This is a genomic window from Micromonospora sagamiensis (assembly GCF_014680085.1).
GTDB classification, from domain to species: Bacteria; Actinomycetota; Actinomycetes; order Mycobacteriales; family Micromonosporaceae; genus Micromonospora; species Micromonospora inyonensis.
In genome coordinates this window covers 2069588-2181218 of the sequence record NZ_AP023438.1, presented here as the reverse complement: position 1 = coordinate 2181218, position 111631 = coordinate 2069588, and the positions used below count along the sequence as shown (strand labels likewise).

119 protein-coding genes, 4 tRNA genes, 2 pseudogenes and 1 riboswitch (2 of these 126 cut by a window edge) are annotated in these 111631 nt (G+C 71.5%); of the genes and pseudogenes, 101 read left to right on the top strand and 24 right to left on the bottom strand.

What is annotated here, in order from left to right; all coding sequences use genetic code 11:
• Positions 1 to 201, bottom strand: the beginning of a protein-coding gene (locus tag IGA62_RS09190) for a DEAD/DEAH box helicase (RefSeq protein ID WP_145815409.1). Its footprint begins 1479 nt before the window's first position; 201 of the gene's 1680 nt are visible here — the first part of the coding sequence; it begins with the start codon at positions 199 to 201; its stop codon lies beyond the left edge, outside the window.
• 350 nt (positions 202 to 551) lie between these two features.
• Here IGA62_RS09190 and IGA62_RS09185 point away from each other — a divergent pair, with 350 nt between their 5' ends.
• Complete coding sequence (locus tag IGA62_RS09185) at positions 552 to 1205, top strand: ferritin-like fold-containing protein (RefSeq protein ID WP_145815410.1); 654 nt, start codon at positions 552 to 554, stop codon at positions 1203 to 1205.
• 109 nt (positions 1206 to 1314) lie between these two features.
• On the opposite strand, the gene IGA62_RS09180 is transcribed toward IGA62_RS09185, so the two are convergent.
• Together IGA62_RS09180 and IGA62_RS09175 are read right to left on the bottom strand one after the other, a co-directional pair.
• The gene (locus IGA62_RS09180) at positions 1315 to 1539 is read right to left on the bottom strand and encodes a DUF3107 domain-containing protein (protein ID WP_091452120.1); all 225 of its coding nucleotides are present in this window, start codon (positions 1537 to 1539) and stop codon (positions 1315 to 1317) included.
• Between the two features lie 64 nt (positions 1540 to 1603).
• On the bottom strand, positions 1604 to 2269 hold the full coding sequence (locus IGA62_RS09175) for a TetR/AcrR family transcriptional regulator (protein ID WP_145815411.1): 666 nt from the start codon (positions 2267 to 2269) through the stop codon (positions 1604 to 1606).
• Positions 2270 to 2417: 148 nt separating this feature from the next.
• On the opposite strand from IGA62_RS09175, the gene IGA62_RS09170 reads away from it, so the two are divergent.
• From IGA62_RS09170 to IGA62_RS09145, 6 genes and pseudogenes are all read left to right on the top strand, one after another.
• Positions 2418 to 5312 (top strand): hypothetical protein, encoded by a 2895-nt coding sequence (locus IGA62_RS09170; RefSeq protein WP_190289270.1) that lies wholly within the window; start codon positions 2418 to 2420, stop codon positions 5310 to 5312.
• A gap of 23 nt (positions 5313 to 5335) precedes the next feature.
• Positions 5336 to 6295, top strand: a complete 960-nt coding sequence (locus IGA62_RS09165; protein WP_145815412.1) for an alpha/beta fold hydrolase — start codon at positions 5336 to 5338, stop codon at positions 6293 to 6295.
• A gap of 18 nt (positions 6296 to 6313) precedes the next feature.
• The gene (locus IGA62_RS09160; RefSeq protein ID WP_145815413.1) at positions 6314 to 7189 is read left to right on the top strand and encodes a DUF3152 domain-containing protein; all 876 of its coding nucleotides are present in this window, start codon (positions 6314 to 6316) and stop codon (positions 7187 to 7189) included.
• 82 nt (positions 7190 to 7271) lie between these two features.
• Positions 7272 to 8225, top strand: a complete 954-nt coding sequence (locus IGA62_RS09155; RefSeq protein ID WP_145815414.1) for a DUF3152 domain-containing protein — start codon at positions 7272 to 7274, stop codon at positions 8223 to 8225.
• 67 nt (positions 8226 to 8292) lie between these two features.
• Positions 8293 to 9541, top strand: a pseudogene (moeZ, locus tag IGA62_RS09150) (adenylyltransferase/sulfurtransferase MoeZ).
• Between the two features lie 136 nt (positions 9542 to 9677).
• Entirely contained in the window at positions 9678 to 10499 is an 822-nt protein-coding gene (locus IGA62_RS09145; protein WP_186499710.1) for a prenyltransferase/squalene oxidase repeat-containing protein, read from the top strand.
• A 117-nt stretch (positions 10500 to 10616) separates the two neighbouring features.
• Here IGA62_RS09145 and IGA62_RS09140 read toward each other — a convergent pair.
• From IGA62_RS09140 to proB, 3 genes and pseudogenes are all read right to left on the bottom strand, one after another.
• A pseudogene (locus tag IGA62_RS09140) lies at positions 10617 to 10814 on the bottom strand (methyltransferase); the annotation flags it as partial.
• A gap of 233 nt (positions 10815 to 11047) precedes the next feature.
• Complete coding sequence (locus IGA62_RS09135) at positions 11048 to 12292, bottom strand: glutamate-5-semialdehyde dehydrogenase (protein ID WP_145815416.1); 1245 nt, start codon at positions 12290 to 12292, stop codon at positions 11048 to 11050.
• A gap of 94 nt (positions 12293 to 12386) precedes the next feature.
• Entirely contained in the window at positions 12387 to 13544 is a 1158-nt protein-coding gene (gene proB / locus IGA62_RS09130; protein WP_145821710.1) for a glutamate 5-kinase, read from the bottom strand.
• A 13-nt stretch (positions 13545 to 13557) separates the two neighbouring features.
• Here proB and IGA62_RS09125 point away from each other — a divergent pair, with 13 nt between their 5' ends.
• From IGA62_RS09125 to IGA62_RS09105, 5 genes are all read left to right on the top strand, one after another.
• Positions 13558 to 13866 carry an MGMT family protein gene (locus IGA62_RS09125; protein WP_145815417.1) on the top strand — a complete coding sequence of 103 codons (309 nt, stop codon included), beginning with the start codon at positions 13558 to 13560 and terminating at the stop codon, positions 13864 to 13866.
• A 134-nt stretch (positions 13867 to 14000) separates the two neighbouring features.
• Positions 14001 to 15377: an MFS transporter gene (locus tag IGA62_RS09120; protein WP_145815418.1), complete on the top strand. Its 1377-nt coding sequence runs from the start codon at positions 14001 to 14003 to the stop codon at positions 15375 to 15377.
• Positions 15374 to 16930: a pyridoxal phosphate-dependent decarboxylase family protein gene (locus IGA62_RS09115; protein ID WP_145815419.1), complete on the top strand. Its 1557-nt coding sequence runs from the start codon at positions 15374 to 15376 to the stop codon at positions 16928 to 16930. The genes IGA62_RS09120 and IGA62_RS09115 overlap by 4 nt, the downstream gene beginning before the upstream one ends.
• Before the next feature lie 106 nt (positions 16931 to 17036).
• Positions 17037 to 17618, top strand: coding sequence for an NADH-quinone oxidoreductase subunit B (locus tag IGA62_RS09110; protein WP_145815420.1), 582 nt, complete (start codon positions 17037 to 17039; stop codon positions 17616 to 17618).
• Between the two features lie 177 nt (positions 17619 to 17795).
• Complete coding sequence (locus IGA62_RS09105; RefSeq protein WP_145815421.1) at positions 17796 to 19112, top strand: DUF2252 domain-containing protein; 1317 nt, start codon at positions 17796 to 17798, stop codon at positions 19110 to 19112.
• Between the two features lie 86 nt (positions 19113 to 19198).
• Here the strand turns inward: IGA62_RS09105 and IGA62_RS09100 are convergent, their stop codons facing one another.
• Positions 19199 to 20245 carry a glucose 1-dehydrogenase gene (locus IGA62_RS09100; RefSeq protein ID WP_145815422.1) on the bottom strand — a complete coding sequence of 349 codons (1047 nt, stop codon included), beginning with the start codon at positions 20243 to 20245 and terminating at the stop codon, positions 19199 to 19201.
• Positions 20246 to 20399: 154 nt separating this feature from the next.
• Here IGA62_RS09100 and IGA62_RS09095 point away from each other — a divergent pair, with 154 nt between their 5' ends.
• Together IGA62_RS09095 and nuoH are read left to right on the top strand one after the other, a co-directional pair.
• A complete protein-coding gene (locus IGA62_RS09095; protein ID WP_145815423.1) occupies positions 20400 to 21005 on the top strand; it encodes an NADH-quinone oxidoreductase subunit C in 606 nt (201 codons plus the stop codon).
• On the top strand, positions 21005 to 21967 hold the full coding sequence (nuoH, locus tag IGA62_RS09090; RefSeq protein WP_145815424.1) for an NADH-quinone oxidoreductase subunit NuoH: 963 nt from the start codon (positions 21005 to 21007) through the stop codon (positions 21965 to 21967). Before IGA62_RS09095 ends, nuoH begins: the two co-directional genes overlap by 1 nt.
• A 51-nt stretch (positions 21968 to 22018) precedes the next feature.
• On the opposite strand, the gene IGA62_RS09085 is transcribed toward nuoH, so the two are convergent.
• Both IGA62_RS09085 and IGA62_RS09080 read right to left on the bottom strand, forming a co-directional pair.
• Positions 22019 to 23089, bottom strand: coding sequence for a glutathione S-transferase family protein (locus tag IGA62_RS09085; protein WP_377464327.1), 1071 nt, complete (start codon positions 23087 to 23089; stop codon positions 22019 to 22021).
• 105 nt (positions 23090 to 23194) lie between these two features.
• Positions 23195 to 23770 (bottom strand): Uma2 family endonuclease, encoded by a 576-nt coding sequence (locus IGA62_RS09080; RefSeq protein WP_145815425.1) that lies wholly within the window; start codon positions 23768 to 23770, stop codon positions 23195 to 23197.
• A 115-nt stretch (positions 23771 to 23885) separates the two neighbouring features.
• Here IGA62_RS09080 and IGA62_RS09075 point away from each other — a divergent pair, with 115 nt between their 5' ends.
• The 8 genes from IGA62_RS09075 (at position 23886) to IGA62_RS09040 (ending at position 32826) form a co-directional block, all read left to right on the top strand.
• Positions 23886 to 24476 (top strand): NuoI/complex I 23 kDa subunit family protein, encoded by a 591-nt coding sequence (locus IGA62_RS09075; protein WP_145815426.1) that lies wholly within the window; start codon positions 23886 to 23888, stop codon positions 24474 to 24476.
• Complete coding sequence (locus IGA62_RS09070; protein WP_145815427.1) at positions 24473 to 25021, top strand: NADH-quinone oxidoreductase subunit J family protein; 549 nt, start codon at positions 24473 to 24475, stop codon at positions 25019 to 25021. Before IGA62_RS09075 ends, IGA62_RS09070 begins: the two co-directional genes overlap by 4 nt.
• Positions 25018 to 25389 (top strand): NADH-quinone oxidoreductase subunit NuoK, encoded by a 372-nt coding sequence (gene nuoK / locus IGA62_RS09065; protein WP_145815428.1) that lies wholly within the window; start codon positions 25018 to 25020, stop codon positions 25387 to 25389. The genes IGA62_RS09070 and nuoK overlap by 4 nt, the downstream gene beginning before the upstream one ends.
• Positions 25386 to 27323, top strand: a complete 1938-nt coding sequence (locus IGA62_RS09060) for an NADH-quinone oxidoreductase subunit 5 family protein (RefSeq protein ID WP_145815429.1) — start codon at positions 25386 to 25388, stop codon at positions 27321 to 27323. Before nuoK ends, IGA62_RS09060 begins: the two co-directional genes overlap by 4 nt.
• Before the next feature lie 34 nt (positions 27324 to 27357).
• Positions 27358 to 28899, top strand: a complete 1542-nt coding sequence (locus IGA62_RS09055) for a complex I subunit 4 family protein (protein WP_145815430.1) — start codon at positions 27358 to 27360, stop codon at positions 28897 to 28899.
• A complete protein-coding gene (locus tag IGA62_RS09050; protein ID WP_232624930.1) occupies positions 28896 to 30371 on the top strand; it encodes an NADH-quinone oxidoreductase subunit N in 1476 nt (491 codons plus the stop codon). The genes IGA62_RS09055 and IGA62_RS09050 overlap by 4 nt, the downstream gene beginning before the upstream one ends.
• A gap of 145 nt (positions 30372 to 30516) precedes the next feature.
• Positions 30517 to 31392, top strand: a complete 876-nt coding sequence (htpX, locus tag IGA62_RS09045) for a zinc metalloprotease HtpX (protein ID WP_145815431.1) — start codon at positions 30517 to 30519, stop codon at positions 31390 to 31392.
• Between the two features lie 168 nt (positions 31393 to 31560).
• Positions 31561 to 32826 carry an MFS transporter gene (locus IGA62_RS09040; protein WP_145815432.1) on the top strand — a complete coding sequence of 422 codons (1266 nt, stop codon included), beginning with the start codon at positions 31561 to 31563 and terminating at the stop codon, positions 32824 to 32826.
• Positions 32827 to 32835: 9 nt separating this feature from the next.
• On the opposite strand, the gene IGA62_RS09035 is transcribed toward IGA62_RS09040, so the two are convergent.
• On the bottom strand, positions 32836 to 33336 hold the full coding sequence (locus IGA62_RS09035) for a GNAT family N-acetyltransferase (protein WP_145815433.1): 501 nt from the start codon (positions 33334 to 33336) through the stop codon (positions 32836 to 32838).
• A gap of 177 nt (positions 33337 to 33513) precedes the next feature.
• On the bottom strand, positions 33514 to 34008 hold the full coding sequence (locus IGA62_RS09030; RefSeq protein WP_145815434.1) for a YajQ family cyclic di-GMP-binding protein: 495 nt from the start codon (positions 34006 to 34008) through the stop codon (positions 33514 to 33516).
• Between the two features lie 140 nt (positions 34009 to 34148).
• Between IGA62_RS09030 and IGA62_RS09025 the strand changes: the two genes are divergently transcribed.
• A tRNA-Tyr gene (locus tag IGA62_RS09025) sits at positions 34149 to 34232 on the top strand.
• Between the two features lie 443 nt (positions 34233 to 34675).
• Positions 34676 to 35152, top strand: a complete 477-nt coding sequence (locus IGA62_RS09020) for a GNAT family N-acetyltransferase (protein WP_145815435.1) — start codon at positions 34676 to 34678, stop codon at positions 35150 to 35152.
• Between the two features lie 195 nt (positions 35153 to 35347).
• Here IGA62_RS09020 and IGA62_RS09015 read toward each other — a convergent pair whose 3' ends face one another.
• The 4 genes from IGA62_RS09015 to IGA62_RS09000 all read right to left on the bottom strand — a co-directional run bounded on the left by IGA62_RS09015 (position 35348) and on the right by IGA62_RS09000 (position 38632).
• A complete protein-coding gene (locus IGA62_RS09015; protein ID WP_145815436.1) occupies positions 35348 to 36142 on the bottom strand; it encodes an SHOCT domain-containing protein in 795 nt (264 codons plus the stop codon).
• Positions 36143 to 36346: 204 nt separating this feature from the next.
• Positions 36347 to 36922, bottom strand: a complete 576-nt coding sequence (locus IGA62_RS09010) for a DUF3592 domain-containing protein (protein WP_232624929.1) — start codon at positions 36920 to 36922, stop codon at positions 36347 to 36349.
• A 47-nt stretch (positions 36923 to 36969) separates the two neighbouring features.
• Complete coding sequence (locus IGA62_RS09005; RefSeq protein ID WP_198501216.1) at positions 36970 to 37869, bottom strand: DMT family transporter; 900 nt, start codon at positions 37867 to 37869, stop codon at positions 36970 to 36972.
• Positions 37859 to 38632: a GntR family transcriptional regulator gene (locus tag IGA62_RS09000; RefSeq protein WP_198501215.1), complete on the bottom strand. Its 774-nt coding sequence runs from the start codon at positions 38630 to 38632 to the stop codon at positions 37859 to 37861. The genes IGA62_RS09005 and IGA62_RS09000 overlap by 11 nt, the downstream gene beginning before the upstream one ends.
• Before the next feature lie 270 nt (positions 38633 to 38902).
• Between IGA62_RS09000 and IGA62_RS08995 the strand changes: the two genes are divergently transcribed.
• Entirely contained in the window at positions 38903 to 39223 is a 321-nt protein-coding gene (locus IGA62_RS08995; RefSeq protein WP_145815437.1) for a DivIVA domain-containing protein, read from the top strand.
• Positions 39223 to 39477, top strand: a complete 255-nt coding sequence (locus tag IGA62_RS08990; RefSeq protein WP_145815438.1) for a hypothetical protein — start codon at positions 39223 to 39225, stop codon at positions 39475 to 39477. The genes IGA62_RS08995 and IGA62_RS08990 overlap by 1 nt, the downstream gene beginning before the upstream one ends.
• 25 nt (positions 39478 to 39502) lie before the next feature.
• Here the strand turns inward: IGA62_RS08990 and IGA62_RS08985 are convergent, their stop codons facing one another.
• Entirely contained in the window at positions 39503 to 39952 is a 450-nt protein-coding gene (locus tag IGA62_RS08985; protein WP_145815439.1) for an Rv0361 family membrane protein, read from the bottom strand.
• A 93-nt stretch (positions 39953 to 40045) separates the two neighbouring features.
• On the opposite strand from IGA62_RS08985, the gene IGA62_RS08980 reads away from it, so the two are divergent.
• The 4 genes from IGA62_RS08980 to IGA62_RS08965 all read left to right on the top strand — a co-directional run bounded on the left by IGA62_RS08980 (position 40046) and on the right by IGA62_RS08965 (position 43637).
• Positions 40046 to 40789 carry an SAM-dependent methyltransferase gene (locus IGA62_RS08980; protein WP_145815440.1) on the top strand — a complete coding sequence of 248 codons (744 nt, stop codon included), beginning with the start codon at positions 40046 to 40048 and terminating at the stop codon, positions 40787 to 40789.
• A 133-nt stretch (positions 40790 to 40922) separates the two neighbouring features.
• The gene (locus IGA62_RS08975; RefSeq protein ID WP_145815441.1) at positions 40923 to 41435 is read left to right on the top strand and encodes a SigE family RNA polymerase sigma factor; all 513 of its coding nucleotides are present in this window, start codon (positions 40923 to 40925) and stop codon (positions 41433 to 41435) included.
• Positions 41432 to 42877, top strand: a complete 1446-nt coding sequence (locus IGA62_RS08970) for a WD40 repeat domain-containing protein (RefSeq protein WP_145815442.1) — start codon at positions 41432 to 41434, stop codon at positions 42875 to 42877. The genes IGA62_RS08975 and IGA62_RS08970 overlap by 4 nt, the downstream gene beginning before the upstream one ends.
• A 16-nt stretch (positions 42878 to 42893) precedes the next feature.
• On the top strand, positions 42894 to 43637 hold the full coding sequence (locus IGA62_RS08965) for a class I SAM-dependent methyltransferase (RefSeq protein ID WP_145815443.1): 744 nt from the start codon (positions 42894 to 42896) through the stop codon (positions 43635 to 43637).
• 70 nt (positions 43638 to 43707) lie between these two features.
• Here IGA62_RS08965 and IGA62_RS08960 read toward each other — a convergent pair whose 3' ends face one another.
• Positions 43708 to 44061 (bottom strand): winged helix-turn-helix transcriptional regulator, encoded by a 354-nt coding sequence (locus tag IGA62_RS08960; protein WP_145815444.1) that lies wholly within the window; start codon positions 44059 to 44061, stop codon positions 43708 to 43710.
• A 125-nt stretch (positions 44062 to 44186) separates the two neighbouring features.
• Between IGA62_RS08960 and IGA62_RS08955 the strand changes: the two genes are divergently transcribed.
• The 57 genes from IGA62_RS08955 to truA all read left to right on the top strand — a co-directional run bounded on the left by IGA62_RS08955 (position 44187) and on the right by truA (position 88386).
• The gene (locus tag IGA62_RS08955) at positions 44187 to 45047 is read left to right on the top strand and encodes an SDR family oxidoreductase (RefSeq protein WP_145815445.1); all 861 of its coding nucleotides are present in this window, start codon (positions 44187 to 44189) and stop codon (positions 45045 to 45047) included.
• A gap of 472 nt (positions 45048 to 45519) precedes the next feature.
• Positions 45520 to 45675, top strand: coding sequence for a hypothetical protein (locus IGA62_RS08950; RefSeq protein ID WP_186499711.1), 156 nt, complete (start codon positions 45520 to 45522; stop codon positions 45673 to 45675).
• Positions 45676 to 45745: 70 nt separating this feature from the next.
• A complete protein-coding gene (locus tag IGA62_RS08945) occupies positions 45746 to 48274 on the top strand; it encodes a putative bifunctional diguanylate cyclase/phosphodiesterase (protein ID WP_145815446.1) in 2529 nt (842 codons plus the stop codon).
• A 107-nt stretch (positions 48275 to 48381) separates the two neighbouring features.
• Positions 48382 to 48454: transfer RNA gene (locus IGA62_RS08940), tRNA-Thr, on the top strand.
• Between the two features lie 26 nt (positions 48455 to 48480).
• Positions 48481 to 48553, top strand: a tRNA-Met gene (locus tag IGA62_RS08935).
• Positions 48554 to 48684: 131 nt separating this feature from the next.
• On the top strand, positions 48685 to 48852 hold the full coding sequence (gene rpmG, locus IGA62_RS08930) for a 50S ribosomal protein L33 (RefSeq protein WP_013288652.1): 168 nt from the start codon (positions 48685 to 48687) through the stop codon (positions 48850 to 48852).
• A gap of 122 nt (positions 48853 to 48974) precedes the next feature.
• Complete coding sequence (locus tag IGA62_RS08925) at positions 48975 to 49421, top strand: MaoC family dehydratase N-terminal domain-containing protein (RefSeq protein WP_091451988.1); 447 nt, start codon at positions 48975 to 48977, stop codon at positions 49419 to 49421.
• A gap of 43 nt (positions 49422 to 49464) precedes the next feature.
• Positions 49465 to 49857 carry a MaoC family dehydratase gene (locus tag IGA62_RS08920; RefSeq protein ID WP_145821716.1) on the top strand — a complete coding sequence of 131 codons (393 nt, stop codon included), beginning with the start codon at positions 49465 to 49467 and terminating at the stop codon, positions 49855 to 49857.
• 127 nt (positions 49858 to 49984) lie between these two features.
• A tRNA-Trp gene (locus IGA62_RS08915) sits at positions 49985 to 50057 on the top strand.
• Between the two features lie 208 nt (positions 50058 to 50265).
• A complete protein-coding gene (gene secE, locus IGA62_RS08910) occupies positions 50266 to 50658 on the top strand; it encodes a preprotein translocase subunit SecE (RefSeq protein ID WP_145815447.1) in 393 nt (130 codons plus the stop codon).
• Positions 50659 to 50687: 29 nt separating this feature from the next.
• On the top strand, positions 50688 to 51404 hold the full coding sequence (gene nusG, locus IGA62_RS08905) for a transcription termination/antitermination protein NusG (protein WP_145815448.1): 717 nt from the start codon (positions 50688 to 50690) through the stop codon (positions 51402 to 51404).
• A gap of 188 nt (positions 51405 to 51592) precedes the next feature.
• Complete coding sequence (rplK, locus tag IGA62_RS08900; protein ID WP_091451977.1) at positions 51593 to 52024, top strand: 50S ribosomal protein L11; 432 nt, start codon at positions 51593 to 51595, stop codon at positions 52022 to 52024.
• 83 nt (positions 52025 to 52107) lie between these two features.
• Positions 52108 to 52824, top strand: a complete 717-nt coding sequence (gene rplA / locus IGA62_RS08895) for a 50S ribosomal protein L1 (protein ID WP_091451974.1) — start codon at positions 52108 to 52110, stop codon at positions 52822 to 52824.
• A gap of 79 nt (positions 52825 to 52903) precedes the next feature.
• Positions 52904 to 53722 (top strand): ABC transporter ATP-binding protein, encoded by an 819-nt coding sequence (locus tag IGA62_RS08890; RefSeq protein WP_145815449.1) that lies wholly within the window; start codon positions 52904 to 52906, stop codon positions 53720 to 53722.
• Positions 53719 to 54411 carry a hypothetical protein gene (locus IGA62_RS08885; protein WP_145815450.1) on the top strand — a complete coding sequence of 231 codons (693 nt, stop codon included), beginning with the start codon at positions 53719 to 53721 and terminating at the stop codon, positions 54409 to 54411. The genes IGA62_RS08890 and IGA62_RS08885 overlap by 4 nt, the downstream gene beginning before the upstream one ends.
• Before the next feature lie 411 nt (positions 54412 to 54822).
• The gene (gene rplJ / locus IGA62_RS08880) at positions 54823 to 55368 is read left to right on the top strand and encodes a 50S ribosomal protein L10 (protein ID WP_091451966.1); all 546 of its coding nucleotides are present in this window, start codon (positions 54823 to 54825) and stop codon (positions 55366 to 55368) included.
• Between the two features lie 54 nt (positions 55369 to 55422).
• The gene (gene rplL / locus IGA62_RS08875; RefSeq protein WP_145815451.1) at positions 55423 to 55812 is read left to right on the top strand and encodes a 50S ribosomal protein L7/L12; all 390 of its coding nucleotides are present in this window, start codon (positions 55423 to 55425) and stop codon (positions 55810 to 55812) included.
• A 574-nt stretch (positions 55813 to 56386) separates the two neighbouring features.
• Positions 56387 to 59827: a DNA-directed RNA polymerase subunit beta gene (gene rpoB, locus IGA62_RS08870; protein WP_145815452.1), complete on the top strand. Its 3441-nt coding sequence runs from the start codon at positions 56387 to 56389 to the stop codon at positions 59825 to 59827.
• Positions 59828 to 59920: 93 nt separating this feature from the next.
• Positions 59921 to 63814: a DNA-directed RNA polymerase subunit beta' gene (locus tag IGA62_RS08865; protein ID WP_145815453.1), complete on the top strand. Its 3894-nt coding sequence runs from the start codon at positions 59921 to 59923 to the stop codon at positions 63812 to 63814.
• 106 nt (positions 63815 to 63920) lie between these two features.
• On the top strand, positions 63921 to 64289 hold the full coding sequence (locus tag IGA62_RS08860) for a hypothetical protein (RefSeq protein ID WP_145815454.1): 369 nt from the start codon (positions 63921 to 63923) through the stop codon (positions 64287 to 64289).
• Between the two features lie 566 nt (positions 64290 to 64855).
• Positions 64856 to 65281 (top strand): hypothetical protein, encoded by a 426-nt coding sequence (locus IGA62_RS08855; RefSeq protein WP_145815455.1) that lies wholly within the window; start codon positions 64856 to 64858, stop codon positions 65279 to 65281.
• 463 nt (positions 65282 to 65744) lie between these two features.
• Complete coding sequence (gene rpsL / locus IGA62_RS08850) at positions 65745 to 66119, top strand: 30S ribosomal protein S12 (RefSeq protein WP_014440718.1); 375 nt, start codon at positions 65745 to 65747, stop codon at positions 66117 to 66119.
• A 1-nt stretch (position 66120) separates the two neighbouring features.
• Positions 66121 to 66591 (top strand): 30S ribosomal protein S7, encoded by a 471-nt coding sequence (gene rpsG, locus IGA62_RS08845; RefSeq protein ID WP_046567226.1) that lies wholly within the window; start codon positions 66121 to 66123, stop codon positions 66589 to 66591.
• 77 nt (positions 66592 to 66668) lie between these two features.
• Positions 66669 to 68765, top strand: a complete 2097-nt coding sequence (fusA, locus tag IGA62_RS08840; RefSeq protein WP_145815456.1) for an elongation factor G — start codon at positions 66669 to 66671, stop codon at positions 68763 to 68765.
• 168 nt (positions 68766 to 68933) lie between these two features.
• Positions 68934 to 70127 carry an elongation factor Tu gene (gene tuf, locus IGA62_RS08835; RefSeq protein WP_145815457.1) on the top strand — a complete coding sequence of 398 codons (1194 nt, stop codon included), beginning with the start codon at positions 68934 to 68936 and terminating at the stop codon, positions 70125 to 70127.
• A 350-nt stretch (positions 70128 to 70477) separates the two neighbouring features.
• Positions 70478 to 70786: a 30S ribosomal protein S10 gene (gene rpsJ / locus IGA62_RS08830; protein ID WP_007073037.1), complete on the top strand. Its 309-nt coding sequence runs from the start codon at positions 70478 to 70480 to the stop codon at positions 70784 to 70786.
• A gap of 11 nt (positions 70787 to 70797) precedes the next feature.
• The gene (gene rplC / locus IGA62_RS08825) at positions 70798 to 71463 is read left to right on the top strand and encodes a 50S ribosomal protein L3 (RefSeq protein WP_145815458.1); all 666 of its coding nucleotides are present in this window, start codon (positions 70798 to 70800) and stop codon (positions 71461 to 71463) included.
• Positions 71460 to 72110, top strand: coding sequence for a 50S ribosomal protein L4 (gene rplD, locus IGA62_RS08820; RefSeq protein ID WP_145815459.1), 651 nt, complete (start codon positions 71460 to 71462; stop codon positions 72108 to 72110). The genes rplC and rplD overlap by 4 nt, the downstream gene beginning before the upstream one ends.
• A complete protein-coding gene (rplW, locus tag IGA62_RS08815) occupies positions 72107 to 72409 on the top strand; it encodes a 50S ribosomal protein L23 (protein ID WP_088982052.1) in 303 nt (100 codons plus the stop codon). Before rplD ends, rplW begins: the two co-directional genes overlap by 4 nt.
• 12 nt (positions 72410 to 72421) lie before the next feature.
• Positions 72422 to 73261, top strand: coding sequence for a 50S ribosomal protein L2 (rplB, locus tag IGA62_RS08810; RefSeq protein ID WP_145815460.1), 840 nt, complete (start codon positions 72422 to 72424; stop codon positions 73259 to 73261).
• A gap of 12 nt (positions 73262 to 73273) precedes the next feature.
• Positions 73274 to 73555 carry a 30S ribosomal protein S19 gene (gene rpsS / locus IGA62_RS08805; protein ID WP_020520478.1) on the top strand — a complete coding sequence of 94 codons (282 nt, stop codon included), beginning with the start codon at positions 73274 to 73276 and terminating at the stop codon, positions 73553 to 73555.
• A 35-nt stretch (positions 73556 to 73590) separates the two neighbouring features.
• Positions 73591 to 74052, top strand: coding sequence for a 50S ribosomal protein L22 (gene rplV, locus IGA62_RS08800; protein ID WP_091451929.1), 462 nt, complete (start codon positions 73591 to 73593; stop codon positions 74050 to 74052).
• A complete protein-coding gene (rpsC, locus tag IGA62_RS08795; protein WP_145815461.1) occupies positions 74052 to 74921 on the top strand; it encodes a 30S ribosomal protein S3 in 870 nt (289 codons plus the stop codon). Before rplV ends, rpsC begins: the two co-directional genes overlap by 1 nt.
• Before the next feature lie 3 nt (positions 74922 to 74924).
• On the top strand, positions 74925 to 75350 hold the full coding sequence (rplP, locus tag IGA62_RS08790) for a 50S ribosomal protein L16 (RefSeq protein ID WP_007465292.1): 426 nt from the start codon (positions 74925 to 74927) through the stop codon (positions 75348 to 75350).
• Positions 75350 to 75586, top strand: a complete 237-nt coding sequence (gene rpmC / locus IGA62_RS08785) for a 50S ribosomal protein L29 (protein WP_091650250.1) — start codon at positions 75350 to 75352, stop codon at positions 75584 to 75586. Before rplP ends, rpmC begins: the two co-directional genes overlap by 1 nt.
• The gene (gene rpsQ / locus IGA62_RS08780) at positions 75583 to 75864 is read left to right on the top strand and encodes a 30S ribosomal protein S17 (RefSeq protein ID WP_088982057.1); all 282 of its coding nucleotides are present in this window, start codon (positions 75583 to 75585) and stop codon (positions 75862 to 75864) included. The genes rpmC and rpsQ overlap by 4 nt, the downstream gene beginning before the upstream one ends.
• A 98-nt stretch (positions 75865 to 75962) precedes the next feature.
• Entirely contained in the window at positions 75963 to 76331 is a 369-nt protein-coding gene (rplN, locus tag IGA62_RS08775; RefSeq protein WP_007465279.1) for a 50S ribosomal protein L14, read from the top strand.
• The gene (gene rplX / locus IGA62_RS08770; protein ID WP_186499712.1) at positions 76328 to 76648 is read left to right on the top strand and encodes a 50S ribosomal protein L24; all 321 of its coding nucleotides are present in this window, start codon (positions 76328 to 76330) and stop codon (positions 76646 to 76648) included. The genes rplN and rplX overlap by 4 nt, the downstream gene beginning before the upstream one ends.
• A complete protein-coding gene (gene rplE, locus IGA62_RS08765) occupies positions 76648 to 77217 on the top strand; it encodes a 50S ribosomal protein L5 (protein ID WP_145815463.1) in 570 nt (189 codons plus the stop codon). The genes rplX and rplE overlap by 1 nt, the downstream gene beginning before the upstream one ends.
• Before the next feature lies 1 nt (position 77218).
• On the top strand, positions 77219 to 77404 hold the full coding sequence (locus tag IGA62_RS08760; RefSeq protein WP_007073023.1) for a type Z 30S ribosomal protein S14: 186 nt from the start codon (positions 77219 to 77221) through the stop codon (positions 77402 to 77404).
• 96 nt (positions 77405 to 77500) lie between these two features.
• Positions 77501 to 77908, top strand: coding sequence for a 30S ribosomal protein S8 (gene rpsH, locus IGA62_RS08755; RefSeq protein ID WP_013288624.1), 408 nt, complete (start codon positions 77501 to 77503; stop codon positions 77906 to 77908).
• 16 nt (positions 77909 to 77924) lie between these two features.
• Entirely contained in the window at positions 77925 to 78467 is a 543-nt protein-coding gene (gene rplF / locus IGA62_RS08750) for a 50S ribosomal protein L6 (protein ID WP_145815464.1), read from the top strand.
• Positions 78464 to 78853, top strand: coding sequence for a 50S ribosomal protein L18 (rplR, locus tag IGA62_RS08745; protein WP_145815465.1), 390 nt, complete (start codon positions 78464 to 78466; stop codon positions 78851 to 78853). Before rplF ends, rplR begins: the two co-directional genes overlap by 4 nt.
• 33 nt (positions 78854 to 78886) lie before the next feature.
• Positions 78887 to 79501: a 30S ribosomal protein S5 gene (rpsE, locus tag IGA62_RS08740; protein ID WP_145815466.1), complete on the top strand. Its 615-nt coding sequence runs from the start codon at positions 78887 to 78889 to the stop codon at positions 79499 to 79501.
• Positions 79501 to 79683 carry a 50S ribosomal protein L30 gene (gene rpmD, locus IGA62_RS08735; protein ID WP_145815467.1) on the top strand — a complete coding sequence of 61 codons (183 nt, stop codon included), beginning with the start codon at positions 79501 to 79503 and terminating at the stop codon, positions 79681 to 79683. Before rpsE ends, rpmD begins: the two co-directional genes overlap by 1 nt.
• Positions 79683 to 80126: a 50S ribosomal protein L15 gene (gene rplO / locus IGA62_RS08730; protein WP_145815468.1), complete on the top strand. Its 444-nt coding sequence runs from the start codon at positions 79683 to 79685 to the stop codon at positions 80124 to 80126. Before rpmD ends, rplO begins: the two co-directional genes overlap by 1 nt.
• Before the next feature lie 258 nt (positions 80127 to 80384).
• Complete coding sequence (secY, locus tag IGA62_RS08725; protein WP_091451886.1) at positions 80385 to 81713, top strand: preprotein translocase subunit SecY; 1329 nt, start codon at positions 80385 to 80387, stop codon at positions 81711 to 81713.
• The gene (locus IGA62_RS08720; protein WP_091451883.1) at positions 81714 to 82367 is read left to right on the top strand and encodes an adenylate kinase; all 654 of its coding nucleotides are present in this window, start codon (positions 81714 to 81716) and stop codon (positions 82365 to 82367) included. It abuts the gene before it with no gap.
• Positions 82368 to 82482: 115 nt separating this feature from the next.
• Positions 82483 to 83334, top strand: a complete 852-nt coding sequence (gene map, locus IGA62_RS08715) for a type I methionyl aminopeptidase (protein ID WP_091451878.1) — start codon at positions 82483 to 82485, stop codon at positions 83332 to 83334.
• 290 nt (positions 83335 to 83624) lie between these two features.
• A complete protein-coding gene (infA, locus tag IGA62_RS08710) occupies positions 83625 to 83846 on the top strand; it encodes a translation initiation factor IF-1 (RefSeq protein WP_007073013.1) in 222 nt (73 codons plus the stop codon).
• A 97-nt stretch (positions 83847 to 83943) separates the two neighbouring features.
• Positions 83944 to 84057, top strand: a complete 114-nt coding sequence (gene rpmJ, locus IGA62_RS08705; protein WP_043965539.1) for a 50S ribosomal protein L36 — start codon at positions 83944 to 83946, stop codon at positions 84055 to 84057.
• Between the two features lie 265 nt (positions 84058 to 84322).
• The gene (gene rpsM / locus IGA62_RS08700) at positions 84323 to 84703 is read left to right on the top strand and encodes a 30S ribosomal protein S13 (protein WP_007073012.1); all 381 of its coding nucleotides are present in this window, start codon (positions 84323 to 84325) and stop codon (positions 84701 to 84703) included.
• Between the two features lie 18 nt (positions 84704 to 84721).
• A complete protein-coding gene (gene rpsK / locus IGA62_RS08695) occupies positions 84722 to 85129 on the top strand; it encodes a 30S ribosomal protein S11 (protein WP_030329919.1) in 408 nt (135 codons plus the stop codon).
• Positions 85130 to 85142: 13 nt separating this feature from the next.
• Entirely contained in the window at positions 85143 to 85769 is a 627-nt protein-coding gene (gene rpsD / locus IGA62_RS08690) for a 30S ribosomal protein S4 (protein ID WP_091451874.1), read from the top strand.
• Between the two features lie 100 nt (positions 85770 to 85869).
• On the top strand, positions 85870 to 86892 hold the full coding sequence (locus IGA62_RS08685) for a DNA-directed RNA polymerase subunit alpha (RefSeq protein WP_076466647.1): 1023 nt from the start codon (positions 85870 to 85872) through the stop codon (positions 86890 to 86892).
• A 34-nt stretch (positions 86893 to 86926) separates the two neighbouring features.
• Positions 86927 to 87487, top strand: coding sequence for a 50S ribosomal protein L17 (gene rplQ / locus IGA62_RS08680; protein ID WP_091451870.1), 561 nt, complete (start codon positions 86927 to 86929; stop codon positions 87485 to 87487).
• A gap of 68 nt (positions 87488 to 87555) precedes the next feature.
• A complete protein-coding gene (truA, locus tag IGA62_RS08675; protein ID WP_145821717.1) occupies positions 87556 to 88386 on the top strand; it encodes a tRNA pseudouridine(38-40) synthase TruA in 831 nt (276 codons plus the stop codon).
• Positions 88387 to 88473: 87 nt separating this feature from the next.
• Here truA and IGA62_RS08670 read toward each other — a convergent pair whose 3' ends face one another.
• Positions 88474 to 89640: a hypothetical protein gene (locus tag IGA62_RS08670; RefSeq protein WP_186499713.1), complete on the bottom strand. Its 1167-nt coding sequence runs from the start codon at positions 89638 to 89640 to the stop codon at positions 88474 to 88476.
• A 125-nt stretch (positions 89641 to 89765) separates the two neighbouring features.
• Between IGA62_RS08670 and IGA62_RS08665 the strand changes: the two genes are divergently transcribed.
• The 3 genes from IGA62_RS08665 to IGA62_RS08655 all read left to right on the top strand — a co-directional run bounded on the left by IGA62_RS08665 (position 89766) and on the right by IGA62_RS08655 (position 93141).
• Positions 89766 to 90371, top strand: coding sequence for a class I SAM-dependent methyltransferase (locus tag IGA62_RS08665; RefSeq protein WP_145815470.1), 606 nt, complete (start codon positions 89766 to 89768; stop codon positions 90369 to 90371).
• A gap of 41 nt (positions 90372 to 90412) precedes the next feature.
• Positions 90413 to 92092 carry an ABC-F family ATP-binding cassette domain-containing protein gene (locus IGA62_RS08660; protein ID WP_145815471.1) on the top strand — a complete coding sequence of 560 codons (1680 nt, stop codon included), beginning with the start codon at positions 90413 to 90415 and terminating at the stop codon, positions 92090 to 92092.
• Between the two features lie 104 nt (positions 92093 to 92196).
• Positions 92197 to 93141, top strand: a complete 945-nt coding sequence (locus IGA62_RS08655) for an aldo/keto reductase (RefSeq protein WP_091451851.1) — start codon at positions 92197 to 92199, stop codon at positions 93139 to 93141.
• 81 nt (positions 93142 to 93222) lie between these two features.
• Here the strand turns inward: IGA62_RS08655 and IGA62_RS08650 are convergent, their stop codons facing one another.
• Positions 93223 to 94143, bottom strand: coding sequence for a hypothetical protein (locus tag IGA62_RS08650; RefSeq protein ID WP_145815472.1), 921 nt, complete (start codon positions 94141 to 94143; stop codon positions 93223 to 93225).
• A 158-nt stretch (positions 94144 to 94301) separates the two neighbouring features.
• A riboswitch (TPP riboswitch) is annotated at positions 94302 to 94411 on the top strand.
• Between IGA62_RS08650 and IGA62_RS08645 the strand changes: the two genes are divergently transcribed.
• The 7 genes from IGA62_RS08645 (at position 94406) to thiC (ending at position 100259) form a co-directional block, all read left to right on the top strand.
• Positions 94406 to 95032 carry a thiamine phosphate synthase gene (locus IGA62_RS08645; RefSeq protein ID WP_145815473.1) on the top strand — a complete coding sequence of 209 codons (627 nt, stop codon included), beginning with the start codon at positions 94406 to 94408 and terminating at the stop codon, positions 95030 to 95032. It overlaps the preceding riboswitch by 6 nt.
• Complete coding sequence (thiO, locus tag IGA62_RS08640) at positions 95026 to 96168, top strand: glycine oxidase ThiO (RefSeq protein ID WP_186499714.1); 1143 nt, start codon at positions 95026 to 95028, stop codon at positions 96166 to 96168. Before IGA62_RS08645 ends, thiO begins: the two co-directional genes overlap by 7 nt.
• Before the next feature lie 45 nt (positions 96169 to 96213).
• Positions 96214 to 96414 (top strand): sulfur carrier protein ThiS, encoded by a 201-nt coding sequence (gene thiS / locus IGA62_RS08635; RefSeq protein ID WP_091451835.1) that lies wholly within the window; start codon positions 96214 to 96216, stop codon positions 96412 to 96414.
• The gene (locus IGA62_RS08630) at positions 96411 to 97187 is read left to right on the top strand and encodes a thiazole synthase (RefSeq protein ID WP_145815475.1); all 777 of its coding nucleotides are present in this window, start codon (positions 96411 to 96413) and stop codon (positions 97185 to 97187) included. The genes thiS and IGA62_RS08630 overlap by 4 nt, the downstream gene beginning before the upstream one ends.
• Before the next feature lie 62 nt (positions 97188 to 97249).
• A complete protein-coding gene (locus tag IGA62_RS08625; protein WP_145815476.1) occupies positions 97250 to 97864 on the top strand; it encodes a thiamine phosphate synthase in 615 nt (204 codons plus the stop codon).
• A complete protein-coding gene (thiD, locus tag IGA62_RS08620) occupies positions 97861 to 98646 on the top strand; it encodes a bifunctional hydroxymethylpyrimidine kinase/phosphomethylpyrimidine kinase (RefSeq protein WP_145815477.1) in 786 nt (261 codons plus the stop codon). The genes IGA62_RS08625 and thiD overlap by 4 nt, the downstream gene beginning before the upstream one ends.
• A 20-nt stretch (positions 98647 to 98666) precedes the next feature.
• Positions 98667 to 100259, top strand: coding sequence for a phosphomethylpyrimidine synthase ThiC (gene thiC, locus IGA62_RS08615; RefSeq protein ID WP_145815478.1), 1593 nt, complete (start codon positions 98667 to 98669; stop codon positions 100257 to 100259).
• Positions 100260 to 100377: 118 nt separating this feature from the next.
• Here the strand turns inward: thiC and IGA62_RS08610 are convergent, their stop codons facing one another.
• From IGA62_RS08610 to IGA62_RS08595, 4 genes are all read right to left on the bottom strand, one after another.
• Positions 100378 to 102210 carry a hypothetical protein gene (locus tag IGA62_RS08610; RefSeq protein ID WP_145815479.1) on the bottom strand — a complete coding sequence of 611 codons (1833 nt, stop codon included), beginning with the start codon at positions 102208 to 102210 and terminating at the stop codon, positions 100378 to 100380.
• A 158-nt stretch (positions 102211 to 102368) separates the two neighbouring features.
• Positions 102369 to 102662, bottom strand: a complete 294-nt coding sequence (locus IGA62_RS08605) for a cupin domain-containing protein (protein ID WP_091451821.1) — start codon at positions 102660 to 102662, stop codon at positions 102369 to 102371.
• Positions 102659 to 103606 carry an LLM class F420-dependent oxidoreductase gene (locus tag IGA62_RS08600; protein WP_145821718.1) on the bottom strand — a complete coding sequence of 316 codons (948 nt, stop codon included), beginning with the start codon at positions 103604 to 103606 and terminating at the stop codon, positions 102659 to 102661. Before IGA62_RS08600 ends, IGA62_RS08605 begins: the two co-directional genes overlap by 4 nt.
• Before the next feature lie 2 nt (positions 103607 to 103608).
• On the bottom strand, positions 103609 to 104394 hold the full coding sequence (locus IGA62_RS08595; RefSeq protein ID WP_145815480.1) for an ABC transporter ATP-binding protein: 786 nt from the start codon (positions 104392 to 104394) through the stop codon (positions 103609 to 103611).
• 273 nt (positions 104395 to 104667) lie between these two features.
• Between IGA62_RS08595 and IGA62_RS08590 the strand changes: the two genes are divergently transcribed.
• A complete protein-coding gene (locus tag IGA62_RS08590) occupies positions 104668 to 105699 on the top strand; it encodes an ABC transporter substrate-binding protein (protein WP_145821719.1) in 1032 nt (343 codons plus the stop codon).
• A gap of 135 nt (positions 105700 to 105834) precedes the next feature.
• Positions 105835 to 106677 (top strand): ABC transporter permease, encoded by an 843-nt coding sequence (locus tag IGA62_RS08585; RefSeq protein ID WP_145815481.1) that lies wholly within the window; start codon positions 105835 to 105837, stop codon positions 106675 to 106677.
• A 204-nt stretch (positions 106678 to 106881) separates the two neighbouring features.
• Here the strand turns inward: IGA62_RS08585 and IGA62_RS08580 are convergent, their stop codons facing one another.
• Positions 106882 to 108066, bottom strand: a complete 1185-nt coding sequence (locus IGA62_RS08580) for an ABC transporter substrate-binding protein (RefSeq protein ID WP_145815482.1) — start codon at positions 108064 to 108066, stop codon at positions 106882 to 106884.
• A 443-nt stretch (positions 108067 to 108509) separates the two neighbouring features.
• Here IGA62_RS08580 and IGA62_RS08575 point away from each other — a divergent pair, with 443 nt between their 5' ends.
• Both IGA62_RS08575 and IGA62_RS08570 read left to right on the top strand, forming a co-directional pair.
• Positions 108510 to 111611 (top strand): sensor histidine kinase, encoded by a 3102-nt coding sequence (locus IGA62_RS08575; protein WP_145815483.1) that lies wholly within the window; start codon positions 108510 to 108512, stop codon positions 111609 to 111611.
• Positions 111608 to 111631 carry the 5' end (the start) of a roadblock/LC7 domain-containing protein gene (locus IGA62_RS08570; protein WP_091650337.1) on the top strand. Its footprint extends 384 nt past the window's final position, so only the first 24 of its 408 coding nucleotides appear in the window; the start codon lies at positions 111608 to 111610; its stop codon lies beyond the right edge, outside the window. Before IGA62_RS08575 ends, IGA62_RS08570 begins: the two co-directional genes overlap by 4 nt.

Genomic DNA, 111631 nt, shown 5'->3' with positions numbered 1-111631 from the left:
CAGCGCGTACTCCTGGATGGCGAAGGCGCGGGTGATGCCGGCGGCGGCGAGCGCCTCGACGGTCTCCTGCCGCGCGCCCAGTTCGGCGAAGGTCGGTGCCTCCGGGCGAACCGGAGCCGTCGGGGCCAGTTCCTGGCCGTCGATCACGAGGTCTGTGGGGGCCAGTTCCTGGCCGTCCGTGTGGAGATTCTGTTCGCTCATGTGGTGTTGGGGGTGCCCTCTCGTGGTGCGCCCCGTCATGTCTTCAGGGCGCGTTCGGTATGGCGCGGGCCACACGGTCGGCGGCGGAACGCCGTGCCGGACCGGGCCGCACGCGCGCCGTGGGCAGGACGTCCAGCCGGATCGACGGCCGCACCTGCGGCGGGCGAACATCAGAACGGCGCCCACGGCAACTGCCCCATACTAGCTGGTTAACCGGGATGTCGTCCTGATCTGCGCGGGCGGTGGCGCACTCGGGGGTCCGCCTTGTGATCCAGGTCACAATAACTCCGGTTCGGGAATCCGTGATCAGCTGCCCCACGCCGCACTCCGCCGACGGGTAACCTGCGCTCGTGTCCGCCGCCCCCGCACCCCCGTCCGCCGTCGTCGATCTGCTCGGCCTGGTGGCCCTCGGCGAGCTGTTCGCCTTCGACCGGATGGCCGCCGACGCCCGGCTCGCCCCCGATCTGCGGCGCCGGGCGGAACTCAGCGCCATGGCCGCGGCGGAGATGGCCAACTACCGGCGGCTCGCCGACCGGCTCACCGAACTGGGCGCGCTGCCCGACGACGCGATGGCGCCGTACGTGACGGCGTTGCAGGCGTACCACGACTCGACCGAACCGAAGGACTGGCTGGAGGCGGTGACCAAGGCGTACGTCGGGGACGCCGTCGCCGACGACTTCATCCGGGAGATCGCCGAGGCGCTGGCCGAGCCGGACCGGCAGTTGGTCCTCGACGTGCTGCACGAGTCCCGGTACGCCGACTTCGCGGCCGCCGAGATCAGGGCGGCGATCGAGGCGGACCCCCGGGTCGCCAACCGGCTCTCCATGTGGGCGCGGCGGCTGGTGGGGGAGGGGCTCTCCCAGGCGGGCCGGGTGGCCGCCGCCGACCGGGGCGCGCTGACCGGCCTGATCGTCCGGGACGGGGCCGGGGACGCGCAGAAGCTGTTCCGGCGGCTGACCGCCGCCCACACCGAGCGGATGGCCGCGGTCGGACTCAACAACTGAGCGGCGGTGGTGCGCGGAATCGGGGTGGTACGGGGCCGGTCCGCGGCAGGTGAGCTTCCGGCACCTGCCGCGGCGACCCGGGTGGTCCGGCGGGCGGTGGACCCGACCGTCAGCGGACGGTGAACCCGACCGACCGCGGCGCGGCCTCGGCGATCTCCACGTAGGCGAGCTTGCTGACCGGCACGATGACCCGCCGGCCCTTCTCGTCGGTCAGCGAGAGCGTCCCGTCGCCGGCGATGGCGTCGGTCACGATCTGCTCGATCTCGGCCGGCGACTGCGCGCTCTCCATGACCAGCTCGCGGGGCGCGTACTGCACGCCGATCTTGACCTCCACTGTGCCTCCTCATCCGGGCGAAACGACCGCCCTCGGAAGGCTAGCCGATCCGGGCGGGCGATGGTCACGGTGACTCGGTTTGCTCCGCCCCCGTCGCCGGCTCCCCCTGGAGCGGGAAGCTGGCGATGCCACGCCAGGAGAGGGCGGCGAGCAGTGCCTCCGCCTCCGCCTTCGGCACCTGCCGCCCGCCGGCGAGCCAGAACTGCGCGGCGGTCTCCGCCGCCCCCACCAACCCGGACGCGAGCAGCTCGGCGTGCGCCCGGCTGACCCCGGTGTCGGAGATGATCGTGTCGGTGATCGCCGCGATGCAGCCCTGCTCGACCCGCTCCACCCGCTGCCGGACGGCCGGGTCGTTGCGCAGGTCGGACTCGAAGACCAGGCGGAACGCCTCGCTCTCGTGGTCCATGAAGTCGAAGTACGCCCGGACCGCCCCGCCGACCCGCTCCTTGTTGTCGCTGGTCTCGCGCATCGCCTCGTGCACCTTGGCCACGATCGCGTCGCAGTGGGTGTCCAGCAGGGCGAGGTAGAGCTCGAGCTTCCCCGGGAAGTGCTGGTAGAGAACGGGCTTCGAGACCCCGGCCCGCTCGGCGATGTCGTCCATCGCCGCCGCGTGGTAACCCTGCGCGACGAACACCTCCTGCGCCGCCGCGAGCAGCTGCCTGCGCCGCGCCGACCGTGGCAGGCGCGTGGGACGGCCGGCCGTCTGTGAGCCGTTCCCCACAGCTGTCATGGGAACCTCCGAGTTCGTCGTACGAGCTGGTACTTCCTACCCGAACCGGTCGGGTCACTCGCCCCGCCGAGGAATTTGGCCCGCCGCTGTAACTTATCGCCACTGTCACCACACGGTAGCCTCAGCGGGGGCGACCAAGGAGCGCGCGGTGGATGAAACAGGGCAACCCGGTGCCGCCACCCCGGGAGAGCACGGCGATGGGACGGGTCAGCAGGATGACCTGGCTCACTCGGCCAGCGCATGGGCGCCGTCGGGCGCCGGCTGGTCCCGTGCCGCCGACGGCGGGTCCCGGGGGGAACCGGCCCGTACCCAGTGGCGTCCCTCCGACCCGGGCCACGGCTGGGCCACGTCGTCGTCGCAGCACGGCGACCTGCCCGCCCCGCTGCCCGGTGTCGACGAGCTGAGTGAACTGCCGAGCCGGGTCAACGGCCGGCGGCTCAACGGTCACGCCCACCGCGACGAGGCCCCCGGCGCGCGACAGGTGCCGGTCAGCGCGCCTCCCGGCCTGGCCGGGGAGCCGCGTGATCCCGACCACGGTCGGCTCGCCGTCCCGGCGCAGCGGCCCGCGCCCGCACGGGAGCAGACCGGCGAGCCGGGGCGGGAGGCCGCCGCCCTCCGCCATCCGACCGGCGGGCAGCCGGTGGTGCCCTCGGACGACACCGCCGTCCGCCACCCGACCGGCGGGTATCCCGTGGTGGAGACCGGTGGGCCGACGACGCACCCGACGGTGGACGCGGAGACGCTGCGCCACCCCACCGGCGGGCACCCGGTGCTCCCCCCGGAGGGCCGCTCGGCGCGGCACGCCTCGGACGAGCCCTCCGCCACGCCCGCGGAGCGCCGGGCCGAGGGGGTCCGCCCGACATCGGTGCCCCCGGCCCAGTCGCCCGTCGGGTTCGACGCACCGCCTCCGCCGCCGTCTCCGGTGGATCGCCCTGACGGTCCGAGCCGGGGCGCCGCCCCGCCCGCCTCTCCGACCTGGGGCGAGCCGGCCGATCCGTATCCGGCCGAGCCCGGGCCGGCTGGTCCGTCACCGTCCGACGTCGGAGTCGACGCCGAGCGCCGGCCCTGGAACGCGCCCACCGACCCGGAGCGCCCGAGCTGGGCCGGGGGTGGCTGGGCGCCGCCGTGGTCCCGCGAGGGAGGCGGCGGCCGGCGTTCCCGCGCCGAGCGGCACCGCGAGGAGGACGAGCCGACCGGCCGGTGGCCCCGGGAGGAACGGCCCCGCGAGGACGTGCCACCGGCTTGGGCGCCCCCACCGTCCGAGGCCCGGGAGCCCGAGTCACGTCGCCTCCCCGACCCCACCCGAACACCGTCGACCGACTCCGCCGTCCCCGGGACGCCGTCGACCTACGGTCCGGCAACGCCGTCGACGGAGCCCAGCTCCGGTCGGGCGGCCCGGACCGAGCCCGGCCCGACACCCACGGCCGAGGCCGGGGGCGTGCGTGTCTCGTCGGCCGAGGCGGGCACGCCGTACCGGTCCGCCGAGGCCGGTGGCGCACGGCTGTCCGCACCGGACGCCGGTGCGCCGTACCGGTCCGGCGGACGACGCTCCTACGAGCCGGAGGCGGAACCACGCCGGCCGTACCCGCCGGTGGACCAGACCGCGTGGGCGCCCGGGCGCCCGGCGTCCGCGCCGTCCAGCGCCCCGCCGGTGCCGTCCAGCGCCCCGCCCGCGCCCTCCCCGACCGACCCGACGGAGCCGTCCGGCGTCCGTCCCGAGAACCGCACCGTCCGGCCCTTCCGGCTCCGGCCCGAGGCGGCCGAGGCCGACCATCCCCCGTCGGCCCCGCCGCCCGGTCACCACCCGGACCGCGCCGGTGCCGGTCCCCTCGGGGCATCCGCCACGAGCGGTGCCGGGCGCGTCGACCCCATCCCATCCGCGCCCGCCCCGGCGAGCGCATCCCTGTACACGGCTCGTCGATCCGCGCCCGACCCGGTGTCCCCGGCTCCGTCCACCGCCGCCGACCGCCATCCGGGCGGCAGGCCGGTGGTGCTGCCCCAGCGCGTACCCGCCGAGCCGGACGTGCCCGTCGTGCCGGAGCCGCCAGCCGTGGAGCCCCCCGCCCAGACCCCCGAACTCGCCCGCATCGCCACCCACCTGCGGCGGGAGGACGAACCGGCACCGCCCCCGCAGGAGCGCCCCGAGGGGTTCGACGTCAACGCGATCCTCGACGCGGTCCGGGGCGTGGCCGGGGTGCGCGACGCGTCACTGCGCCGCACCGCGGCCGGTGCGCACAGCCTCCGGCTCGACCTCGCGGACGGCGCGGACGCGGCCGAGGTGAGCCGTATGGTCGCCCGCCTGCTCCAGGAGCGGATGGGCCTGGCCGCCGCGCCACAGGACGTGCCCGGCACGGTGCCCACGCCCGAACCGCCGGTGCGCCGCCGGATCGCGCCCCCGCCGGAGGGCCGGGCCGAGGTGCCGGCCGACGTACGCCGTCGCCGCCGGCAACCCGGCACCCCCCGGGGGCGGGCCAGCGTGGAGGAACAGCCCACCCCCTGGGCCGCCTTCGGTGGCGCGGCCACCGGGAGCCCCGTGGCGGCCACCGGGAGCCCGGCGACGCTGGCCGCCTCGTACTCGGGGGCGCAGCGGACCACGACGGAGACCGCGCCGTCCCGGCCGCTGGACACCGGCGGTGTCCCCGGTCCCCGGGTGGTGATCGACCACGTGCAGGTCAGCACCTTCGGTCTCGACGCCGACGTCGAGGTGCGCCTGCTGGCCGGCGCGCGTAACGCCTCCGGGCGTGCCGTCGGGCCGGCTGTCGACGGGTACGTCCTGCGCCTCTGCGCGGTGGCCGCCGCGGCGGCCGTCGACGAGCTGCTCCGGGTGGCCGGCGCGGGGCGTGGACGGTGCTTCGTCGAGCACGCCGCCGTGGTGCCCTTCGGCACCTGCGAGGTGGCCACGGTGGTCGTCCTGCTGGTCTGTGACGGCTGGGTCGAGCAGCTCGCCGGTTCGGCGCTGGTCTCCGGCGGCGACCCCCGGCAGGCCGTGGTCCGGGCCACTCTCGCGGCGGTCAACCGTCGATTGGAAGCGCTGCTGACCTGAGTGTCCGGGGGCAGACTGGAAGCATGAAGCCCGCGACGCTCGGCCCGGACGATCTTCTCCCGGCCGACCGGATCCCACCGCCGTGGCCCGGTCGGTCGGTGCTTCTCGACGGCACGAGGATCCACGTCCGGGACACCCCGGCGACCGCCCCGGACGCGGAACCGGCGCTCTACGTGCACGGCCTGGCCGGGTCGGCGCAGAACTGGACGGACCTGGCCGGGCTGCTCGCCGGCCGCCTGGCCGGGCAGGCCGTCGACCTGCCCGGCTTCGGTCTCAGCGATCCGGGCCACCGCTACACGATCGATGCCTTCGCGGACCGGATCGTCCGCTGGATCGAGGTCTCCGACCGTGGTCCGGTGCACCTGTTCGGCAACTCGCTGGGCGGAGCGGTGGCGGTCCAGGTGGCCGCGCTCCGGCCCGAGCTGGTCCGGACGCTGACGCTGATCTCGCCGGCCCTGCCCTTCCTCGACTTCCGCCGCTCGTTGCAGGGGCGGATGCTTCCCCTGCTGGCGATCCCCCGGGGCGAACGGCTGGCCGCCTGGCGGCTGGCCCAGCTGGCCCCCGAGGTGATGGCCCAGCAGGCGATGGAGGCGTGCATCGCCGACCTGAGCCGGATCGGGGAGCAGCGACGCCGGGAGGCGCTGGAGGAGATCCGTCTCCGGCACCAGACCGCGCACCACGCTGCGGCGTACGTGCGGACGTTCCGCGGCATCGTCTCCTGTTTCCTGCGGTCGTACCTGCCGGGGTCGAGGTCACTGTGGCGGATGGCCCGCGCGGTCCAGGCCCCGACGCTGGTGATCGGCGGACGGCACGACCGGCTGGTCGACGTACGGGTGGCGCCGCAGACGGCCCGGGTGATCCCGGACAGCCGGCTGCTGATGCTCGACGCCGGGCACGTGGCGCAGATGGAGCTGCCCCGGACGGTCGCCCGCGCGGTGCTGGGACTTCTCGACGACGTGGCGCCCGTGCGCGACCCGGGGTGACGTGGCACGCTGAGCGGGATGACCTCCCCGTCCTCCCACCCCCGACGTCCACTGTGGAACGCCTACGCTCTGGCCGCGTCGGCGGCCGCGGTCGTGGTCGCGGTCGTCACGGCCGTGTTGCCCGCCCGGTCCGGCACCCAACCGGCCGGAACGACATCGGCCGGCACGACATCGGCCGGCACCGTGCCGGCCGTGACCGGGTCAGCCACGGCCGGATCGGGCACCGCTCCGGCCGCCCCGCTCGCCGCGCCGGTCCCGTCGTCGTCCGTCACCGCGTCCCCGCCGCTGCTGCGGATGCCGGGTCCGGTGCCGTCGACCGGGCGGGGCACCTTCGGCTACGACGACCGCCCGGGTGAGCTGCTGGGCCGCGCCGGCACCCTGCGCCGCTACCGGGTGGCGGTGGAGGCGGGCTCCGGGGAGGACGCCCGGACGTTCGGCACCGAGGTGGAACAGGTGCTCGCCACCCCGGGCAGCTGGATCGGCAGTGGACGGCTCCGCCTGCAACGGGTGCCGGGGAACGCGCCGCACGACTTCACCATCCACCTGGCGACCCCCCGGACGGCGGGCACGATGTGCGCGGCGGGTGGGGTGAACATCCGGGTCGGTGGCCGGCCGTACACCTCCTGCCGGGCACCGGGGAAGGTGATCATCAACCTCGACCGGTGGCGGACGTCGGTGCCGCACTTCGTCGGTGCCGGGGTGCCGTTGACGGCCTACCGGGCGTACGTGGTGAACCACGAGGTCGGTCACGAGCTGGGGTACCGGCACGAGCGCTGCCCGAAGCCGGGGCGGCCGGCGCCGGTGATGATGCAGCAGACGCTCTTCCTGAAGGGGTGCGTCGCGAACCCGTGGCCCTACCTCGACGGCCGGCGGTACGCGGGCCCCCGGCTCTGACCCACCGGTCGTCGGCGACCACATGTGAGGGGTTTTCGCGGAAACGGGGCTTTCTGCCCGGTTGGCGGGGCACGCTGCTGGTATGCGACCCTCCGCCGCTTCCGACCGGCCCGGTCCCGCTGCCGTCCCCACCCGCCGGTACGGCGGCACCGCCGACCCGCTGTCCCGCGCGTCCGGTGGCTCCGCCGGCCCCTCGCCGGAGTGTGCCGGCCCGGCCGGTGGTCCGCCCGTCGGGGCGTCCGGGCCGGTGGCGGGTGCCGGACGCCGACGGGTCCGCCCCGTCGCGCTGGCCGCCCTGCTGGTGGCCGGGGTGGCGACGCTGGTCCTGGTCCGGTCCGCCACACCGACCGCTCCCGGCACGGTGGCGCCGACGGGCGGTGCCGGGGCGTACTCCGGCCCGGAGACGGGGGCGCACGGGCCGGTGCCGGAACCGCCGTCGGAGACGGACGACCAGCGCTCGGCCGCGCCCGTCGAGCGGGGATCCGGGCGTTTCGTGGCGGTGGCGGGCGGATCGCCGGTGGCCGGCACGGGCGGTCCGGTCCACCGCTACCGGGTCGGCGTGGAGGCCGGCACCGGGCAGGACCCGGCCGTATTCGCCGCCGCCGTCGACGCGACGCTGGCCGATCCCCGCAGCTGGATCGCCTCCGGTGAACTGCGGGTGCAGCGGGTCGCCGGGGCGGAGGCCGCCGACTTCACCGTCTACCTGGCCACCTCCTTCACGTCGGAGCGGATGTGCGCCGAGGGGGGCCTGCACACCGCCGGCTACACCTCCTGCCGGCTACCCGGAAAGGTGATCATCAACCTGGACCGGTGGCTCACCGCGGTGCCGGACTACGCCGCGCCGCTCGCCGTCTACCAGGCGTACGTGATCAACCACGAGGTCGGGCACGAGTTCGGCGAGTTGCACGAGGCCTGCCCCGGCCCCGGCCGACCCGCCCCGGTGATGCAGCAGCAGACCTACGGCCTGGCCGGCTGCGTCGCCAACGCCTGGCCGTACCTCGACGGCCGCCGGTACGCCGGTGACCTCGTCCCCTGAATCCGCGACCGGCGGACGCGGCCTCGGGATATTCCCGCTCCCGCATGTCGGGCGCGTGTCGCTCCTCATGGCCGACCGGCGGTCCGGCGAGCAACAATGGCGCGGCAACCAACGCCGATCCCGGGGAGTCCACCGTGTCGTTGCCCCCGCTCGTCGAGCCCGCCGCCGAGCTGACCGTTGACGAGATCCGCCGCTACTCGCGCCACCTGATCATCCCCGACGTCGGGGTGGAGGGGCAGAAGCGGCTGAAGAACGCCCGGGTGCTCTGTGTGGGCGCGGGCGGCCTCGGCTCGCCCGCCCTGATGTACCTGGCCGCGGCCGGCGTGGGGACCCTCGGCATCATCGACTTCGACACGGTGGACGAGTCCAACCTCCAGCGCCAGGTCATCCACGGCCAGTCCGACGTCGGCCGCTCCAAGGCCGAGTCCGCCGCCGCCACGGTCCGCGAGATCAACCCGCTGGTCACCGTCGAGATCCACAACACCGCGCTGGACCGGGAGAACGTCCGGGACATCTTCTCCCGGTACGACCTGATCGTCGACGGCACCGACAACTTCGCCACCCGGTACATGGTCAACGACGCGGCGGTGCTGCTCGGCAAGCCGTACGTCTGGGGGTCGATCTACCGGTTCGACGGCCAGGCGTCGGTGTTCTGGGCCGAGCACGGTCCCTGCTACCGCTGCCTCTACCCGGAGCCCCCGCCGCCCGGCATGGTCCCCTCCTGCGCCGAGGGCGGCGTGCTCGGCGTGCTCTGCGCGTCCATCGGCTCGATCCAGGTCAACGAGGCGATCAAGCTGCTCGCCGGCATCGGCGAGCCGCTGGTCGGCCGGCTGATGGTCTACGACGCCCTGGAGATGAGCTACCGCAAGATCAAGGTCCGGAAGGACCCGGACTGCGTCCTCTGCGGCGAGAACCCGACCGTCACCGATCTCCTGGAGGACTACGAGGACTTCTGCGGCGCGGTCTCGGTCGAGGCGCAGGAGGCGGTGGTCGACGCGACCATCACCGCGGTGGAGCTGAAGGAGTGGCAGGACGCCGGCAAGGACGTCTTCCTGGTCGACGTGCGGGAGCCGGCCGAGTACGAGATCGTCCGCATCCCCGGGGCCACCCTGATCCCCAAGGGCGAGATCCTCTCCGGCGAGGCGCTGTCGCGGTTCCCGCAGGACCGGCAGATCGTGCTGCACTGCAAGTCCGGCGTCCGCTCCGCCGAGGCGCTCGCCGCGCTGAAGGCGGCCGGGTTCACCGACGCGGTGCACGTCCAGGGTGGCGTGCTCTCCTGGATCAAGCAGATCGATCCCTCGCTGCCCGCGTACTGAGTCGCCCGGAAGGGGCCCCGCCCGGTGGCGGGGCCCCTTCTAACATGTCCGCCCCGGCCGGCGTACCCCCGCCAGCTGGGTTTCCTCGGCCGAGCTACCGAGGTGCAACCCGGCCGGGCTCGGTAGCGTCGTCGTCGTGGTCGATCTGGACGCCGCCATCGGCTTCGTCATGGCGCACGGTGACGCGGTGGAGCGCGCCCGGCTCAGCTGGCTGTGCACCCGAACGCCACCCGCGCCGGAGACCCTGGACTGGGCAGAGGTCGGCCAGACGCCCGACGGCGGCTGGCCGGCGGTGTGGGCGGGCGACGTCGCCTCGGTGGACGCGACCTGCTTCCGCCTCGGCGAGCTGGACGACCTCGGTGCGCTCGGCCGCCCGGCCGCCCGGAAGGCGTTGGACTGGCTTGCCGCCCGGCAGCAGCGCGACGGCTGGTGGGAGGAGGACCCGGCGCTGACCGACACCGCCCCGGCCTGGGCCCGTCCCGGGGATCCGGAGGCGCGGTACCACCTCACCGCCAACGCCGCCTTCTGGCTCAGCGTCGCCGGTCTGGACGCCCGGGCCGCCGGCCCGCTCGACGACCGGGTCGGCGGGGCGTACGCCGGCGTCGTGCACGCCGCCGCCCGCGCCCTGACCGACGGGCTCGCCCCCGACGGCACGTGGCCGTCGTACCTGCCGGCGGGCTGGCTCAGCGCCGCCGTACTGCACCTCCAGCAGGCGTACGACGAGGCGGCCCGGATCCGGGCGGTGCTCGACGAGCGGATGCGCGACCTGTCCCCGGCGGACGCGGCCTGGCTGGCGGCGACCCTGCGCCGGGTGGACGTGCCGGCGGCGGAGTGGACGCTGGTGGCCGCCCGCCACCGGCTCGCCGCCACCCAACGCACCGACGGCGGCTGGAACAGCGACGACGGCCACCACTTCAACGTGCACACCACGCTCGCGGTGATCCGCGCCTTCCGGTGAGCCGGGCCTGCGGGTGAGCCCGGCCTGGGTGTGCCCGGCTTGGGTGTGTGCAGGGGTCCCCTGTTACTCATTAAGCGGTAACAGGGGACCCCTGCACACACCTGGGAGCCGAGCGGCTCAGGGCCGGCGGGCCACCACCGCGCCGTTGGCCCCCGGCGCGTCGAACGCGATCGTCCGGACGCCGGTGAAGCCGGCATCGGTCAGCCAGGCGGCGTACTCGGCACCGGAGTAGTTCCGGCCACCCTCGGTCTCGACGAGCATGGTCATGCCCATCAGGGCCGCGGCTGGCGGGCCGGTCCGCTCGTCGTTGAGCAGCCGGTGGCGCGCGCCGAAGTCGTACGCCCCACCGAGCGCTCGTCCGGTGAACGCCGAGGTGGAGTACATCGCCTCCCAGAACAGCCGGGAACCCGATAGCCCGTGTCGGCGTGTCGACTGCCCGGACACCATCCGTGAGGTGATCGCCCGTTGCTGTTCTGTCCAGCGGCCCCGGCCCGGCCGGCTGTATCCGGTCGGGGCCGACGCGCCGACGGCCCCGACCGGGTACGCGGTCAGCCGCGCAGGTGGCCGTCGCCGGTGACGACGTACTTGGTGCTGGTCAGCTCGGGCAGCCCCATCGGTCCCCGCGCGTGCAGCTTCTGCGTGGAGATGCCGATCTCCGCGCCGAAGCCGAACTCGCCCCCGTCGGTGAACCGGGTCGACGCGTTCACCATCACCGCCGCCGAGTCGACCCGGGCCACGAACTCCCGGGCCGCCGACTGCGAGTCGGTGACGATCGCCTCGGTGTGGCCGCTGCCGTACCGGCGGATGTGCGCGACCGCCGCGTCCAGCGAGTCGACGACGGCGGCCGAGATGTCGGCCGACAGGTACTCGGTGCCGAAGTCCTCGTCGGTGGCCGGCACCACGGCTTCCGAGTACGCCGCCACCCGCGCGTCACCGTGCACGGTCACCCCGGCCTCGGCGAACGCCGCCAGCACCGGCGGCAGGAAGGCGCCGGCGACGTCGGCGTGCACCAGCAGCGACTCGGCGGTGTTGCAGGTGGAGAGGCGCTGGGTCTTGGCGCTCACGGTGATCGCGACGGCCTTGGCCAGGTCGGCTGCGGCGTCCACGTACACGTGGCAGTTGCCCACGCCGGTCTCGATCACCGGCACCGTCGACTCCTCGACCACGGTCCGGATCAGCGACGCCCCGCCGCGCGGGATCAGCACGTCCACCAGGCCCCGCGCCCGCATCAGTTCCTTCACCGAGTCGCGGGAGGTGGCGTCGAGCAACTGCACCGCGTCGGCCGGCAACCCGGCTGCGGCGACCGCGTCCCGCAGGACCGCGACCAGCGCCGCGTTCGAGTGCGCGGCCGAGGACGACCCGCGCAGCAGCGCGGCGTTGCCGGACTTCAGGCAGATCCCGGCGGCGTCCACGGTCACGTTCGGGCGGGCCTCGTAGATGATCCCGACCACCCCGAACGGCACCCGGATCTGCCGCAGTTCCAGTCCGTTCGGCAGGGTCGAGCCGCGTACCACCTCACCGACCGGGTCGGGCAGCGCCGCCATCTGCCGCAGCGCGTCGGCGATCCCGGCCACCCGGCCCGCGTCCAGCGCCAGCCGGTCCAGCACTGCCGCGCTCAGGCCGGCGTCCCGCCCGGCCGCCAGGTCCGCCGCGTTCGCGGTCAGGATCTCCGGCGTACGCGCCACCAGCGCGTCGGCCATCGCGTGCAGGGCGGCGTCCTTCGCGGTACGCGTCGCCACGGCCAACGCGCCCGCCGCCTCCCGCGCCCGACGGGCCTGCTCGGTAACGCTCATCGTTCACCTTCCTGATAGGAGGGGCCCCCTGTTACCGCTTTTTGTGGAGCAGGGGACCCCTGCAACCACCTCACCCCGGCGTACCCGTCCGCCGTCAAAGCAGCACCAGGTCGTCGCGGTGGACCACCTCACGTTCGTACGCCGGGCCGAGCGCCGCGGCGAGTTCCGAGGTGGAACGCCCGAGCAGTCCGGGTAGCTCCACCGCGTCGTAGTTGACCAGCCCACGGGCCACCGGGGCGCCCTGCGTGTCGACCAGGTCCACCGGATCGCCGGCGGTGAACGCGCCGTCGACGGCGGTGATCCCGGCCGGAAGCAGGGACTTGCGTCGGCCGACCACGGCCTGCACCGCACCCGGGTCGAGGTGCAGCCGGCCCCGGGGGGAGGTGGCGTGGGCCAGCCAGAAGAGGCGGGCGGTGGGCCGCTGGCGTACCGGGTGGAAGAAGGTGCCCACCGGCTCGCCGGCCAGCGCGGCGGCGGCCAGCGGCGCGGCGGTGAGCACCACCGGGATGCCGAAGCCGGTGGCGATCCGGGCCGCCTCGACCTTCGTCACCATGCCGCCGGTGCCCACCCCGGCCCGGCCCGCCCCGCCGATCTCCACGCCGGTGAGGTCCTCCTCGCCGCGTACCTCGGTGATGCGGGTCGACTCCGGCCGGCGCGGGTCACCGGTCCAGAGCGCGTCGACGTCGGAGAGGAGGATCAGCAGGTCGGCGTGGACCAGCGCGGCCACCAGCGCGGCCAGCCGGTCGTTGTCGCCGAACCGGATCTCCTCGGTGGCCACCGTGTCGTTCTCGTTGACGATCGGCACCGCCCGCAGGTCGAGCAGCTTGCGCAGGGTCCGGTACGCGTTGCGGTAGTGCGCCCGGCGGGTGACGTCGTCGACGGTGAGCAGCACCTGCCCGACGGTCAGCCCGTGCCGGGCGAAGCTGGCCGCGTACCGGCCGATCAACAGACCCTGCCCGACGCTCGCAGCCGCCTGCTGGGTGGCCAGGTCCCGTGGGCGGCGGGGCAGGCCGAGCGGGGCCAGCCCGGCGGCGATCGCGCCGGAGGAGACCAGGACCACCTCTCGTCCCTGTCCGGCCCGCGTGGCGAGGGCGTCCACCAGGGCCGTCACGCGGGCGTCGTCCAGCCCTCCGCCGGTGGTGGTCAGCGAGGAGGAGCCGATCTTGACGACGACGCGTCGGGCTGTGGTGACTGCTTCGCGCACCCGCCCATTCTGCGTGGTCGGTCCCGCTCCGCCCGCCGCCGTTCCCATATCGTGGCTGGCCATGACACCCGAGGAGTACGTCGAGGCGGTGCTGGATCTGGTCGAGCGGATCCCGCCGGGGCGGGTGATGTCGTACGGCGCGATCGCCGACACGCTGGCCGAGCGCTCCGGTCGTACCTCGGCCCGGCTGGTCGGATCGATCATGGCTCGGCACGGCGGCGGGGTGCCCTGGCACCGGGTGGTCAACGCGGCGGGCCGCCTCCCACCCGGCCACGAGCGGGAGGCCCGGGCCCGGCTGCGCGCCGAGGGCACCCCGCTGCGCGGCGACCGGGTGGACATCGCCACCGCCGGCTGGCAGCCGGCGGATTGAGCGCTCTGCGCGGGCTTGTGTGGTTGCAGGGGTCCCCTGCTCGACAAAAAGCGGTAGCAGGGGACCCCTGCAACCAGCCGGCGCGCCCACCCAGGAGCGTGACGGGCGACACAAAATGAGTATCATTCGGCTCCATGGACGCGCCGTCGGCTGAGCTGCCCCGTCGGGTGCACCTCGGCTACGCCCTCGGGTCCCTGGCGACCGGGGCCTTCGGCACGGTGCCGGGACTGCTGCTGTTGCCGTACCTCACCGACACGATGGGCGTCGCGGCCGGCGTGGCCGCCCTGCTGGTGCTCCTGCCCAAGGCATGGGACGTGCTGGTCAACCCGGTCGCGGGGCGGATCTCCGACCGCACCCGTTCCCGCTGGGGCGCCCGCCGGCCGTACCTGCTCCTCGCCGGGATCGCCCTCGCCGTGCTGTTCGCCGCGATCTTCGCCGCCCCGTTCGGCACCGGCCCGGCCGCTGCGGCGTACGTCGCGGTCGCCTTCCTGGCCACCGCGACCGCGTTCGCGTTCTTCCAGGTGCCGTACGTGGCGATGCCGGCCGAGCTGACCGGCGACTACGCCGAGCGGACCCGGCTGATGAGCTGGCGGATCGCCGTCCTGGCGGTGGCCATCCTGGTCTCCGGGGCACTCGCGCCGCTGGTGGTCACCGCCGGCGGTGACGGGGTTCCCGGGCACCGCTGGATGGGCCTGTTCGTCGCGGTCCTGATCGTGGTGGGCGCGCTCGGCGCGTTCCTCGGCACCCAGGGCGCCCCGGCCGGCGAGGTCGGCCAGAGCGAGCCGACCCTGCGCAGGCAGCTCGCCGTCGCCGGCCGTAACCGTCCGTTCCGGGTGCTGTTGGTCTGTTTCGTGGTGCAGTCCGCCGGGGTGGCGACCATCCTCGCCGGGGTCAACTACTTCGCCGACCAGATCCTCGTCGAGCCGGAGACCGGGCCGACCCTGCTCTTCGCCTGCTTCGTCGGCCCCGCCCTGCTGGTCATGCCGCTGTGGACGCGGGTCGGCGCGCGGGTCGGCAAGCGCGCCGCGCTGGTCGCCGCGTCGGTGCTCTTCGCGGCCGGCGCGTTGGCGTTGGTCGCCGCACCGGTGCTGCCTGCGGCCGTGGTCTACCCGCTGGTCGCGGTGATCGGTTGCGGCTACGCCGGGCAGCAGGTCTTCGCGCTGGCCATGCTTCCCGACTGCATCGCCTACGACACCGCGCGCACCGGCCGTCGTCAGGCGGGCGTGTTCACCGGGCTCTGGACGGCGGGGGAGACCTTCGGGCTGGCCCTCGGTCCGGGCATCTACGGGCTGGTGCTCCAGCTCTCCGGGTACGTGTCCTCGGCGACCGGCTCGGCGGCCGTCCAGTCCGACACCGCCCGCCTCGGTGTGCTGCTCGGTTTCACCGTGCTGCCGGCGCTGCTGGTCGGCCCGGCCGTACTGCTGCTGCGCCGCTACGACCTGACCGCCGAGCGGCTCGCCGCCGCCGAGCGGGCCGCCGACCGCGTACGGAAGGGGACCATCATCCGATGACCGACGACGTGAGTACGGCTCCGACCGACCCGGCGGCCGCGATCTCGACCGACCCGGCGGGTACGGCTCCGACCGACCCGGCGGGTGCGGTGCCGGCGGCGTTGCCGGCGCAGGGCGTACCGGCGGAGCAGGTGCTCGCGGAGATCCGGGCGCTGCGGGCCGCCGACCGGCCCACCCACGGCGGACGCCTCTTCGCCTACGTCTACGACCCGGCGGTGCCCGGCCTGGACGAGCTGGCCAGCGCCGCGCACGCGGGCAGCGCGCACGTCAACGGGCTCGACCCGACCGCCTTCCCGTCCCTGCTGGCGATGGAGAACGCGCTGGTCGCAGCGGCGGTGCAGCTGCTCGGCGGTGGGCCGGGCACGGCCGCCCCGGACGCGGTGGGCAGCGTCACCAGCGGGGGTACCGAGTCGCTGATCCTGGCGGTGAAGGCGGCCCGGGACGCCCGCCCGGACATCGCCGAGCCGCGCGTCGTGGTGCCGGTCAGCGCGCACGCGGCGTTCGCCAAGGCGGCGCACTACCTGCGGGTGGCGCTCGACCCGGTGCCCGTCTCCCCGGAGACGCTGCGCCCGGAGGTGGCCGACGTGGCCGCCGCGATCCGCCCGGAGACGGTGCTGGTGGCCTGCTCCGCGCCCTCGTACGCGCACGGCGTGGTCGACCCGGTGGAGGGGATCGCCGAGGTGGCCGCCCGGTCCGGGGTGCGCTGCCACGTGGACGCCTGCTTCGGCGGCTGGACCCTGCCCTACCTGCGTCGGCTGGGCCTGCCGGTGCCCCGGTTCGACCTCTCCGTGCCCGGGGTCACCTCGATCTCGGTGGACCTGCACAAGTACGCGTACGCCCCGAAGGGGGTGTCGGTGCTCCTGCACCGGGATCCGGCGCTGCGCGCCCCGCAGTACTTCGCCTTCGCCGGCTGGCCCGGCTACACCATGATCAACCCGGGGATCGCCTCCACCCGCTCCGGGGGGCCGATCGCCGCCGCGTACGCCACCCTGCGGCACGTCGGCGACGCCGGTTACGTCGAGCTGGCCGGCCGTACCGTCGAGGCGGTCCGCGGCCTGGCGGCGGCGGTGCGGGCCACCGAGGGGTTGCGGCTGATGGCCGAACCGGAGTCCACCGTCGTCTGCTTCACCAGCACCGACCCGGGGCTCGATCTCTTCGTCCTGGTCGACGAGCTGACCGTCCGGGGCTGGCACACCCAACCGCAGATGGCGTACGGCGAGCTGCCGGCGAGCGTCCACCTGACCGTCACCGCCTCGGTGGCCCCGAGGGTGGCCGAGTTCCGCGAGGACCTCGCCGACGCGGTGACGGCGACCCGGGCGGCTGGCCCGGTCAGGTTGCCGGAGGAGCTGCTGGCGATGGCGTCCGGCCTGCCGCCCGAGGCGCTCACCCCGGACCTGGTCGCCGGGCTGGCCGACGGCCTGGGCATGGGCGGCGGGGCCGGGGTTCCGGACCGGATGGCGACGGTGAACACACTGCTCAACGCCGCGCCGCCGGCCCTGCGGGAGCGACTGTTGATCGAGTTCGTCGGTCTGCTCCAGCGTCCGACCCACTGAGTCACGCCGGACGGCTCCCGCCCGGACCGGCCGTGGCGCCGGTTGCCGGAGGGGGCCGCCGGAGCGCTGTGGTTGACTGTCGGTGGGACAGGGGACGGAGGTCGGGGTGCAACTGCCGGGAGTGCTCGGTGAGCCGATCCGTTTCGTGCTCAACTGGGGCCGCCGCTACTCGCTCTGGGTCTTCAACTTCGGGCTGGCGTGCTGCGCGATCGAGTTCATCGCCACCAGCATGGGACGGCACGACTTCATGCGGCTGGGCGTGATCCCCTTCGCGCACGGCCCCCGGCAGGCCGACCTGATGGTGGTCTCCGGCACGGTCACCGACAAGATGGCCCCGGCGATCAAGCGCCTCTACGACCAGATGCCCGAGCCGAAGTACGTCATCTCCTTCGGGGCCTGCTCCAACTGCGGCGGGCCGTACTGGGACTCGTACTCGGTGACCAAGGGCGTCGACCAGCTCATCCCGGTCGACGTCTACGTGCCCGGCTGCCCGCCCCGGCCGGAGGCGCTGCTGCACGGCATCCTGCGTCTCCAGGAGAAGATCGCCGCCGAGCAGTCCGGGATCGGCGGCGTCTCGCGCCCGGACCCGCTGGCCTCCCCGGCGGACGCCCCGTTGCCGGCTGCCGCGCCGGCCCGCCCGGTCGAGTCGCTCACCGCACCGGTCGTCCGCCCGCCCGACCTCGGCTGACCCGCCGTGATCCGCCTGTCCGACCTCGGCTGATCCGCCGCCGTCCGCACGCTCGCCGTCGGCTGATCCGCCGCCGGCCACCGCTCGATCAGGCCCGTCGTGCGCTCGATCAGGCCCGTCGTCCCGGCCGGCAGGCGGAGATCGGGCCGTGGCGGGCGGGGGCTAGCGTGGGCGTCCATGAGTCAGACCCTGGACCGCCGTTCCGCCCACATCGTCGACGTCCTGATCGAGGAGTTCGGGGCGTCGATGGCCCTCGACCCGGCGGCCTTCCGACGCAAGTTCCGCAAGATGGCCGCCTCGCCGTTCGCCTTCTACCGGGGCAGCGCCTCCCTCTTCTACGCCGACCAGGTCGGCGAGTACGCCGACGACCGCTTCCTCGACGAGCGGACCAGCCGGGTGTGGATCCACGGTGACCTGCACGCGGAGAACTTCGGCACCTACATGAACGCCTCCGGGCAGTTGGTGTTCAACGTCAACGACTTCGACGAGGCGTACGTCGGCCCGTTCTCCTGGGATCTCAAACGGTTCGTGGCGAGCGTGGCGCTGATCGGGTACGCCAAGGCCCTCTCCGACCAGGTGATCACCGGTCTGGTGGAGACCTTCGCCCGGTCGTACCTGACCGAGCTGCGGGCCATCGCGCACGGCGGGGACGACGCGATCGGCTCGATCACCCTGGAGAACGCCGACGGCGTGCTGCGCCACGTGCTCCAGCAGGCCCGGTTGAACACCCGGGTCGACCTGCTCGCCACGCAGACCACCATCGACAACTACGAGCGCCGGTTCTCCCTGGGCGACGGGGTCTACGAGGTCGACGAGGCCACCCGGGACGCGGTCTGCGAGGCGTTCCACCGCTACCTGGACACGCTGCCCGCCTCCAGCGCCCGGCTGCGACCGGTCGCCGCACACGTCAAGGACGTGGTGCTGCGCAAGGGCGTGGGGATCGGCTCGGCCGGCCTGCCGTCGTACAACCTCCTGCTGGAGGGGCACACCCAGGCGCTGGAGAACGACGTCGTCATCTACATGAAGCAGGCCCAGGTGCCCGCCGTGGCCCGGCACATCGACGACGAGGGCGTCCGTGGCTACTTCACACACCAGGGGCACCGGACGGCCGAGTCGCAGCGGGCACTCCAGGCGCACGCCGACCCGTGGCTGGGCTTCACCGAGCTGAACGGGGTGGGCCAGCTGGTCGCCGAGGTCTCCCCGTACGCCGCCGACCTGGACTGGGCCGACGTCAACGAGCCGGAGGAGCTGGCCGGCGTGATCGCCGACCTGGGCCGGGCGGTCGCCCGGATGCACTCGGTCGCCGACGACGAGTCCAGCCACGACCTGGTCGACTACTCCACCGAGGAGGCGATCGTCGCCGCCGTCGAGGCCGACGAGCAGGGCTTCGTGACGTACCTGGCGGAGTTCGCCCACGTGTACGGGCTCCAGGCCCGCCGGGACCACCAGCTCTTCGTCGACCTGTTCCGCAACGGCCAGCTTCCCGGCCTGTAGAACCCCGCCTGCTCCGCCGGACCGGCCGCCCCGCCGGTCCGGCCCGCCGACCTGGGACGACCGGTCGACGGGTCCGGCCCGACCGGTCAGCGGGCGAACTCCAGCACCACCTTGATGTCGTCCGGGCCGGGGTGGTACGCCTCGGCGTACGCCTCGACCGGGACCCGGCGGGTGACCAGGTTGCCGAGCCAGGACGGGTCGGCCCGGCCGAGGGCCCCGGCGGCCAGCTCCCAGTGCCGGCGGTTGGAGTTCACCGAGCCGAAGACGACGTTGTTCTCCAGTACCAGGGTCCGGTTCAGCGCGCCCGCGTCGAAGTCGATGATGCGTCCGCCACTGGAGACGCCGGTGAGGCAGACGATGCCGACCGGGGCGGCCTTGCACATCACGTCCAGCACCACGCTCGGAGCGCCGGTGCACTCGACGATGATGTCGGGTTCGAAGTCCAGCTCGTTGACGGTGCTCGTGTGGTACGTCGCGCCGAGCGCCGCCACCAGCGCCGGTTTCGGTCCGGTCGGGGTGCGGTCGAGCACGTGCACGGTCAGCCCCCGCTGGCTGGCCAGCAGCGCGGCGAGCAGGCCGATCGGCCCGGCCCCGGCGACCAGCACGGTCTGCGGCTGCCACTCGGCCCGCTGGCCGATCCGGTCGATGTGGTCCCATGCCTTGGCCACCACGGCGGCCGGTTCCAGGAGCACCCCGACGTGCGCCAGGTCGGGATCCAGGCCGACGGCGAACTTCGGTGGGATCCGCCAGCGGTCCCGGGCGAAGCCGGACAGCGCCTTGATGCCGTGCTCGGTGTACTGGCCGTTGCGGCACATGTCCCACTCGTCGACGGCGCAGTTCGCGCAGGGCACCGGGTCGGGACGCCGGACGATCCCGGCGACCAGGTCGCCGGGGTGCAGGCTGCCGGTCGGGTCCTCCAGCACCCGGCCCAGCGACTCGTGCCCGATCACCAGGCGGTCGGTGTCCGGGGGTGCCTCGCCGAACTCCCCGGCGATGATCTCGTGGTCGGTGCCGCAGATGCCCACGGCGAGCGCCTCGACCAGGATCGCCCCCTCCTCGGGGTGCGGTTCCGGCCACGCCTCGTCCAGCCGGAGAGAGTCCGCCACCCCGGGTGCCACCGTTATCGCCCGCACCCTCCGATCCTCCCCGTTCCCACCCTCGCGTACACCGCGTTACCTCAGATGATCATGAAGCCGGTGGGACGACCCGCGAGGCGGGGCACCGTCACCGTCACGACTGACGAGTGGGGGTGGGGTGCGGAGCCGGGGCGGGCCATAGGATCGGGGCATGGAGGCGGAGGGGGTCGGGCGGCGGCTGGTCGAGCTGGTCGCGGACGAGGCGGCGGTCGCGGGCATCTCCGGCGGCCAGGCGTACGCCCGCGCGACCGTCGACGTGCCACCGGCCCGCTGGCGGGACGCGCTGCGCGCGGCACGGGACGACGCCGAGCTGGCCTGCGACTTCTTCGACTGGCTCTCCGCCGTCGACGAGTTGGACGGCGGCTTCGACGTGGTGGCCCACCTCTGGTCGACCACGCACCGGCACGGGCTCCTGGTGCGTACCCGGGTGCCCCGGGAGGCCGCCGAGGTGATGTCGGTGGTGGACGTCTATCCCGGCGCGGCCTGGCACGAGCGGGAGACGTACGAGATGTTCGGCATCGGGTTCGCCGGGCACGAGCCGCTCCGCCCGCTGCTGCTGCCGCCGCAGTTCGAGGGGCATCCGCTGCGCAAGGAGTTCGTGCTCGCCTCCCGGGTGGCGAAACCCTGGCCGGGGGCGAAGGAACCGGGCGAGTCGGTGGCCGGCGGTGGCCGGCGGGCGGTCCGCCCGCCGGGTGTCCCCGCACCCGGGGAGTGGGGCCCGACGCCGACCCCGGGTGGCGGCGGGGGTACGCACTGATGCCCCTCTGGCTGGAGCTGACCCTGCGGGTGGTCGGAGTGCTCGCCGCCTTCCTGGTCCTGCCGCTGGTGGTGGGGCAGGCCGAGCACAAGGTGATGGCCCACATGCAGGGTCGGCTCGGTCCGATGTACGCCGGTGGGTTCCACGGCTGGGCGCAACTCGTCGCCGACGGCATCAAGTTCGTGCAGAAGGAGGACGTCACCCCGCGCGAGGCGGACCGGCCGGTGTTCCGGCTGGCCCCGGTGGTGGCGCTGGTGCCGTACCTGCTCGCCCTGCTGGTGATCCCCCTCGGCCCCGGCGACCTGGTCGGGCAGCCGCTGGACATCGGCCTCTTCTTCGTCCTGGCCGTGGTCGGGGTCGGGGTGGTGGCGGTGCTCATGTCGGCCTGGGCGTCGGCCAACAAGTACAGCCTCCTCGGCGGCCTGCGCGGCGCGGCCCAGCTGCTCGGCTACGAGCTGCCGCTGGTGCTGGCCGCCGCCTCGGTGGCGATGGCGGCCGGCACGCTCAGCCTCTCCGGCATCGTCGAGGCCTGGCAGCCGTGGTGGCTGCTCTGGCAGGCCCCCGCGATGGTGGTGTTCTTCGTCGCCGGGCTCGCCGAGATCCGGCGGCCACCGTTCGACATGCCGATCGCCGACTCCGAGCTGGTCTTCGGCTACATGACCGAGTACACCGGCCTGCGGTTCGCCTTCTTCCTCCTCGCCGAGTACGTCGGCATCGTGGTGATTGCCGCGCTCACCACCGTGCTCTTCCTCGGCGGCTGGCAGGGCCCCTTCGGCGACGCGTACCTCGGCTGGCTCTGGACGCTGCTGAAGGTCTTCGCCGTCTCGTTCGTGATCATCTGGCTCCGGGTGTCGTACCCACGGCTCCGCGAGGACCAGCTCCAGCGCCTCTGCTGGCTGGTCCTCGTGCCGGTGGCGCTCGGCCAGCTCGTGCTGACCGCCGCCGTCCGCGTCGCGACCTGACGCCCGGCCGGGGCGCCAGCGGCACCACCCGGCCGGGCCGTCGAACTCGACTCAGCGCAGGGGGGTGTGGGCGGGGTCGACCCGCTCGTCCGCCGGGGGCGGCGGGGGCGGGGTGCCCTCGCCGAACGGGCGTCCCCCCAGCTCCTCCCGTCCGTGCGGGGTGAGCCAGTTCGCGAGGTCCGGCCCGAGCGGCACCACCTGGGTCGGGTTGATGTCCCGGTGCACCTCGTAGTAGTGCCGCTTGATGTGGTCGAAGTCGATGGTGTCGCCGAAGCCGGGGGTCTGGAACAGGTCCCGTGCGTACGCCCACAGCACCGGCATCTCGGTCAGCTTCTGCCGGTTGCACTTGAAGTGGCCGTGGTAGACCGGATCGAAGCGGACCAGCGTGGTGAACAGCCGCACGTCGGCCTCGGTGACGGAGTCGCCGACCAGGTAACGCTGGTTGGTCAGCCGGTCGCTCAACCAGTCCAGGCGCTCGAAGAGCCGGCGGTACGCCTTCTCGTACGCCTCCTGGCTGCCGGCGAAGCCGCACCGGTAGACGCCGTTGTTGACGTCGGCGAACACCAGCGCGTTGACCTCGTCGATCTCCGCGCGCAGCCGCTCCGGGTAGAGTTCCGGCGCTCCGTCGCGGTGGTACGCCGTCCACTCCGTCGACAGGTCCAGGCTCATCTGCGCGTAGTCGTTGGTGACCACCTGCCCGGTCGGCACGTCCACGAGCGCCGGCACGGTGATGCCCCGCTCGTAGCCGGGGAAGCGCTTGAAGTAGGACTCCGCCAGCCGTTCGACGCCGAGCACCGGGTCCCGGCCGTCCGGGTCCAGGTCGAAGGTCCAGCTCCGCTTGTCGTGGGTGGGGCCGGCCACCGCCATCGAGATGGCGTCCTCCAGTCCGAGCAGCCGCCGGACGATGATCAGCCGGTTCGCCCACGGGCAGGCCCGGCTCACCGCCAGCCGGTACCGGCCCGGCTCCACCGGATAGCCGTCCCGCCCGTCGGCGGTGATCCGGGTGGCGATGTAGCGCTGGTCGCGGGTGAACTCACCACCCGGCTCGACGTACTTGCCCCCGGTCCGCTCCAGGACCTCGTCGTCGCTCGTCGCCGAGCCGCTGCCGGTGCTGTCGCTCACGTCGCCCCCTCGCGGTGCGCCAGGTCGTCTGTCGCCCCCATCATGTCCGATTCCCGGACGGACGGCCGACCGACCGTTGCCACGGTCCGCCCACCGGCCAGGTGGTCAGCGGCTCCGGGGCGTGATCCGGGCGATCGGCAGGTTCACCGGGAACGGCTCCCCGGTGTCGACGACCTTCGTCCACCGCCCGGTCTCGGTGTAGACCTCGTCCACCGGGTCGATGCGGTGCGTGTAGACCACGATCGCGTCGTCCTCCACCTCGACCCGCCAGAAGAACGGGATGCCGGCCTGGGCGTAGAGCGCCGGCTTCAGCACCCGGTCGATCGAGCGGGTGCTCGGCGAGACGATCTCCACCGCCAGCACCACCTCGTGCGGCGCGTAGTGGGCGGGGTTGCCGGCGGCGGCCTCGGCGGTGGTGACCAGCACGTCCGGGATGAACGACCGGGAGCGGTTGAGCCTCACCTCCACGGCCTGGGTCACGTCGTACTCGTCGGGACACGCCTCTTCGAGCGCGACGCCGAGCCGCATGGCGACGGTCTGGTGGAGCCGGGTGGGGGAGGGGGACACGAGCAACACTCCATCGAGCAGTTCACGGCGACGCCCGTCGTCGGGCAGCGCGTCCAGATCGTCGGTCGTCCATCCGCCCTCGGGCGGATCGTCGTTCTGCAGCGCGGCGGTCATCGGGCTGTCCTTTCGCGGTGCTTCCCGGTGTGTCGTTCTCCCCACCGGCCACGGTACCGCCGGCAACTGCCGGGTGGTGGTCGCGCACGCCGGGGACACAGGGCAGGATGGCGACATGAGTGACAGCGGTGTGCCCGGAAGCGGACTGGCGAAGGGACTGGCGGTCACGCTGAAGACGATGACCCGCCGCTCGACCACCCAGCAGTACCCGGACGTGGCCCCCGAACTGCCGCCCCGGTCCCGTGGGGTGATCGCCCTGCTGGCCGAGAACTGCACGGTCTGCATGCTCTGCGCGCGGGAGTGCCCGGACTGGTGCATCTACATCGACTCGCACAAGGAGGAGGTGGCCGTGCCCGGCGCGGCCCGCCCCCGCCAGCGCAACGTGCTCGACCGCTTCGACATCGACTTCTCGCTCTGCATGTACTGCGGCATCTGCGTCGAGGTCTGCCCGTTCGACGCGCTCTACTGGTCGCCCGAGTTCGAGTACGCCGAGTACGACATCCGCGACCTCCTGCACGACAAGGACCACCTCGGGCAGTGGATGGCCACCGTCCCACCGCCGCCCGCGCACGACCCGAACGGTGAACCGTCCAAGGAGGAGTCCACCGCCGCGCGCAAGGCCGCCGCCGGGTCCGGCCCCGCCGCCCGTCCGGCCACCTCCCGGGTACGCCCCACCGCCGCTCCGGGCGAGGGGACGGCGGAGTGACCGGTGCGGACGTGCTGCTGCTCGCGCTCGGCGCGGTGGCGGTCGGTGCCGGTGCCCTGGTGGTGACCACGCGCCACCTGGTCCGGGCCGGCCTCTACCTGGTGGTCTGCCTCGGCGCGTTGGCCGGGTCGTATCTCGTCCTCACCGCCGAGCTGGTCGCCTGGGTGCAGGTGCTCATCTACGTCGGCGCGGTGGTGGTGCTGCTGCTGTTCGCGGTGATGCTCACCCGCGCTCCGATCGGGGCCTCCGACGACCTGGACCGGCCCGGTTGGGCCGCCGCCCTGGTCGGCGGTGGCACCGGCCTGGGGCTGAGCGTCCTGCTGGTCGACGCGTACCGGTGGTCGGCGGTGGAACTGCCCGGGGCCGGCACCGCCGAGCGCCTCGGCGGGGAGATCTTCCGCAGCTGGGTCCTCCCGTTCGAACTGCTCTCGGTGCTGCTGCTCGCCGCCCTGGTCGGAGCGGTCGTCATCTCCCGACCGGAGATCGGCTCCCGGCCGGTGGCCGACGCGGGGCCGGACGGGTCGGCGGATGGGGACGCCCGATGAGACCGGTCATCCCCTACGTCACCGCTGCCCTGCTCTTCGGGCTCGGCGTCTACGGCGTGCTGCGGCGGCGCAACGCCGTGCTGGTGCTGATGGCCGTCGAGCTGATGCTGAACGCGGTCAACCTGATCCTGGTCACCGCCGACACCACCGTCCGGGCCACCCTGCCGCACGGCGGGCAGGTCTTCGCGCTGTTCGTGATCGTCCTCGCCGCCGCCGAGATCGGCGTGGGGCTGGCCATCGTGCTCCAGCTCTACCGGCTGCGGGCCAGCGTGGCGGTGGACGAGGTGCCGCTCACCGAGCGCCCCGAGCCGGCCGAGCGAGGCGGGCCGGGCGGGCCGGTCGAGCGCCCTGAGGAGGTCGCCCGGTGAATCGCGTCCAGGCCCTCGGCGCGCTGCTGCCGGCCGTACCCCTGGTGGCGGGGCTGACCGGGCTGCTGCTGGCGCCCTCCGCGCGTGGCCGGACCGACGGCGGGGAGCGGGCCCGGCGGGCGGCGATCGGCCTCGGTGTGGCCGGGGCGGCCGGGGCGCTGCTGCTCGCGGTGGCCCTGCTGGTCACCCTCGAGGGCCCGAGCGAGTACGCCCGGACCTGGATCGAGCTGGGTGACTTGCGGGTGACCCTCGGCGTCCGGCTGGACGGCGCGGCGGCGCTGGTCGCGGTCGCGGTGACCGCGGTGGCCCTCGCCGTGCAGGTCTACTCGGTGACCTACCTGCGGCGCGGCCCGGACGACGACGTCGAGGTCGACCACCGGTACCCGCCCTACGCGGCGCAGATCAGCCTCTTCACCGGCGCGATGCTGCTGGTGGTGGTCTCCGGCGACCTGATCCCGCTGCTGGTCGGCTGGGAGGTGATGGGCATCTGCTCCTACCTGCTCATCGCCCACGACCGGCGGCTGCCGCAGGCCCCGGCCGCCGCGATGAAGGCGTTCCTGGTCACCCGGGTAGGTGACGTCGGCTTCCTGCTCGGCATCGCCCTGCTCGGGGTGAGCGCCGGCAGCTTCCGGATCGCCGACGTGCTCGCCCACGACCACGCCACCGGCACGCTCACCGCCGCCTGCCTGCTGCTGCTCGCCGGGGTGGCCGGCAAGAGCGCCCAGTTCCCGCTGCACACCTGGCTGCCGGACGCGATGGCCGGCCCCACGCCGATCTCCGCGCTGATCCACGCCGCGACCATGGTCGCCGCCGGGGTCTACGCGGTGACCCGCCTGTACCCGTTGTTCGCGGCGGCTCCGGTCGCGCTGGCGGTGCTCGGCGTCGTCGGCTCGGTCACCCTGCTGCTCGGCGCGTTCGCCGCCACCGCCCAGGACGACCTGAAGCGGGTGCTCGCCTGGTCCACGGTCTCCCAACTCGGTTACATGACCGGGGCGCTGGCCGTCGGTTCCACCTCGGCGGCCCTGTTCCACCTGCTCACCCATGCCGCGTTTAAGGCGCTGCTCTTCCTCGCCGCCGGTGCGGTGATCCACGCGGTCGGCACCACGCTGATGTCCGGCATGGGCGGGCTGCGCCGGCCGATGCCGGTCACCTTCTGGTGCACGCTGGTCGGGCTCGGCGCGCTGGCCGGGGTGCCGCCGCTGGCCGGTTTCTTCAGCAAGGAGGGTGTGCTCGCCGCCGCCGAGGACGCCGCCCGGCACGGCGGCGGCCCGGCCCCGACCTGGGTCGGCTGGCTGGTCTGGTTCGCCGGGCTGGTCGGCGTCGCGGTCACCGCCTGGTACGCCACCCGACTGCTGCTGCGCACCTTCCTCGGTGCCAGCCGGGCCGAACTGGCCCACCCGCACGACCCGCCGGCCCTGATGCGCTGGCCGATCCTGCTGCTCGCTGTGCCGGCCGCGCTGCTCGGCCTGGCCGGCTTCGACCGGGCCTTCGCCCGCCGGCTGCTCCTCACCCCGGCCACCAGCCTGCCGGCCGGCGACCACGTGCTCGTCCACCTCGGCCCCGAGGTGCTGCTGCCGGTGGGGTTGCTCCTGGTCGGTGCGGGACTCGCGTGGTGGCGGTGGCGACGGGACCCGGTCGCCGACCCGGCGACCGCGCTCGGCCCGCTGCGGCCGGTGTTCGCCGCCGCGTTCCGGCTCGACGACGTCCAGCACGCCCTGGTGGTGCGCCCGATCGCCGCGCTGGCCCGCCTGGCACGTGCCGCGGACGAGCGGGTGGTGGACGGGGCGGTCGAGGGCAGCGGGCGCGCCGCCACCGGGCTCGGCGGCGGACTGGCCGCGCTGCACCGGGCGGCCCTGCCCCGGGCGGTGGTGGCGGTGCTGGCCGGCGTCCTGCTCATCGGCCTCGCCGCCGCCCTGGTCGGAGGTGTCGTGTGACGGCCTGCCCGCTCTGTCCGCCCGGGGGTGCCGCATGACGGCCGGTCAGTTCCTGCTGGTGGCGGTGCTGGCGCTGCCCGCGCTCGGCGCGGCCCTGGCCGCCGTGCTGCCCGGCGACCGGGCCGGTCGGCTGGCCGGTACGGTCGCCGCCGCGCTCACCCTGGCCGCGGCGGCCCTGCTCGCCACCGGCGACCGGACCTGGACGGCGTACACGGCGACCACGCCCGGGGTGCTCCCCTGGCACCGGCTCGACGTTCCCTGGGTGCCCGACCTGGACCTGCGGTTCCACCTCGGGGTGGACGGGATCTCGTACCCGCTGGTGGTGCTGACCGCCCTGCTCACCCTGCTCTGCTGCGGGTACTCCCTCTGGCGGGTGCCCGACGGCGGGCGGGGAAGCCTCCTGGTCGCCCTGCTGCTGGTGATCGAGGTCGGCATCCTCGGCACCTTCCTCGCCCTCGACCTGGTCCTCTTCTTCCTCTTCTTCGAGGTCGTCCTCCTGCCCATGTACGCGGTCATCGCCGGCTGGGGCGGCACGGGCGGGTCCGGTGGCCGCCCGGTGGACCGGGACGCGGCGCGGGCGGCAGCGCGGAAGTTCGCCCTCTACACCCTCGCCGGCTCGGTGCTGCTGCTGGTCGGCGTCTACGTCGTGGTGTCGGCCGCCGGCACCGCCGACGTCGTCGCGCTGACCGGCGGGACGGGGCTGTCCCGGGGCACCCAGATCGCCGCGTTCACCCTGCTCGGGCTGGCCTTCGCGGTGAAGAGTCCACTCTGGCCGTTGCACAGCTGGCTGCCCGACGCGCACACCCGGGCCCCCACCGTCGGCAGCGTCATCCTCGCTGGGGTGCTGCTCAAGATGGGCACGTACGGCCTGGTCCGGATCGCCGTCGGGGTGGCCCCGGAGGGAGCCCGCTGGGCCGCGCCGGTGCTCGGCGTGCTCGCCGTCGCGGCGATCCTCGTCGGCTCGCTGGTCTGCCTGGCCCAGGACGAGCTGAAACGACTGATCGCGTACTCCAGCGTGGGACACATGGGCTTCGTGCTGCTCGGCATCGCCACGCTCACCGCCACCGGCATCCAGGCGGCCCTGATCGGCAACGTCGCGCACGGCGTGATCACCGGCCTGCTGTTCTTCCTCGCCGGGGCGGTCAAGGACCGTACCCACACCGGTGACCTGGCCGACCTGTCCGGGCTGCGGGAGACCGCGCCCCGCCTGGCCGGGCTGCTCGCCTTCGCCGCGGTCGCCTCGCTCGGCCTGCCCGGCCTCGCCGGGTTCTGGGGCGAGGCGTTCGCCGTGGTGGCCGCGATCGAGGCCGGCGGGGCGCTCTGGACCACGCTCGGCGTGCTCGCCGCGGTGGGCGGGGCGCTCACCGCCGCGTACCTGCTGCGGCTGCTGCGCCGGGTCACCCACGGCCGGCCCGGTCCGGCGGTGGCGGGCCTCTCCCCGGGCATCGCCGGGGCGGAACTCGCCGCCTGGGGCCCGCTGGTCCTGCTCGCCCTCGCGATCGGCCTGGTGCCGACGCTGGTCCTCGGGGTCGCCGAGGCCCCGGTCACGGCTCTGCTGGAGGTGGTGCACCCGTGAGCCCGGTGACCAGCGTGGTGCAGTCCGTCGACCACGTCGCGCTGCTGCCGGGGTACCTGGCCGCCGGCACCGCCGTCCTCGTGCTCCTGGTCGACCTGCTGCTGGCCCGGCCGCGCGCCACGGTGGCCGCCGGGGCGCTCGGCGCGACGGCCACCGCGTTCGGCGCGGCGCTCGTCGGCGCGGACGGCGACCGGGGCACGTTCTGCGTCACCGACGGCTGCTCCTGGGTCGCCGACGACCGGGCGGGGCTGGTCGGGGCGGTCTTCGCCCTGCTCACCCTCGGGGTGCTGGCGCTGGCCGGCCCGCTGCTGCGCGGCGGGCAGGTGCCGGTGGGGGAGTTCTGCTTCCTGCTCGCCTGCTCGATGACCGGCGGCGTGGTGCTCGGCGCGGCCGGTGACCTGATCACCCTGATCGTGGCGCTGGAGACGCTGACCCTGCCGCTCTACGTGCTGGTCGGGCTGCGCCGGGGCAGCCTGGCCGGGGCCGAGGCAGCGGTGACCTTCTTCGTGGTCAGCGTGGTGGCCACCACGGTCACCCTGCTCGGCGCGGCACTGCTCTACGCGGTCACCGGCCGGCTGCACCTGCGTCCGCTCGGTGCCGCCCTGAGCGAGGGCACGGACCTGCTCGACCTGCCGCTGACCTCGGTCGCCGTGACCCTGGTGGTGCTCGGGTTGGCGTTCAAGGTGGCGGCGGTGCCGTTCCACGCCTGGGCGCCGGCCACCTACGACGGCGCACCGGTGCCGGTGGCCGCGTACCTGTCGACCGCCTCGAAACTCGGCGGGGTGGTCGCGCTGCTCGCCGTCGTCCAGTACGCGCTGCCGGCGACCGTCACCGGCCCGGTGCTGGCCCTGCTGGCCGCGCTCACCATGACCGTCGGCAACCTGGTGGCGCTGCGGCAGCGGCGGATGGTCCGGCTGCTCGCCTGGTCCTCGGTGGCCCAGGCCGGCTACATCCTCGCCCCGCTGGGCGCGCTGGCGCTGGCCGCCGGGCGCACCGCCGACGCCCGCGCGGCCGGGTACGCCGCCGCGGTGGCGTACGCGGTCTTCTTCGTGGTCCTGGAACTGGCCGCCTTCGCGGGCGTGGTGGCGTTACGCCCGGACGGGGCGGACGGCGGCACCGTCGAGGACTACCGGGGTGCGGCACGGCGGCACCGCTGGGCCGGGGCGGCGTTCGGGCTGGCCCTGGTCGGGCTGGCCGGGCTGCCGCCGGGGCTGGCCGGGCTGTTCGCGAAGGTGACCGTGGTGCGGTCGTTGGTGGCGGGTGGATCCGGCTGGCTGGCGCTGGTGGTGGCCCTCAACGCGGTGGTCGGCCTGGCGTACTACCTGCGGGTCGCCGCGACCCTGTACGGCTCCCCGACCGTGCCGACGGCCAGCCGTCGACCGTCACGGAGTGTCATCGCCACGCTGGCGGTCGCCACCGCCGTGGCGGTCGTGCTCGGTCTCGCCCCGCAGCTCCTGTTCGGTCTGGTGTAGCCGCCGCGTCCCGCTCAGGGTGGTTGTCGGTGCCGCTGCGTGCCCTTCTCAGGTAACTCACAGTCATGAGAGGGACGGTTGCGGGGAACCGGATTGTTGTCCCGGTTGACGGATCCCGCCGGATCCGGGCACCGAAGGAGTGATCGTGCATCACAACCGTCTGAAGACCGCCGCCCTGCTCGGCCTGCTCACCTCGCTGATCGTCGCGGTGGGCTACTGGTTCGGCGGCAGCACCGGCATGGTCGTCGCCGTCGTGGTGTCCCTGGTCATGAACGGCGTCACCTACTTCTACTCCGACAAACTGGCGCTGCGCTCCATGCGGGCCCAGCCGGTCAGCGAGGCACAGTTCCCGGAGCTGTATCGGATGGTGCGCGAGCTGTCGACCGAGGCGCGGCAGCCGATGCCCCGGCTCTACGTCAGCCCCAGCGCACAGCCCAACGCCTTCGCCACCGGCCGCAACCCGCAGCACGCGGCGGTCTGCGTCACCCAGGGGATCACCGAGATCCTCGACCAACGGGAGTTGCGGGGCGTCATCGGGCACGAGCTGTCCCACGTCTACAACCGGGACATCCTGATCTCCAGCGTGGCCGCCGGCCTGGCCGGCATCATCACCATGCTGGCGAACATCGCGTGGTTCATCCCGCTCGGCGGCGGGGACGACGAGGACAGCCCGAACCCGGCCGTACTGCTGCTGACGATCATCCTGGGTCCGATCGCGGCCACGGTGATCCAGTTGGCGATCAGCCGGAACCGGGAGTTCCAGGCGGACGCCTCGGGCGCGCAGCTCACCCGGGACCCGCTCGCCCTGGCCAGCGCCCTCCGGAAGATCCACGTGGGTACCCAGCGTCGCCCGCTCCCCGCCCAGGGGCAGCTGACCAGCACCGCGCACCTCATGATCGACAACCCGTTCAAGGGCGGGGGCGTCGCCAACCTCTTCTCCACCCACCCGCGGATGGAGGAGCGGGTACGCCGGCTGGAGCAGTTGGCCGCGAACAGCGGTCCGGTGCAGTTCCAGCGCTGACCCGACCCCGGGCAGTGCGGTAACCGTTTCTTCCTGCCCACGCCGACGGGTTATGGTCGGACCGTCCGGCGTCAGGGTCGTAGAGCCGTCCGCCCATTACCGCGCCGCCACACACCATCACCGCTCACCGCGGGCGCGAACGGCTGCGCCCGCAGCAGAGGAGAAACCGTGGCCGGGCTGAGTCGGTACCAGGACGTCTGGCGGATCCCCGGAGCGCCGGTGCTGCTGGTCACCGGCATCATCGGCCGGCTCGGGATCGGTATGACCTCGCTGGCGCTGCTGCTGCTGGTGGAGCAGGCCACCGGGCGGTACGCGCTGGCCGCCGTCGCCGGGGCCACGTACGCCATCGCGGGTGCCGCGTGCAGCCCGGTGGCCGGCCGCATCGCCGACCGGATCGGCCCCACCCCGGTCCTGCTCGCCACCGGGATCGCCCACCCGCTCGCCCTGGTCGGCCTGCTGCTGGCCGGTCGCTCCGGGGCCGAGTCGCTGCCCCTGATCTACGCCGCGGCCGGGCTGGCCGGTGCGACGTACCCACCGCTCACCGCCGCCATCCGGGGCGCCTGGAACGACCTCACCACCGTCGCCAGCGGCCGCTACCACCTGCGCAACACCGCGCTGGCCGCGGAGACCACCCTCTTCGAGGTCGTCTTCGTCCTCGGCCCACTCCTGGTGGCCGGTTTCGTGCTGGTCGCCGACGCCCGGGCCGCCCTGGTCGGGTCGGCCGTGGTCACCCTGGTCGGCACCAGCGTGGTCGCCCTCGGCCGGGTGATGCGCAACTGGCAGCCGCACCCCCGGCACGCCCACGCCAAAGGGCTCGGCCCACTCCGGGTGCCCGGCTTTCCCGCCCTGCTGCTCTGCGTCGCCGGGCTGGGCATCGCGTTCGGCGCGGCCGGGGTGACCGTGCCGGCGTACGCGAGCGCCTCCACCGACGGCGACGCGGAGAGCCTCGCCGGTGTGCTGCTCGCCGTCTGGGGCGTGGGCAGCGCGGTCGGCGGCTTCTGGTTCGGCACCCGCCGACCGGCCCGGAACATGACCCGCCAGTTCGCCTGGCTGCTCGGCGGCGTGGGGGCCAGCTTCCTGGTCTTCGCGGCGATGCCCACCCCGCTGGCGCTCGGCGTGGCGTTGGTGGTCGGGGGAGCGACCATCGCCCCCGCGCTCACCCTGGAGAACACCATGGTCGGCCGGGTCACCCCGGTCGGGATGCTGAACGAGGCGTACACCTGGGTGGTGACCATGTCGGTCGGCGCGAGCGCCGCCGGCAGCGCGGCGGCCGGGCTGATCGTCGACCACGGCGGCGTCCCGTGGGCCTTCGTCTTCGCCGGGGCGGCGGTCGTCGTTGCGGCCGGGGTGGCGGGCCGCCCCGGCGGCTCCATCGCCCGTGCCGAGGCCCAGGCGGTACGCACCGAGCACGCGCTCGCCGCCGACGCGGCCTGACCCGTTCGATCAGCCCCGCAGGTCGAGCACCCAGTGGTTGGTGCGGAAGAGCTGGTCGCGGAACGGCGTCTCCCGCTCGCCGACCAGCGTGAACCCCAGCCGGCGGCAGAGCCGGTTCGAGGCGTCGTTCTCGACACCGGGGAAGGCGTGCACCACGCTCCACCGGCCGTCCCGGCGGGCCTCGTCCAGCACGCCCGACACCGCCCAGCGGGCGAGGCCCTGCCCCTGGTGCCCGGGAAGCACCATCCAGCCGATCTCCGCCGCCGCTGCCCCGTCGATCTCGTGCCGCCACAGGGTGACCGTTCCGGCGACCGTCTCCGGTTTCGGCGAGCCCACCACGATCATCTTGACCATGCCGGCGCCGCTGGCGACCAGGGCGAGGTCGTGACCCACCTGGGCCTCGGCCCGCTCCTGGGGGTACGGCCCGCCGAGGTGGGCCATCATCTCCGGGTCACAGCGCATCCGCACGTACGCCGGACCGTCGCCCGGCTCGACGTCCCGTAACCGCATGCCCACGCTTCCTGGTCGTCGTGCGCCGGCCGGAAGTCCTCTCCCGGTCGTCGTGCGCCGGCCGGAAGTCCTCTCCCGGTCGTCCTCGTCCGGATCCTTCGACGGCTGCCGGATGGTCCGGTCGGCCGGGACCCGAGGGTGCCGGCCGACCGTGCCGACGATCTGGTGACGCCTGTCCTAGCGGTAGTTGGTGAACTGGAGGGCGACCCCGAAGTCCTCGGCCTTGAGCAGGGTGATGACCGCCTGGAGGTCGTCCTTCTTCTTGCCGGTGACGCGGAGCTGGTCGCCCTGGATCTGCGCCTGGACGCCCTTCGGCCCCTCGTCCCGGATCTTCTTGCTGATCGCCTTCGCCTTGTCGGAGTCGATGCCCTGGATCACCTTGCAGTCGATCTTGAAGACCTTGCCCGACGAACGCGGGTCCCCGGCGTCCAGCGACTTCATCGAGATGTTCCGCTTGACCAGCTTCTCCTTGAAGACATCCAGCGCGGCGCGGACCCGCTCCTCGGTCTCCGCCTGGAGGCTGATCGCCTCCTCGCCCGACCAGGAGATCTCCGCGCCGGTGCCCCGGAAGTCGAACCGCGTCGCGAGTTCCTTCTCCGCCTGACGGAGGGCGTTGTCGACCTCCTGACGGTCGACCTTGCTGACGATGTCGAACGACGGGTTCGCTGCCATGCTGATGCTCCTGCTTGTCCGGCTGGCTGACTCTGCTGCGGTCGAGCGGTACGACCCCCTGACCGTACCCGGTTGCACAGACCCGGGGTGGAGCCGCTATCCTTGCTCCGCTACCGCGTTACGACGCGGCGGCACGCCCTGGCGGGTTGCCCGAGCGGCCAATGGGAGCGGACTGTAAATCCGTCGCGAAAGCTACAGAGGTTCGAATCCTCTACCCGCCACCAGGGAACGGCAAGGCCCTTGACCTGCGGAAGCTAGTCAGGGGCCTTCGTCGTCTCCGGCTGCCGTTGACCGCTGTTGGCCCCTCTTCCCCGGCCGATCGGGCACGGAACGGGCACGACGGAGGTTCAGTTGATCGCGCCCACACCCTCGGATTGGAAGGGCGAAGATCACGGCCCCGAGATAGCCGAAACGCCTGCTCGTGGCAGAGGAGTGGGTGTCAACTCGTGCCCGCTCGTGCCCGTTTAGAGCATCGGCTTCTGGCACGTGGCTGGCACAGGTGCCACCTAATCCGTAGTTCCCAAGACCACCACTCCGTAGCCGTTCGGCAAAGTCCGGGTCGCCTGATCGCCCCCGCATTCGGCAACTGGATCGGCGTTTGGCTCTCTGCATCCGGCCACGAACAACCCGGTCGCTGGGCACGCATCCGTGGGCTACGGTCCGCCGCATGCGGCTTGAGAAGATCACCCCCGAGAACTACAAGGCGGCTCTCGCGCTGTCCGTGCGTCCCGACCAAGAGGATCTGGTCGCGCCAGTGGTCAAGTCGCTGGCCGAGGCATACATTTTCCCCGACAACGCCTGGCCGAAATTGATCTATGACGGCGACCGACTGGTCGGCTTTCTTATGGCCTTCCTTGACATACCCTGGGGCCGCGACCCCGATGACCTGCGCTCCGGCCTCTGGCGGCTGAACGTCGAGGCCGACGCGCAGGGAAACGGTTACGGCCGGTTTGCCGTCGAGGCCGTATGCGGAGAGATCCGAGCCCGAGGCGGCAACCGGGCATACGTCACCTGGGCGCCCCGGGCAGGAGGGCCAGAGAAGTTCTACCTGAAACTCGGTTTCAGACCGACAGGCGAGCAGAGTGGTGGTCAAACGGTCGGCGTCCTGGACCTTGAACGTGCGTCGTGGTCGCCGTCCGGTTAGTCATCCGCTCCGCCCGCGCCAACTCTCTCGCTTGCGCCAAGCCATTCGTCCACTGTCGACCCACACCCCGGGGCAGGTCTGCTCGGCTTCGCCTGGGGTCGATGGTGGGCGGGATGCCACCCCATCCCAGAGACCCGAAGCGCCCCCGCTGGAGGCATACCCTTATCTGTGATCCGTCGACTGATGTGCGACACCTCAGCGCGCTGATCGCGACCAAATCCGCCGACGTGGCCGCTCGGAGGAGTCGACCGGCTCACCGCGCATGACCCGGCGCTTCCGGGCCTCGAACTCCTCGGCGCTCAGGGTGCCCGAGCCCCGCTGGTCGGCCAGCTGTCGGATCAGGGCGACGCGGTCGACCCCCGGCTTCCGCAGGCCGTTCGGCTCGGAGTCGGCCAGGTCGGCCTTGAGTGCGTCGTACTCCTCGCGGGTGAGCACTCTCATGCTCCGGAGACCGTTCAGGACCTTCAGTCGGGACCAGGAGTCGCTGGCGTCCGTCGGACCGCCTTGACGCCGCGGCGCGCCGGTCCGGGCACCGTCCGTCGTCCGTCGTGACCCGCTGCCGTCTCCACCCCGCTGCCGTACGAGCTGCACGATCCCGACGATCCCGACTACCAGGCCCATCGGAATGAACACCGCAGCCACGATGGACGCGCCGAGCCTCGCGTCCGGTGGCATCGACGACTGGGTGAGCACCTTGACCAGCAGGGCGGCACCGCCTCCGGCGAAGCCGACCGTCCACAGGACCTGCCCGGCGCCCGGTCCGGAGAAGTTCCGCTTGCTCACGATGATGCCCAGAATCCACATGATCGCGCCGGCCATCGACAGCCAGAACAAGCCTGTCGTGCCCTCAGGGCAGGGACGCGCGACCACATATGAACCACCCGACGAGCAACTGCCGATGTCGAGCACCTGATTCAGCCCGATGCCCAGCAGCACGATGCCGATCAAGCCGGTCACCAGGCTCGCGATCTCACGCGCGACGGTCTTCATCCACGCTCCCAGGGACGATCGAGGCCGCGACTATCGCACGATTCACCAAGGGTGGTGGCATCACGGTGAGCGGCATCCTATCCAGCGACGTCCGACATGCGTGTCCACCGACAAGGCCGCGTGTCTCCGCCCTTCGGGCCACCCCTGCACCGACCGGTGCGAACTGGCTGTGCGATGTCACCGGCAAACACCAGCAGCAACCCATCACCGGCGGCTGCCCCGCTTGTGTTTCGAGCGACCGGTGAACGGTTTCCCGTCGCCAGCCTCGGCATCCCGGAGCGGCCTCCCCGGCCGCTGCGCCGGACGCCGGGGGAACCAGCGCCGGAACGGCAGGCGGGACAACGCCAGCGGGACCGCCACCACCAGGACCACGAACCCGACCGCGCCCAGTACGCCCTGCACCCGCCCCCGGTGCCCACTGAGCTGGTCGAAGTCGGTGACGAAGTCGCTCGGATCCGCACGGTTCACCCAGATGGTCACCGTCTCGCCCCTGGTTCGGCAGACCTGGACGCAGCCGACCTCCGCCTCGTGGGTTCGGCCGGCCACCTCGTACCGGAAGTACATGGTGGTCGACGGGCTGGACCGGTTGCCGCCACCTTCCGTCACCCGGTTGTGGACGACAGCCTGCGTTCGTACCCCGTCGTTTCGCAGTTCGGTCTTCCAGTCGTCCAGCGCGAGCTGGGTGTGGACCGGCAACCAGAGCAGCGCTGAGCCGAGCATCAGCAGCAGTAGGGCACCGACGGTCACCCAGGAGATGCGTGGCAGCGCGGTCGAGGACATCCGGCAATCGTGCCGCTGCCCCGCAAGTCGGAGAGGCCGGCCGACGGCTACCGGGCGACCGGCCGGCGGGTGAGTACGACCCCGACGAGGACCAGGCCGACACCGACCAGGATCGCGCCGGTGACGGGCTCGTCCACCACCAACCACCCGAGCAGTACGGCGACGATCGGCAGCAGGTACGCGACCACGGAGGCGGCGGTGGGGCCCTCGTCGCTGATGATGCGGTAGTTCAGCACGTACGCCACACCGGTGCCGAGGATGCCGAGCACGAGCAGGCTGAGCACGGCGTCGACCCGCCAGACCGGCGGCTCCAGTCCGGCGAACGGCATGGCCAGGGCGAGCAGTGCGGTGGCCGCGCCGAGCTGGCTCGCCGACAGCACGATCGGACTGATCCCCCGACCGGCCAGGTAGCGTCCCATGTAGACGTAGCTGACCCCGTAACTGGCGGCGGCGGCGAGGCAGGCCAGGCCACCCCAGCTCGCGATCTCGTTGGCGGACTCCCAGGGCGAGAAGATCACCACGACCCCGAGGAAGCCGAGCCCGAACCCGGCACCCTTCCGCCAGGTCACCGACCGGTCCACGCCGACCAGGAACGCCAGCAGGAGAGCCCACAGCGGGGTGGTCGCGTTCAGCACCCCGGCGACGTTCGACCCGACGGTCTGCTCCCCGACCCCGAACAGCACGTACGGGATCGCGTTGGCGACCAGGGCGGCGACGAACAGGTGCCCCCACAGCCGCCAACCGCGCGGAAACCCGAGGCCACGCGACAGGACCAGCGGGGCGAGGACCACGAAGCCGAGCAGCAGCCGGGCGAAGACGATCTGTACCGGGTTGAAGCCGCGCAGCGCCAGCTTGATCCAGAGGAAGCCCGAACCCCAGAGCAGCGCCAACGCCGCCAACCGGACCAGCCCTGCCCGGCTGAGAGCTGCCCGGTGGTCAGTCTTCAACAGGCATCTCGTAGTCGAGACCGTTGAGGTCCGCCCGCATCACGAACCGGGTCACCTCGAAGGGGCGCCCTTGGTCGTCGACGCCGGTGTGGAGTACGTCGAGCACCGGTACGCCGGGCGGCATGTCGAGACCAGCGGCCTCTTCAGGCGTGGGCATCCGCGCGCTGACCTCCTCCCGGATCCGCGTGATCGGGTGACCCAGATCCTCGAACCGCTGGTAGATGCTGCCTGGGCCGAGCTTCTTCTCCCGGCCGAGCGGTGAGTCCGCCACCAGAGCGGCCGGAATGTACGTGACGCCGATCTGGACGGGTTCGTCGTCGGCGAAGTACCAGTTCTCCCGGCGTACGACGGGCTGCTCCTCATCGAGGTCGAGCCGTTGGGCCACCTCGGCGGGGGAGGGGACTGTGGTGACCGAACGACATTCGACGTGGGGAGTGCGTCCCTGGCGTTCGACCTCGATCCGGAAGGGGGAGAGGCCGGTCTCGGCTCGGGCCTGCCGCGAGTACCGGTTCCGGCCGAGGCGCATCAGGGGACGGCGGGTGCGCACGAAGACCCCTCGGCCGTGCTGGGCGACGGCCAACCCTTCGGTCTGGAGGATGCCCAGCGCCTCACGGGCGGTGTTGCGGGCGGTGTCGTACCTCGCGGCCAGTTCGCGTTCCGACGGCAGCCGGGCACCGTCGGCCAGGTCGCCGCGGGTGATGGCCGCCCGTAACTCGTCCGCGATGCGACGGCTGGGTGGCCGCCGATCTTCCTGCTCGCCCACGGGAATCACCTGTCTCTCCGATCCTTGTACGTGAGACTACCTCAAGTGGCTTGAGCCAGTTGTTGACAAGTATCCGGCGCTGGGGCAACCTGGACTCGTCACCGACTGGCTTAAGCCAGTTACCAGGAGTCAGCTCTGGTGCCGTACTGCCGATTGGGCTGCGGTGGCAGGGCGGGGTGGTCCGCCCGTGCGCGGCGGGCGGGTGGGCCACCCCTTCCACGTCACGCCTGAGAGCGCGACGAGCACGAAAGTGGGAGGAGGCGCAACGGTATGCGGGCGTTGTTCCGGTCGTGTGGCCGGCACCACCGTTCCCCGAGCCGGGCCGGGGCCGGCGGACTGTACCGGTCGCGGGGCTACGCGCCGTTGCGGCCGTGGCAGGTGCGGGGGCGACGGTTCGCGCCGGTGCGGTGGTGGCGGCGCGGCCTCGACCCCGACGAGGTCGGCGAGTTCCTGGACCGGGTCGCCGACGACCTGACCACCCTCTACGAGCTGCTGTACTCCAGCCGGCAGGAGACCGCCCGGGTCAAGGACGCCCTACGGCGCTGGCAGTCCGAGTACGCCGCCCGTGGCGACGAACGGAGCTACCGCTGATGCCCGAACGGTTCGTGATCCACCTTCCGGTCGTCGCCCGTGACCTGCCGGGGGCGGTACGCCTCGCGCGGGTGCTGGCTCGCTGGACGCGCGTCCTGCCGTACACCGACCCCGGCGAGACCACCGTCTCGCACGAGGACGAACAGGGCGTACGGCATCGGGTCTTCTGCGATGCCCGGCTGCCCGGCGGCCGGCGCTGTCTGCTCCGCGCCGACCACGACGGACCCTGCACCCGCCGCCTCGGTCCACGCTGACCTGCGGCGGGCCTCCCGGGCCGGGTTACTCGCAGACCCGGAACGCGCCGTCCTCCTTGACCAGGGTGAAGACCTGGGTCCGTTGGATGCCGCCGTCGTAGCTGAGCCGGACGGTGGCGGTGCCGGTGGTCCGGCCGTTGACGTTGTTCACCACCACGCCGTCGATGTCGTAGTTGACCAGCTTGGGCTGTGTCGCGGCGAGCTGGGTGAACTCCTGCTCGCTCATCCGGCCCCGCGTCGAGGAGCAGAGCTGGGCGTAGGCGGTTTGGTTGTCGCCCCGCCGCACCGCGTCCAGGTACGTCCTGGTGGTGTCCTGGACGGGGGCCACCGCGTCGCTGACGGTGCGGTAGAGCAGGAAGCCGCCGACTGATCCGCCGACGCAGCAGAGCAGGAAGACCACGGCGACGATGATGGCGATCGTCCGTCCGGTGCGCCGCGGCCGTGCCGGGGGTGCCGCGTAGAGCTGGTAGTCCATGGCGCAGACGGTAGGGAGCCGGCGCAACACGTCGTCGGATCATGGCTCGACAACTCCGATGTGCGGTTGATCAAGGCTTGGCACACTTGGTTGATGACCTCAATCGATGATCTGGCCGCCATTCGGTACGCCCGTATGCGGTGGAACGCGCCGCTGTCGGAGGACCACGCCGACCTGCTCCTCGACCGGCTCGGCGTTCCCGCCGGTGCTCGCGTGCTGGACCTCGGTTGCGGGTGGGGTGAGCTGCTGCTCCGCGCGGTTGCCACCGGCGGCACAGCCGGCGCGCTCCGCACGACGGGTGTCGGTGTCGACACCAACGACGCGGATCTGGCGCGGGGTCGAGCGCTCGCCGTCGAACGGTCGTTGGACGCGCAGGTGACCTTCGTCGAACAGGAGGCGGCGGCCTGGCGGGAGCCAGCCGACCGGGTCCTGTGCATCGGCGCGTCGCACGCCTTCGGCGGCACGGTGGCGGCCCTCGACGCCCTCACCGAACTCGTGCCTTCGGGCGGACGCCTCCTGTTCGGTGACGGGTACTGGGAGCGTCCGCCCACGGCCGAGGCCGTGGAGATCTTCGGCGAGGGGATCCTGCCCCTGGCGGACCTCGTCGAGCAGGCCCGAGCGTCGGGCTGGCGGGTCCTGCATCTGAGCACCGCCGACCAGCGGGAGTGGGACGACTTCGAGGCCAGGTGGCGGGCGGGCCGGCAGGAGTGGTTGCTGGAGAACGCCGCAGACCCCCGGGCGAGCGAGGTCCGTGCCGAACTCGACGCCCAGCTGCGCCAGTACGTCGGCGTCTACCGGGGCGTTCTCGGTTTCGCCTATCTCGTACTCGGTCGCTGACCTGCCGACCGCCGGAGCGTCCGGTCCCTGACCGTTGCGTGGTGCCGCTCGCCGGGAAGTCGGCGGAGAATCTCGCGCCGACACCCCTCCACGCTCCGCCGTCCGGGCGTGTGAGGAGAGCAGGAGGTGCCGTGTGGATGCCGACCGGCAGTCGTTCGAGGCGTACGTGCAGGCCCGTGGTCCGGGTCTGTCCCGGCACGCCTACCTGCTCACCGGCGACCACCACCTCGCCGAGGACCTGGTCCAGCAGACCCTGCTGCGGGTCGCCGGCCGGTGGCGGCGGGTGGTGGCCGACGGCGACCCGGACCCGTACGTGCGTCGGGTCCTCTACCACCAGCACATCTCCTGGTGGCGGTGGCGGACGCGGCGGGTGCGGGAGGCTCCGCTGGACACCACCGACCGGCCGGTACCGGACGAGGCGGACGCGGTTGCCGTGACGCTCGCGGTCCGGGCGGCGCTGGCCCGGCTCGCTCCCCGGCAGCGCGCCGCGATCGTGCTGCGGTACTTCGACGACCTCAGCGAGGCACAGATAGCCGACACCCTCGGCTGTCGGGTCGGGACGGTGAAGAGCCAGCTGCGGGACGGGCTGGCCCGGCTGCGGGTGCTCGCCCCGGAGCTGGCGGAGCTGCTGGAGGTGGGGTCGTGAGCGATCGGGTCCTGACGGAGACACTGCGCCGGATGGCCGAGGAGTCACGGCCGGCACGAATCCCGCCGGACACCTGGCGGCGCGGCCGGCGCCGGCACCGACGCCAGGTCGGGGCGGCGCTGGTGGCGCTCGTGGCGGTGGTGGTCGGCACGCCGTTGCTGCTGCCCGCGTCCCCGGATGCCGGACCCGCGCCGGCCGGGGCGGATCGGCCGGTGGTGCCGGCACGGGTCTACCCGCCGCTGCTCGGGGAGGCGACCGTCGTCGAGGACCCGCCGGGCCCGGCTGTCCTGCTGGTGTCGGGCCACCGGGAGCTGCGCGGCAGCGACATCTGGGGCTGGGAGGGGCGCAGCCTGGTGGTCGGGCGCGACGGCAGTTACCGCCTGGCCCGTACGGTCGGGGAGACCACCGCGGGAACGGACGACCTGCTGCTCTCGCCGGACGGTCGCCAGCTGGCCGCGCAGCCCTGGCTGGAGGGCAGCCAGTGGCCCGACGACCCGGTCGGGCAGACCGCGATCCTCGACCTGACCACCGGCCGGGTACGGCAGCACGCCGGTGGCCTGCCGGTGGCCTGGGCCCCGGACGGCCGGTCGCTGCTGGTGATGGCGCAGAGCACCGACGGGCAGCTGGGACGGTTGAGCCTGCTCGACCCGGCCAGCGGGGCGGTACGCCAGCTTCCCGAGATCACCGGCGGGTTCCGTCCCGGCAACCTCGCCGCCTTCTCGCCGGACGGCTCCCGCCTCGCCGTGGCGACGACCGACGCGCTGTACCTCGTCGACCCGGCCGCCGGCACGGTCCGTACCCTCGGTGCCCTCACGCCACGTGACCGGCTGGCCGGGCCGGGCGCCTGGCTGCCCGACGGCGACCGGATCGCCACCTGGACAATGGGTGACTGCGAGGACGGCGGCAGCTGCGACGAGGGACGCCTGGCCCGGCGGTCGATCCGGATCGGCTACCGGAACGCGTCCACCGGCGACCCGGCGACCGGCCCGGCGCTGCCCTCCGCGCGTGGCCTGGCCGCCCGGCTGCTCGGTTGGCAGCGCGACGGTGACGCCGTCGTCACCGAGTACCAGCCGGAGCAGGGGCTGACCAGGCAGGCCGACGACGCCTACTGGTCGGAGACCGGCTGGACGGAGGTCGGCGCGGTCGGGCTGTGGGAGTTCCGTCCGGACGGCACCCGGGCCGAACTGGTGGAGCTGCCGGCCAGCGCCCTCTTCGTCGACGTGCCGGCCAACCTGCTCGACAGCTTCGGCGGGCCGTCGACGTCGCGGCCGGAAGGAGCCGTCCGGTGGCTGCTCGCCCTCTGGTGGCCGTTCGGGCAGTTCCTGCTGGCGCTGGGCGGACTGGTGGTGGCCGGGGTGGGGTGGCGACTGGCCGTCCGTCGGCGCAGACGCAGAGCAGGGTCCGGGGCGGCGGGGAAATCGGTGGACATCACGTCCAGATAGGACAAGCGTCGACGGGATGCGACAGGAAGACATCTGGGACGCCGATGCCGCCCGCAGCTACGACACGCCCGGCACCGGCATGTTCGCACCCGAGGTGCTGGGGCCGACCGTCGAGCGCCTCGCCGCACTCGCCGCCGGTGGCCGGGCGTTGGAGTTCGCCATCGGCACCGGCCGGGTGGCCGTCCCGCTCGCCGAGCGGGGGGTGTCCGTCACCGGCATCGAGCTGTCCCGGCCGATGCTCGACCAGCTCCGGACGAAGGCGGACGAGGCGACGATCCCCGTGGTCGTCGGCGACATGGCGACCACCGTCGCGCCCGGTGCGTTCTCGCTGGTCTACCTCGTCTTCAACACGATCTCCAACCTGCTCACCCAGCCCGAGCAGGTCGCGTGCTTCCGTAACGCGGCCCGTCACCTCACCCCCGGCGGCCGGTTCGTCGTCGAGCTGTGGGTGCCCGAGCTGCGCAAGCTCCCGCCGGGCCAGCAGGCCGTGGTCTGGCACTGCGAGCCCGACTACATCGGCCTGGACACCTACGACGTGCTGCGCCAGCACGTGGTCTCGCACCACTTCCGCTTCGGCGAGGGCCGGCAGGCGACGCTGGGCCGCAGCCCGCACCGCTACATCTGGCCGGCGGAACTGGACCTCATGGCCCAACTGGCCGGTTTCGAGCTGGAGAGCCGGCACGCGGACTGGGACGCCTCCGAGTTCACCGCCGACTCCCGGTCCCACGTCTCGGTCTACCGCCTCCCGGCGGGCGACTGACCGGCTACGTTCGGACGCCGGCCGGCCCCGAAGGTAGGGAACGGCCACCAGCTTCCCCGCAGGGCGCCGGTCAGCGGGCGTCGTAGCGGGCTCGGGCGGCCTCGATCTCGCCCAGGTGCCCGGTCGCCCACGCCTCCAGCCCGGCGACCAGGTCGACCAGGCTGCGACCGAGGTCGGTCAACTCGTAGTCGACCCGGGGCGGAACGGTGGCGTGCGCGGTACGGGTGACCAGCCCGTCGCGTTCCAGGCCGCGCAGCGTCTGGGTGAGCATCTTCTGGCTGACGCCGTCGATGCGTTGGGCCAGTTCGCCGTAGCGCTTCCCGCCGTGGGCGAGGGTGAGCACGACGAGCACGCTCCATCGGTCGCCGATCCGGTCGAGGACCTGCCGGCTGCCGCAGTTCCGCTGGTAGGGATCCGGTTCCACGTCTTGACTCTCTTTCAGAACGTAACTCACTTCAAGGTGCCTACTCTCCAACGGGAAGTAAGGCGGAAGTCTTCCCGTTGGTTCAGGTGACGCAGGTCAGACCCGGATCCCAGAGGAGAGAACACATGTCCATCGTCGTCACCGGTGCCACCGGTCACCTCGGCCACCTCGCCGTCGAGTCGCTGCTGCGACGCGGCGTTCCGGCCGACCGGATCGTCGCCCTCGGCCGCAACGTGTCCCGCCTCGCCGACCTCGAAGCGCGCGGCGTGGTGGTGTCGGCGGCCGACTACGACGACCCCGCGTCGCTGCGGACCGCGTTCGCCGGCGCGGAGAAGCTGCTGTTCGTCTCCGGCAGTGAGGCCGGGCGGCGGGGAGCCCAGCACCACAACGTGGTCGCCACCGCTCGGGAGGCCGGCGTCGGGCTGGTCGCCTACACCAGCATCGTGAAGGCCGACACCTCCAGTCTCCTGCTCGCCGCCGAACACCTGGCCACCGAGCGGGAGCTGGCCGCGTCCGGCCTGCCGTACGTGGTGCTGCGCAACGGCTGGTACCTGGAGAACTACACCAACCAGCTCGCCACGTACCTCCAGCACGGGGTCCTCGGATCGGCCGGCGACGGCCGGGTCAGCGCGGCCGCCCGCGCCGACTACGCCGAGGCCGCCGCCGCCGTGCTGACCACCGAGGGGCACGCCGGCCGGGTGTACGAACTGGGCGGCGCGCCGTTCAGCATGACCGACCTGGCCGCCGAGGTGTCCCGGCAGAGTGGGCGGGACGTCGGCTACACCGACCTGCCAGTCGAGAAGTACACCGAGATCCTGGTCGGCGCGGGCGTGCCCGAGCCGTACGCGGCGGTTCTCGCCGACGCCGACCGGGGGCTGTCCGTCGGCGACCTGTACGTCGAGGACGACGACCTGCGGGCGCTGATCGGTCGGGAACCGACCTCGCTCGCCGAGGCGGTGCGGGCCGCCTGGCCGGCGGCGCGGTAGTGCACTGTGGCCACCTCGTTCCCGCCGACGGGGTGGCCGCACTGCCCACTGTGGTGGCGTCGGGACCGAACGTGTCGCCGTTGTGGGAGTTTGCCGGCGCGGCGGGCATTTGCCGGGGCAGTTCCCGCTACCCCAATTCCCGTCGTTCGACACCTCTCTATTTCTGTCGGTCTCTCGGTCTAGGGTGAAGGTGCATCCTGGCAGGTGGGAGCCGGTGGGCGGGTCGAGGCGATCTTGGGGATTGATGACGAATCACGTACTGCGGCAACATGAGCGGGAAGGTGCACATGGTGAGATGAACACCGAAATCAGGGGTAGCTATTCGGAGTCGGGGTAGGTACGAACGGTCCGAACCCCCCGATCCCCGGTGTGCCCGTTCCCACGCCCCTTTGCTCGATCGGACCTCTGTGGCACGATCGTGGAACCTCCTCCATCCGTCTTCTCCCCCACCCCTGTTGACAGGAGCGCAGTGATGTCTGGTCGGAAGCCCTTCCGGTTCGCCGCAGTCATGGCGCTGATGGCCTTTGCCGTGGTCGCCGCCGGCTTCCTCGGCACCGACAGCGCCGGACCGCAGTCTGATTTCGAGTGGAGTGCCCCGGTGTCGGCGGTCTCCGTCCTCATCCCCTGAGGTCGGCCCGACGTCGTCGAGAGGTCGCTGGTTGGAGGCCCGTTCGAGGCACGAGTAACGAGGGAGCCGGATGACGAGCGCTCGCCCGTCGTCGCGCAGATCGACCGACCAGGCCTGGCTGATCACCGGTCCGCTGGCCCTGTTCGCCGTGGTCTGCTCGGTCGCCCTGGCCCTCGTGTCGGATCCGTCCCCGGGTAACCCGGTACTGACGTTCGCCCTGCTGGTCGTGATGGTCGCCGCCGTCAGCCAGGTGTTGCACTTCGTCATCGGCCGGCAGGGGATGACCTTCACCATCAACGAGATCCCGCTGGTTCTCGCCTTCTTCTGGCTGCCACCGCTGACGGTCGTCGTGTTGAGCGTGGCGGCGGTGCTCGTCGTGCAGTTCAGCCGCCGAACATCGCCCACCAAGCTGTGGTTCAACGTCGCCAAGGCCGGCGCCTCGATGTCGCTGGCGGGGCTGGTGCTGGTCGCCCTGCCACCGCTGGAGGGCGTCGGTCCGCGTACCTGGCTGACCCTGTTCGGCGCGGTCATCCTGAACACGCTGGCCTCCCTGGCGGCGGTCGGTGGCGTCATCAGCCTGATGCACGGCTGGCAGGCCGGGCGGGAGGTGATCCGTACGGCGGGGCCGCCGCTGCTGACGTCGGGGATCAACGTGGTCATCGGCCTGGTGGTCCTGATCACGATCGAGACGAACTGGTGGGCCCTGGTGCTCATCGCGGTGCTGGGCTTCGCGGTGGTGCTGGTCTACCGCTCCTACGCGCAGTTCTTCCGCCAGCACCGCACCCTCGGCGACATGTACGAGCTGACCCGGGCGATGACCACCAGCGGGCAGGACGGCACCCTGGTCGACGTCCTGCTCGCCCGGATCCGCAAGCTCATGCAGGCCGAGTACGCCACTCTCTGGCTGCCCGCCCAGGGGCGGCACTCCGAGGTCATGCTCACCGCGCGGGTGGACGCTCCGGGCCTGCTCGACGTCCCTCCCACCCCGGTGGTGGTGCGGGAGGAGGCCCGCCGGGAGCGGCGCACCCTGGCCTGGGGTGCCCGGCTGGACGGCGACGACCAGCTCGGTGCCGCCCTGCGCGGCACCGGGGTCAAGGACGTCATCGCGGTGCCGCTGCGCTCCGGCCAGGCGGTGATCGGCACGCTCGAGGTGGTCAACCGGCTCAGCGACGCGGGTCACTTCACTCCGGACGACATCCCCGTCTTCGAGACGGTGGCCGCGCACGCCGCGATCGCCCTGGAGAACTCCCGACTGGTGGACCGGCTCCGGCACGACGCGTACCACGACGGGCTGACCAAGCTGCCGAACCGGCGGCGGATCGCCGACGCGCTCGGCGAGGCGGTCCGGATCCGCGCCCCGGGCGAGGTGGTCGCCGTCCTCCTCTTCGACGTCGACGGGCTGCGCCAGGTCAACGAGTCCCTCGGCCACGTCGCCGGGGACAAGGTCCTCGCCGAGGTCGCCGAGCGGCTGCGCGCGTCGGCCCCGTCCTCGGCCCTGGTCGGTCGGCTCGGCGGAGACGAATTCCTGCTCACCCTCCGGGTGGAGAGCGCCGAGGCGGCCCTGGAACTGGCCGCCCGGCTGCGCGAGCAGATCCGCGACGAGATGGTCTTCGAGCCGCTCACCCTGGACGTGGACACCGCCGTCGGGGTCGCCGTCCACCCGGATCACGGCAGCGACGCGGCCACCCTGCTGCAACGGGTGGAGCTGGCCGCGACGGCGGCGAAGTCGACGCCGGGCAGCATCCAACTGTTCAGCCCGGCGCTGGAGTCCCGGTCGCTGCGCCGCCTCGGCATCGCCGGTGACCTGCGACAGGCCCTCGACGAGGGCGGGGTCGAGGTCTACTACCAGCCGAAGGTGACCCTGCGCGACCGGCGACTGGTCGGGGTGGAGTGCCTGGCCCGCTGGGAGCACCCGGCACACGGCGCGGTCACGCCGGAGGACTTCGTCGCGGTGGCCGAGCACACCGGTCAGCTCGGCCGGCTCACCGAGCTGGTGCTCCGGGAGGGGCTGCGGCGCAGCCGGGACTGGGCGCACGCCGAGCAGCCGCTCTCCGTCGCGGTCAACCTCTCCGCGCGTACGCTCACCGACCGGCACTTCCCCGACCAGGTACGCGAGCTGCTGGACGAGTACGGCGTACCGCCGCAGCGCGTCACCTTCGAGATCAGGGAGACCGGGGTGCTGGACGGCACCGACCGCCCCATCCCGACCCTGCGACGCCTGCGCGACCTCGGTGTCCGCCTGTCGGTGGACGACTTCGGCACCGGCTCCTTCTCCCTGGCCTACCTGCGCCGACTGCCGGTGCACGAGGTGAAGGTGGACCGTTCCTTCGTGCAGGGCATGGCGACCGATCCGGGCGACCTGGCGATCGTGAACGCCGTGGTGACCCTCTCCCAGCAGTTCGGGCTGGCCGTGGTGGCCGAGGGGGTGGAGAGCGAGCTGACCCTGGAGCTGCTCCAGGACATCGGCTGCGACATCGGCCAGGGCTTCCTGTTCAGTCGTCCGCTGCCGTACGAGCGGCTGGAGGCGTGGTTCGGGGCCCAGGCGGAGGTCGAGTCGGTGCCCGGCCCGGACGTGCGACGTCTCCGCGTGGTGCCCTGACCTGCGCCGATGCCCGCCACGGCGGGGGAGGGGGGATCCGATTTCACCTCCGGGTCTCCGCCGTGTACTGTTACCCCTGCGCGACACCCCCCGGGGTGATCGGGTAGGCCCCCTTAGCTCAGTCGGCAGAGCGTCTCCATGGTAAGGAGAAGGTCTACGGTTCGATTCCGTAAGGGGGCTCAGAGGGTCCGGCTGGACCCGCCTGCGGCGGTGTAGCTCAGATGGCAGAGCAAGCGGCTCATAATCGCTGTGTCGCCGGTTCAAGTCCGGCCACCGCTACTCTCGTCCTCCGGGCCGATGTCCGGTGGTCGGTGGAACGGGCGCCAATGGCGCCCACTTTGCGTGTCCGCGTAGTCAGCGCGTAAGCTACTGCGCCGTAGTTGACCCGTTAGCGAGGAAGGCACTCCGCCGTGGCGAAGGCGACCGATGTCCGGCCGAAGATCACTTTGGCGTGTGTGGAGTGCAAGGAGCGCAACTACATCACGCGCAAGAACCGTCGTAACGACCCGGACCGTATCGAGCTGAAGAAGTTCTGCCCCCGGGACGGCAAGCACACCGTCCACCGCGAGACCCGCTGACCCGGCGGCCGGCCTCCGCCGGCCGGTCCACTCAGCTTCCGACGCCGATCCGGCGCGCAGGGCATGGCATCCGCCGTCCGTGCGTGCCGGATCGGCGTTTTTCGTCCGTGTAGGTTCTCGGCATGTCACTGGACCCGTCCTTCGTCGGCCGGAGCTACCCGCCGACCGCCCCCTACCAGGTGGGCCGAGAGAAGATCCGTGAGTTCGCCACGGCGATCGGCGCCACCGACGCCGCGTACCACGACCCGGAGGCCGCCCGGGCCCTCGGCCACCGCGACGTGGTCGCCCCGCCGACCTTCCCGGTGACGATCACCATGGCGGCGAGCCGCCAGATCGTCGACGACCCCGACCTCGGGGTGGACTACAGCCGGGTCGTCCACGGCGACCAGCGGTTCGCCTACACCCGCCCGGTGGTCGCCGGGGACGAGCTGGTCTGCGTCAACCACGTCGAGGCGATCGACAACCGGGGCGGGCACGGCTTCCTGACCATCCGGACCGAGGTCTCCACGGTGGCCGACGAGCCCGTGGTCACCGCCTGGTCGAAGCTCGTCGTACGCGGGGAGGACTGACATGGACGCGGCAACCACGGCCACCGACGCGGCGAAGGCCCCGATCGAGCTGCCCACCAGGACGTACCGGATCACCCGGGCCGATCTGGTCCGCTACGCGGGTGCCTCCGGCGACTTCAACCCGATCCACTGGAGCGACCGTTTCGCCACCGGCGTGGGGCTGCCCGGGGTGATCGCGCACGGGATGTTCACCATGGCGCTGGTCGGGCGGGCGGTCACCGAGTGGGCCGGCGCGCCGGACGCGGTGGTCGACTACAACGTCCGCTTCACCCGTCCGGTCGTCGTGCCGGACGACGACGAGGGGGCCGAGATCGAGGTCGCCGCGAAGGTGCGGGAGATCACCGAGGACGGGCTGATCCGCCTCGACCTGACCGCCACCTGCGGCGGGGAGAAGGTCCTCGCCCAGGCCCGGGCGGTCATCCGGCCGCCCCGCTGAGCTGCGTTTCGACCCGCGAGGGGCAGACCGGTTGGGAAAGTGGACCCACTACCCGTACACTGGTCCGCCGTGGGGCAAGTGACCCCTGCACCGTCCTGCGTGTCGGTGCGGGGAGAGCGTGCCGCACAGGGGTGTAGCTCAATTGGCAGAGCAGCGGTCTCCAAAACCGCAGGCTGCAGGTTCAAGTCCTGTCACCCCTGCGCCTCAGGCCTGACCGTCCCGTGGGTCGCGCCGCCTGCCGGCGGCGTTCGGCCCGTGGTGGTGGTATCGGCGGGGTGGCTCCGAGGCATCGGGCCCTTCGGCTGATCCGCCGGCCGCGGCCCGTCGCGGGACGGTTGGTCCGGCCGGCGTGACCAGCGCCGCGCACGTCCGACAACGTGCGACCCGACATCCGCGACGGAGGGCGAAGTGGCCGACAACAAGCGGCGCGGCGAGGACGCCGGCGACGACCGTCTCGACGACGAAGTCGTCGAGAGCGTGGCCGACGACGACGACGCCACCGACGCCGAGGAGCCGGTATCTCGGGGCGGCACCGCGACCCGGTCGCGGACCAAGGCCGAATCGGCCGACAGCAAGCCGAAGACCAAGTCGGACGACAAGGTCGGATTGTTCGGGCGCATCGCGCGGTTCATCCGCGAGGTCGTGGCCGAACTGCGTAAGGTCATCTGGCCGACCCGCAAGGAGCTGCTGACCTACACCGCGGTGGTGGTCGCGTTCGTGACGGTGGTCACCGCGCTCGTCGTCGGACTCGACTTCGTGTTCGCCAAGGGCGCGCTGCTGGTCTTCGGTGGATCCAGCTGACCAAGCGATAGTGACGGAAGTGAGCGAGCGTGCCTGAGTACGACGAGACCGCCGGATCCGCGGACGAGCAGTCCTCGGTGGTGACGGCGGCGGGTGACGAGTCGGTCGAGGCCGCCAGCGAGCCGGAGTTCGCGCTGACCGAGCCGGAGCCGGAGTTCGACCCGGTTGCCGAGCTGCGCCAGAAGCTGCGTTACGCACCGGGTGACTGGTACGTGGTGCACTCCTACGCGGGCTACGAGAACAAGGTCAAGACCAACCTCGAGACCCGGATCACCAGCCTTGACATGGAGGACTACATCTACCAGGTCGAGGTGCCGACCCGGGAAGAGGTAGAGGTCAAGAACGGCAAGCGCCTCCAGGTCCAGAACAAGGTCTTCCCGGGGTACATCCTGGTCCGGATGGAGCTGACCCCCGAGTCGTACTCCTGCGTCCGCAACACCCCGGGCGTCACCGGTTTCGTGGGGGCGACCGACCGGGCCGACCGGCCGGCCCCGCTCTCCCTCGACGAGGTCCTGAAGTGGCTGGCCCCGGCGGTGGAGACCGAGCAGAAGAAGGCGAAGCCCGAAATCAAGGTCCTCGACTTCGAGGTCGGCGACTCGGTCACCGTCACCGACGGCGCGTTCGCCTCGCTGCCGGCCACGATCAGCGAGATCAACGCCGACCAGCAGAAGCTCAAGGTACTGGTGTCGATCTTCGGCCGGGAGACTCCGGTGGAGCTCAACTTCAACCAGGTCACCAAGATCTGACGTAGCGTCCGGGGCGGTGGGCGAGGCCCGCCGCCCCGACCCGTACGCAGGTCCGGTGGCCCTCGCTGAGGGGTTGCGGCGGCCTGCGCTACCCTTGAATGTCGCTCCCCGCCTGTCGTGCTGACCGTGCGCGCATCAAGCGGGACGCGCCAGCATCACTTTTCCCGTTCCAAGCCCCAGGAAGAGACATGCCTCCGAAGAAGAAGCTCGTCAAGACGTTCACGCTTCAGCTGCCGGCGGGCCAGGCCACCCCGGCGCCGCCGGTCGGCCCCGCGCTCGGCCAGCACGGCGTGAACATCATGGAGTTCTGCAAGTCCTACAACGCGCAGACCGAGTCGCAGCGGGGCGACATCGTCCCCGCCCAGATCAGCGTGTACGAGGACCGGACCTTCACCTTCGTGCTGAAGACCCCGCCCGCCGCCCGGCTGCTGATCAAGGCCGCCGGTGTGCAGAAGGGCTCCGGGGTGCCGCAGAAGGACAAGGTCGGCTCGGTCACCCGCGCCCAGCTGCGCGAGATCGCCGAGAAGAAGATGGCCGACCTCAACGCCAACGACCTCGACCAGGCTGAGAAGATCATCGCCGGCACCGCCCGGTCGATGGGCATCGTCGTCAACGACTGACCTCGGCGACCAGACACCAGACCCGTTCGTGGGAGGGCGCGTGACGCACGGCGCCCGCCAGAGACCACAGGAGTAGTCAGAACATGCAGCGCAGCAAGAGCTACCGCAAGGCCGCCGAGGTCATCGACCGGTCGAAGCTGTACAGCCCGGCCGAGGCGGTCAAGCTCGCCAAGGAGACCACCAACGTCAAGTTCGACGCCACGGTCGAGGTCGCCATGCGCCTCGGCGTCGACCCCCGGAAGGCGGACCAGATGGTCCGCGGCACGGTCAACCTGCCGCACGGCACCGGTAAGACCGCCCGCGTGATCGTCTTCGCCGCCGGCGCGAAGGCCGAGGAGGCCGCCGCCGCCGGAGCCGACGAGGTGGGCACCGACGAGCTGGTCGCCCGGATCCAGGAGGGCTGGCTGGACTTCGACGCGGCGATCGCCACCCCGGACCAGATGGCCAAGATCGGTCGGATCGCGCGGATCCTGGGCCCGCGCGGTCTCATGCCGAACCCGAAGACGGGCACGGTGACCATGGACGTCGCCAAGGCCGTCACGGACATCAAGGGCGGTAAGATCGCCTTCCGGGTGGACAAGCACTCGAACCTGCACCTGATCATCGGCAAGGCGTCCTTCTCCGAGACGCAGCTGATCGACAACTACGCGGCCGTCCTCGACGAGGTGCTGCGGGTCAAGCCGTCGGCCGCCAAGGGCAAGTACCTCAAGAAGGTCACCCTCACCACCACGATGGGCCCGGGCGTTCCGGTCGACCCGAACCTGGTGAAGAACCTGAACGAGGCCCCGTCCGAGGGCTGACGAACGGAACAACCGGTCGGGGCGTCGTCACCGTTGGTGGCGGTGCCCCGATCCGTCTCTCCTGTGGCAGGCTCGTCGCATGCGGCTGGAGAACGTCTCAGTGCGGTACCACCGGCGGGGGCCGTGGGTGCTGCGACAGGCGAACGCAGAGGTCGGGCCGGGTGAGGTGGCCGTCGTTCTCGGCCGTAACGGGGCCGGCAAGTCCACCCTGCTCCAGGTGACGGCCGGGGTGCTCCGCCCCACCCGGGGACGGGTCGTCGACCGTCCCCGCCACGTCGGCTGGGTGCCGGAGCGGTTCCCCGCCGACCAGCCGTTCACCGTGGCGTACTACCTCACCGCGATGGCCCGGGTGGCCGGGCTGTCCGTCGCCGAGGCGGACCGGGCGGTCGACGAGTGGACGTCCCGCCTGGGCATCGCCGGGTTCCGTCGGGTCCGCCTGCCGGACCTGTCGAAGGGGACGGCGCAGAAGGTCGGCCTGGCGCAGGCGATGCTCCGACCCCCCGGCCTGCTGGTGCTCGACGAGCCCTGGGAAGGCCTGGACGCCGCCGCCCGCGACCTGGTGCCGCTGGTGGTCGACGAGGTGCTCGCCGCCGGTGGTCGGGTGCTGGTCAGCGACCACCGCAACGAAACGGTCCGGCTGCCCGGAGCGCGGCGCTGGACGGTCGCCGAGGGCACGGTCACCGAGACCGGGCCGGACGAACCGGAGGACGTGGCGGTGGTCGAGGTGGCGGTGCCCGCCGCGCGGGTCGCCGGCACGGTCGCCCGGCTGCGCGCCGAGGGCCACCAGGTGCTGCGGGTACGCACCGCCGGGCCGGCCAGGGCCGGAGCGGGTCCCGGGGTGGGGCCGCGCCCACCGGCGGCCGACGACACCGCCCTCCCGGACGAGGTGGCCCGGTGACCGCGCTGGTCCGGCTCCGGCTGGCCGGGTTCCTGCGTACCGGCCGGGTCCTCGGGCCCCTCCTCGCCGGCCTGGTCGTGCTCGGGGTCCTCTACGGCGGCGGTCGCGCCCAGCCGGCGGAGGCGTACGGCGTCTCGGCGGTGGTCCTCTTCCCGGTGCTGGCCTGGCAGGCCAAGATGCTGCTGGACGTGGAGCCGGACGTGCAGCGCCGGATGGCGGTGGTGGCGGTCGGCAGCCGTCGCCGGGAACAGGTGGCCGGTCTGGTCGCCGCTACGGTGGTGGCGCTCGGCACGGTGACGTTGGCGCTGGTGCTGCCCTGGCCGCTGGGTGGGCTGGCGACTCCGGCGGCCGTCGACGACCGGTCGGTGCCGGTGGGGATCGCGCTGGGGCTCTGGGCCCACCTGCTCGCCGTGCCGGCCGCTGTGGCGCTGGGCGCGCTGGCCAGCCGTGCCTGCGCTGGCAGCACCGGGTACGGCGTCGCGGTGCTCGCGGTCGGTGCGGTCGTCGCGCTGGTGTTCGGCCGGTCCGGCTCGGTCCTGCCGTGGCTCGCGCCCCCGGTCCTGCCGACCGCGCGGGCCACCGCGACGGGGGTGACGGTGCCGGCGGCGCTCCTGCTGACGGGTTGGGCGGTGCTCTGGACCGGCGTGGTGCTGGCCGGCTACGCCTGGCGTCGCCGGCTGCGGGGCTGAGGCCACCGGCCGTCCCGGGCGGCGCTGCCGTGCGGTCCGGTCGTCGCGTCGGGTGGTGGCGATCCGGTGGGGGTGACCGGGCCCACGTCGGGGTGGATTTGGCGGTGGGGGAGAGGTCGCGTAGTCTTCCGACGTCATCCAAGGTAATTTTGGATGTGGTACCACCCAGAGACCGCTGGTCACCGTGCTCCGGCACGGTCGAAGGTCCCGCGAACGACGGGCGACCCGCGTAGGGCGGCAAGCGAAAATCGGTTCGTTGGTACGTGGTCCGCCGACTACGTTTCCGATCGGCCGGCCCTCGCCCCGTGCGCCCTGCGCCGGGGCTTTTCTCGTTACCCGCGATTCCTCCGCCACCACCGACGCCTCCCGGCTTCGTTGGTGACCAGCCTGGCGCAACGAGAGAGGAGGGACATGGCGGACAAGCCGATCCGGGCCGACAAGGCCACGGCCGTCGCCGAGCTGACCGAGCAGTTCCGGGGCGCCGGCGCCACCGTGCTGACCGAGTACCGCGGCCTGACGGTCGCCCAGCTGACCCAGCTGCGGCGCTCGCTGGGCCAGGAGACGACCTACACGGTCGCCAAGAACACGCTGGCCAAGCGCGCTGCGACGGACGCCGGCATTGCCGGCCTCGACGAGCTGTTCACCGGTCCTACCGCGCTGACTTTCGTTTCGGGCGACGTCGTCGAGGCGGCGAAGGGACTTCGCGACTTCGCGAAGGCCAACCCGAAGCTCGTCATCAAGGGCGGTGTCTTCGAGGGCAGGGCCATCTCCGCGGCCGAGGTCACGAAGCTCGCCGACCTGGAGTCCCGTGAGGTGCTGCTGGCCAAGCTGGCCGGCGCGATGAAGGGCAACCTGAGCAAGGCCGCGGCCCTGTTCCAGGCCCCGCTGTCGAAGACCGCCCGTCTGGCGGCTGCTCTGCAGGACAAGCGCGAGAAGGAGGGCGCCGAGCAGGCCTGACGGCCTCCCGGCACCCCGGTTCGATCTTCCGTAGATTAGGAAAGGACGCCAGCTATGGCGAAGCTCAGCACCGACGAGCTGCTCGACGCGTTCAAGGAGATGACGCTGATCGAGCTCTCCGAGTTCGTGAAGCAGTTCGAGGAGACCTTCGAGGTCACCGCCGCGGCCCCGGCCGCGATGATGATGGCCGGGCCGGTCGGCGGCGGCGCGGCTGCCGAGGCCGAGCCGGAGAAGGACGAGTTCGACGTCGTCCTCGAGGCCGACGGTGGCAAGAAGATCCAGGTCATCAAGGTCGTGCGTGAGCTGACCGGCCTGGGCCTCAAGGAGGCCAAGGACGCCGTCGAGAGCGCTCCGAAGGCCATCCTGGAGAAGGTCAACAAGGAGACGGCCGAGAAGGCCAAGGCCAAGCTCGAGGGTGAGGGCGCCAAGGTCACCCTCAAGTGACCCGAGCCTGCCTCGACGGTGTCCGGCTCACGTGAGCTGAGGCACACGACGGCCGACGACGGGCGGTGACCCCTTTTGAGGGGTCACCGCCCGTCGTCGTCTCGTCACCTGCTGGCAATGCGCGTGAGCTGGGAATTGGCTGTGGCGTCCGGTGACTCAGCGGTGTCGTACGGTCGCACGGCGGTGGGAAAGAGCCCTCCGGAAGGTGATCAGCCCTTGACGCGACCCCGCCCGGGCAGGCACGCTGACACCTGCAAGACCTTCAACGCTTGCGACGGCCACGCCCGGGGTAAGGGCAGCGGCAGCACCATGCCGCAGCAAACCGGGTGGTCCAGCGGGAGCGCCGCGTTCCGAGCGGCCCGGTAGACCCCGTTTCGGGGGTCCCGAGGCACGTTCCGTGGCGACCTGCGGGGTGGGCTGGACAGCGGTTAGCCTTTCGGCTACACTGCTAGTTTGCGCTGCCTTCCGATCTCGACCCCTGCTCGGAATGTCCAATTATGGGTGTTCCTGGTGGGGTCATTGGAGTGCACGCGTACCAGCCGTTCTGCAGCACCGGTCCTCGGAAGGACGCATCTTGGCAGCTTCCCGCCCTGCGAAGACCAGTCGTACGTCGAGCGCTTTCGCTCCCCGCCGTGTCTCATTCGGCAGGATCACCGAACATCTCGAGGTCCCCAACCTCCTCGCCATCCAGAACGAGTCCTTCGACTGGCTCGTCGGGAACGAGGCCTGGCAGGGCCGGTCGGCTGACGACCCGCACGCACGCTCGGGTCTCGCGGAGATCCTCGAAGAGATCAGTCCCATTGAGGACTTCTCCGGCACCATGTCGCTCTCCTTCTCGGCGCCGCGCTTCGACGAGGTCAAGGCCTCGATCGAGGAGTGCAAGGAGAAGGACCTGACCTACTGCGCGCCGCTCTTCGTGACCGCGGAGTTCACCAACAACACCACTGGCGAGATCAAGAGCCAGACGGTGTTCATGGGTGACTTCCCGATGATGACGCCGAAGGGCACCTTCATCATCAACGGCACCGAGCGCGTCGTGGTCAGCCAGCTCGTCCGCTCGCCGGGCGTCTACTTCGACAAGCAGCCGGACAAGACCTCCGACCGCGACCTCTCCAGCGTCAAGGTGATCCCGAGCCGGGGTGCCTGGCTGGAGTTCGACATCGACAAGCGCGACACCGTCGGCGTCCGGATCGACCGCAAGCGCCGCCAGGCCGTCACCGTCCTGCTCAAGGCGGTCGGTTGGTCGGCCGAGCAGATCCGCGAGCGGTTCGGCTGGTCCGAGCTGATGATGACCACCCTGGAGAAGGACCACATCGCCGGCCAGGACGAGGCGCTACTCGACATCTACCGGAAGCTGCGCCCTGGCGAGCCCCCGACCCGGGAGAACGCCCAGACCCTGCTCGACAACCTCTTCTTCAACCCGAAGCGGTACGACGTCGCCAAGGTCGGTCGGTACAAGTTCAACAAGAAGCTCGAACTCAGCGTGCCGATCACCACCGGCACGCTGACCGAGGACGACATCGTCGCCACCGTCGAGTACCTCTGCCGGCTGCACGCCGGTGAGGAGGGCTACGAGGCCGACGACATCGACCACTTCGGCAACCGTCGCCTGCGCACCGTCGGCGAGCTGATCCAGAACCAGGTCCGGGTCGGCCTCTCCCGGATGGAGCGGGTCGTCCGCGAGCGGATGACCACCCAGGACGTCGAGGCGATCACGCCGCAGACCCTGATCAACATCCGCCCGGTGGTGGCGGCGATCAAGGAGTTCTTCGGTACGTCGCAGCTGTCCCAGTTCATGGACCAGACCAACCCGCTGGCGGGCCTGACCCACCGGCGTCGGCTGAGCGCGCTCGGCCCGGGTGGTCTGTCCCGGGAGCGGGCCGGCTTCGAGGTCCGGGACGTGCACCCGTCGCACTACGGTCGGATGTGCCCGATCGAGACGCCGGAAGGCCCGAACATCGGTCTGATCGGCGCGCTCTCCACCTTCGCCCGGGTCAACCCGTTCGGCTTCATCGAGACGCCGTACCGGAAGGTCGTCGACGGTCGGGTCACCGACCAGATCGACTACCTGACCGCGGACGAGGAGGACCGGTTCGTCAAGGCCCAGGCGAACGCGCCGCTGCTGGCTGACGGCACCTTCGCCGAGGACCGGGTCCTGGTCCGCCGTAAGGGTGGCGAGACCGAGGACGTGGCGCCGTCGGCCGTGGACTACATGGACGTCTCGCCGCGCCAGATGACCTCGGTCGCGACCGCGATGATCCCGTTCCTCGAGCACGACGACGCCAACCGGGCCCTGATGGGCGCGAACATGCAGCGGCAGGCCGTGCCGCTGGTCAAGGCGGAGTCGCCGCTGGTCGGCACCGGCATGGAGTACCGTGCCGCGGTCGACGCCGGTGACGTCGTGGTGGCCGAGGTCGGCGGTGTGATCGAGGACCTCTGCGCCGACTACATCACCATCCACCAGGACGACGGCCACCGCCGGACGTACCTGCTGCACAAGTTCCGCCGCTCCAACGCCGGCTCCTGCGTCAACCAGAAGCCGGTGGTCTTCGAGGGCGACCGCGTCGAGGCCGGCCAGGTCATCGCCGACGGTCCGTGCACCGACGAGGGCGAGATGGCGCTCGGGCGCAACCTGCTCGTGGCGTTCATGACCTGGGAGGGCCACAACTACGAGGACGCGATCATCCTGTCGCAGCGCCTCGTGCAGCAGGACGTGCTCACCTCGATCCACATCGAGGAGCACGAGGTCGACGCCCGGGACACCAAGCTCGGCCCGGAGGAGATCACCCGCGACATCCCGAACGTCAGCGAGGAGATGCTCGCCGACCTCGACGAGCGCGGCATCATCCGGATCGGCGCCGAGGTCGTCCCCGGCGACATCCTGGTCGGCAAGGTCACCCCGAAGGGTGAGACCGAGCTGACCCCGGAGGAGCGGCTGCTCCGCGCGATCTTCGGCGAGAAGGCGCGTGAGGTCCGGGACACCTCGCTGAAGGTGCCGCACGGCGAGACCGGCACGGTCATCGGCGTACGGACCTTCTCCCGCGAGGACGGCGACGAGCTGCCGCCGGGCGTCAACGAGCTGGTCCGGGTCTACGTCGCCCAGAAGCGGAAGATCCAGGACGGTGACAAGCTCGCCGGCCGGCACGGCAACAAGGGCGTCATCTCCAAGATCCTGCCGGTCGAGGACATGCCGTTCCTGGAGGACGGCACCCCGGTCGACATCGTGCTCAACCCGCTCGGCGTGCCGGGCCGGATGAACATCGGCCAGGTCCTGGAGACGCACCTCGGCTGGGTCGCCAAGACCGGCTGGAACGTCGAGGGCGACGACGCCGACTGGAAGCGGGCGCTGCGTTCGATCGAGGCCGCCGAGGCCGAGCCGGACACCAACGTGGCCACCCCGGTCTTCGACGGTGCCCGCGAGGAGGAGATCTCCGGTCTGCTCGCGTCGACCCTGCCCAACCGGGACGGCAAGCAGCTCATCGGCTCCAGCGGCAAGGCGCAGCTGTTCGACGGTCGCTCCGGCGAGCCGCTGCCCGACCCGATCGCGGTGGGCTACATCTACATCCTGAAGCTGAACCACCTGGTCGACGACAAGATCCACGCTCGGTCGACCGGTCCGTACTCGATGATCACGCAGCAGCCGCTGGGTGGTAAGGCGCAGTTCGGTGGCCAGCGGTTCGGCGAGATGGAGTGCTGGGCCATGCAGGCCTACGGCGCGGCGTACGCGCTCCAGGAGCTGCTGACCATCAAGTCCGACGACGTCCTGGGCCGGGTGAAGGTCTACGAGGCGATCGTCAAGGGCGAGAACATCCCCGAACCGGGCATCCCGGAGTCGTTCAAGGTGTTGCTCAAGGAGCTCCAGTCGCTCTGCCTCAACGTCGAGGTGCTCTCCAGCGACGGTGTCGCCCTGGAGATGCGCGAGACCGACGACGAGGTGTTCCGCGCGGCAGAGGAACTCGGCATCGACCTCTCCCGCCGGCCCAACGAGGGTGTGAGCAGCGTCGACGAAGTCTGATCGGGCCGGGTGCGGCGGCGCGCGACACCATCGCCGCCGCACCCGCTCCCGCCGAACCATCAACCGAGCTGACTTGATGTGAGGGATAACCAAGTGCTCGACGTCAACTTCTTCGACGAGCTGCGCATCGGCCTCGCCACCGCCGACGACATCCGTCAGTGGTCCCACGGCGAGGTCAAGAAGCCTGAGACGATCAACTACCGCACCCTGAAGCCGGAGAAGGACGGGCTCTTCTGCGAGAAGATCTTCGGTCCGCAGCGGGACTGGGAGTGCTACTGCGGCAAGTACAAGCGGGTCCGGTTCAAGGGCATCATCTGTGAGCGCTGCGGCGTCGAGGTGACCCGCTCCAAGGTGCGTCGTGAGCGCATGGGGCACATCGAGCTGGCCGCCCCGGTGACCCACATCTGGTACTTCAAGGGCGTGCCGAGCCGGCTGGGCTACCTGCTGGACCTCGCCCCCAAGGACCTCGAGAAGATCATCTACTTCGCCTCGTACGTGGTGACGAGCGTGGACGCCGAGTCGCGTCACCGTGACCTCTCCACCATCGAGAACGAGATCCTCGCCGAGAAGCGGCAGGCGGAGAACAGCCGCGACTCGGAGATCGAGAAGCGCGCCGCCAAGCTCGAGGCCGACCTGGCCGAGCTGGAGGCCGAGGGTGCCAAGGCGGACGTCCGGCGCAAGGTCAAGGAGGGCGGAGAGCGCGAGATGCGCCAGATCCGCGACCGGGCCCAGCGCGAGATCGACCGTCTGGACGAGGTGCTCGACACCTTCCGCAAGCTGGAGCCGAAGCAGCTGGTCACCGACGAGCTGCTCTACCGCGAGCTGCGGGACCGGTTCGGTGAGTACTTCACCGGCGGCATGGGTGCCGAGGCGATCAAGGCGCTGGTCCAGAACATGGACCTCGACGCCGAGGCGGAGAACCTCCGCGAGATCATCCGCTCCGGCAAGGGGCAGCGGAAGATCCGGGCGCTCAAGCGGCTCAAGGTGGTCGCCGCGTTCCTGAACACCCGCAACTCGCCGCTCGGCATGGTGCTCGACTGCGTCCCGGTGATCCCGCCGGACCTGCGGCCGATGGTGCAGCTCGACGGTGGCCGCTTCGCGACCTCCGACCTGAACGACCTGTACCGCCGGGTGATCAACCGGAACAACCGCCTCAAGCGACTGATCGACCTCGGCGCGCCCGAGATCATCGTCAACAACGAGAAGCGGATGCTCCAGGAGGCCGTCGACGCGCTGTTCGACAACGGCCGTCGTGGCCGTCCGGTCACCGGCCCGGGTAACCGACCGCTGAAGTCGCTCTCCGACATGCTCAAGGGCAAGCAGGGCCGGTTCCGGCAGAACCTGCTCGGCAAGCGGGTCGACTACTCCGGCCGTTCCGTCATCGTCGTCGGCCCGAAGCTGAAGCTGCACCAGTGCGGCCTGCCCAAGCAGATGGCGCTGGAGCTGTTCAAGCCGTTCGTGATGAAGCGGCTGGTCGACCTCAACCACGCGCAGAACATCAAGTCCGCCAAGCGGATGGTCGAGCGGCAGCGCCCGGTCGTGTGGGACGTGCTGGAAGAGGTCATCGGCGAGCACCCGGTGCTGCTCAACCGGGCGCCCACCCTGCACCGGCTGGGCATCCAGGCGTTCGAGCCGCAGCTGGTCGAGGGCAAGGCGATCCAGATCCACCCGCTGGTCTGCACCGCCTTCAACGCCGACTTCGACGGTGACCAGATGGCGGTGCACGTGCCGCTCTCCGCCGAGGCTCAGGCCGAGGCGCGGATCCTGATGCTCTCGTCGAACAACATCCTCAAGCCGGCCGACGGCAAGCCGGTGACCATGCCCACCCAGGACATGATCATCGGTCTGTACCACCTCACCCATTTCACCCCGGGTGGCAAGGGCGAGGGCCGGGCGTTCAGCTCGGACGCCGAGGCGCGGATGGCCTTCGACAACGGCGAGCTGCACCTCCAGTCGCCGGTGCGGATCCGGCTGCGCGGCATCACCGGTGTCGACAACGGCGCCGGGGCCGAGCCGTGGGTCGCGCCGGAGGGCTGGGTCGAGGGCGAGCCGCTGATCGTCGAGACCACCCTCGGGCGGGTGCTGTTCAACGAGACCATGCCGGTCGGCTACCGCTTCGTGAACTACGAGGTGCGCAAGGGGCAGCTCTCCGCGATCGTCAACGACCTCGCCGAGCGGTTCCCGAAGGTGGCCCTCGCGGCCACCCTGGACGGGCTCAAGGAGGCCGGTTTCCACTGGGCCACCTGGTCCGGTGTGACCATCGGCATGGAGGACGTCGTCACCCCGCCGAGCAAGCGGGAGATCCTGGCCCGGTACGAGAAGGAAGCCGACCGGATCGACAAGCAGTACCAGCGTGGTCTCATGACCGGTGAGGAGCGCCGCGGCGAGCTCATCGAGATCTGGACCAAGGCCACCAACGAGGTCGCCAAGAACCTGGAGAACTCGCTGCCCCGGGAGAACCCGCTGTGGAAGATGATCCACTCGGGCGCCCGCGGTAACCTGCTCCAGCTCCGGCAGATCGCCGCGATCCGTGGCCTGGTGGCCAACCCGAAGGGCGAGATCATCCCCCGGCCGATCAAGTCGAGCTACCGGGAGGGTCTGTCCGTACTGGAGTACTTCATCTCCACGCACGGCGCCCGGAAGGGCCTCGCGGACACCGCGCTGCGGACCGCCGACTCGGGTTACCTGACCCGTCGTCTGGTGGACGTGTCGCAGGACGTCATCATCCGCGAGGAGGACTGCGGCACCGACCGGGCGATCCCGATGCAGATCGGCGAGCGGATCGACGGCAAGCTGGTGGTGCACGAGCACGCCGAGACCGGCGTGCACGCCCGGACCCTGGCCGACGACATCAAGGGGCCGGACGGCACCATCGTCGTCGAGCGGGGCGCGGACCTGAACTCGATCCTGGTCGACAAGATCGTCGCGGCCGGGGTGGAGCAGGTCCGGGTGCGCAGCGTGCTGACCTGTGAGTCGAAGCTGGGCGTCTGCGGTGCCTGCTACGGCCGCTCGCTGCCGACCGGCAAGACCGTGGACATCGGCGAGGCCGTCGGCATCATCGCCGCCCAGTCCATCGGTGAGCCGGGTACGCAGCTCACGATGCGTACCTTCCACACCGGTGGTGTCGCGGGTGAGGACATCACCCAGGGTCTGCCGCGTGTCACGGAGATCTTCGAGGCCCGGGTCCCGAAGGGCAAGGCGCCGATCGCCGACACCCCCGGCCGGATCCGGATCGAGGACGGCGAGCGCTCGCGGAAGATCATCGTGGTGCCGGACGACGGCAGCGACGAGATCGTCTACGACAAGATCTCGAAGCGGGTCCGGCTGCGTCCGGGCGTCCACGACGGGGCGCACGTCGAGGTCGGCGAGAAGCTCACCGAGGGCACCATCGACCCGCACGAGCTGCTGCGCATCCTCGGCCCGCGCGCGGTCCAGGTCCACCTGACCCAGGAGGTCCAGGAGGTCTACCGCTCGCAGGGTGTGCTCATCCACGACAAGCACATCGAGATCATCATCCGCCAGATGCTCAAGCGGGTGACGGTCATCGACTCCGGCTCGACGGAGTTCCTGCCGGGTGTGCTGGTCGACCGGGCGCTGTTCGAGTCGGAGAACCGCCGACTCGTCTCCGAGGGCGGCGAGCCCGCCGCCGGCCGTCCGGTGCTGATGGGTATCACCAAGGCGTCGCTGGCCACCGACTCGTGGCTGTCGGCGGCCTCCTTCCAGGAGACCACCCGGGTGCTGACGGACGCGGCGATCCACGCCCGCAGCGACTCGCTGATCGGCCTGAAGGAGAACGTGATCATCGGTAAGCTCATCCCGGCCGGTACGGGCATCAGCAAGTACCGCAACGTCCGGGTCGAGCCGACCGAGGAGGCGAAGGCCAAGGTCTACTCGATGACCGGCTACCCGGAGACCGACTACGGCTTCGGGCCGGCCAGCGGCCAGGCGGTGCCGCTGGACGACTTCGACTTCGGGTCGTACCGCTAAGTAGTGCCCTGACGAGGCCCCCGGCAGCGCGCCGGGGGCCTCGTCGCGTGTCGGGCTCGGCCCTCCGCCGACACCCCGACGGCCGGGCCGGGGCATGATGGAGGGCATGACGACGGCGCCCGGGCAGCCACCCGCCGTGCGTCAGGGCCTGCGCCATCCGCTCGACCCTGACCCGGCCCGCTCGACGAAGGCCCGGGCGGTGTTCGCCCTCGGGCTGGTCGCCGCACTGACCGGTCTCTTCGTCGGCGGTGTCGTACCGGCGACCGTGGCGCTCCAGCTCTCCCGGCAGGCGCGCCGGGAGGCGTACGCCTCGGGGGGTTTCCTGACCGGTGCGGCCTGGCTGCGCCAGGGGGAGCGGCTGGCCTGGATCGGTCTGGGTCTGGCCACGGTCACCGTGGTGCTCGCCGTGGTGTACGGCGTGGTCCGGCTCGCGGAGGCGCCCTACACCCAGGACTTCGCTCCGAACGTCAACTGACCCGGGCGTGCCGGGCGGTGCCCCGGCGGTAGCCTGACCCCGGTACCCGCCGCGCGGCGGTGGCCGGTGCCCGTCGACAGGAGGACCCAGTGACCGAACCGGTGCGGCCGTCGGCGGACGCCCCGGCGCAGCCGGCGGTGCCCCCGGAGCCTGGCCAGTTCACCAGCCCGGCACCGCCCTTGGCGGCACCGGCACCGTTCCCGGCCCCGCCCCCGTTCCCGTCACCGGCCCCGGAGCCGGAATCGCCGGCCGGCGCCGCTGCGGCGACCGATGCCCAGCCGACGGGCTCGTCGACCCCGACCGGCCAGCCGACGACAAGCGCCGGTCCGTCGGATGCACCCACCGGGCAGCCGGGGGTGCCGGTGGGTCCCTCGGAGTCGCCCACCGCGCAGCCGGGGGTGCCCGCCGGCCTGTCGGAGTCGCCCACCGCGCAGCCGGCGACCGCGGGTCGGCCGCCGCAGCCGCCCGCGCCGGGATCGGTGGTCGCGGCACCGGGCCCGGGGGGCGGCGGGCCGGTCCTGCCGCCGGGTCACGGTGGCTTTCCGCTGCGGCCCGACGGCCGGCCCGTGCCGCCTCCGCCCCGGGAGGCGGTGCTGCCGCCGAAGCGGATCGACCCCGTCCCCGGTACGCCGTTCGGCGTGGCGCACCTGGAGGTGCCGCCGATCACCTCCGGCCTCGCGGTGGGCTCGCTGGTGGCCGGCATCATCTCGGTCCTGGTCTCCCTGGTGGTCGGCTGCTTCGGCCTGGCCGGCGCCGCTGCGGGCTGGGGGGCCTGGGCGGCCGGAGCGTTCACCCTGCTGGGCGTCCTCACCGGGGCCGGTGCGGTGGTGGCCGGCCTGCTCGGCACTCGGCAGATCCGCCGGCCGGCGGTGCCGCCGGCGGTTCGGTTCACCGGTCGGGGACTGGCCGTCGCGGGGATCAGCTGCGGTGCGGCCGGGTTGGCGCTCTGCCTGCTCGGGCTGGGTGCGGCGGTACTCCTCCAGTTCGCCTGAGGCTGGCCCGGGGTCGCCGGGCCGGGACACGGGGTAGCCGTTACACTTGTAACTCGTAGATGCCCGACGCGGACGGGCGGGTCGATCGGAAGCCGGGAGAGCGGGTTACGCATTCCTACCGGACCACCCCGTTTTGACCTGCACGCTTGTGGTGGGTAGTCTTCCCCCTTGTGCCCGGCCAGCCCGGGCGACTCGTGTGTGCGCTGGATCCGGCGACTCAGTCGCCGAGCAGCATCACCACACAGCCACAACACCTGGCGAACGGGCGACCGTGTGCCAGGGACAGACCCGGTGCGGCGTACGCGTCGGCACCGGAAACCGTGAGCTGGGCGACACGCCCGACCGCGGGTGCCGGGACCTCCGTGAGGTGGCCCTGGTCGGAATGTAGGAGAGTCGTTCATCAGGACGGCTACGAGCAGACGGCGCGGCCGCGTGAAGCGGCCGAAGGGAGCGGAGAAACCCGGTGCCCACGATCCAGCAGCTGGTCCGCAAGGGCCGCCAGGCCAAGACGAGTAAGACCAAGACCCCGGCGCTGAAGGGTTCCCCCCAGCGTCGTGGCGTGTGCACCCGCGTGTACACCACCACCCCCAAGAAGCCGAACTCGGCGCTGCGCAAGGTCGCTCGTGTCAAGCTCAGCAGCCAGATCGAGGTGACCGCCTACATCCCGGGCGTGGGTCACAACCTGCAGGAGCACTCGATCGTGCTCGTCCGTGGTGGCCGGGTGAAGGACCTCCCCGGCGTGCGGTACAAGATCGTTCGCGGTTCGCTGGACACCCAGGGTGTCCGGAACCGCAAGCAGGCGCGCAGCCGCTACGGCGCGAAGAAGGAGAAGAGCTGAGATGCCGCGTAAGGGACCCGCTCCGCGGCGGCCGCTGGTCGCTGACCCGGTGTACAACTCGCCGCTGGTCACCCAGCTCGTGAACAAGATCCTGCTGCGCGGCAAGCGCCAGCTCGCCGAGCGCATCGTGTACGCGGCCCTGGAGGGCTGCCGCGAGAAGTCCGGCACCGACCCCGTCGTCACCCTCAAGCGGGCGATGGACAACGTCAAGCCGACCCTCGAGGTGCGCAGCCGCCGGGTCGGTGGCGCCACCTACCAGGTCCCGGTGGAGGTGCGGCCGGCGCGGGCGACCACGCTCGGGCTGCGCTGGCTGGTGACCTACTCCCGCGCGCGGCGTGAGAAGACCATGGTCGAGCGGCTGATGAACGAGCTGCTGGACGCCAGCAACGGCCTCGGCGCCGCCGTCAAGCGGCGTGAGGACACGCACAAGATGGCCGAGTCGAACAAGGCCTTCGCGCACTACCGCTGGTAACACATCGGGTTCCGGTGCCCTCCGGGGCACCGGAACCGCCACCAGTTGAGTCGAGACGACGATAAGTAGGGATTGAAGTGGCCGCCGCAGACGCGCTCGCCAACGTACGCAACATCGGCATCATGGCGCACATCGATGCCGGTAAGACCACGACCACCGAGCGGATCCTGTTCTACACCGGCATCACGTACAAGATCGGTGAGGTCCACGAGGGCGCTGCCGTCATGGACTGGATGGAGCAGGAGCAGGAGCGGGGGATCACCATCACCTCCGCCGCCACCAAGTGTGAGTGGAAGGGCCACACGATCCAGATCATCGACACGCCCGGCCACGTCGACTTCACGGTCGAGGTCGAGCGGTCGTTGCGTGTGCTGGACGGTGCGGTGGCTGTCTACGACGGTGTCGCCGGCGTGGAGCCCCAGACGGAGAACGTCTGGCGCCAGGCCGACAAGTACAACGTCCCCCGGATGTGCTTCGTCAACAAGCTCGACCGGACTGGTGCCGACTTCTTCCGCTGCGTGCAGATGATGATCGACCGGCTCAACGCCACTCCGCTGGTGCTCCAGATCCCGATCGGCGCCGAGAGTGACTTCATCGGCGTGGTCGACCTGGTCGAGATGCGTGCCCTCACCTGGCGCGGGGAGACCCAGAAGGGCGAGGACTACGCGATCGAGGAGATCCCGGCCGACCTGGTCGACTCCGCGGCCGAGTGGCGCGAGAAGCTGATGGAGACCCTGGCCGACGTCGACGACGCGGTGATGGAGAAGTACCTGGAGGGCGAGGAGATCTCCGTCGAGGAGGTCAAGGCCGCCATCCGCCGGGCCACCATCGCCGGTAAGGCCAACCCGGTCCTCACCGGTACCGCCTTCAAGAACAAGGGCATCCAGCCGATGCTCGACGCGGTGGTCGCCTACCTGCCGTCGCCGCTGGACATCCCGGCCATCGAGGGCACCGCGACCGACGGCGAGACCCCGTTGCAGCGGAAGCCGTCGAAGTCGGAGCCGTTCTCCGCGCTGGCCTTCAAGATCCAGACGGACAAGCACCTCGGCAAGCTCACCTACGTGCGGATCTACTCCGGCACGCTCGAGTCCGGCTCCCAGGTGGTCAACTCCACCAAGGACCGCAAGGAGCGGATCGGCAAGATCTACCAGATGCACGCCAACAAGCGGGAAGAGCGCAGCTCGGCCCAGGCTGGCGACATCATCGCGGTGCAGGGTCTGAAGCAGACCACCACCGGTGACACGCTGTGCGACCCGGCGAACCCGGTCATCCTGGAGTCGATGACCTTCCCGGAGCCGGTCATCGAGGTCGCCATCGAGCCGAAGACCAAGGCCGACCAGGAGAAGCTCAGCACCGCCATCCAGCGGCTCGCCGAGGAGGACCCGACCTTCCGCGTGAAGCTGGACGACCAGACCGGTCAGACGGTCATCTCCGGCATGGGCGAGCTGCACCTGGACATCCTGGTCGACCGGATGCGCCGCGAGTTCAACGTCGAGGCCAACATCGGCAAGCCGCAGGTGGCGTACCGTGAGACCATCCGCCGCAAGGTGGAGAAGATCGAGTACACCCACAAGAAGCAGACCGGTGGTTCCGGCCAGTACGCCCGCGTGATCATCAGCGTGGAGCCGCTGCCGCTGGGCAACGACGCGCCGACCTACGAGTTCGCCAACGCGGTGACCGGTGGCCGCATCCCCCGGGAGTTCATCCCCTCGGTGGACGCGGGTGCGCAGGACGCCATGCAGTACGGCATCCTCGCCGGCTTCCCGCTGGTGGGCGTCAAGCTCACCCTGGTGGACGGCCAGTACCACGAGGTCGACTCGTCGGAAATGGCATTCAAGATCGCCGGCTCGATGGCGATGAAGGAGGCGGCCCGCAAGGCCGACCCCGCTCTCCTCGAGCCGATGATGGCCGTTGAGGTCACCACTCCTGAGGAGAACATGGGTGACGTCATCGGCGACCTCAACTCCCGTCGTGGCATCATCCAGGCGATGGAGGAGCGCGGCGGTGCCCGCGTCGTCCGCGCCCTGGTGCCGCTGTCGGAGATGTTCGGCTACGTCGGCGACCTGCGGTCGAAGACCCAGGGCCGGGCTAGCTACAGCATGCAGTTCGACTCCTACGCCGAGGTTCCGACCAACGTGGCGAAGGAGATCATCGCGAAGGCCACGGGCGAGTAGTTTCTCGCCTGCGGCCTCCGCGGGGCTGCATGAGACCGGGCCTGTAGGCTTCATCGCCGCAAGTCCCACAAGCTCTCCGACCGTCTGGTCGGAAAGGCTGTCGACAGAGTCCTAAGCGCCGAATGGCGCGCCGGGCGTACGAACCAAGAAGTCCACAGGAGGACACCAGTGGCGAAGGCGAAGTTCGAGCGGACTAAGCCGCACGTCAACATCGGCACCATTGGTCACATCGACCACGGTAAGACGACGCTGACGGCGGCCATCACCAAGGTCCTGCACGACCAGTACCCCGACCTGAACCCCTACACGCCGTTCGACGAGATCGACAAGGCGCCGGAGGAGAAGGCCCGCGGTATCACCATCTCCATCGCGCACGTCGAGTACCAGACCGAGAACCGGCACTACGCGCACGTCGACTGCCCCGGGCACGCCGACTACATCAAGAACATGATCACCGGTGCCGCGCAGATGGACGGCGCGATCCTGGTGGTGGCGGCGACCGACGGTCCGATGCCGCAGACCCGCGAGCACGTGCTGCTGGCCCGCCAGGTCGGCGTGCCGTACATCGTCGTGGCGCTCAACAAGAGCGACATGGTCGACGACGAGGAGCTCCTGGAGCTCGTCGAGCTCGAGGTCCGTGAGCTGCTCTCGAACCAGGAGTACCCGGGCGACGACCTGCCGGTGGTCCGGGTCTCGGCGCTGAAGGCCCTCGAGGGTGACCCCGAGTGGACCCAGCGTCTGCTCGACCTGATGAGCGCTGTCGACACCGCGATCCCGCAGCCGGAGCGCGAGACCGAGAAGCCGTTCCTCATGCCGATCGAGGACGTCTTCACGATCACCGGTCGTGGCACCGTCGTCACCGGTCGCGCCGAGCGTGGCGTTCTCAAGCCGAACGAGGAGGTGGAGATCGTCGGCATCAAGGAGAAGTCGATGAAGACGGTCTGCACCGGCATCGAGATGTTCCGCAAGCTGCTCGACGAGGCCCGCGCGGGCGAGAACGTCGGTCTGCTGCTGCGGGGTATCAAGCGCGAGGACGTCGAGCGCGGCATGGTGGTCGTCAAGCCGGGCACCTCGACCCCGCACACGGAGTTCGAGGCGACCGTCTACATCCTCTCCAAGGAGGAGGGCGGCCGGCACACCCCGTTCTTCCAGAACTACCGTCCGCAGTTCTACTTCCGGACCACGGACGTCACCGGTGTCGTCACGCTGCCCGAGGGCACCGAGATGGTCATGCCGGGCGACAACACCACGATGACCGTGAAGCTGATCCAGCCCATCGCGATGGAGGACAACCTCAAGTTCGCGATCCGGGAGGGTGGCCGTACGGTCGGCGCTGGTCGCGTCACCAAGATCATCAAGTGAGCTGGGTAACCCCGATTAGACCCGCCGCCGGTCGTGCGGCATACTAGTCAGGTTGCGTAACGACAGTTCGTCGCCTGCGTTCGGATTTCGCCGAACCTCCGGGTGAGAGAACAGTCGGGCGTAGGGTGGTTGGCGGCAGGCCGCCAACCACCCTCGCACGGCGTTCAGGTCGCGGTAGTGCGATCGGCGCCTTGACCCACCGTGCGGTCAGTATCGCTCCGGCATCCCGGGGCGGAGCCTGGCCCGAGGGCGCGACACGCCCGACCGCGGGGGTCGGCGGAAGTGGGCCTGTGCCAGCCGGTGCAGGCGCCCGCAACACAGCGGCATCGAGAGAAGGAACAGAAGCCACCATGGCGGGACAGAAGATCCGCATCCGGCTCAAGGCCTATGACCACGAGGTCGTCGACTCCTCGGCTCGGAAGATCGTCGAGACGGTGACGCGCACCGGGGCGCAGGTCGCGGGCCCGGTGCCGCTGCCCACGGAGATCAACCGTTTCTGCGTTATCCGCTCGCCGCACAAGTACAAGGACTCGCGCGAGCACTTCGAGATGCGCACGCACAAGCGGCTGATCGACATCATCGACCCGACCCCCAAGACGGTCGACTCGCTCATGCGCCTCGACCTGCCGGCTGGCGTCGACATCGAGATCAAGCTGTAGGGACCGGACAAATGGACAGGCAAGTAAAGGGGATCCTGGGCGCAAAGCTCGGCATGACCCAGGTCTGGGACAACAACAAGGTTGTTCCGGTGACCGTGGTGCAGGCCGGCCCGTGCGTCGTCAGCCAGGTTCGTAGCGCCGAGAAGGACGGTTACTCCGCGATCCAGCTGGCCTACGGCGCGATCGACCCGCGCAAGGTCAAGAAGCCGGTCAGCGGACACTACGCGAAGGCCGATGTGGCACCGCGCCGGCACATCGTCGAGCTGCGCACCACGGACGCCGGCGAGTACTCCCTCGGCCAGGAGGTCACCGTCTCCGAGTTCGCCCCCGGCGTCTCGATCGACGTGACCGGCAAGACCAAGGGCAAGGGCTACGCCGGTCCGATGAAGCGGCACGGCTTCCACGGTCTGCGGGCCAGCCACGGTGTCGAGCGCAAGCACCGCTCGCCCGGCTCGATCGGCGCCTGCGCCACCCCGGGTCGCGTCTTCAAGGGCACCCGGATGGCCGGCCGGATGGGTGGCGTGCGCTACACCGTCCAGAACCTGACCGTCCAGGCGGTCGACACCGAGAACAACCTCCTGCTCGTCCGTGGCGCCATTCCCGGCCCCAAGGGCGCGCTGGTCCTGGTTCGTACCGCGGCCAAGGCCAAGGTGAAGAAGGGCGGTGTGGCGAAGTGACCACGGTTGACGTGCTCACCGTCGACGGCACCAAGAAGGGCTCCGTCGAGCTGCCGGCCGACATCTTCGACGTGCAGGCCAACGTGGCGCTGATGCACCAGGTCGTGGTGGCCCAGCTTGCGGCCGCCCGCCAGGGCACCCACAAGGTCAAGACTCGCGGCGAGGTCTCCGGTGGAGGCAAGAAGCCGTACAAGCAGAAGGGCACCGGCCGGGCCCGCCAGGGTTCGACCCGGGCGCCGCAGTTCGCCGGTGGTGGCGTCGTGCACGGCCCCGTCCCGCGCGACTACAGCCAGCGGACCCCCAAGAAGATGAAGGCCGCCGCGCTGCGGGGTGCCCTCTCCGACCGGGCCCGCGCCGGCCAGGTGCACGTCGTCGAGGCCTTCGTCTCCGGCGAGAAGCCGTCCACCAAGGCGGCCCTGGCCACGCTGGCGAAGCTGACCGAGGCCCGTCGGGTCCTGGTCGTGCTGACCAGCACCGACGAGCTGAACTGGGTGTCGCTGCGCAACGAGCCGCGGGTGCACCTGATCGAGGCTGGCCAGCTCAACACGTACGACGTGCTGGTGGCCGACGACGTGGTCTTCACCAAGGACGCCCTGGACGAGTTCCTCGGCGTGCCCGCCGAGACCACCGAGGAGGGTGGCAAGTGAGCACGATCGCCGACCCGCGCGACATCATCGTGGCGCCGGTCGTCTCGGAGAAGAGCTACAGCGAGCTGAACCGCAACTGGTACACCTTCCTGGTGCACCCGGACGCGAACAAGACCGAGATCAAGATCGCTATCCAGCAGATCTTCAACGTCCGCGTCCTGACGGTCAACACGCTCAACCGCGAGGGCAAGCGCAAGCGGACCAAGACTGGGTTCGGCCAGCGCAAGGCCACCAAGCGCGCGATGGTGAAGCTGGCTGACGGTGACCGTATCGAGGCCTTCGGCGGCCCGGTCAGCTGAGGGGTGTAGACAATGGCTATCCGTAAGTACAAGCCGACGACGCCGGGCCGGCGTGGTTCCAGCGTCGCCGACTTCGCCGAGATCACCCGGTCGACCCCGGAGAAGTCGCTGCTGGCTCCGCTGCCGAAGAAGGGCGGTCGCAACGCCCACGGCCGGATCACCGCCCGGCACCAGGGCGGCGGCCACAAGCGCCAGTACCGTCTGATCGACTTCAAGCGGGTCGACAAGGACGGCGTGCCGGCGAAGGTCGCCCACATCGAGTACGACCCGAACCGCACCGCGCGCATCGCGCTGCTGCACTACGCCGACGGCGAGAAGCGCTACATCCTCGCGCCGAAGGACCTGAAGCAGGGCGACGCCGTCGAGTCGGGCCCGGGCGCGGACATCAAGCCGGGCAACAACCTGCCGCTGCGGAACATCCCGGTGGGTACCACCATCCACAGCGTGGAGCTGCGTCCGGGTGGCGGTGCCAAGCTGGCCCGTTCGGCCGGCGTCGGCATCCAGCTGCTCGGCCGGGAGGGCGCGTACGCCACCCTCCGGATGCCGTCCGGCGAGATCCGGCGGGTCGACGTCCGCTGCCGCGCGAGCGTCGGCGAGATCGGCAACGCCGACCAGTCGAACATCAACTGGGGCAAGGCCGGCCGGATGCGGTGGAAGGGCAAGCGTCCCACCGTCCGTGGTGTGGCGATGAACCCGGTGGACCACCCGCACGGTGGTGGTGAGGGTAAGACCTCCGGTGGTCGCCACCCGGTCAACCCGCAGGGTAAGCCCGAGGGCCGTACCCGCCGTAAGGGCCAGCCGAGCGACCGGCTGATCGTCCGCCGCCGCTACGCCACGCGTAAGCGCGGCTGAGGGAGATAGAAGATGCCTCGCAGCCTGAAGAAGGGCCCGTTCATCGACGACCACCTGCTCAAGAAGGTGGAAGTGCAGAACGAGAAGGGCTCCAAGAACGTCATCAAGACCTGGTCGCGGCGCTCGACGATCATCCCGGAGATGCTCGGGCACACGATCGCCGTGCACGACGGACGCAAGCACGTCCCGGTGTTCGTCACCGAGGCGATGGTCGGGCACAAGCTCGGCGAGTTCGCGCTGACCCGCACGTTCAAGGGTCACGAGAAGGACGACCGCAAGAGCCGCCGCCGCTAGGCGAGCCACGGATAGAGGAACAAGGGGTTACAGCGATGCCAGGAAAGGGCGACGCTCCGGTGCTTCCGGGCGCGCGGGCGATTGCGCGACACGTGCGCATCTCGCCGATGAAGGCGCGCCGGGTGGTCAACCTCGTCCGCGGCCTGCCCGCGAAGGAGGCGCTCACGGTGCTGCAGTTCGCGCCGCAGGCTGCGAGCGAGCAGGTGTACAAGGTGCTCGCCAGCGCGATCGCCAACGCGGAGAACAACGAGCGGCTGGACCCCGACGCGCTGCTCGTCAGCGAGGCGTTCGTCGACGAGGGCCCGACCATGAAGCGGTTCCGGCCGCGGGCGCAGGGCCGGGCGTACCGGATCCGCAAGCGCACGTGCCACATCACTGTGGCGGTCGAGGCGGTCGCGCCGGCCGCGCCGAAGAAGTCCGCGGCGGCGAAGAAGTCGGCCCCGGCGAAGCAGGCCGAGCCGACTGAGACGCAGAGCAAGACGGAGGGCGCCGAGTAATGGGTCAGAAGGTTCACCCGCACGGGTTCCGGCTCGGCATCTCGACCGACTGGAAGTCCCGCTGGTTCGCGGACAAGCTCTACAAGGACTACATCGGCGAGGACGTCAAGATCCGCCGCATGATGTCCAAGGGGCTGGAGCGGGCCGGCATCTCCAAGGTCGACATCGAGCGGACCCGTGACCGGGTCCGGGTCGACATCCACACCGCCCGTCCGGGCATCGTCATCGGTCGTAAGGGTGCCGAGGCGGACCGGATCCGTGGCGAGCTGGAGAAGCTCACCGGCAAGCAGGTGCAGCTCAACATCATCGAGGTGAAGAGCCCCGAGTCGGACGCGCAGCTCGTCGCGCAGGGCGTGGCCGAGCAGCTCTCCAGCCGGGTCAGCTTCCGTCGGGCGATGCGTAAGGCCATGCAGTCCGCGATGAAGAACCCGGTCTGCAAGGGCATCCGGGTCCAGGTCTCGGGCCGGCTCGGCGGTGCCGAGATGAGCCGGACCGAGTTCTACCGTGAGGGTCGGGTTCCGCTGCACACGCTGCGGGCCAACATCGAGTACGGCTTCTTCGAGGCCCGTACCACCTTTGGCCGGATCGGCGTGAAGGTCTGGATCTACAAGGGCGACGCGGTTCCGGGCCGGGAGGCCCCGACCGAGACCGCTCCGTCCCGCCCGCGCCGTGAGCGTGGCGACCGTCCCGACCGTCCGCGCCGTGGTCGCTCCGGTTCCGCCGGTACGACCTCCGGTGGCACCGAGGCCGGCCGGGCCGCCGCGACCACCGTCGCGCAGCAGGCCGAGACGCCGAGTGGCGAGCCGGTGGACGCTGGTGCTGTCGCCGCGGCCGCCGCTTCGCCGGCAGAAACGCAGCAGGAGGGCTGACAGATGCTGATGCCGCGCAAGCCCCCGAAGGGCTTCCGCAAGCCGCACCACCCGGACCGCAGCGGCGCGTCCAAGGGTGGTAACCGGGTGGTGTTCGGCGAGTTCGGGATCCAGGCTCTCGAGCCGGCGTACGTCACGAACCGGCAGATCGAGTCGGCTCGTATCGCGATGACCCGTCACATCAAGCGTGGCGGCAAGGTCTGGATCACGATCTTCCCGGACCAGGCGCTGACCAAGAAGCCGGCGGAAACCCGGATGGGTTCCGGCAAGGGTTCGCCCGAGTGGTGGGTGGCCAACGTGAAGCCGGGGCGGGTTCTCTTCGAGATGTCCTTCCCCAACGAGCAGATCGCGCGAGAGGCGATGCGTCGCGCGATCCACAAGCTCCCGATGAAGTGCCGCATTGTGACGCGCGAAGTGGGTGAATCCTGATGGCAGCGGGCGTTAAGGCCGCCGAGCTGCGTGAGCTCTCCGACGAGGAGCTGGTCACGAAGCTGCGGGAGGCCAAGGCGGAGCTGTTCAACCTCCGCGTTCAGGCCGCCACCGGTCAGCTCGACAACAACCGGCGGCTCCAGGTCATCCGTCGGGAGATCGCCCGGATCTACACGATCATGCGTGAGCGCGAGCTGGGGCTCTCGGCCGCGCCGACTGAGGTGACTGCATCATGAGCGAGACCGAGAACACCACCGCCACCGTGCGGGCGCGCCGTAAGGTCCGTGAGGGCCTCGTGGTCAGCGACAAGATGGACAAGACCGTCGTCGTCGAGGTCGAGGACCGGGTCAAGCACGCGCTGTACGGCAAGATCATGCGCCGGACCAGCAAGCTGAAGGTGCACGACGAGCAGAACGCCGCCGGTATCGGCGACCGCGTTCTGATCATGGAGACCCGGCCGCTGTCGGCCACCAAGCGGTGGCGGATCGTGGAAATCCTGGAAAAGGCCAAGTAGCGAAGGCTCGAGCTCGCCCGGCGTCAGTCGGGCGCAGGTTCCGCCAGGCTCCGGCCGCCTCGCCGCGGCCGGAGAACCGGCAGACATAGGAGATAGACGTGATTCAGCAGGAGTCGCGACTGCGCGTCGCCGACAACACGGGTGCCCGGGAGATCCTGTGCATCCGGGTTCTCGGTGGCTCCGGTCGGCGCTACGCGAGCATCGGCGACGTCATCGTGGCCACCGTCAAGGACGCGATCCCGGGTGCCGGTGTGAAGAAGGGCGACGTCGTCAAGGCCGTCGTCGTTCGCACCGCCAAGGAGCGGCGGCGGCCGGACGGCTCGTACATCCGCTTCGACGAGAACGCCGCCGTCATCATCAAGGACGGTGGGGACCCGCGCGGTACCCGTATCTTCGGCCCGGTCGGTCGGGAGCTGCGGGACAAGCGGTTCATGAAGATCATTTCCCTCGCGCCGGAGGTGTTGTGACCGTGAAGGTCAAGAAGGGCGACACGGTCGTCGTCATCGCCGGCAAGGACAAGGGTGCCAAGGGCAAGGTCATCGCGGCCTACCCGCGGCAGGACAAGGTCCTGGTCGAGGGCGTGAACCGGGTCAAGAAGCACACCCGCATCCGCACCACCCAGCGTGGCGCCAAGACCGGTGGCATCGTCACCCAGGAGGCCCCGATCCACGTTTCCAACGTGCAGGTCCTGGACTCCGAGGGGAAGCCGACCCGTATCGGGTACCGGATCGACGACAACGGCCAGAAGGTCCGCATCGCGCGTAGCACCGGTAAGGACCTGTGATGACCACGGCTACCGAAACCAAGACCCTGCCGCGCCTCAAGGAGCGGTACCGCAACGAGATCGTGGCCAAGCTGCAGGAGCAGCACAACTTCGCGAACCCCATGCAGGTTCCGCGGTTGGTCAAGATCGTCGTCAACATGGGTGTGGGCGAGGCCGCCCGCGACGCCAAGCTGATCGACGGCGCGGTCCGCGACCTGGCCACGATCACCGGCCAGAAGCCGCAGGTGCGGCGGGCCACCAAGTCCATCGCGCAGTTCAAGCTCCGCGAGGGCATGCCGATCGGCGCGAAGGTCACCCTGCGCGGCGACCGGATGTGGGAGTTCCTGGACCGGCTGCTCTCCATCGCGCTGCCGCGTATCCGGGACTTCCGCGGTCTGGACGGGCGCAAGCTCGACGGGCACGGCAACTACACGTTCGGTCTGACCGAGCAGTCGGTGTTCCACGAGATCGACCAGGACAAGATCGATCGCCAGCGGGGCATGGACATCACGGTGGTCACGACCGCCACGACCGACGACGAGGGCCGGGCGCTGCTCAAGCTCCTGGGCTTCCCGTTCAAGGAGAACTGAGATGGCCAAGAAGGCGCTGATTCTCAAGGCGGCCGCGAAGCCGAAGTTCTCGGTTCGCGCGTACACCCGCTGCCAGCGGTGCGGGCGTCCGAAGGCGGTCTACCGCAAGTTCGGTCTCTGCCGGGTGTGCATCCGGGAGATGGCCCACCGCGGTGAGCTGCCCGGCGTGTCCAAGGCTTCCTGGTAATAGCCCGGCGCGCTCCGCGCGTCAGCTGCACTGTCTCTTCGCCGTAGGCCCTGGGTGTACCCGCGGGAACCCCGGCGAGAAAGGTAGACGAAATCCATGACGATGACCGACCCGATCGCAGACATGCTCACGCGTCTGCGTAACGCCAACCAGGCGTACCACGACCGGGTGACGATGCCCTACTCCAAGATCAAGGCGAACATCGCCGAGGTCCTGAAGGCCGAGGGTTACATCGCCACCTGGTCGGTCGAGGAGCCCGAGGAGGGCGCCGTCGGCAAGCGACTGGTCGTCGAGCTGAAGTACGGCCAGAACCGGGAGCGGAGCCTGGCCGGCATCAAGCGCGTGTCCAAGCCCGGTCTCCGGGTGTACGCCAAGTCGGATGGGCTCCCGCGGGTGCTCGGCGGCCTCGGCGTGGCGATCATTTCGACGTCCCAGGGGCTGCTCACCGACCGGCAGGCCCGCAAGCGGAGCGTTGGCGGGGAAGTCCTCGCCTTCGTCTGGTAACGGGAGACAGGTAGAAATGTCGCGTATTGGACGTAAGTCGATCCCGGTGCCAGCCGGCGTCGATGTCACGATCGACGGCCAGACCGTCAAGGTCAAGGGCCCCAAGGGCGAGCTGTCGCACACCGTCTCCGAGCCGATCACGGTGGAGAAGGCGGAGAACGGCGAGCTGCAGGTCAACCGCCCGAACGACGAGCGGAAGGCCAAGGAGCTCCACGGCCTGAGCCGTACCCTGGTGGCGAACATGATCGTCGGGGTCACCGAGGGCTACCGCAAGAGCCTGGAGATCGCCGGCACCGGTTACCGGGTGACCGCCAAGGGCAAGGACCTCGAGTTCGCGCTCGGGTTCTCGCACCCGGTTCTGGTCCCCGCCCCGGACGGCATCACCTTCACCGTCGAGAAGCCGACGCTGTTCCACGTGGCCGGCATCGACAAGCAGCTCGTCGGTGAGGTCGCCGCCAACATCCGGAAGATCCGCCCGCCGGAGCCCTACAAGGGCAAGGGCGTGAAGTACCAGGGCGAGGTCATCCGCCGTAAGGCTGGAAAGGCAGGTAAGAAGTGAGCGCCACGCTGCTCAAGCGCCGCCGCGGCGTCGCCGCCAAGCGTGCCGTCGGGCGTGCGCGTCGGCACTTCCGGGTGCGCAAGAACGTCAACGGCACCGCCGAGCGTCCCCGCCTGGTCGTCACCCGGTCGCTGCGTCACATCGTGGCCCAGATCGTCGACGACACCAAGGGTCACACCCTGGCGTCGGCCTCGACCCTGGACGCCTCGCTGCGTGGTGCCGAGGGCGACAAGAGCGCCCTGGCCGGCAAGGTCGGCGCCCTGCTCGCCGAGCGGGCCAAGGCCGCCGGCATCTCGAAGGTCGTCTTCGACCGTGGTGGCAACCGGTACGCGGGGCGGGTCGCCGCGCTGGCCGACGCCGCTCGCGAAGCCGGACTCGAGTTCTAACAACCCCGTCACGAGAGAGAAGGAAGGCTGCTGATGCCAGGTCAACAGCGCCGTGGCGGCGGGTCCGGTGGCAACGAGGGTGGTCGCCGCGACAACCGCCGTGAGGGCGGCCGCGGAAACGCGCCCGTCGAGAAGACCCCGCACCTCGAGCGGGTCGTCGCGATCAACCGCGTCGCCAAGGTCGTGAAGGGTGGTCGTCGCTTCAGCTTCACCGCCCTGGTGATCGTGGGCGACGGCGACGGCACCGTCGGCGTGGGCTACGGAAAGGCCAAGGAGGTGCCCGCGGCGATCGCCAAGGGCGTCGAGGAGGCCAAGAAGCACTTCTTCAAGGTGCCGCGGATCGGCCAGTCGATCCCGCACCCGGTGCAGGGCGAGGACGCCGCGGGCGTGGTGCTGCTCAAGCCGGCCTCGGCCGGTACGGGTGTCATCGCCGGTGGTCCGGTGCGTGCCGTACTGGAGTGCGCGGGCATCCACGACGTGCTCTCCAAGAGCCTCGGCTCGTCGAACCCGATCAACATCGTGCACGCCACCGTGGCGGCCCTGAAGGGGCTCGAGTCCCCGGAGCAGGTCGCCGCCCGTCGTGGCCTGCCGGTCGAGGATGTCGCGCCGGCCGCGATGCTGGCCGCACGGGCGGGGGTGGCGTCCTGATGGCACGCCTGAAGGTCACCCAGGTCCGGTCCGAGATCGGGACCAAGCGCAACCAGCGTGAGTCGCTGCGCTCGCTCGGTCTCAAGCGGATCAACGACGTGGTGGTCAAGGAGGACCGGCCCGAGATTCGGGGCATGATCTTCGCGGTCAACCACCTCGTGAAGGTCGAGGAGGTCGAGTAATGACGATCAAGGTCCACCACCTGCGCCCGGCGCCCGGTGCCAAGACCGCCAAGACCCGGGTGGGTCGTGGTGAGGGCTCCAAGGGCAAGACCGCCGGTCGCGGTACGAAGGGCTCCAAGGCCCGCAAGAACATCTCGCCGGCGTTCGAGGGTGGGCAGATGCCCATCCACATGCGCCTGCCGAAGATGAAGGGCTTCAAGAACAAGTTCAAGGTGGTCTTCCAGGTGGTCAACCTGGACCGGCTCGCCGAACTGTTCCCCGACGGTGGCCAGATCGGCCCCGACGAGCTGGTCGAGGCCGGAGCGGTCCGCAAGGGCCACCCGGTCAAGATCCTCGGCACCGGGGACCTCGGCGGGGTGGCGCTCCAGGTGTCGGCGCACGGGTTCAGTGCGTCGGCCAAGGAGAAGATCACCGCCGCCGGTGGTTCGGTCACCGAGCTGTAAGGCACCCAGGACCGTGGCGCTCGTTCAGTTGTCGACAACTGGCGGGCGCCACGGTCTGCTGCGTGTCAGTGTTCTACTGCGTGTCAGTGTTCCGAATCACATCGTTACCGGTATATGTTCCCGGGCAAGCCTGCCCGGACAGCGGTCGGGCTGTTAGAGTCCGTTCCCAGCTATGGATATCGGGCGCTCGCCCGACCGCACCCCGCCCCGTCCCCGCCAGGGTTCCACCGGCGGCCCGCCTCGCGCAGGAGGAAGAAGTTGCTGTCCGCCTTTCTCAGTGCGTTCCGTACGCCTGACCTGCGCAAGAAGCTGCTGTTCACAGTCGGCATCATCGCGGTCTACCGGCTCGGTGCGACACTGCCCAGCCCTGGCGTCTCGTACGCGAACGTGCAGAAGTGCATCGACAGCCTGGAAGGGGGGTCGAACGGGGTCTTCAACCTGCTCAACCTCTTCTCCGGCGGCGCACTGCTCTCGCTCTCGGTCTTCGCGCTGGGCATCATGCCCTACATCACCGCGTCGATCATCCTTCAGCTGCTGACGGTGGTTATCCCGCGCCTGGAGCAGCTCCGCAAGGAGGGCCAGGCCGGCCAGGCGAAGATCACCCAGTACACCCGGTACCTGACCCTCGGGCTGGGTGTCCTCCAGGCGTCGGCCTTCGTCGCCCTGGCCCGGTCGGGCCAGCTCTTCAACAACCAGTGCGACCAGTTCCCGATCATCCCCGAGGGCACCGGCATCCCGGACTGGCTGACTCTGACCATCCTGGTCATGACCATGACCGCCGGTACCGGCATGGTGATGTGGCTCGGTGAGCTGATCACCGACCGGGGCGTCGGCAACGGCATGTCCGTCCTGATCTTCACCTCGATCGCCGCCCGCCTCCCCAGCGAGGGTTGGCAGATCAAGATCAGCAAGGGTTGGGGCTGGTTCGCCCTCGTCATCGCGCTGGTCCTGCTGGTCATCACCGCGGTCGTCTTCATCGAGCAGGCGCAGCGCCGGATCCCGGTGCAGTACGCCAAGCGCATGATCGGCCGGCGGATGTACGGCGGCACCTCCACCTACATCCCGCTGAAGGTCAACCAGGCGGGTGTCATCCCGGTCATCTTCGGTTCGTCGCTGCTCTACCTGCCGCAGCTGGCGCTCCAGTTCTTCGACCAGACCGATCCGGGCAAGACCCAGGCGTGGATCCAGAACAACCTGGCCGACCCGACCAGCCCGATCTACATCACGGTCTACTTCCTGCTGATCATCTTCTTCACGTACTTCTACGTCTCGATCACGTTCAACCCGACCGAGGTCGCGGACAACATGAAGAAGTACGGCGGCTTCGTCCCGGGCATCCGTCCCGGTAAGCCGACCGCCGAGTACCTCGACTTCATCCTCAGCCGGATCACCCTGCCGGGCGCGCTCTACCTCGCGGCCATCTCGGTCCTGCCGAACTTCTTCTTCATCTGGCTGGACAGCCAGGCCTACGTGAACTTCCCGTTCGGCGGCACCGCCGTGCTGATCATGGTCGGCGTGGGTCTGGAGACCGTGAAACAGATCGAGAGCCAACTCATGCAGCGGAACTACGAAGGGTTCCTGCGGTAGATGAGACTCGTTCTGGTTGGCCCGCCGGGCGCGGGCAAGGGCACACAGGCGGAGTTCATCGCCGCGCACCTGTCGGTTCCGAAGATCTCGACCGGGGACATCTTCCGGGCGAACGTCTCGCAGGGCACCCCGCTCGGGGTCGAAGCCAAGCGCTACATGGACGCCGGCAAGCTGGTCCCGGACGAGGTGACCATCAACATGGTCCGGGACCGGCTCGCCGAGCCGGACGCCGCCGAGGGCTTCCTGCTCGACGGCTTCCCGCGGACGACGCCGCAGGCAGCCGCCCTGGACAAGCTCCTCGCCGACCTCGGGACCGCGCTCGAACTGGTGCTGGAACTGGTCGTGGACGACGACGAGGTGATCCGGCGGCTCTCCGGCCGGCGTACCTGCCGGGGCTGCGGCAAGATCTGGCACGTCGAGTTCGACGCGACCACCCGGGACGACATCTGCGACCGTTGCGGCGCGGAGCTGTTCCAGCGCGACGACGACAAGCCGGAGACCATCGCCGCGCGCCTGCGGGAGTACGCCGAGAAGACCGCACCCCTGGTCGACTACTACGGCGCCCAGGGCAAGCTGGTCGGGATCGACGCGACCGGACCGGTCGAGGACGTGACCGTCCGGGCGATCGACGCCCTGCGCTCCTACGGCGGCTGACGTCCCGCGCTCCCACGACGGCTGGGGCCATGCGTCGCGCGGCGGCTAGAGTGCGAGGAGTGCGAGCGCGTCCCGTCGTGCCCCCGCCTCCCCGTTGACGAAAGGTAACCGCGTCATGCGCCGTCCCCAGCTGGACATCCAGCTGAAGACCCCCGAGCAGATCGAGAAGATGCGGGCCGCCGGCCTGGTGGTGGCCGCCGCCCTCCAGCGGATGCGTGAGGCGGTGGCCCCGGGGGTCAGCACCGCCGACCTCGACGCGATCGCCGAGTCGGTGATCCGGGGCGCGGGCGCGGTTCCCTCCTTCAAGGGCTACCACGGATTCCCCGCCTCGATCTGCTCCTCGGTCAACGAGCAGGTCGTGCACGCCATCCCCTCGCCCGACCAGGTCCTGCGGGAGGGCGACCTGATCTCGATCGACTGCGGGGCCGTCCTGGACGGCTGGCACGGCGACGCCGCGATCACCGTCGGGGTCGGTGCGGCCGACCCCGCCCTGCTGCGGATGGCCGAGGTCGCCGAGGACGCCATGTGGGCCGGGATCGCCGCTGCGGCCCGGGGTGCGGCGAGCGGCAAGGGCCGGCTCACCGACATCTCCCACGCGGTGGAGACCGCGGTCCGTCGGGGCGGCCGGTACGGCATCGTCGACGGGTACGGCGGGCACGGCATCGGCACCGAGATGCACCAGGACCCGCACGTGCTCAACCACGGCCGCCCGGGGCGCGGACCGCGCCTGGTGCCGGGGATCGCGCTCGCCATCGAACCCATGATCACCATGGGTTCGCCGCGTACCGTCGAACTCGCCGACGGCTGGACGGTGGTGACCCGGGACAGGTCGGTCGCCGCGCACGTCGAGCACTCCATGGCGCTGCTGGAGGACGGCGTCTGGGTGCTCACCGCCCCGGACGGCGGCCGGGCCCGCCTGGGCGACCTGGTGACCTCCCGCCAGCCCGCCGACTCGCCCGCAGTCTGATCTTCGCCGGTCCCGCCCGACCGGGGGGCGGGGTCGTCAGCGGTGGCGAAAAGTCGGCCCAGTCCGGGCTTTTCGTCCCAATTTCGAGTGACCGGGGTGGCCGGTTTGGCGTGCACCGGTCAGCCCGCGTACACTTTCAGATCGGCGCACAGCGTCCACTCCGGCATGCCCACCCTGCGCTTCGGTGGCGGTCGGAGCCGCGGCTGGCTCGAACACCCTGATGACCATCAGGGGTTCGTGTAAGACGTTGTGGGCCGTCCGGAGTAACCGACGTCAGGACAGCGGAGGACATGCCGAAAAAAGACGGAGCCATCGAGATCGAGGGTCGAGTCATCGAGCCCCTGCCGAACGCCATGTTCCGGGTGGAGCTCGCGAACGGTCACAAGGTGCTGGCTCACATCAGCGGCAAGATGCGGCAGCACTACATCCGCATCCTGCCGGAGGACCGGGTCGTCGTCGAACTCTCGCCGTACGACCTGACCCGCGGGCGCATCGTCTACCGCTACAAGTAACCACGCCTGACGACGGCCGGGTAGTCCCCGTGTCCGTCTTCGACGTCCGGGGTCGCGCTTCGTCGCGTCTCCGGGCCAGATGGGAAGTAAGGCAACCGTGAAGGTCAAGCCGAGCGTCAAGAGGATCTGCAACAAGTGCCGGGTCATCCGCCGGCACGGCCGGGTCATGGTCATCTGCTCCGACCCGCGCCACAAGCAGCGCCAGGGCTGAACCAGGGCTGACCGACCGTCCGACGGTCGGTCCATCTGGTTCGGGCCGCGGATCCCGACACCACATCATCAGCTCGTCCCAGCCGCGAGCGGTACGCATCGCGTACTCCCACGTGGCTGACCCCCGGTCGGAGGCCGGGGCCCGTTCGGGCAACGACCGCCCCCGGTCGCGACGCGTCACGACGCGTCCGGTCGGTGACGTGGTCGGAACGGGGTGGGGCGGGCTCAGACCTCCGCCAGAACACCACAAGGGAGTACGCCCGCACATGGCACGTCTAGTCGGCGTCGACCTCCCCCGCGAAAAGCGGATGGAGATCGCGCTCACCTACATCTTCGGCGTGGGTCGCACCCGCGCCCTGGAGACGCTCGCCGCCACCGGCATCTCGCCGGACAAGCGCGCTCGGGACCTCACGGACGAGGAGCTGGTCCAGCTCCGCGACCACATCGAGGCGAACTACAAGGTAGAAGGCGACCTGCGCCGCGAGGTCGCCGCTGACATCCGCCGCAAGGTCGAGATCGGCTGCTACGCCGGCATCCGGCACCGCCGGGGTCTGCCCGTGCGCGGGCAGCGGACCAGGACCAACGCGCGGACCCGGAAGGGCCCGAAGCGGACCGTCGCCGGCAAGAAGAAGCCCGGCAAGAAGTAACTAGGAGCGCACAGACTTATGCCACCGAAGGCTCGTGCCGGAGCCGCCGTCAAGAAGGTCCGGCGCAAGGAACGCAAGAACGTCGCCCACGGGCAGGCGCACATCAAGAGCACCTTCAACAACACGATCGTGTCCATCACGGACCCGACCGGTGCGGTCATCTCCTGGGCCTCCGCCGGTCAGGTCGGCTTCAAGGGCTCGCGCAAGTCGACCCCGTTCGCCGCGCAGCTGGCCGCCGAGGCCGCCGCGCGCCGGGCGATGGAGCACGGCATGCGCAAGGTCGACGTATTCGTGAAGGGCCCCGGCTCCGGCCGGGAGACCGCGATCCGTTCGCTGCAGGCCGTCGGGCTGGAGGTCGGCCAGATCGCCGACGTCACCCCGCAGCCGCACAACGGATGCCGTCCGCCGAAGCGTCGCCGGGTCTGAGAGGTAGAGAGAGATGGCTCGTTACACCGGTGCTGACTGCCGCCGTTGCCGGCGGGAGAAGATGAAGCTGTTCCTCAAGGGCAGCAAGTGCGATGGCCCGAAGTGCCCGTTCGAGTCCCGGCCGTTCCCGCCCGGACAGCACGGCCGGGGTCGCACCAAGGAGACGGAGTACCTGCTCCAGCTCCGCGAGAAGCAGAAGGCCCGCCGCGTCTACGGCGTGCTGGAGAAGCAGTTCCGCGGTTACTACGAGGAGGCCGTGGCCAAGCAGGCCAAGACCGGTGAGGTCCTCCTGCAGATCCTCGAGTCGCGGCTGGACAACGTGGTCTACCGGGCTGGCTACGCCAAGTCCCGGGACATGGCCCGTCAGCTGGTCAAGCACGGCCACTTCACGGTGAACGGCAAGAAGGTCGACATCCCGTCGTTCCGCGTGAAGGAGCACGACATCATCGAGGTCCGGGGCAAGAGCAAGGAGCTCACCCCGTTCATCGTGGCGCAGGCCGAGGCCGGCTCGAAGACGGTGCCGGCCTGGCTCGAGGCCATCCCCAGCCAGATGAAGATCCTGGTGCACTCGCTCCCGGCCCGGCAGGTCATCGACACGCAGGTCCAGGAGCAGCTGATCGTCGAGCTCTACTCGAAGTAGTCGGAGCTCGTTGCGGTGGTCCGCCCCATACCGGGGCGGACCACCGGAACAGTTTGTCGTGGGCGTCATATAGCGGGCGTCCCGGAAGAGAAGAGAAGACATGCTCATCAGCCAGCGACCGACCCTCTCCGAAGAGTCGATCAACGAGACCCGGTCCCGGTTCACCATCGAGCCGCTGGAGCCCGGCTTCGGCTACACCCTGGGCAACTCGCTGCGGCGTACGCTGCTGTCGTCCATCCCGGGTGCGGCGGTGACCTCGATCAAGATCGACGGCGTGCTGCACGAGTTCACCACGATCCCCGGTGTCAAGGAGGACGTGGTCGAGCTCGTCATGAACATCAAGGAGCTCTGCGTCAGCTCCGAGCACGACGAGCCGGTCAGCATGTACCTGCGCAAGCAGGGTCCGGGCGACGTGACCGCGGGTGACATCCAGCCCCCGGCCGGCGTCTCGGTGCACAACCCGGACCTGAAGCTCGCCACCCTCAACGGCAAGGGCCGGCTCGACATGGAGCTGACCGTCGAGCGGGGTCGCGGCTACGTCACCGCGGCGCAGAACAAGCAGGCCGGCGCGGAGATCGGCCGGATCCCGGTCGACTCGATCTACTCGCCGGTCCTGAAGGTCACCTACCGCGTCGAGGCGACCCGGGTCGAGCAGCGGACCGACTTCGACCGGCTGATCATCGACGTCGAGACCAAGCCGTCGATGGGGCCGCGTACCGCGCTGGCCTCCGCCGGTTCGACGCTGGTGGAGCTCTTCGGCCTGGCCCGGGAGCTGGACGAGACCGCCGAGGGCATCGACATCGGGCCGTCCCCGCAGGACGCCCAGCTCGCGGCGGACCTGGCCCTGCCGATCGAGGAGCTGGACCTCACCGTCCGCTCCTACAACTGCCTCAAGCGCGAGGGCATCAACACCGTTGGTGAGCTGATCGGGCGCACCGAGGCCGACCTTCTCGACATCCGCAATTTCGGTCAGAAGTCGATCGACGAGGTCAAGATGAAGCTCGCCGGGATGGGGCTGGGCCTGAAGGACTCCGCGCCCAACTTCGACCCGGCGCACGTCGTGGACACCTTCGGCGAGGCTGACTACGACACCGACGACTACCGCGAGACCGAGCAGCTGTAACCGCGGCTGAGCATCTAAACGAGGAGCACCAACCATGCCCACGCCCACCAAGGGCCCCCGCCTCGGCGGCAGCCCCGCGCACGAGCGGCTGATGCTGGCCAACCTGGCCACCGCGCTGTTCCAGCACGGCAAGATCCAGACCACCGAGACGAAGGCCCGGCGGCTGCGCCCGCTGGCCGAGCAGCTCATCACCAAGGCCAAGCGCGGTGACCTGGCCTCGCGGCGGCGGGTGCTGGGTGTCGTCAAGGACAAGGACGTGGTCTACGCCCTGTTCGACCAGATCGCGCCCCGGTACGCCAACCGCAACGGTGGCTACACCCGGATCGTGAAGACCGGTCCGCGCAAGGGTGACGCCGCGCCGATGGCGATCATCGAGCTGGTCGAGGAGCTTCAGGTCGCCGAGGCCAAGGCGAACCGGAAGACCGCCGCCCGCAAGGCCGCGCAGCAGGACAAGGTCGAGGCGCTCGCCCCGGCCGAGGAGGCCCCGCAGGGCAAGGACGCCGACCAGGACGCCGAGCCGCCGGTGTCGGCTTCCGGGGACACCGCAGCCGCCCGTGAGGACAGCGACGAGGCCGGCGAGAACGACAAGGCCTGAGCATGAGGCCACCATCGGGCCCGGCACCCTTCGGGGTGCCGGGCCCGATGCATGACGCGGAGGTACGAGTGGAGGAGCGGATCCGGCTTCGGCTGGACGTCGCGTACGACGGCACCGGTTTTTCCGGGTGGGCCGCACAGCCGGAGCGGCGGACGGTGGCCGGGGTGCTCACCGCGACCCTGGACCTGGTGCTCGGCGCGGGCACCGCGACCGGACTGACCGTGGCCGGCCGGACCGACGCCGGGGTGCACGCCTCCGGGCAGGTCTGTCACCTCGAACTGCCCGGCGATGTCTGGCGGGCGCACCAGGGTGCGCTGCTGCGTCGGCTGGCCCGGCTGCTCCCGCCGGACGTGCGGGTCCGGGCACTGACCGAGGTGCCGGCCGACTTCGACGCCCGGTTCTCGGCCACCTTTCGCCGCTACGAGTACCGGGTGACCGACGCCCCGTGGGGTGCGGAGCCGCTGCACCGGCACGAGGTGCTGGCCTGGCCGCGCCCGCTGGACCTGGCCGCGTTGAACGCCGCCGCGGCCGGGCTGGTGGGGGAGCACGACTTCGCCGCGTACTGCAAGCGCAAGGAGAACGCCACCACGCTGCGCGAGGTGACCCGGCTGGACTGGCGGCGGGACCCGGACGGGCTGCTGGTCGCCACCGTGCAGGCGGACGCGTTCTGCCAGGCGATGGTGCGCAGCCTGGTCGGGGCGATGCTGGTCGCGGGGGACGGCCGACGACCGGTCGACTGGCCGGCGAGCCTGCTCACCCGGCGGGAACGGTCGAGCGAGGTGACCGTGGCGCCCGCGCACGGGCTGACCCTGGTCGCGGTCGGCTACCCCGTCGACCCGACGGAGTACGCCCGCCGCGCGGATCTCACCCGTCGCCTGCGGGTGCCGAGCACGTCCTGACCGAGGCCACGTGCCGTTCCGTCCGGCAGGCCGGCCCGACGCCCGGCCGCAGCGACCTCGACGGGGCCGGGCGTCCCCGAGGCAGGCTCAGTCGTCGTCGGAGCCGGACGGGTCCGTCCCGAGGGTCCCGGTCGAGTTCGGGTCCGGCTGTACGAGGTCGCCGTCGGTCCGGCGCTCCAGCACCGTCTGGTCGAGGTGGAGCTCGACCATGTCGTTGAGTACCTGCTTCGCCTTCGGGTCGTTCGTGTCGATCGGCTGGCCGTCGGCCCGGACCACGAGGCAGTAGGCGATGTAGTGGCCGCGTACCTGCCAGGCCACCCGGGCCGCCGCGGTGGTCAGCGCCTTGGTCTCGTCGCCGGCCTCCAGGGCCAGGAACCGGCCCTGCTGGTGCTGGAGGATCTGCCGGATCCGCTCCCGGGCCCGCTCGGCGCTGGCCAGGTCGGTGAGGTTGAGCAAGCCGGCGGTGGCCAGGTGCCCGCCGTCCGGTGCCCGTACCGTGCCCCGGACGACCTGGTTGCAGCCGAGCCGGACCAGCAGGTCGGCGATGTCGTCGGTGGCCGCCACCGCGCAGCTCGCGCTGGAGTGGGTCTTGAGGACCTGGTATGCCGGTTGCCCGTCGGCGAGGACCAGCTGGCGGCCCGGGAAGACCTCCCTCGCGGTCAGCGGCAGCGGGTCGGTGTCGCGGGAGTCCAGGTCGGTCCGGACCGGCCCGTCGGTGCGCACCGCGCCGGGCGGGGCGGACGGAGGGCTCTGCGGATCGGGTGTCGACTCCCGTTCCAGCAGCACGGCAGCGGTGCCGAGGCCGCAGATGGCCAGCAGCACCAGGACCGCAGCACCGCCCACCACCATCTGCCAGAGCCGGCCACCCATCGGGGTCGTGCGTGCTGTCGGATACCCCACGGCGGGCGCGGGGGCCGTCGGGTACTCCACGGCGGGCGCGGGGGCCGTCGGGTACTCCACGGCGGGCGCGGGGTCCGGCTGCGGTGCGACCGCCGGCTCGGCGGACTGCGTCCGGGTCGGGGCGGCTGACACCGGGGCGGTCTCCTCGGGTACCGGCGTGGCCGGGGGCGGCGCCGGGACGACGGCCCGGGCCTGCTCGCTGGCTGCCCGGGGGACCGGGGGCAGGTCCGGCGTCGGGAAGCGGGAGGGTGAGGGGCCGGCGGGGGCGCGTCGCGCGCCGGCCGCCGACGGGTCGGCTCCGGGTTGCGGAAGCCCGTGCAGTGCGTCCTCATCGGACTCGTACCGGTACACCATGTGCCATAGATTAAGGGCATTACTCCTTTCAGGGGGTAAAACGGGAAATTGCCCCCACTGATGTCCCGTCCCGGACCGCCGACCGTCGTGCCGGTGCCTCCGCCCCGGTACGCGAGAATGCGGACGTGACCGGCGACCACTACTTCAGCTCCCGTCCCGCGAGCCTGCCCCAGCCGCGGCAGGTCGAGTTCTCCGTCGCCGGGCGCGACTACACCCTGGACTCCGCCGGCGGGGTCTTCTCCGCCGACCGCCTCGACGCGGGCACCGCCGTTCTGCTTCGCAAGGCCGAGCTGCCCGCGCCGGAGACCGCCGGGGCGCTGCTCGACCTGGGCTGCGGATTCGGGCCGATCGCCTGCGTCCTCGCCACGCACGCCCCGGCGGCGACGGTCTGGGCGGTCGACGTCAACGAACGCGCCCGGGAACTCACCGCCGGCAACGCCGTCCGGGTCGGGGCGGCCGGCCGGGTACGGGTGGCCGACCCGGACGACGTGCCCGACGGGGTCACCTTCACCCAGCTCTGGTCCAACCCGCCGATCCGGATCGGCAAGGAGGAACTCCACACCCTGCTGCGCCGCTGGCTGCCCCGGCTCACCCCGGACGGGGTCGCCTGGCTGGTGGTCGCCCGGCACCTCGGCGGTGACTCGCTGCACGGCTGGCTCACCGACCAGGGCTGGCAGGTCGTCCGGCACGCGAGCCAGAAGGGCTACCGGGTGCTCCGCGTCACCCGGTAAATGGATGTCCCCGGCCCGTGCCGCTCGGGCAGGATGCCCGGGTGGGATACGTGGACGTGGCCGGGGTGGCGCACACCCTGCCGGACGGTCGGGAACTCTTCGCCGACGTGTCGTTCCGGGTCGGCGAGGGGGCCAAGGTCGCCCTGGTCGGACCGAACGGTGCGGGCAAGACGACCCTGCTGCGGATGGTCGCCGGTGACCTGCCGGTCGCCGTGGGCGGCGTTGCCCGCTCCGGAGGGCTCGGCGTCATGCGGCAGTTCATCGGCATGATCGGCGACGACTCCACCCTCGCCGACCTGGCCCTCGGTCTGGCCCCGCCCGCGCTGCGCGACGCCGGGCGCCGGCTGGTCGAGACCGAGGCGGCGATGAGGGCCGCCGAGGTACGCGGCAAGTACAGCACCGCCGCCGGCAAGGCGCAGCTCGCGTACGCGGACGCGCTGGCCGCCTGGGGCGAGGCCGGCGGATACGACGCGGAGGTGCTCTTCGACACCGTCGCGACCATCGTGCTCGACCTGCCCTGGGAGACCGCCCGGGACCGTCCGGTCCGGACGCTCTCCGGCGGCCAGCAGAAACGCTTCGCCCTGGAACTGCTGCTGCGCGGCCCCGACGAGGTGCTCCTGCTCGACGAGCCGGACAACTTCCTCGACGTGCCCGGCAAACGATGGCTGGAGGCGCGGCTGCGCGAGTCCACCAAGTCCGTGCTGTACGTATCGCATGACCGGGAACTGCTCGCCCAGACCGCCGACCGGGTGGTCGCGGTGGAGGGCGGCAGCGCCTGGGTGCACCCGGGCAGCTTCGCGACCTGGTACGACGCCCGGGTGGCCCGGCACGCGCGCCTCGACGAGCAGCGCCGCCGGTGGGACGAGGAACACCAGAAGCTGCGCGAGCTGATGCTGATGTACAAGCAGAAGGCCGCGTACAACGACGGGCTGGCCTCCCGTTACCAGGCCGCGCAGACCCGGTTGCGCAAGTTCGAGGAAGCCGGGCCGCCGCCCGTACCTCCGAAGGACCAGGACATCCGGATGCGCCTGACCGGCGGGCGGACCGGCAAGCGCGCGGTGATCTGCGAGTCTCTGGAGCTGGACGGCCTGACCTACCCCTTCGACCTGGAGATCTGGTACGGCGACCGGGTCGCCGTGCTCGGCGCGAACGGCACCGGCAAGTCGCACTTCCTGCGGCTGCTGGCCCGCGGCGGCACCGACCCGGACCCGGCGAACGGGCCGGTGGACGGGGCGGCCGCCCTCGCCCCGGTCGCCCACGACGGGATGGTGCGCCTCGGTGCCCGGGTCCGGCCGGGACACTTCTCGCAGACCCACGACCGACCGGAGCTGATGGCGAAGACCCTCGTCGAGATCCTCTGGCGGGGCGACGAGCACCGGGCCGGCATGGACCGGCACACCGCGATGGCCGCGCTCGGCCGCTACGAGCTGGCCGGCCAGGGCGACCAGCGGTTCGGCACGTTGTCCGGTGGACAGCAGGCGCGGTTCCTGGTGCTGCTGCTGGAGCTGTCCGGAGCGACCCTGCTGCTGCTCGACGAGCCCACCGACAACCTCGACCTGGCCAGCGCGGAGGCGCTGGAGGAGGGGCTGAAGGCGTTCGCCGGCACGGTGGTCGCGGTCACCCACGACCGCTGGTTCACCCGCTCCTTCGACCGCTTCGTCCTCTTCGCGGGCGACGGCGAGGTCCGCGAGACCCCCGAACCGGTCTGGGATGTCGGCTGAGGTGGTTGCGGGGTGAGGTGGTTGCAGGGGCCCCTTGTTACCGCTTTTTGAGTAGCAGGGGACCCCTGCAACCACCGCCGCATAGAGTTGATCTCGTGACTGAGATGACCTTCCGCCGACTGGGCGACTCGGGGCTCGTGGTATCCGTGGTCGGTGTCGGCTGCAACAACTTCGGCCGCAAACTCGACCTGGCCGGGACCCGAGCGGTGGTGGAGGCCGCCCTCGACGCCGGTATCAACTTCTTCGACACGGCCGACATCTACGGGCAGCCGCAGGGCGGCTCCGAGGAACTGCTCGGTGCGGCCCTGCGCGGGCGGCGCGACGACGTGGTGGTGGCCACCAAGTTCGGCATGGACATGCACGGCATGAACGGCCCGGACCACGGCGCGCGTGGCGCCCGCCGGTACGTCGCCCGGGCGGTGGAGGCGTCGCTGCGTCGGCTCGGCACCGACCATATCGACCTCTACCAGCTGCACGAGCCGGACCCGGGCACGCCGATCGAGGAGACCCTCGCCGCCCTGGACGATCTGGTCCGCGCGGGCAAGGTGCGTTACCTGGGCAACTCCAACTTCAGTGGCTGGCAGATCGCCGACGCCGACTGGATCGCCCGGACTGCCGGCACGACCCGGTTCGTCAGCGCCCAGAACCACTACAGCCTGTTGGAACGCGCGGTGGAGACCGAGGTGGTGCCGGCGTGTGAGCGCTTCGGACTCGGGCTGCTGCCGTTCTTCCCGCTCGCTGACGGCCTGCTCACCGGCAAGTACCGGCGCGGGGAGCAACCTCCGGCGGGCAGCCGGCTCGCCGGTGCGGGCCGGTACGCGCAGCGGTTCGCCACCGCCGACTGGGACACCATCGAGGCCATCGGGTCGTACGCCGACCAGCGAGGGCTCACCATGCTCCAGGTGGCCATCGGTGGGTTGGCCGCCCAGCCGGCGGTCACCTCGGTGATCGCCGGGGCCACCACGCCGGAGCAGGTACGGGCCAACGCCGCAGCCGGTGCCTGGCAACCGGACGACGACGACCTGGCCGCCCTGCGCGCGCTCCTCTGACCACTGGCTTCTCTGACCACTGGCGGACCCGTCCGCCGCCGGGAGCCCGGCCCCTTCACCACCGGGCTTCCGGCGGTCGGCTCAGACCAGGCCGTTGACCCGGTTCGCGGATCGTCCCCGCAGCGCGGCGGCCACCATCCGGGCCGTCCGGGTGGGGTGGCGGAGTACGTCGTCGGAGGTGCAGCGGACCACCCGCCAGCCCGCCGCGCGGAGTGCGTGGAACCGGGTCGCCTGCCGGCGGAGCAGCGCCGGGTCCCGGGGCGGGCCGGGTTCGTACTCGACCGCCACCCGGCGGGCGGGGTAGGCGAGGTCGACCCGGCCGACGTACTGGCCCCCGGCATCGCGCACCTCGTGCCGGACGGCTGGCGCGGGCAACCCGGCGTCGAGCAGGAGCAGGCGAAGCCGGGTCTCCATCGGGGACCCGGCAAACGGGTCGACCAGCGCGAGCACCTCCCGCAGCAGCGGCAGGCCGGGCCAGCCGGTGCGACCGGCCGCGTACTCGCGCAGCGTGGGCAGGTCCACCACGCGGTGGTGCAGCAGCGCGTCGAGGGCGACCACCGCCTCGGTGCGTGGCGGCCGGCGACCGAGGTCGAAGGCCGTGCGGAGCGCGGTGGTGACCGGTAGCCCGGTGTGGACGGTCAGGTCGGCTTCCGACAGGACCGATCGGGTGACGGCCACCCGGGTGTGCGGGCGCATCCGGGCCGCGCGGGGCAGCACGACGGTGACCGGCGCGTTCGGCGGCAGCAGCCCGGCGCCCCACAGGTACGCCGCGCTCAGTCCGGCGATTGCGGCGCCGGCCGGAAGCACCAGCGCCACGGCCTCGCACCACATGCGATGGTCCTCGGGTCGGTGGGCCGCCCGGTGTACGTAGACGTCGGGCAGTATTCGCTGCCAGGCACGCCCGCGCAGCATCGTCCAGGTGAGGAGGCCGTGGGCCACGGCGGTGCTGCCGCGGAAGGGCCGGGACTCGAGACCGGGCGGAACCTGGGGTGAGCGCGGCATCAGGACAGCATGCCGTGACCGGACGGTCACGCGCTGCCCCCGATCGTCGATTGTGAGATTTTCTCCACTGCCGTAGTCGCTGTTAAACCATCACGACCTGCGGAAAACGGACGCACCATCCTTGGCGGATGCCCCGATCCGACGTACGGTGTGCCACGCAAGTAACCCACGGGAGCCCGGTGGACCGGGCTGAGAGGGGGGCTGGGAGCCCCCGACCGTCGAACCTGATCCGGGTAATGCCGGCGCAGGGAGGAGAGTTGCCGTGCCGTCCCTGGGACGACTGCATCTTGTCACCGACACCCGCCCCGGGCGCGATCCGCTCACCGTGGTCCGGGCCGCCCTCGGCGTCGCCGGCCCCGAGCTGGTGGTGCAGGTCCGGGTCGAGGACTCCGCCACCGACCGTGAGGCGTACGACCTGACCGGCCGGATCCTCGAACTGTGCGCGCCGGTCGGCGCGACGTGCCTGGTCAACGACCGGTTGCACGTGGCGCTCGCGGCCGGCGCGGCGGGCGGACATGTCGGCGCGGACGATCTGCCGGTCGCCGCCGCCCGCCGGGTGCTCGGCCCGGATGCGGTGCTCGGCGCGACCGCCCGGGAGCCGCTCGCCGCCGCGCGGGCGGTCGCCGCCGGGGCGGGCTACCTGGGTGTCGGCCCGTGCCATGCGACCACCACGAAGGACGGGCTACCGGCACCGATCGGTCCGGACGGGGTACGCGCGGTGGCCGACGTGGTGCCGGTGCCGGTGATCGCGATCGGCGGGGTGACCGCGGCGACGGTGCCGGCGCTGCGCGCCGCCGGGGCGTACGGGGTGGCGGTGGTCGGGGCGCTCTCCGGCGTCGCCGATCCGGCCCGCGCGACCGCCGGGCTGCTCGGAGCCCTCGGGTGGTAGCAGGGGGCCCTTCCTCATCAAAAAGCGGTAACAGGGGTCCCCTCCTTGCACCGGATGTGGTGGTGGTGGGGGGTGGGGTCGTCGGGTGGGCGGTGGCCTGGCGGTGTGCCGCGCGGGGACTGTCGGTGACCGTGCGCGACCCGGCACCCGGCTCGGGAGCCTCCACCGTGGCCGCCGGGATGCTCGCCCCGGTGGCCGAGGCGTACTTCGGGGAGACCGCGCTGACCGGGCTGCTCGTCGCGTCCGCCGCCCGCTGGCCGGCGTTCGCCGCCGAGCTGACCGCCGCCAGCGGCGTCGGCCTCGGATACCGCACCGAGGGCACCCTGGTCGTCGGGCTCACCGGCGACGACCTGGCCGAGGCGGGTCGGCTCTGGGCATACCAGCGGGAGTTGGGGCTGCCGATCACCCCGCTGCGCCCCAGCGGGCTGCGGGACCGGGAGCCGGCGCTCGCCCCCCGGGTGCGTGGCGGCGCGTTCGCCCCCGGCGACCACCAGGTCGACCCCCGGCGTCTGCTGGTGGCGTTGCGCACCGCGGCCGAGCGGGCCGGCGCGGTGCTGGTCGCCGCCCCGGTCGGGCGGGTCGACGAGCTGACCGCGTCGGCCGTCGTGGTCGCCGCCGGCTGCGGCACCGCCGCGTTGACCGGCCTGCCGGTCCGGCCGGTGAAGGGGCAGATCCTCCGGCTCCGCGCGCCCGGCGGCGGCCCGCCGGGCTTCCGGCACGTCGTCCGGGGGTACGCCGACGGCGAGCCGGTCTACGTCGTGCCCCGCGCCGACGGGGAGGTGGTGGTCGGGGCGACCGTCGAGGAGCGGACCGACCCGGCGGTCACCGCCGGGGCGGTGCTGCGACTGCTCCGCGCCGCCGTCGACCTCCTGCCCGAGCTGGCCGAGTACGACCTGGTCGAGACGGCTGTCGGGTTCCGCCCCGGCACCCCGGACAACGCGCCGGTCATCGGCGCGCTCCCCGGCCGACCGGGAGTGCTCGTCGCGGCGGGCCACCACCGGCACGGCATCGTGCTCACCCCGGTCACCGCCGATCTGGTCGCCGACCTGGTCACCACCGGCACTCCCGACGCGATGCTCGCCCCCTTCACCCCGGGCCGGTTCGGCCCGGTCACCCGGCCGGCGGCCGGTGGGTGACCCACCACAGCGGACGAGTGCGTGAACCCGACGAAAGGACGACAGGTGGAACTGACGGTCAACGGCGTCGGGCGGAGTCTGCCCGACGCGGCCACGGTGGCGGACCTGGTCGGCGAGGTCACCGCCGACCGGCGCGGGGTGGCGGTCGCGGTCAACGGCGAGGTGGTGCCGCGTACCGGCTGGCCGGGCACGACGCTGCGCGACGGCGACCGGGTCGAGGTGCTGAGCGCGGCGCAGGGCGGGTGAGCGCGGTGACCTTCGTCCTCGGCGGTACGACGTTCACCTCCCGGCTGATCCTCGGCACCGGCGGCGCGGCCAACCTGCACGTGTTGGAAGGGGCGATCCGGGCCTCCGGCACCGAACTGGTCACCCTGGCGCTACGCCGGGTCGACCCGACCGGCGGCCACGGCGGGCTGCTGGACCTGCTCGACAGGTGCGGGGTGCGGCTGCTGCCCAACACGGCCGGCTGCTACACCGCACGGGACGCGGTCAGGGTCGCCCACCTGGCCCGGGACGCGTTCGACACCGACTGGGTGAAGCTGGAGGTGATCGGCGACGAGCGGACCCTCCTGCCCGACGGGGTGGAGTTGCTGCGCGCCGCCGAACAGCTCGTCGACGACGGCTTCACCGTCCTGCCGTACACCTCGGACGATCCGGTGCTGGCGCGCCGGCTGGTCGACGTGGGCTGCGCGGCGGTGATGCCGGCCGGCGCGCCGATCGGCTCCGGCCTGGGCGTCAACAACCCGCACCACATCCGGCTGATCCGGCAGGAGGTCGACGTGCCGGTGATCCTGGACGCCGGCATCGGCACCGCCAGTGACGCCGCGCTCGCCATGGAACTCGGCTGCGACGCGGTGCTGCTGGCCAGCGCGGTCACCCGGGCCGCGGACCCGGAGACGATGGCCGCCGCGATGCGCCACGCGGTCGAGGCGGGGCGGCTCGCGTACCGGGCCGGCCGGATCCCGCGCCGCTTCCACGCGCTGGCCTCCACTCCGGACGAGGGACGGCCGGAGCTGTGACCGCGTCGGCCGTCCGTGCGGTTCGCGGTACGAAAGGACTCCGCCAGGACCCGCCCGCCACCGTGACCAGAGCCGACGTCCCCACCGGGATCGTCGCGTTCACCGATCGCCGGGTGGCCCGGCGACCACTGCCGGAGGTCGTCGCGGCGGCGGCGGCCGGGGGAGTGCGGTGGGTGGTGCTGCGGGAGAAGGACCTGCCCCGCGTCGAGCGGGCCGCCCTCGCCGCCGAGCTGCGGGCGGTCCTGGCCGGTACGGGCGGCACGCTGGTCGTCGCCGGCCCCGACCCGCTCGACGGGACCGCCGTCCACCTGTCCGCCGCCGGCCCGTACCCGCCGCCGGACGTGCCGCTGGTGGGTCGTTCGTGCCACGACCCGGTCGAGGTGGGTCGGCTCACCACCGAGGACTACGCCACCTGCTCACCGGTCTACCCGACCCGCACCAAACCCGGCTACGGCCCACCCCTGCACCCCGGAGGGCTGGCCGAGCTGGTGCGGGCCAGTCCGGTGCCGGTTCTCGCCCTCGGCGGCGTGGAGAGCCCGGAGCAGGTGCACGCCTGCGTCGAGGCGGGCGCCGTCGGCGTGGCGGTGCTCGGCGCCCTCATGCGGGCCGGCGATCCCACCACGGTCGCGGCCACCCTTGTCGAAGCCTTCACCGCAGCCAGCGGAGGTGAACGGTGACCCCGACGACCGTGCTCACCGTCGCCGGCTCCGACTCGGGCGGTGGTGCGGGCATCCAGGCCGACCTGAAGGTGTTCGCCGCGCTCGGCGCGTACGGCACCAGCGTGGTCACCGCCGTGACCGCGCAGAACACCCGGGGCGTGGACGCCGTCCTGCCGTTGCCGCCGCGCACGGTCGCCGAGCAACTCGACAGTGTGCTCGGTGACTTCCGGGTCCGGGCGGTCAAGACCGGGATGCTCGGCACCCCGGCGGTCGCCGACGCGGTGGCCGGGGCGGCCCGGGCGGGACGGCTGCCGAACCTCGTCGTCGACCCGGTGCTCGTCGCCACCAGCGGGCACCGGCTCGGTGCGGTGGAGGCGGTCGAGCGGCTGCTGCCGTACGCGCTGGTGGCGACGCCGAACCGCGCGGAGGCCGAGGCCCTCACCGGAGCGCCGGTGACCACGGTCGGGGAGATGGTCGTCGCCGCCGGGGCCCTCGCGGCCGGTGGCCCGGCGTACGTGGTGGTCACCGGCGGCGACGTGGACGCCGACGGCGAGGCGGTCGACGTGCTGGTCGGCGGCGGAACGACGACCGTGCTGCGCGCGCGGCGGGTGGAGACCCGGCACCACCACGGCACCGGCTGTTCGTTCTCGGCGGCGATCGCGGTGCGACTGGCGGCGGGCGACGCGGTGCCGGTGGCGGTGGCGACCGCCAAGGAGTACGTCACCCGTGCGCTGACCGGCGCGCGGAACTGGGAACTGGGCGCGGGCCGTGGCCCGCTGGACCACTTCGGTTGGTCCTGACGACCACCAGGGAGGCTGTCATGCAGGCACGACGCAAGGTCTACGTGGAGGGGGCGCGGCCGGACGTCCGGGTGCCCTTCGCCGAGGTGACGCTGACCGGGGACAACCCGCCGGTGCGGCTCTACGACACCTCCGGCCCCGGCTCCGACCCGGAGGTCGGGCTGCCACCGCTGCGCGGTCCGTGGATCGCCGAGCGGGGCGACGTCGCACCGGTGCGCGGGGCCGGCACCCCGCTGGCGGGCGTGGCCGGGAAGCGGCCCACCCAGCTCGGGTACGCGCGGGCGGGGATCGTGACCCCGGAGATGGAGTTCGTGGCGATCCGGGAGGGCGTGACCCCGGAGTTCGTCCGGGCCGAGATCGCCGCCGGCCGGGCGGTGCTGCCGCTCAACGTCAACCATCCCGAGTGCGAGCCGGCGATCATCGGGAAGGCGTTCCTGGTCAAGGTGAACGCCAACATCGGCACCTCGGCGGTCACCTCCTCGGTCGCCGAGGAGGTGGAGAAGCTGACCTGGGCGACCCGGTGGGGCGCGGACACCGTGATGGACCTCTCCACCGGCCGGCGGATCCACGAGACCCGGGAGGCGATCGTCCGCAACTCGCCGGTGCCGATCGGCACGGTGCCGATCTACCAGGCGTTGGGGAAGGTCGGCGGTGACCCGGTCGAGCTGAGCTGGGAGGTGTTCCGGGACACCGTGATCGAGCAGGCCGAGCAGGGCGTGGACTACATGACCGTGCACGCCGGGGTGCTCCTGCCGTACGTGCCGCTGGCCGTCGACCGGGTGACCGGGATCGTGTCGCGGGGCGGGTCCATCATGGCCGCCTGGTGCCTGGCGCACCACGAGGAGAACTTCCTCTACACCCACTTCGCCGAACTGTGCGAGATCCTCGCCCGCTACGACGTGACCTTCTCGCTCGGGGACGGCCTGCGGCCGGGGTCCATCGCGGACGCCAACGACGAGGCGCAGTTCGCCGAGCTACGGACGCTCGGGGAGCTGACCGGCGTCGCCTGGGAGCACGACGTGCAGGTGATGATCGAGGGCCCGGGACACGTGCCGATGCACAAGATCAAGGAGAACGTGGATCTCCAGCAGGAGCTGTGCCACCAGGCGCCCTTCTACACGCTCGGCCCGCTGACCACCGACATCGCGCCCGCGTACGACCACATCACCTCGGCGATCGGCGCGGCCATGATCGGCATGTTCGGCACCGCGATGCTCTGCTACGTCACGCCCAAGGAACACCTGGGTCTGCCGGACCGGGACGACGTCAAGGCGGGCGTGATCGCTTACAAGATTGCGGCGCACGCGGCCGACCTGGCCAAGGGGCACCCCGGCGCGCAGGCCCGGGACGACGCGCTGTCGAAGGCGCGGTTCGAATTCCGTTGGGAGGATCAGTTCAACCTCTCGCTGGACCCGGAGACCGCGCGGGCGTACCACGACGCGACGCTGCCCGCCGAACCGGCGAAGACCGCCCACTTCTGCTCGATGTGCGGGCCGAAGTTCTGCTCGATGAAGATCACGCAGGAGTTGAAGGAGTACGCGGCCCGGGGCATGCGGGACAAGTCCGAGGAGTTCGTCGCCTCGGGGAGCCGGGTCTACCTGCCGTTGGCCTGACCGGGGGCGCCTGACCTGGCGCGGCCTGACCTGGCCCGGCCTGACCTGGCCCGGCCTGACCGGGTGCGGCCCGGCCGACGACCGCCCGCCGACGACCGGGGCGACCGGCGAAGGTCGTTCAGTCGCGCTGGTGTCGCCCGGTGGAGCGAAGGGTGCGCCGTTCGCCGGGGTCCGGAAAGGTGGTGGTGTCCGGCGTCGGTTGGCCCAGTTGGGCGACCCAGTCGACGTACTCCTCGTCCTGAGGGGGGAGGGCGGGCTCGTCCCGCTCGCGACCGCCGGCCGCGTCCGATCGGCTGCCGCCGGTCGCGCCGGCCCCGGGCCGGTCGCGTCGGAGCAGGTCGCGCAGCTTCCGGAACCCCCCGGTTGCCGGGGCGTCGCCGGCGGGTCCGGTCCCGTCGGTCGTCGCGTCGCCGTCCACCACCGACCCGGTGGCGGTCGTCCGGTCGGTGTCCTCCGGCGGGCCGCCGTCGTCCGCCGGGCCGGTCTGTCCGAGGCCCGGTAGTTCGCGGCCGAGGTGGACCGGGTCCGGCACCGCGCCGTCGGTGTGGTCCGGCCCGGCACTGCCGGTGGACCGGTCCGGAGTCGGGAGCGACCAGTCCAGCGCCGTGGTCGACACGGTCTCCGCCGTGCCCGGCGGACTCGGCCAGTCCCACGTTCCCGTCCGGCTCCGGTCGGTGCCGGTGGGCTGGGGGAGCTGCCACGGGAGTCGTCCGATCGGCTGGGGACCGACGCTGCCCGACGACTCCCCGGACACACCGTGGGCCGGGTCGGGGATGGCCGGGCCGGTACCGGTCGGGTCGGAGGCGTCCGGGCCGGTGCCGGTGCCGACACCGGTCGGGTCGGAGCAGTTCGGGTCGGTGCCGGCCGGGTCGGAAACGTGCAGGTCGGAAACGTCGAGGTCGGAAGCGTCGAGGTCGGAAACGTGCAGGTCGGAGACGGTCGATGCGGGAAACGGGTCGGCGTCGTCGGCCGGGCGGGCCGGTGACGGGACCGGCGGCAGCCCGGTACCGGCCGGAAGGGGACGCAGGATGTCGGTCGGCTCGATGGCGTCGCTCCGGGACCGGCCTCCGGCCAGCGGCGGCCAGCGCAGTAGGGCGGCGGCGGACAGCGGGGGTCGACGCAGCACGGCGGCGGCGACCGACCCGAGTGCCCCGGTCAGCACCGCCAGCAGCGCGGCCCGGTAGGGCGTGGACTGGAAGCCGTCGTCGCCCCGCCCCGGACCGGCGAGCAGGTAGGCGACCGCGACCACCACCGGAGTCGTCACACCGCTGAGGCCACCGAGCAGCGGGGGCTGGCCGCGCCAGCGGGCCACCCCGGCCACGGCCGCCCCGACGAGCAGGGCCAGTCCGGGCAGGATCAGCATGGCCAGGCGTCCGGCCGTGTCCGGCGCGAGCCAGACCGGGTCCAGCGCGCCGAGGCGTACGGTCGGCAGCGGGTCGGCCGCACCGAGCGACGGTACGACCGACAGCAGTGCGAGGAGCCCGAGTGCGGCGGTGGACACGGCGGCGTTCCAGCTCATCGCGGCGTACCGGAGTACGGCGACCGCGGCGACCGTGCCGGCCAGCGCGCCGAAGAGGGCGCTGACCGCGACGGACAGCACCGGGTCCACTGCGGGCACCTGCGCGTTGCGCGCCGGCAGCATGCACAGCGGTGCGACGACCGTCGCGCCCAGCGTGGCGGCCACCGCGATGGTGACCTGCACGACGGTGGTGACCGGGAGGTCGTTGCGGCGGGCGTACCGATCGGCGAGTACGGCACCGACCACGGTGGCGCCGACGGCGAACCAGCCCACCCAGACGAGCTGCGCCGGCCAGTGGTCGGGAGCGTCGGCGAAGGTCCGGGTGAACCGGAGGATGCCGAGACCGTACGCGATGCCGAGTTGGCCCGCCCCGGCCAGCACGCTCACCCCCAGCGCCACCAGCAGAGATCTGCCCCAGGTCGGTATGGCCATGTGCGGCACGTTACGGCCCGTCGACCCCGACCGCCACCAAAACAAGGCATCACGCGGCGACGCGCCGTCTTCGATGCCCGAAGGTGACGGCGACTCAAGTACCTGTCGGGGAACTACGCCCGTCCGGCGGGGACGGATACTCAATCCCCCGGGGCTGGCTACTTCAGTTCGACCAGCCGCGCGAGGTACGTCGTGTCGCCGACGTTGGTGAGCATGTGGACGGCGCCGGGGTCCCGGTAGACCACTCCGCCGGTCGGCTCGTCGGCGTCGATCCGCGTCCCGTCGACGGTCTGGATGACGTTCTTCGCTCCCTGCACCGCGATGACCAGGTACGGGTGGTCGTGGCGGTGCAGCGGCTGCTGCTCGCCCGGTTCGAGGCGGATGTGCCAGACCCGGACCTTGTCGTTCTCCAGGACGATCTCCTGGCCCACCGGGGCCAGTTCCTTGCTCATCGGGCCTCCAGTTGGGGCAGCACCTCGGCGGCGATCAGTTCGAGGTGGTCCAGGTCGTCGAGTTCGATCAGGCGCAGGTGGACCCGGGTGGTGCCGATCGCGGCGAACTCGCCGAGCCGGTCGACGAGCTGGGCGGGCGAGCCGACCACCGGATCCTCCGGGGGCAGCGCGCTCTTGACGTGCAGCGGCGCGGCCCGTCGTCGGGCCTCGGCGACGGTACGCCCGATCGCCACCATGATTCCGGCGGAGAGCACCAGCGGGGCCCGCCCCGAGGCGTCCCGGCCGTGCCGGTCGCACGCCTCACGCACCCGCTCGTACGCGGCGGCGGTCTCCGCCACGCTCCGGAACGGCATGTTGAACTCGTCGGCGTAGCGGGCGGCCAGCTCGGGGGTGCGCTTCGGCCCCTTGCCGCCGACGATGACCGGCGGGCCGGGCACCTGCGTGGGCTTGGGCAGGGCGGGGGCGTCCACCAGCCGGTAGTACGCCCCGTCGTGGTGGTACGTCTCGCCGGCCGGGGTACGCCAGAGGCCGGTGACGACCTCCAGCTGCTCGGCCAGCCGGTCGAAGCGCTCCACCACCGGCGGGAAGGGGATGCCGTACGAGACGTGTTCGCGCTCGTACCAGCCGGCACCGATGCCCAGTTCGACCCGACCGCCGCTCATCTGGTCGACCTGCGCCACCATCACGGCCAGCGGGCCGGGCAGCCGGAACGTGGCCGAGCTGACCAGCGTCCCCAGCCGGATCCGGGAGGTCTCCCGGGCCAGCGCGGCCAGGGTCAGCCAGGCGTCGGTCGGGCCGGGGAGCCCGGGGTCGGCTCCCATCGACTGGTAGTGGTCGGCCCGGAAGAACCCCTCGAACCCCGTCTCCTCCACCCGGCGGGCGAACCGGAGCTGGTCGTCGTAGGTGGCTCCCCGGTGCGGTTCGACGAAGACGCACACCCGCACGGTCATCGCCCCTTCGCCCCGGCCGGCGCCGGCTCCTCCCGCTCCATGAGCAGTTCGTGCAGGTCGGCGCTGACCCGGGCGACGTCGGCGAGGTGCGCGTTGCGCCCCAGGCTGCGCGGCCGGGGGATGTCGACGTCGACCACCTTGCGGATGCGGCCGGGCCGGGGACTGAGCACGACCACCCGGTCGGCGAGGAGCACCGCCTCGTCGATGGAGTGGGTGACGAACACGATGGTGGACTGGTTCTGCATGTGCACCCGTTGCAGCTCGACGGAGAGTTCCTCGCGGGTGAGCGCGTCGAGGGCGGAGAACGGCTCGTCCATCAGCAGCACGCGCGGTTCGGCGATCAGCGAACGGCAGAGCGAGACCCGCTGTTGCATGCCGCCGGAGAGTTCGTGCGGCAGCCGCTTCTCGAAGCCGGCCAGCCCGGCCACGTCGAGCAGGTCACGGGCCCGTTGCCGGTGCTTGGACCGGCTCCAGCCGAAGATCTCCACCGGGAGCAGGACGTTCTCCAGCACGCTGCGCCAGGGCAGCAGCGCCGGACGTTGGAACAGCATCGCGATGTCCTGGCGGGGGCGGGTGATCGGCTTGCCGTCGACCTCGATCTCGCCGGCGGTGACCGGGAGCAGCCCGGCGATCAGCCGGAGCAGGGTGGACTTGCCGCAGCCGGACCGCCCGAGCACGGCGACGAACTCGCCCTCGGCGACATCCAGGTCGATGTTGCGCAACGCCTCGACCTGACCGGAGCGACCGGTGAAGGTGCGGGACACCCCCGACAGTCGTATCATCCGGCGTTCTCCCATCCACGGTATTCGCGAGCGACGCAAGGCTAACGGGATTACATCCGGTTGACACCGTCCAGGGTGGACAACAATCTGTTGTCGTTCCGTAACCGGATCCACCTGGTGTCGCGAAGGTGACTCTCTCGTACGCTGTGCCGGCGAAGAGTCCCCCCGCGACGGTGACGCCGGTCCCCACCCCCTCTCACCACGGCGTCATCTGGTTCGACAACTCCTCCGGTGGCCGATCGCCGCCGGCCTGGAAAGGACATGGTGCACAACATGAGAAGGTTGACCCGCACTGTCGCCGTGGCTGTGTTGGCCACGGCCCTGGCTCTGGTTTCCGCTTGCAGCAGTGACTCCGACTCCGACTCCGGTAGTGGCGACGGCGCTTCGTTGCGCAAAGTGACGTATCTCACCTCGTTCGGTAACTTCGGCCGGGATTCCTACGCGTGGGTGGCGAAGGACAAGGGCTTCTTCAAGGAGGCCGGCTTCGACGTCGACATCAAGCCGGGCCAGGGCACCGGTGGCGTCATCCAGACCATCGTCGGTGGACAGGCCGACTTCGGTCCGATCGACCTGACCGGCGGCATCCTCCAGCTCGGCGGCGGGGACGACAAGCCCAAGGACTTCGTCGCCGTGGCGGCCATCCAGCAGCGCACCATGGCGGCGATCGTGACCACCCAGGACAAGGGCATCGCGTCCCCGAAGGACCTGGAGGGCAAGACCCTCGCCGACACCCCGTTCTCCGTCGTGCGCAACCTCTTCCCGACCTATGCCAAGCTCGCCGGCATCGACAACAGCAAGGTGAAGTGGGTCAACGGCGAGGCGCAGACCCTGATGGCGACGCTCGCCAGCGGCAAGGTCGACGGCATCGGTCAGTTCGTCGTGGGTGCGCCCACGGTCCGGGCGGTCGCCAAGAAGGAGCCGGTCGTGCTCCCGTACAGCAACGTGATGACCGACCTCTACGGCAACGCGCTGATCACCTCCAAGAAGCTCGCCAAGGAGGAGCCGGAGATGGTGAAGCGCTTCACCGGCGCGCTGCTCAAGGGCCTGGAGTACAGCCTGGCCAACCCGAAGGAGGCCGGCGAGATCCTGAAGAAGAACGTCGCCGAGGCCAACCCGGTCTCCGCCGCCGCCGAGCTGGAACTGATGGCCGGCTACGTCCGGTCCAGCAACTCCGGTACGGCCATCGGCGCGCTGGACAGCGGTCGGGTCGCCAAGAGCATCGCGATCCTCCAGGGCGCCGGGGCGCTCAAGCAGAACATCGCCCCGGAGCAGGTCGTCGACTTCAACCTCGCGCCGAAGGCCTGACCGATCCACCCCGGGGGTGTGTTCCGCCACGACCGGCGGAGCGCACCCCCGATCGCGCTCCGACCGCCGGAGCGGGAAAGGCTCCCACCCATGGCCCGGGGGACCGCCGCGCGACGGACTGAGAAGGAAGAGAACATGACGGAGTTGCAGGAGCGGGCGGAGCCCGCGACAACGAAGCCGGCCCCGGCCTGGGCGAGTTACCGTCGCCTCGGTCCCGGGTCGGCGGCCATCGGCCTGCCGCTGCTCGGCGTCCTCATCGCGACGGTCGCGTGGTGGCTGGTCACCTCGGTGTTCCACCTGGTCCACCCGGCCTCGCTGCCCCCGCCGGAGGACGTCTTCCAGGCTCTGGTCGAGAACTGGTCGGTGTTGCTGGAGGCGGCCGGGGCGACCACCCTGTCCACCGTCGTCGGCTTCCTGCTGTCGACGGTGGCCGGTGTCCTGATCGGCCTGGCCCTGGCCGCGTCCCGACGGGTGGAGCGGATGTTCTCACCCCTGCTGGTGGCGGTCAACGCGGTCCCGAAGATCGCGCTCGGGCCGCTGCTGGTGGTCTCCCTCGGGTGGGGACAGAAGCCCATCCTGACGATGGTGTTCCTGCTCTGCTTCTTCCCGATCGTGCTCTCCACCGCGACCGGGTTGACCACCACGCCGGCCGACCTCGCCGAACTGGCCCGCTCCCTGAACGCCTCGTGGTGGCAGGCCTTCCGTAAGGTGCGCTTCCCGGCGGCGCTGCCCCAGATCTTCGTCGGGCTCAAGGTCGCCATGCCGTTGGCCGCGATCGGGGCGGTGATCGGGGAGTTCCAGGCCGGTGAGGCCGGTCTCGGCTACCAGATCCTCCAGTTCAACGGAGTCGGCTCCTACTCCACCTCGTGGGCCGCGATCGTCCTGATCGCGGCGATGAGCATCCTGCTCTACTTCGCGCTGGTGCTGCTGGAGCGGCTGGCCCTGCCCTGGGTCCGCGCCACCACCTCCGCCCGCTGACCGCCCGCTGGCGACCAGCAGGCGGAACCGTCGTCGGCCGCCGGCCATCGGACCCACGCTGACCGGCAACCCCACGCCGACCGTGGACCCCACCTCGACCGTGGACCCGTCAGCAGTACCGCAGGTGTGGCCCTGCCCCCGCCCGGCGCAGGGATCAAGCCTGACCGCCCGGAGCCGGGCGGGGGCAGGGCCACAACCACCCGATCAACCGGCGAGCCGCCACCGGCCGCCCTGGGCGACCAGGGTGGTCAGGGCCTGGGGCATCAGCCCGGAGTGGTTGTCCGGCGTCATCCGGATCGGTCCGGAGAGGCCGTCCATCTGGGAGGTCTCCAGCACGTCGCGCAGGCCCTCCCGGTCGACCCGGCCGGGCTCGCCGCCGGCGCGCAGTTCGGCGTCCGCGATCAGCTGTACGGCGTCCGCGGCGAACGAGGAGAAGCCGTTGTACCCGCCGAAGCGGGCGGTGTAGGCCCGGAACCACTGCCGGCGGGCGGCCTTGGCCGGCGTGGTGGCGATCACGTCGTCGATCACCATGGTCTGGGTGAACACCAGGGTGGCCTGCTCGACGGAGCGGGCCGACGTGCCGAGGAAGAGCTCGCCCGCAGCCGCCGCGTCGAGGAACAGCGCGCCCTTGAACTTTGCCTTCTGGGCCGCGGTCGCGGCGAGCATCGCCTGCTCGGACGGGGTCCAGAGCACCAGGGCGTCGGGCTTCTCCTCGGTCAGCGTCTCCACCGGTGCGGTGACGTCGGTGTCGGTGCTCTTGACCGGCCGGACGGCCGCCAGCTTGATCTTCGCCTTGACGAACTCGTCCTTGAGGGCGTTGAGGCCCTCGCGTCCGTAGTCGTCGTCGCTGTGCAGCAGCGCCGCCTCCTTGACCCCGCGCCGGGTCAGCTCGGCGGTGAGGGCGTCCGCGCTGTCCTTGGCGTTCGGCGCCAGCTTGAACACGTACGAGTCCTGCTGGCCGGACGAGGACGTGATGGCGCCCGACGCGGCCAGCGCGATCGTCGGCACCTGCTTGTCGTTGATGGTGCGGACCGCGTTGACCGCGCACTCGTTGCAACCGCCCATGATGACGGCGGTGACCGAGGCGTCGTTGCCGAAGTCGCCGATGTTGCGCTGCGACTCGGCGGCGTCGGAGCGGTTGTCCTTGACCTTGAGTTCGACCTGGCGGTCACCCAGGGCGCCGGAGGCGTTCAGCTGCTCGACCTTGAGCTCCAGGGCGCGCTGGTACGCCTTGCCGACGGCCGCCTGGGGGCCGGAGAGTTCGAGGTCGGCGCCGATGACGATGGGGCTGGTGTCCTGGGGTTCCTCGCCGAACTGGCAGCCGGTGAGCGTGGTGGCCAGGACGGCCGATGCGAGCGCCGCGGTGGTCACGGAGCGGAAGGGGCTCAACTTGGTCCTCCAGAAGGCGGGTGGGCGGTGCCCGATCCCCGCTATATCCGTCCTCGGTGGAGAGACGGGATGGGTCTGCCGTACGGTGTGCGCGAAGCCTGCAAAACCTTGCCAATGCCGGGCCCCCGTGGTCAAGCGCGGGTGGCCGGGGCGTTTCGGGATGGCCGTCCCACATGGTGGTGGCCCCGAAGGTTTGCAAATGCTCACTTAGCAGAAGCGGACGAATACTGTGGATCATCTGCCCTGATCAGGGCCTTGTGGAAATGAAGGTAATAGTTGACCAGTTCAGCGGTTTGGCGCTCTCCTAACGTTTCCTGTCTCACTGCGGCTTCCCAAATCCGATCTTCTCTGATGAAATCGCGGCCGTGCCGCGCGTGGCGCTGTCCGCTGCACCAGGCGCGGGTCGGCGGGTCATACGTGGAAGAAACGACGGAGGCGATGTCGTGAGCACCGCACCTACGACCCTGCCCGAGAGCGGTCAGCCCACCCAGGAGAAGCGACGGCGCCGGCTACCCCGGCTGCGCGACGCGCGGATCCGGTCCAAACTGGCGCTGATCCTCGTCGTACCGGTCGCCGCGGTCGTCGCGCTGGCCACCGTACGTCTCATCTCGGTCGGTGAGGGCGCCTACGAGGCCAACCAGGCCCGCTCGTTGACCGCGCTCTCGGTCGACATCTCGGCGCTCACCCAGGACCTGCACCGCGAGCGGATGGCGGCGGCCACCTACCTCGCCTCGCCCACCGCCAAGCCGGACTCGTTCAACCTCCACGTGCGCCGTACCGACCAGCGGGTCTCGCAGTACAACGCCCAGCGGCGTGAGCTGGGCGAGGTGCCCTCGGCGGTCCGTGACCGGCTCCGCATCGTCGACGACCACCTGGCCACCCTCAACGCGACCCGGCAGGAGGTGGTGGACCGCCGCCAGATGCCGGTCTCCGCGGCCGTGCTGCGGTACGGCGTGGTCCTGGCCGACCTGGTCGGCTACGGCGACGCGCTGGCCCAGCTCCCCGGTGACGGCGCGCTCGCCGACAGCCGGCGGGCGGTGGCCGCGTTCAGCCGCGCCAAGTCGGCCGTGGCGGAGGAGGAGGCGGTCGCCTTCGCCGCGCTCGCGGCCAACCGGATCGACGAGGAGCAGTTCTCCTCCTTCGTCGCCACGCTCACCAGCCAGCAGGAAGCTCTGCTCACGTTCTCGCTCGCCGCGGACCCGACCCAGCAGGCCCTGGTGGACAGCACGGTCACCGGTGACGCGGTGGTCCTCGCCGACCGGGTAGCCGCCGACATCACCCGTTCCGTCGGGCAGACGCCGGCCCTCGTCCGGGCCGAGGACGCGACCTTCGCCATCGGCGCGGTCAACGACCTGATGCGCTGGACCGAGGTGCAGCTCCAGGACCGGCTGCTCAGCCAGACCGACGACGCCCGTACGGCGGTCATCCGGCAGGCCGTGGTCGAGGCGCTGCTGGTGCTCCTCACCCTCGTCGTCGCCATCACCCTCGCCATCGTGCTCGCCCGGTCGCTCAACCACTCGCTGCGCCGGCTGCGGGAGGGTGCGCTCTCGGTGGCGAACCACGACCTGCCGGACGCGGTCAAGCGGCTGCAGAGCATGGGCAACGCCGGTGACGGCGGTGTGGAGGAGATCGTCAACGAGGTCCGAGACCCGATCAAGCTGACCAACAAGGACGAGGTCGGCCAGGTCGCGCTCGCGTTCAACGTCGTCCACCGGGAGGCGGTCCGGATCGCGGCCGAGCAGGCCGCCCTGCGGGCCAGCGTCTCGGCGATGTTCCTCAACCTGGCCCGCCGTAGTCAGACCCTGGTCGACCGGATGATCGGCGAGCTGGACGCCATCGAGCGTGGCGAGGAGGACCCGAAGCGGCTCGCCCAGCTCTTCGAGCTGGACCACCTGGCCACCCGGATGCGCCGCAACGACGAGAACCTGCTGGTGCTCGCCGGCGCCGACTCGGCCGTTCCGCGTCGCGACGACGCGCTCCTGGTCGACGTGCTGCGCGCCGCGCAGTCCGAGGTCGAGCTCTACAACCGGATCGAGTTCGGCACCGTCGACACCGACATCTCGGTCGCCGCGCACGCCGTCAACGACGTGGTCCGGCTCGTCGCCGAGCTGCTCGACAACGCCACCCGGTTCTCCCCGCCGACCACGACGGTGGTCGCCGACGGCCGGCGGATCCGCGACTACGTGCTGATCCAGATCGAGGACCGGGGCCTCGGCCTCACCGACGAGCAGCTCGACTCGCTCAACCGGCGACTGGCCGCCCCGTCGACGGTGGACGTCGCCGCGTTCCGGCTGATGGGTCTCGCCGTGGTCAGCCGGCTGGCGTCCCGCTACGGCATCCGGGTCGAACTGCGGCGCAACGTGGAGGGCGGCACCGTCGCCCAGGTCACCCTGCCGAACTCGACCGTGGTGCTGCCGCAGGGACGCGGCGGCGGTGGCCGGGACCCGCTGCCCCGGCAGCGTCAGCCGCTCGCCGTCGAGCCGGCCCCGTTCGGCGAGTCGCTGGCCGGTGCCGGGCGTACCTCGGCGGCCACCCTCACCACCGACCAGTGGCGTACCAACCCGTCGCCGACCCCGTGGCCGGCCTCCAACGAGGCCCGCGACACCGGGTCGACGGTGAACGTGGGTGGCCCGACCACGGCGTCGCCGACGCTGGCCAGCTCGGCGTTCACCCCGACGACCCCGGCCGCCGGCACCGGACTGACGGGCTCGCCGACCACCGCGTTCCCCACGCTCAACCCGCTGCCGCAGCGGAGCCCCGGGGGCGATCGGCAACCGGCGACGCCGCCCCCGCTGCCCGCCGGCCCGGTGGCCGGTCCGGTCGCCACCCCGTCGCCGTCCGTCGCCCCGCTCACCACGCCCGCCGTGCCGCCCCGGCCGGCTGAGCCGGCCGAGGCGCCGATCTTCCGGGAGATGGAGACCGCCTGGTTCCGTACCCACGGCAACGACGCGACGGCCATCTTCGCCCGCCCGCAGTTCGACCAGCAGCCGGCTGCGGCCGCGCCGTCGGCGGCGACCGCCCCGACGACCGAGGTGCCACAGCTGCCGAAGCTGCCCGGCCGTACGCCGGGTGCCACGGTCGTCCCGTCCGCGGCGCAGCCGGCGACGCAGCCGCCGCCTCCGTCGTACACGCCGCCGGCCGCACCGACGCCGCCGCCGGCCCCGGAGCCGGTCGCCGCCATCCCGCCGGCCCCGGCGGCCGTACCGACGCCGATCCCCGCCCCGGTGGCCCAGGCCGAGCCGACGGCGGCACCGCCGACGACCGGCGCGGAAAGCTGGCGTACGGCGGCGGACGAGGGCTGGTCCCGGGCGGTGAAGGCCGCCGAGCCGCCCGCTGCGGGCACCACCCGCTCCGGGCTGCCCAAGCGGGTGCCCCAGGCGCAGCTCGTCCCCGGCGGCGTGGAGCCCAAGGGCAGCCGGGCCAGCACCCGGCGCACCCCTGACGAAGTACGCGGTCTGCTGTCGGCCTACCACCGCGGTGTGCAGCGCGGTCGGACGGCCGGTGCGGACCTGAACAGCAATTCGACCAAGGAGACGAGCCGATGAACAGGCCAGCGGCTATGCAG

What these genes read in the sequence shown, in the direction of transcription:
- IGA62_RS08950 (WP_186499711.1), top strand. Translation starts at nt 45,520, where the DNA reads ATGTCTGGTCGGAAGCCCTTCCGGTTCGCCGCAGTCATGGCGCTGATG.
- rpsD (WP_091451874.1), top strand. Translation starts at nt 85,143, where the DNA reads ATGGCTCGTTACACCGGTGCTGACTGCCGCCGTTGCCGGCGGGAGAAG.
- rplO (WP_145815468.1), top strand. Translation starts at nt 79,683, where the DNA reads ATGACGATCAAGGTCCACCACCTGCGCCCGGCGCCCGGTGCCAAGACC.
- rplP (WP_007465292.1), top strand. Translation starts at nt 74,925, where the DNA reads ATGCTGATGCCGCGCAAGCCCCCGAAGGGCTTCCGCAAGCCGCACCAC.
- IGA62_RS09010 (WP_232624929.1), bottom strand. Translation starts at nt 36,922, where the DNA reads ATGTCCTCGACCGCGCTGCCACGCATCTCCTGGGTGACCGTCGGTGCC.
- IGA62_RS09120 (WP_145815418.1), top strand. Translation starts at nt 14,001, where the DNA reads ATGGACGCGCCGTCGGCTGAGCTGCCCCGTCGGGTGCACCTCGGCTAC.
- rpsC (WP_145815461.1), top strand. Translation starts at nt 74,052, where the DNA reads ATGGGTCAGAAGGTTCACCCGCACGGGTTCCGGCTCGGCATCTCGACC.
- IGA62_RS08965 (WP_145815443.1), top strand. Translation starts at nt 42,894, where the DNA reads ATGCGACAGGAAGACATCTGGGACGCCGATGCCGCCCGCAGCTACGAC.
- IGA62_RS08585 (WP_145815481.1), top strand. Translation starts at nt 105,835, where the DNA reads ATGACGGAGTTGCAGGAGCGGGCGGAGCCCGCGACAACGAAGCCGGCC.
- IGA62_RS08955 (WP_145815445.1), top strand. Translation starts at nt 44,187, where the DNA reads ATGTCCATCGTCGTCACCGGTGCCACCGGTCACCTCGGCCACCTCGCC.
- IGA62_RS09055 (WP_145815430.1), top strand. Translation starts at nt 27,358, where the DNA reads ATGACGGCCGGTCAGTTCCTGCTGGTGGCGGTGCTGGCGCTGCCCGCG.
- proB (WP_145821710.1), bottom strand. Translation starts at nt 13,544, where the DNA reads ATGGGAACGGCGGCGGGCGGAGCGGGACCGACCACGCAGAATGGGCGG.
- IGA62_RS08720 (WP_091451883.1), top strand. Translation starts at nt 81,714, where the DNA reads ATGAGACTCGTTCTGGTTGGCCCGCCGGGCGCGGGCAAGGGCACACAG.
- rpsS (WP_020520478.1), top strand. Translation starts at nt 73,274, where the DNA reads ATGCCTCGCAGCCTGAAGAAGGGCCCGTTCATCGACGACCACCTGCTC.
- IGA62_RS08590 (WP_145821719.1), top strand. Translation starts at nt 104,668, where the DNA reads ATGAGAAGGTTGACCCGCACTGTCGCCGTGGCTGTGTTGGCCACGGCC.
- IGA62_RS08650 (WP_145815472.1), bottom strand. Translation starts at nt 94,143, where the DNA reads ATGCCGCGCTCACCCCAGGTTCCGCCCGGTCTCGAGTCCCGGCCCTTC.
- IGA62_RS09075 (WP_145815426.1), top strand. Translation starts at nt 23,886, where the DNA reads ATGAGTGACAGCGGTGTGCCCGGAAGCGGACTGGCGAAGGGACTGGCG.
- IGA62_RS08985 (WP_145815439.1), bottom strand. Translation starts at nt 39,952, where the DNA reads ATGGACTACCAGCTCTACGCGGCACCCCCGGCACGGCCGCGGCGCACC.
- infA (WP_007073013.1), top strand. Translation starts at nt 83,625, where the DNA reads ATGCCGAAAAAAGACGGAGCCATCGAGATCGAGGGTCGAGTCATCGAG.
- thiC (WP_145815478.1), top strand. Translation starts at nt 98,667, where the DNA reads ATGCAGGCACGACGCAAGGTCTACGTGGAGGGGGCGCGGCCGGACGTC.
- IGA62_RS09135 (WP_145815416.1), bottom strand. Translation starts at nt 12,292, where the DNA reads ATGAGCGTTACCGAGCAGGCCCGTCGGGCGCGGGAGGCGGCGGGCGCG.
- rplL (WP_145815451.1), top strand. Translation starts at nt 55,423, where the DNA reads ATGGCGAAGCTCAGCACCGACGAGCTGCTCGACGCGTTCAAGGAGATG.
- IGA62_RS08995 (WP_145815437.1), top strand. Translation starts at nt 38,903, where the DNA reads ATGCGGGCGTTGTTCCGGTCGTGTGGCCGGCACCACCGTTCCCCGAGC.
- IGA62_RS08595 (WP_145815480.1), bottom strand. Translation starts at nt 104,394, where the DNA reads ATGATACGACTGTCGGGGGTGTCCCGCACCTTCACCGGTCGCTCCGGT.
- rpsQ (WP_088982057.1), top strand. Translation starts at nt 75,583, where the DNA reads ATGAGCGAGACCGAGAACACCACCGCCACCGTGCGGGCGCGCCGTAAG.
- rplE (WP_145815463.1), top strand. Translation starts at nt 76,648, where the DNA reads ATGACCACGGCTACCGAAACCAAGACCCTGCCGCGCCTCAAGGAGCGG.
- IGA62_RS09155 (WP_145815414.1), top strand. Translation starts at nt 7,272, where the DNA reads ATGCGACCCTCCGCCGCTTCCGACCGGCCCGGTCCCGCTGCCGTCCCC.
- rplV (WP_091451929.1), top strand. Translation starts at nt 73,591, where the DNA reads ATGCCAGGAAAGGGCGACGCTCCGGTGCTTCCGGGCGCGCGGGCGATT.
- IGA62_RS09125 (WP_145815417.1), top strand. Translation starts at nt 13,558, where the DNA reads ATGACACCCGAGGAGTACGTCGAGGCGGTGCTGGATCTGGTCGAGCGG.
- rplC (WP_145815458.1), top strand. Translation starts at nt 70,798, where the DNA reads ATGGACAGGCAAGTAAAGGGGATCCTGGGCGCAAAGCTCGGCATGACC.
- IGA62_RS08860 (WP_145815454.1), top strand. Translation starts at nt 63,921, where the DNA reads ATGACGACGGCGCCCGGGCAGCCACCCGCCGTGCGTCAGGGCCTGCGC.
- IGA62_RS09165 (WP_145815412.1), top strand. Translation starts at nt 5,336, where the DNA reads ATGAAGCCCGCGACGCTCGGCCCGGACGATCTTCTCCCGGCCGACCGG.
- IGA62_RS08685 (WP_076466647.1), top strand. Translation starts at nt 85,870, where the DNA reads ATGCTCATCAGCCAGCGACCGACCCTCTCCGAAGAGTCGATCAACGAG.
- rplF (WP_145815464.1), top strand. Translation starts at nt 77,925, where the DNA reads ATGTCGCGTATTGGACGTAAGTCGATCCCGGTGCCAGCCGGCGTCGAT.
- rplQ (WP_091451870.1), top strand. Translation starts at nt 86,927, where the DNA reads ATGCCCACGCCCACCAAGGGCCCCCGCCTCGGCGGCAGCCCCGCGCAC.
- IGA62_RS08670 (WP_186499713.1), bottom strand. Translation starts at nt 89,640, where the DNA reads ATGGTGTACCGGTACGAGTCCGATGAGGACGCACTGCACGGGCTTCCG.
- IGA62_RS09115 (WP_145815419.1), top strand. Translation starts at nt 15,374, where the DNA reads ATGACCGACGACGTGAGTACGGCTCCGACCGACCCGGCGGCCGCGATC.
- IGA62_RS09015 (WP_145815436.1), bottom strand. Translation starts at nt 36,142, where the DNA reads ATGAAGACCGTCGCGCGTGAGATCGCGAGCCTGGTGACCGGCTTGATC.
- IGA62_RS08605 (WP_091451821.1), bottom strand. Translation starts at nt 102,662, where the DNA reads ATGAGCAAGGAACTGGCCCCGGTGGGCCAGGAGATCGTCCTGGAGAAC.
- rplJ (WP_091451966.1), top strand. Translation starts at nt 54,823, where the DNA reads ATGGCGGACAAGCCGATCCGGGCCGACAAGGCCACGGCCGTCGCCGAG.
- rpmD (WP_145815467.1), top strand. Translation starts at nt 79,501, where the DNA reads ATGGCACGCCTGAAGGTCACCCAGGTCCGGTCCGAGATCGGGACCAAG.
- IGA62_RS08655 (WP_091451851.1), top strand. Translation starts at nt 92,197, where the DNA reads ATGACCTTCCGCCGACTGGGCGACTCGGGGCTCGTGGTATCCGTGGTC.
- IGA62_RS09030 (WP_145815434.1), bottom strand. Translation starts at nt 34,008, where the DNA reads ATGGCAGCGAACCCGTCGTTCGACATCGTCAGCAAGGTCGACCGTCAG.
- rpsJ (WP_007073037.1), top strand. Translation starts at nt 70,478, where the DNA reads ATGGCGGGACAGAAGATCCGCATCCGGCTCAAGGCCTATGACCACGAG.
- nuoH (WP_145815424.1), top strand. Translation starts at nt 21,005, where the DNA reads ATGCCCCTCTGGCTGGAGCTGACCCTGCGGGTGGTCGGAGTGCTCGCC.
- IGA62_RS08890 (WP_145815449.1), top strand. Translation starts at nt 52,904, where the DNA reads ATGCGGCTGGAGAACGTCTCAGTGCGGTACCACCGGCGGGGGCCGTGG.
- rpsM (WP_007073012.1), top strand. Translation starts at nt 84,323, where the DNA reads ATGGCACGTCTAGTCGGCGTCGACCTCCCCCGCGAAAAGCGGATGGAG.
- IGA62_RS09035 (WP_145815433.1), bottom strand. Translation starts at nt 33,336, where the DNA reads ATGCGGTTACGGGACGTCGAGCCGGGCGACGGTCCGGCGTACGTGCGG.
- IGA62_RS09175 (WP_145815411.1), bottom strand. Translation starts at nt 2,269, where the DNA reads ATGACAGCTGTGGGGAACGGCTCACAGACGGCCGGCCGTCCCACGCGC.
- IGA62_RS08610 (WP_145815479.1), bottom strand. Translation starts at nt 102,210, where the DNA reads ATGGCCATACCGACCTGGGGCAGATCTCTGCTGGTGGCGCTGGGGGTG.
- rplB (WP_145815460.1), top strand. Translation starts at nt 72,422, where the DNA reads ATGGCTATCCGTAAGTACAAGCCGACGACGCCGGGCCGGCGTGGTTCC.
- map (WP_091451878.1), top strand. Translation starts at nt 82,483, where the DNA reads ATGCGCCGTCCCCAGCTGGACATCCAGCTGAAGACCCCCGAGCAGATC.
- rpsG (WP_046567226.1), top strand. Translation starts at nt 66,121, where the DNA reads ATGCCGCGTAAGGGACCCGCTCCGCGGCGGCCGCTGGTCGCTGACCCG.
- IGA62_RS09160 (WP_145815413.1), top strand. Translation starts at nt 6,314, where the DNA reads ATGACCTCCCCGTCCTCCCACCCCCGACGTCCACTGTGGAACGCCTAC.
- rpsK (WP_030329919.1), top strand. Translation starts at nt 84,722, where the DNA reads ATGCCACCGAAGGCTCGTGCCGGAGCCGCCGTCAAGAAGGTCCGGCGC.
- IGA62_RS09105 (WP_145815421.1), top strand. Translation starts at nt 17,796, where the DNA reads ATGAGTCAGACCCTGGACCGCCGTTCCGCCCACATCGTCGACGTCCTG.
- IGA62_RS09080 (WP_145815425.1), bottom strand. Translation starts at nt 23,770, where the DNA reads ATGACCGCCGCGCTGCAGAACGACGATCCGCCCGAGGGCGGATGGACG.
- rpsH (WP_013288624.1), top strand. Translation starts at nt 77,501, where the DNA reads ATGACGATGACCGACCCGATCGCAGACATGCTCACGCGTCTGCGTAAC.
- rpmC (WP_091650250.1), top strand. Translation starts at nt 75,350, where the DNA reads ATGGCAGCGGGCGTTAAGGCCGCCGAGCTGCGTGAGCTCTCCGACGAG.
- nuoK (WP_145815428.1), top strand. Translation starts at nt 25,018, where the DNA reads ATGAGACCGGTCATCCCCTACGTCACCGCTGCCCTGCTCTTCGGGCTC.
- IGA62_RS09020 (WP_145815435.1), top strand. Translation starts at nt 34,676, where the DNA reads ATGCGGCTTGAGAAGATCACCCCCGAGAACTACAAGGCGGCTCTCGCG.
- IGA62_RS08980 (WP_145815440.1), top strand. Translation starts at nt 40,046, where the DNA reads ATGACCTCAATCGATGATCTGGCCGCCATTCGGTACGCCCGTATGCGG.
- IGA62_RS09095 (WP_145815423.1), top strand. Translation starts at nt 20,400, where the DNA reads ATGGAGGCGGAGGGGGTCGGGCGGCGGCTGGTCGAGCTGGTCGCGGAC.
- IGA62_RS08760 (WP_007073023.1), top strand. Translation starts at nt 77,219, where the DNA reads ATGGCCAAGAAGGCGCTGATTCTCAAGGCGGCCGCGAAGCCGAAGTTC.
- rplK (WP_091451977.1), top strand. Translation starts at nt 51,593, where the DNA reads ATGCCTCCGAAGAAGAAGCTCGTCAAGACGTTCACGCTTCAGCTGCCG.
- IGA62_RS08990 (WP_145815438.1), top strand. Translation starts at nt 39,223, where the DNA reads ATGCCCGAACGGTTCGTGATCCACCTTCCGGTCGTCGCCCGTGACCTG.
- rpsE (WP_145815466.1), top strand. Translation starts at nt 78,887, where the DNA reads ATGCCAGGTCAACAGCGCCGTGGCGGCGGGTCCGGTGGCAACGAGGGT.
- IGA62_RS08945 (WP_145815446.1), top strand. Translation starts at nt 45,746, where the DNA reads ATGACGAGCGCTCGCCCGTCGTCGCGCAGATCGACCGACCAGGCCTGG.
- IGA62_RS08925 (WP_091451988.1), top strand. Translation starts at nt 48,975, where the DNA reads ATGTCACTGGACCCGTCCTTCGTCGGCCGGAGCTACCCGCCGACCGCC.
- rplA (WP_091451974.1), top strand. Translation starts at nt 52,108, where the DNA reads ATGCAGCGCAGCAAGAGCTACCGCAAGGCCGCCGAGGTCATCGACCGG.